Source organism: Pseudorhodobacter sp. (assembly GCF_034675685.1).
In the GTDB taxonomy this organism is placed as follows: Bacteria; Pseudomonadota; Alphaproteobacteria; order Rhodobacterales; family Rhodobacteraceae; genus Pseudorhodobacter.
In genome coordinates, this window is sequence record NZ_JAUCDA010000005.1 from 57,672 (window position 1) to 148,082 (window position 90,411).

Below are 90,411 nucleotides of genomic sequence, written 5' to 3' on the forward strand. Positions count from 1 at the left end.
TGGGCCGGCGCGGATGCGTGTTGGCTTGCAGCCTGAAGGGCGGGCACCGATGCGCGAAGGGGTAGAGCTGTTTGACCAGGCCGAGGGCGGCGCGGCCGTGGGCCGCATCACCTCGGGCGGGTTCGGGCCATCGGTCGAGATGCCGATTGCCATGGGGTATGTGCCGCGCGCGCTAGCCGCCGATGGCACCCAGTTATGGGGAGAGGTGCGGGGCAAACGCTTGCCCGTATCCGTCGTTCCCCTGCCGTTCCGTCCATCCAACTATAAACGCTGAGACCCTTTATATACTGAGGAACACCACCATGATGAAATATACCGAAGATCACGAATGGCTGCGGGTAGAGGGCGATCTTGTCGTCGTCGGCATTACCGAACATGCGGCGACCCAATTGGGCGATGTCGTGTTCGTGGAATTGCCCGAACCCGAAACCATGGTCGCCACCGGCGATGAAGTGGTGGTAATTGAATCCGTCAAGGCCGCGTCGGATATTGCCGCACCGCTTGACGGCGAGATTGTCGAAGTGAATGAAAAGCTGAATGACACCCCCGGTTTGGTGAATGATGATGCCACCGGCGACGCCTGGTTCTTCAAGATGAAGATCGACGATCTGTCGGTGTTGGATACGTTCATGTCCGAGGATGAGTATAACGATCTGATCGCCTGAAAATGTTGCGCCGCGTGAACATCAAGGGCGATCGTTGCCGCTGGTTTTCGTCGGTCCACGATGCGTGGAGACAAGGCGCAACATTTTATCATGATCCGATGAACGGGGCAAAGATCGGCGGCAAGGGTTATGTAGATGCCTTGCGTGCCGAGACTCCGGCCATCTTGCAAAAAGACAAACCCGGCAGCGTCAGGCGCGCCGGGTATAGTGGAACTTTCACCTTCAAGGATTTCGTGCCCGGTGAGGATGGCGCAATTTGATTGACGCTTGTTTCCCGCCACGCCAATCCGCAACCATGAGGTAGCGTGATGACCTATACGCCCGTCGACTATAACACCTATGATTTTGCCAACCGTCGCCATATCGGCCCCTCGCCCGAGGAAATGGCCGAAATGCTGCGCGTGGTCGGTGCGGCCAGTCTGGATGCGCTGATGGATGAAACCATTCCGGCCTCGATCCAGCAAAAGACGCCTTTGGGCTGGGCCGCCTTGGCCGAGCATGAGTTGCTGGCGAAAATGCGGGGCGTGGCGGCCAAGAACAAGGTGATGACCAGCCTGATCGGGCAGGGCTATTACGGCACCAATACGCCGCCCGCAATTCAGCGCAATATTCTGGAAAACCCGGCCTGGTACACCGCCTACACGCCCTATCAGCCCGAAATCGCGCAAGGCCGGCTTGAGGCGCTGTTGAATTATCAGACCATGGTGTCAGACCTGACCGGCCTGCCGGTTGCCAACGCCAGCCTGCTGGATGAGGCGACAGCGGCGGCAGAAGCGATGACCATGGCCGAACGCAGCGCCAAATCACGGGCGCGCGGCTTTTTTGTGGATCAAAACTGCCACCCCCAGACAATTGCCGTAATCAAGACGCGCGCCCAGCCTTTGGAAATTGACGTGATCGTGGGCGACCCGGCGTCGATGGACCCGAGCATGGTTTTCGGCGGAATTTTTCAATATCCGGGCACGCTTGGCCATGTTACCGACTATACAGATCAGATCGCGGCCTTGCACGGGGCCAAGGCGATTGCCATTGTGGCGACGGATTTGCTGGCGCTGACCATGATCAAGGAACCCGGTGCGATGGGGGCCGATATTGCGGTCGGTTCCAGCCAGCGCTTTGGGGTGCCGATGGGCTATGGTGGGCCACATGCGGCGTTCATGTCTTGTGCGGATGCGCTGAAACGGCAAATGCCGGGGCGGATTGTCGGCGTGTCGATTGATAGCCGGGGCAATACCGCCTACCGCCTTGCGCTGCAAACGCGGGAACAGCACATTCGCCGCGAAAAGGCGACCTCGAACGTCTGTACCGCGCAGGCTTTGCTGGCGGTGATGGCGTCGTTTTTTGCGGTGTTCCATGGGCCAAAGGGCCTGCGTTCAATCGCGGAACGTGTGCATTTTTCGGCCGTGCGCCTGGGGCGTGCGTTGAAAGCGGCGGGTGCCAAGGTGTCGCCCGATGCGTTTTTTGACACGATCACGGTAGAGGTTGGCGTGGGCCAGGCCGGGATTCTGGCGGCGGCGCGGCAAGAGGGGCTGAACTTTCGCAAGATCGACAATGACCGTGTCGGCATTTCACTGGACGAAACCACCGATGAGCGGGTGTTGATTTCGGTGCTGCGCGCCTTTGGGATTGAGGGGGTGCCACCGCACCGGGCCGAACTGGGGTTTCCTGAAACGATGCTGCGCGAAAGCGATTACCTGACCCATCCGGTGTTTCATATGAACCGGGCGGAATCGGAAATGATGCGCTATATGCGCCGCTTGTCCGACCGCGATCTGGCGCTGGACCGGGCGATGATTCCGCTGGGGTCCTGTACGATGAAACTGAACGCGGCCGCCGAGATGATGCCGCTTACCTGGCCGGAGTTCGGGTCTTTGCACCCGTTTGTGCCAGCGGATCAGGCGCTGGGCTATAAAGAGGCGATCGACGATCTGTCGGCCAAGCTGTGCGAGATTACCGGCTATGACGCGATGAGCATGCAACCCAATTCGGGCGCACAGGGCGAATATGCCGGGCTTTTGACGATTCAGGCCTATCACCGTGCGAATGGCGGCGAGGCGCGCGATATTTGCCTGATTCCGACAAGCGCGCATGGCACCAACCCGGCCTCGGCGCAGATGGCGGGGATGAAGGTTGTGGTGGTGAAATCGGCCCCTAATGGCGATGTGGACCTGGATGATTTCCGCGACAAGGCGGCGGCGGCGGGCGATAAACTTGCTGCCTGCATGATCACCTATCCATCGACCCATGGGGTGTTTGAAGAAACTGTGCGCGAAGTGTGCAAGATCACGCATGACCACGGCGGGCAGGTCTATATTGACGGCGCGAATATGAACGCGCTGGTGGGCTTGGTAAAGCCGGGGCGGATTGGCGGCGATGTCAGCCACCTGAACCTGCACAAGACCTTTGCGATTCCGCATGGCGGCGGCGGGCCGGGGATGGGGCCGATTGGCGTTGGTGCGCATCTGGCACCGTATTTGCCGGGCCACGGTGAATTGACCGGCCTGGATGAGGGGGCGGTATCGGCGGCCCCCTATGGCTCTGCCTCTATCTTGCTGATTTCATGGGCCTATTGCCTGATGATGGGCGGTGAGGGGCTGACGCAGGCGACACGGGTGGCAATTTTGAACGCCAACTATATCGCGGCGCGGCTGAACGGGGCGTATCCGATCTTGTTCATGGGTAACAAGGGCAGGGTGGCGCATGAATGTATCTTGGATACGCGGGTGTTTGCCGATTGTGGCGTGACCGTGGATGACATCGCCAAGCGGTTGATTGATAACGGTTTTCATGCGCCCACCATGTCTTGGCCGGTATCAGGCACGCTGATGGTCGAGCCGACGGAATCTGAGACAAAGGCCGAGATTGACCGCTTTATCACGGCGCTGTTGGCGATCAGGGCCGAGATACAATCTGTGCAGGATGGTGAGATTTCAGCCGAAGACAGTCCGCTGCGCCATGCGCCGCATACGGTGAATGATCTGGTGGCCGAATGGGATCGCAAATACAGCCGCGAGGCCGCATGCTTTCCGCCCGGTGCCTTCCGGGTGGATAAATATTGGCCGCCGGTGGGGCGTGTGGATAACGTGCATGGCGACCGCAACCTGATCTGCACCTGCCCACCGCTATCTGCCTATGAGGATGCGGCGGAATAAAGCAGATCGTCATCGCTTGAAACCGGCATTTTGGCCTCTTACATATTTATTGGATTGAATATGTGGAGGCCAAGATGGCGGATGGTGTGAAACTGGCGTGTATGACCTGCGGGCAAATGAACCGGGTGCCTGTCGCCAAGCTGGGGGATGGGGCGAAATGCGGGTCTTGTGGCGATGCATTGCTGACAGGCAAGGCCGCCGAACTGGACGTCGCCGCGCATGACAAGGCCACGCGGGGGGATGATTTGCCGTTGCTGGTGGATTATTGGGCGCCGTGGTGTGGCCCGTGCCGCCAGATGGCACCGGAGTTTTCCAAGGCCGCCAAGACATTGCAAGGCCGTGCGCGCCTTGCCAAAATCAATACCCAAGACCACCCGAAAGTGTCAGAACGCCTGCGTATTCAAGGCATTCCGCTGTTGATCTTATATCAGAACGGCCGAGAAGTGGCGCGATTGCCCGGTGCGCGGCCCGCGGCAGATATTGTCGCTTTTGTGGAAAGCAAAGCCGCGTTTCGCACCGCTTGATGCTGGGCGGGCGTTGTTAACGCATTGAAACATAGTACATTTTGTAGAAAACCCTAAGTCATGCGGCTTTGGGGCGCGAAAATGATTGCCAGCGGCTTTGCCGCTGCGCTAGGCTTCCATCACAAGTTCGATTTTTGCCAGCTTTGGCCGAACATTTTTTGATGATATATATTTGTGATGCCGGGCGCATAGCTTTCCGTAAGCAGGGCGGCAGGCACACGCAGCCAGGGGGATTGAGATGGCCAGGAAATCAACTGCAGAGTTGAAGGCTGAAGGCGCGGATTTAGGTATTCTGATTGCCAATGCCCGCAAGCGCCCGCTTAATTTTGCGCTGCTGATTGCCAAGGAAGGTGTGGTGCTGGAGGCGCATCTGACCAAGGGCGCGGATGTGATGCGACGCCAGGCCAAGGCCAATGGCGGCGGTCCGCGTGGCATTCAGGGCCTGATGAATGTGGTGGGCAAACGGATTGAATTCACCAGCGAAGATGATGATGTGCCCAGCACATTGGCAAAAGCCACCAAACGCCATCTGAAAGACTGCGGATTGTTTTATCAGGTTGTGATCTTGCTGCCCAGTGGCGAACAGATGACAGATGGTGAGTCGGATGACGACGATCTGCCTGCTGCCGATGATCCGGCACCAGAACCGCAGGCGGAAGACCAGCCGACAGCAGAGGGCACAAAGCCAGTGGAACTGCCGGAATCGATACCGGAAACGCCAGATCCAAAGGCAGAGCTGACCGCGCGGATCAAAAAGCTGATTCCGGAAGTCAAGGCGCTGGTTGCACAAAAGGCTGAAGGCGCGGACCAGCTTGCGCGTGGCTTGCAGGCGGCAGGGGCCGAGTTGGCCAAGGCCGGTTATGACCGGGCAAGCCAGCTTTTGACGGCGGTTGAAAAGGGTGTTGGCATCGCCAAACCTGCCAGCCCGGCAGTGGATACAGACGCGCTTCGCCTCCAGTTAAAGGCCGAGTTTTCCGAACTGACCGCAGGGTTGGAGGATTTGAAATCCCGCGCCGGCAAAGGGGTTGCGGGCAAGGCCGCGCAATTGGGCGTGATGTTTGACTCGGTGGTTGCGGGCGATGATCTGAAAAAGGCTGCGGCGGTGTTGTCGCTGATCCGCAGCTTTGTGGCCACGGAACTGGGCAAGCTGGCCGAGACAACGGGCGGCATCCTTGACCGTCTTGGCGACGCGGCCAGTGAATTGGCGCAAGAGGCCAAGGATATGCTGGACAAGGGGCTGGAGGCGGCGGATGATCTTGTTGACAGCCTGACCGAAGATGGCCGTAAAAAGCTGGATTTGCAGGCGCTTGGCTTTTCGGAAACCGATCAAGACCGGTTGGTGGCAGAGCTTGCGACCAACCCCAACGCGATCAAGGCGGCAAAGGACAAGCTGGTGGAAGGGGCCGGGTTGCCGCCCACTAAATCCAGAGCGCTGAAAAAGCTGGCGGAAACCGACCCGAAGGCTTTTGCGGCAGCGCTTGAAACCCTGCGGGCGATGGGCGCGGTTGAGGTCTCGGCCGAGGCGTTGCAAACTGCGCTTTTGGCCCAAGAGGCCGCGCGCAAGGCACAGGCCGCAGCGGTGGTAGCCCTGGCCAAAGCCAACAGCGAATTGGCGACAATCAAAGGTGGCACGCCGCTGCCCGGCTCGGATTGGGCTGCAGCGGTTGCCGCAGCGGACGCCGCGCAAAAGGCGTTCCTGGACTTTGGGAAAAACCTGCCAGAGCCTGCACAGATGAACGAGACCGAACGAAAAGAGGCCATGCTGAAAGGCATGCAACTTGACGGGCGGCGCAAGGCGGCGGCAGCGGCGGTAATCGAGGCCAAAGCGGCGGCAGAGGCGGCGGCAGAAACGGCGCTGACCACGGCCAGCAGTGGCGTGACCCGCGCCGAAAGTTTGGCAATGGCGGGGCAAAAAGACCTTGCTGCCAGAGAGGCCAAGCGCGGCTTGTTGGATGCAATTACCTTCGGGCGCTTGTCGCCCGGTGCCACGCCCGCGTTCAAGGATGCCGACAAGGCCAGCTTTATCGCCGGTTTTGCCAAGGATGGTGCCTTGGCTGCATCTGCCATGGAACTGGCGGCGCGGTCGGATGACCCGTCGGCGATTGCACAGAATTTGGGCATGATTGCCGACAAGATGAAAGACGGGTTTGCCGCTGCGGATGGTCGCAGGCTTGATATGCCTGAGGGTGATCTGCGCAAGATGGCGCAAAATGCGCTGCGTCTGGGGGCCTTGCAGGGGGATGCGTATTTCAAAGGCTTTGAGGCATATCTGAAATCGGGCAAGCAATTGGCGCCGGACCCCTATGGGGGGCTGTCCGCGCCGCTGGCAGAGCCAAGCGCCGAGACTCAGCGCCTTAACAAGATCGCGCTAAGCCGGACTGCCGGGCTGGCGGCGGCGGCGATCAAGGATGGCAAGCCCGAATTTGACACGCCAGAGGCCAAGGCGGCAATGGACCACATGATGTTCCACCCCGGCTCGCTTACAGCCTTTACCCCGCAGATGAACGCCAAGATGGCGGAAACCAAGGCGCTTTTCAGTGATCCGGCAACCGCTGCGGCGGCAAGCAAGGTAATCGCTGATACCAGGCTGCCGGCCTTGGGCAGTACAGGGCGGCAAACCTCGGCCAAGATTATTGGCGGCACGATGGGTAAAACTGCCGATGCGGTGACGGATGACGACGCCAAAGCCGCGGTCTTGTCGGCGATGATGACCCCGCTAAGTCAAGGTCCGGTAGGGTCGTGCTTTTCCACCGCGCCGGTGCGGGCAATCCGTGAAACCGAACCTTTGCGGGCGATGGCGGCGTTTTCGACAATTGCGAGCACCGGCAAATTCACATCGGCACAGGGCAAGGAATACCCCGCCAATGTGAACCCGCCCAAAGGAGAGAACCCGCTGATGCGGTCGTGGGAATATTCGGCAGCTACGGCGGCGGCAGAATTGCAAGACAGCGTTTTCCGGGGCATGTTGAACGCAGCGCTTTGGCCGTCGCCGCCCAGCGGCACGTCTCTGCGCGGGCTCAAGGATATTGTGGGGGATGGGGCCTGGGGCAGTACGACAGCCGACAACGGGCTGAAAATTGACGGGGTGCGCCGCAAGCTGAGCAAAGCGATCCGCCGTCAGTTGAGGTTTGAATATAATGCCGGGCCCAAGCTGGATGAGGCGACGCCTTCCAGCGGCGGCGATGGCAAGTCGACCGATGGTGGCTATCAGATCATCTTCGGCGGCAAGGCGATAACCGAGGAGGCAGGGTTTATCGCCGCGCTGGAGAAAATCGCGCTGGCGGCTACCGGCGAGAAGAAAGGCGAGACAAAGGGGGATGAGATCGTGGCGCTGGTGCGCTCAACCGCGTTCCGCGATACTATTCTGGCCGCGTTCGGCGGCAATGGTACAGCGCCGTGGAACTTGCCCGATGGCGGTGTGGCGCATGAAACCGCGCGGGTTTTGAATGGCGGAACACCGCGGACATTGCGTGTGGTGCAAGGCAACAAGCCGCCTGCCGTGGTCAAATCACGCGCTGATCGGACGGCAGAGGTGCTGGGCTATATCATGGGCAAGGCCGATCCGGGGGGCAGCAAGATGGAAATCATCTCGACCTTTGGCGAAAACTGCAATCACAGCTTCAGCGCCCTGCCCAAGCACCCGTCGCAAGACAAGATCCGCGATCCCGAACTCGGCTGCCAGATTTCGGGCCGAGTTGATAGAGCCGGGAGCAAAGGTTGCCCGCGAAGAAATCTCGGTCGAGGAGGCAGCCAGCATTTACCACGCGCATATGATGGGCTTGGCCGAGGGTGCGGCGCAGGATGAGCGGGATTTGCTGATTGCCGCGCTGAAAAAAGCGCCCAAAATACCGCTGACCCCGGCAGAGTTGAAAGCGGCGATGGCCGAAGGCATGAAAGATTTCAATGCTGCTTTGGCGCAAAAGCGGGCAGATACATGGGTCGCCGAGAAAGAGCCGGATGCGAACGGGCCGCGCAAAGCCCACATCCTTGGGTTCTTTGCCGATCGGGCGAAGGCGGCAGCGGATGCCAGGATTACCGATACGCTTGTCAATGCGATTGAGGTTCCCGAAGTTGTCTTGGCCGATTCCAACTGGGGTGGACCGGCAGGCCAAACCTATTTCGTGGCCCGACCAGACCCGATTTCGGGCGAGTTGATGATGTGGGAAAAAGATGTCTTTACCGGCCGGCTGAAACCGCTTGGCAAGAACTGGGAAGATGCAAGTTGGAACACTGTAGAATGACCCCGGCCGCGCTGGCGCAGTTGCGGGTTTGGGTATCCTGGACGACGAAGGAGAGACGTTATGGCTGATGGTTTGCCCCCGATGGAAATGGACTTCGGAGCCAATGGCGCGCCGATAGTGATTGTAGAACAGGCCGAAGTCGGCGATGTGGCAGGCCTGCTTACCGCCGCCCCCGCGTTGATGGAGCCGAAATGGGTATTTGCGCTGGCGCAGATGTCCAATCATTTGGCGCAGGGCGAAAGCTATGAGCTGATCGTGGATGTGGCGGCGTTCAAGGCGGATTACATGGCCGCCTATGAGGCCGAAGACCCCGATGAGGATGTGGCCCCCGGTGCCATACGGCTGCATAATTTTGGCATCCCGGATTTTGACGCGATGCAACCGCCAAGAATGGAGGGGAATACGCTGGTGTTTTTCGCGGAAAATATCTTTATGGGGATACCGTATCGCGCCGTGATGCAGCCCGGTGGCCAGCCGGTCTATGAGCCGGTGGCGATGGTGCAATAAGCCTTGGGGCTGGCGCAGGGTTGGAAAATGAATAGACTTGGCCCAAACAGAAAAGGGTTGGGCTGAATGTTGTTCGAATTTGATAAAATTGCGCCAGAGATCAGCTATAAGCTTCTTACCTCTACCATCACGCCGCGCCCGATTGCATGGGTCAGCACCCTGGGTGCGAACGGTGTGGTAAACGCCGCGCCCTATAGTTTTTTCAATGCGATGGGGCACACGCCACCAACTGTCGCGATCGGCTTGGTGCGTGATGCGGCCCGAGGATGGAAAGATACCGCGCGCAACATTCTGGAGACTGCCGAGTTTGTTGTAAATCTTGTCCCTGAAGAACTGGCGCAGGCGATGAATAAAACAAGTGCGGCGCTGGGGCCAGAGGTGAGCGAATTGGAACTGGCGGGGCTGGAGACGGCCCCCTCAGGCCATATCAAGCCACCACGGATTGCGGCGGCCCCGGTTTCGTTTGAATGTGTGATGCTGTCATCTGTGATTACGGGCCCGATGCAGACCATTGTGATTGGCCGTGTCGTCGCGGCACATATTGATGATGCCGTGGTTTTGGACGCGGCGCGTGGATATATTGATACGCCCGCGCTGGGCCTGATTGGCCGGATGCATGGCGCAGGTTGGTATGCGCGCAGCACAGATCTGTTTCAGTTGAAACGACCTGAAAACCCTGAGGCGTAACGCTTTCGGGCTTGGCCCCGGCGTGTGAAAAAGGTTTGGAATAGATGTGTTCCGCCGTGTTTTCCAAGTCAGGTCGCACTGGCCCACACTGGCGCAACACCCTCTGGCCCTTTCGCAAGGGTTCAGGGGCGTTTACGTTTCTGCCCTGCCATCAGGGCCGCGCCAATGATAAGGGCTGCGCCGAAATAAAGGCCGGTTGTGGGAATTTCAGCAAAAACGAAATAGCCGATCGAGACCGAGAGGAGCAGTGAAAAATAGCCCAAGGGGGCGATAACGCCCGCCTCGGCCCAGTAATGCGCCCGCATGAAACAAAACTGCGCGGTTTGGGAAAACAACCCGATCAAGATCAGGATCGGCCAATGCGCGCCGGGGGCTTGCCAAAAATAGAGCGCAGGAACCGCGCTGACAAGCGAGAGGCCGGCAGTTTGCCAGATCATTTGGGCCAGTGCATCCTCATTGCGCATGCGGCGCAGGATGATCACGGCAATGGTGCCCGCGATAACGGATGCAAAAAGGGCGGCAAGGCCCGAGGCATATCCGCTGCCAAGGCTTGACGGATCAACCGCGATCACCACGCCTATAAGGCCGATGCCGCCCGCCAGCCATTGCCTGGGGCGGATGCGTTCACTAAGCAGCCATGCGGCAAGGGTCATCATCAACAAGGGCCGGGTAAAGTTGACGGTGGTAAACAGCGCAAATGGCAGTTTCGCCACAGCAAAGAAATTGCCGGTCATGGCGATGGTGGAAAGGAGTGTGCGCAGTATTTGCAGGCCGGGATTGGCAAGCCGGACCATGCCACCATTATAGGCGACGAAGGGCAGCAGCAGCGCCAGCCCAACCAAGGCCCGCACCAGAACGATCTGAATCGGCGGCAGATCCACGCCCAGCGATTTGGCGATGGCAAGCGCCCAGATGTTAAAGCTCATATCCGTGATCAGCCAAATCGCACCGCGTAGGTTATTGCGGGCCGGGCCGTTGTCTTGTGTGGTTTGCGGTACGGTAAGGCGTGGGATGATGGCCATGTCAGCGGATGGGTTCGGTAAGGTTGGCCATCAGGCGGAAAGCGCCGGGCACCAGAGCCTCCATTTGCAGATGCAACACAAGGGCGCAGTGATGGTGCTGGCCCTTGCCAAAGTGGCCAGTCAGCAGCGCGCCTTTATGTGGGGCCTCGCCTTTATCGGCCATTTGCAACAGCGGTTTGTAAGCGGCATCCCAGCTTTTGGCGAAATACAGGCCACGCTCCTTGACCCAGCCGTGCCAATCATCGGCTGTGATTTTGTTGGGGCTGTTCAGCAGCGGATGATCGGGGATCAGAGGGGTAACTGGGGCTGCCTCATCCGTGACGCGGTAGCGCAGGCTGGGTTTGCCGATTTCCAGCGGTGCGGGGGCGGTATGGCGAATATCCCAATTGTCCCAGGGGCGGTGATACAGCGTCAGCAGCGTGCCGCCGTTTCGTACCCATTGGTGGATGGCAGGCATCAGCGCGGCAAGCGCAGGGCGGAAGCGCAGGGCAAAAATGCCGATTACAAGGCTGTCATATTCGGCAAGTGACGACGCGGTCAACGCCGTGTCGGGCAGGGCCGTCACATCGGCACCCATGGCGTGCAGCCAGTGATCTACGCGGTCATTGCCGCCGCCGATATAGGCGATGCGGCCCTTTGGCAGGGCAACCTCGGCCACACGCAAGCGCAGGGTGGCAGGGGCGGGCAGGATGAGGGGGCCGGTATGGCTGTGGTTGATTTGGGTGACGGTCTGGGCGGGCTGGCCGTCCAGGCTGACGGGCAGGCTGTACAGGGCAGGTTGGGGTGTGTCGGGGGTTAACCTGAGGCCCTCGGCTGTACGGGTTTGGGTGAAGCCTGCGGGGATTTCAAGGCGTGCATCCTGGGTCAGGCGCAGCGCGATCGGGCGCGGGGCGCTGCTGTTGAGGAAGACGGCGGCGGGCGCTATGGCGGCTTGCAGCCTTGGCAGCACCAGCAATTGCTGGTCTGGTGGCAGGTGCAAAGTGGTGCTGAGGCCCTGATATTCCAGCGTGACGGCAACGGCGACCGGGCCTTGGGGGGCGTGGGCGTGGTGAACCATCGGGTAGGGGGTAAAGGCTGGGGCATCCTTTGGCAGGGTAATGCTGGTATCGGTGCTGTGCCAGCCTTTGGGCAGGTGCCAGGCGGCGCTGGTTTTGCAGGTGTGGTCCGGGGTGATCAGGGCCAGCGTGGCCCCGATGGTTTGCCCCGGTTCGGCGTGATCGACGGCAAGCCGCGCGGTCAGGCGCGCGCCTGCCGCAAGATAGATCACGCGCGCCAGTTGCGCTGCGGTGCGGTCAAGCCGGTGCAGGGCGTAGCTTTGATTGCGGTCCTGGCACTGGCGGCGGGTGGTTTCAATATGGGGCAGCGCCATGAAGGCGTGATGCAGCACCGCCTTGCTATCGGGAAACGCGGCGACACAGGCCACCAACTGCGCATCCAACGGCGTAGCCCCTGCATTGCCGGGCAGCAGCTCGGTATAGGAATTGGGCAGATTGTTGGTGATTGCGCCGTGTTTGCCGGTTAGATCCGGGCCGACCATGCTGCGAACCAGATGCAGCGGCCAGCCTTTCGGCTCTTTCCCGCCGGTCCAATGGCCCATGCCTTGGGTGGCGTGAAAGGCGCGGGCCTGCTCGCCGATCTCGGCCCATGTCCAGCCCGAGGGTGGCTCATGCCCCGCGCCCGGAATTTCGACGGTTGTGCGGGGGGGCGGCAGATCATCATCATAGGCATCACCCGCGCCCGACCACGCGGGCAGGTAAAGTTTGGCCACCTGCCACGGCGCGCCTGCGGCCTTGAAATCGGGGTCGGCGGCGGCGTCCATCGCCTCATGCGCGGCCTGGGTCATGGCGCGGTGGTGGCCGTGCTGGCCGGGGACATCAAGAAAAGTGGGGCAAAGAATATCGGGGCGGTCGGCGCGGATCGCCTCGACCAGCCGGCGCAGGGTATGGGCGTGGCCCCATTTGCCAAGGGTTTCTGTGCCGGATTTGGAAAAGCCGAAATCGGTGATCGGATCGGAAGGTGTATCAGACAGCCAATACATCGACAGGCCCAGCACATCGGCAGCGGCGTGCATTTCGGCCGTGCGCAGGGTTCCAAGGGCGGCCCCCGCCTCGCGGCCGATATCGTTTTGCCCGCCTTCGCCGCGGGTAGAGCAGACATAGGATATCGACAGCCCGTCGCGATAGGTCAGGGCGGCAAGCATGCCGCTGATCTCATCATCCGGGTGCGCGCCCGAGTTCATGAATCGCACAAGGCCGCGCAAAGGTTGCAACGCGCGCCACAGCATCAGACCCGAGGGCTGGGTGGATTGGGCGCGAATACGGGCGGCATCGGTCAAGGGCATTGGGGCGTTTCCATTCGGAGGGTGTCAGGGGGGGCGGAGTTGTGTTTGTGCGCCTCCAGGCGGGGGGTCACGATATCATGGATCACAAGGGCGGCAGCGCCAAGCGCCGCCGTCAGCCGCCCCGAGGTGCCACGCGCCACGCGCGGCCTGCTGCGATCTGCACGGCGCGCGACCGAGCCGGGGGGAAGGCTGAGGCGGGCTATCAACTGGTCAATCAGCGCATCGGGCAGCGCGCCCCCCAGCAAGGTGCATTGTGGATCAAACAGGTTTTCCAACATGCCAATCGCGCGTGAAAGCGCCTCGGCGGCGATCCCCAGCCAGACGAGAAGATCAGGATCTTGCGCGGCCAGCAGGCGAATAAGCGTGGCATCGGTGCCGGTGGTATCGGGTGGCAGATGCCCCCGTGCGATCAGATGGCGTTGCACCGAAACCCGGCTGACATATTGCTCCAGGCAGCCGGAATTGCCGCAATCGCAGGGCAAGCCGCCGGGGTGAATGATGACATGGCCAACCTCGCCCGCGTTGCCAAAAGCGCCGCGCAGCGGGTGGTCTTGCACCACAACGCCCAGCCCAAGGCCAGAGCCGAAATAAAGAAACGCATAGGAAGACAGGCCCTGCGCCGCGCCGCCCATGCCCTCGGCCAGTGCCGCTGCCGTGGCGTCTTTATCAATATGGACCGGCAGGCCAAGGGCGGCTTGGGCCATTGCCGGGATTTTCGCCGGGTCCCAGCCGGGCAAGGCCGTGGCACCGGCCACACTAAGCCCCTCGACACCAAAAGGGCCGGGAATCACCAGCCCCGCCCCCAGAATCCTTGTGGTTTTGGTTTGCGCCGTCGCGTCTTGCGCCAGCGCGGCCATTTGCGCCAGAACAGTGGCGGGATCGGTTTGCGTCAGCCGGATCTGCCGCGAGGTCAGCGCCCTGCCGCCAATATCGGTCAGCACCATGGTCAGCGTGTCGGGCCGCACCTCAAACCCGAAAGCCGCAGCGCCCGAGGGGTTGAACGCATAAAGCACAGGCGGTTGGCCGCGCGCAGATGCGCGGCGACCGGCGGGCACAACAAGGCCCTCTGCCTCCAGCTCGGCCACCAGATTGGACACGGTCTGAGTCGAAAGCCCCGAAGCCCTGGCAATCTCGGCCCGCCCCGCGGACCGGCCCCAAAGATACCCCAAGACCACCCGACGGTTGTGCAGCTTGGTCTTTTCGGCGTTTTTTCCGGCGATTTGTTGGGGATGAAAGGACACTGGGCAACCTTAACTCAAAACATTTGAATAAAGTATTGATCTTTGGCAGGAAGCCGTCAACACTTGCTTGAAATAAACATGCCTGGCCGGTCACGGCACGGGGTTGCACAAGGGAGACGGCAAAGATGAAAGCACTTAAGACGTTTACATATGCTGCGGCGACCAGCCTTGCGGCGCTGATTGCGGCGGCCCCGGCCCAAGCGGTAGAGATCGAGTATTGGCAGTATATCTTTGACGCACGAATCACGGCGATGGATGTGCTGATCGACAATTTCCAAAAGGCGAACCCGGATATCACGGTCAAGCAAAGCACCTTCCCCTATGCCGATTACCGCACCAAGGTCGCCGCCGCCATTCCGGCCGGCGAGGGGCCGGATGTGGTGCAGCTATTTTACGGCTGGCTGAATGATTATGTTCAGGCAGATCTGATCCAACCATTGCCCGCCGACAAATTCCCGGCAGAGAAGATCGAGGCCGAATTCTTCCCCATGGTCCGCGCGATGAAGATGAACGGGCAGTATATGGCGCTGCCGACGGCGGTGCGCTCGCTTGCGCTGTTCTACAACAAGCGGATGTTCAAGGAAGCCGGGATCGAGGCACCGCCCGCCACGCTGGATGAATTGGTCGAAATGGCCGCCAAAATGACCACCAAGGACGGCGCGGGCAATATCACCGCCGAGGGGTTGACCAGCGGCATGACCGCGCAAGACCACCATTGGCTGCGTGAGGTGCTGGTGCGCCAGTTCGGCGGCGCGCCCTATTCCGACGACAACAAGACCGTGACCTATAACACCGATGCCGGGGTTGCCGCGCTACAGTTCTATACCGATTTGCAGCAAAAACATGGTGTTACCAGCGATACCTTCATGGATGAGCCGCAGGCCGCGTTCAAGGCGGGGCGTGCGGGGATGCATATTGACGGCTCTTTCCGGATTGGGGCGCTGAAGGATACGCGCGGGCTTGATTGGGGGGTCGCGGAATTGCCCGCGGGGCCGGATGGCAGCAAGTCGAACTATGCCAGCTATTGGGTGAACGCGATCACGACCAAGGCGCAGGGCGAAAAATATGACGCCTCGGTCAAGTTCATGGAATATATCACCAGCGATGAGGCAATGCAGATCTGGCTGGATACGGTTGGCGAATTGCCCGCGAAACCATCGGCGGCGATGACCGAGGCAAACCTTGCCGACCCGGTGTTCGGGCCGTTTGTGGCGGGGCTTGGCTATGCCCAGACCACCGTTTTCGTTGACGAATCCGGTCAGCGACAGGTTTTGGTGGATGCGGTCAGCCGCATGTTCCTTGAAGGCCAGTCGGCAGCCGATGCGCTGGCGCAGGCCGCCACCGCCGAGCAGGCTATTCTGGACGGCTATTACAACAAGTAAATCCTCCCTGACTTGCGGCCCGGTGCAGCCGGGCCGCTTTTTTTGGGGATGAAACACAGCGTTCGCAAGGGTTTGGGCACCATGTCATTTTATCGCAACCTTTCGATCCGCCAAAAGCAGGTGGTCTGGGCTTGGGGCTTTTTGGCCCTGCCTATCCTGTTTTACTGTGTCATTCGTTTTTACCCGACCTTCAATGCGATCATTCTCAGCTTTCAAAGTTGGAACCTGCTGGGCCCGCGCGAATGGGTAGGGGTCGAAAATTATGTCAAGCTGTGGCATGATCCGGTGTTTTGGAAAGCGTTTCGCAATACTTTCGTGTACCTGATCCTTGGCACGCCGATTTCCCTGGTGCTGAGCTTTGTCATTGCCTGGCAGCTTGATAAAACCCGGCTGCTGCATAGCACGTTGCGGGCGCTGTATTTTCTGCCCTTCCTGACCTCGACCGTGGCGATGGCCTGGGTGTGGCGCTGGTTTTATCAGCCGGTACCGATTGGCTTGTTCAACAACTTCCTTGCCTCCTTGGGCTTTGCGCAGGTCAATTTCCTGAACTCCACCAGCAACGCGCTGCCCGCAATCTTGCTGCCGGCGATCTGGGCGGGGCTTGGCTTTCAGATCATCATCTTCATGGCCGGGCTGCGCGCCATTCCGACAAGCTATTATGAGGCGGCGCGCATTGACGGGGTGTCTGGCTGGACCATCATGCGTGAGATCACGCTGCCGCTGTTGAAGCCGACGATTGTGTTTCTGGTGGTGTTTTCCTCGATCGGGTTCCTGCGGATTTTCGATCAGGTCTTCAACATGACCACCAACAACCCCGGCGGGCCGCTGGATAGTACCAAGCCCTTGGTGTTGATGATCTATCAGACGGCGTTTTCCAGTTTCGACATGGGCTATGCAGCCGCGCAAACCGTGGTTCTGTTCGGGATATTGCTGGTGGTCAGTCTGGTGCAACTGCGCGTGCTAAGGGAAAAACCATGAACGAGATCAGGGCCAGTTCTGAAAGCCTGATGCGGGCGCGCCCCGCCACGCGGACCGCGAAGGGCCCGCGTGACCCTTGGGCGGTGTTGCGCTGGACGCTGCTGGCGATGGGCGCGATCGTGATGGTAATGCCGATTGTCTACATGCTGTCGGCCAGCATCAAATATCCGTTTGAGATGTATGAGCTGAACATCATCCCCAAGGAACCGACCTTTGAGAATTATACCTATGTGCTGTCGGATGGGCGCTTTCTGCGCTGGTTCGGGAACAGCTTTCTGATTGCCACGCTGACCACGCTTTCAGCCGTGTTTTTTGATGCATTGGTCGGCTACGCGCTGTGCAAATTCACCTTTCGGGGGCGGACTTTCGTGTTTATCGCGATCCTGTCGACGCTGATGATTCCGACGGAAATGCTGGTGATCCCGTGGTATCTGATGTCGAAAAGCTTTGGCTGGCTTGATAGCTATTGGGGCATAATGTTCCCCGGCATCATGACCGCTTTCGGCACCTTTCTAATGAAACAGTTCTTTGAAACCGTACCCGATGATTTCCTTGAGGCAGCGCGTATCGACGGGTTGAATGAGTTTCAGATCTGGTGGTCGGTGGCTTTGCCGATGGTCACACCCGCGCTGAGTGCGCTGGCGATCTTCGTGTTCCTTGGCAACTGGACCGCGTTTTTATGGCCGCTGATCGTGACCAACAGCCAAGAGCTTTACACCCTGCCGGTGGGCCTGACGACTTTTAGCGTCGAGCAAGCGGTGGAATGGGAACTGATCATGACCGGGGCGGCCCTGGCCACTATCCCGACGCTGGTCGTGTTTCTGGTGTTTCAGCGGTATATCATTCGCGGCGTGGCAATGGCGGGGCTAAAAGGATGAACGATACCAGTAAATTTCCCGATCCGGCCTATCGCGACACGGTGCTGGAGCCTTTGTTCGATGCCGCCAAGGCGCATTATGCGGGGCCGGTGCGCGCAATCAACCGTGCGCATCTGGTGATGCTGGCCGAAGAAGGCATTTTGCCGCGCGATGTGGCGGGCAAGATCGCCCGTGCGCTGGCCGCGATTGATGCCGAGATCGACCTGAGCACGCTGCGCTATACCGGCGAATATGAGGATTACTTTTTTCTGGTCGAGGCCGAGTTGAAACGCCGACTGGGCCCGGATGTGGCCGGGGCGCTGCATACGGCGCGGTCACGCAATGATATGGACCATACGGTTTTCAAGCTGGTGCTGCGTGAAAAGACGGATGCACTGCTGGCGCAGATGATGGGCCTTGCGCTTGATCTGATGGCGACCGCGCGGCGTGAACGCGATACGCTGATCGTGGCCTATACCCACGGTCAACCCGCGCAACCCACAACCTATGGGCATTATCTGGCCGCAATGATCGAGGTGTTTATCCGCGATGGCCAGCGGCTTTGCGACGCCCGTGAGGTGTTGGATCATTGCCCGATGGGGGCGGCGGCGATCACCACCTCGGGGTTTCCGATCAACCGGCACCGGGTGGCAGAACTGCTTGGCTTTGCCGAACCGCTGCGCAATTCCTACGCCTGTATTGCCGGGGTTGATTATATCACCGGGCTTTATTCGGCAATGAAATTGACCTTCCTGCATCTGGGCCGCGTGGTGCAAGACATGCAGTTTTGGTCTGCGTTTGAGGTGGGGCAACTATATGTGCCCAATTCCTTGGTGCAGATTTCCTCGATCATGCCGCAAAAACGTAACCCGGTGCCGATAGAGCATCTGCGCCATCTGGCCAGCATGACCGTGGGGCGCTGTGATGCGGTGGTGAACACGATGCACAACACGCCCTTTACCGATATGAATGACAGCGAGGGCGAGGTGCAAGTGGCAGGCTACGCCGCGTTTGACAGTGCAACGCGGGTGCTGACGCTGCTGCGCGCGCTGATCCCGGCCTGTTCGATCAGGGCCGATCGGGTGGCGGCAAATATGGATGCAGCCTGCGTGACCGTGACGGAACTGGCGGATACTTTGGTGCGCGGCGATGGGCTGAGCTTTCGGCAAGCGCATGAAATCGCGGCTAAAACAGCGCATGACGTGATTGCGCGCAACGTGCCGCTGGCCAAGGGGTTCGATGCGTTTTCGCTGGCCTTCATTGCGGAAACCGGGCGCAAACCGTCACTGGATGCGGCCGGGTTTGCGGTGGCGGTCAGCGCAGAAAACTTTATCGCGCAGCGCAACCGCTTTGGCGGCCCGGCACCTGCGGCACTGGATGAAGCCTTTGGTCAATATGAATATGAGCTGGCCGAAAGCGTAGAGGTGAACCAGTTACGCCTTGGCCGGGCCGCAACCGCGGTAACCGCGCTGAACGCGGCCTTTGACGCTTTGCTGGTGGAGTAAGAGATGGCAACTGTAAGTTTACGAAACCTTGGCAAGAAATATGGCAAGACCGAGGTGCTGCATGGGGTGAACCTTGACGTGGCGGATGGCGAGTTTGTGGTTTTTGTCGGGCCGTCGGGTTGCGGTAAATCCACCACGCTGCGAATGATCGCCGGGCTGGAGGATGTGACGGCCGGCGAGGTGCTGATCAATGGCGCAGTCGTCAACCACCTGGAGCCCAAAGATCGCAATATCGCCATGGTTTTCCAGAATTACGCGATTTATCCGCATATGACTGTGCGCAAGAATATCGGCTTTGGTCTGCGCCGGTCCAAGATGCCCGCAGCGGATAAAGTGGCGCGGATTGAAGAGGTTGCGGCGCTATTGTCGATGACCGACTATCTGGACCGCAAGCCCGCACAGCTTTCAGGGGGGCAGCGCCAGCGGGTCGCGATTGGCCGCGCGATGGTGCGCGATCCGGCGGTGTTCTTGTTTGATGAGCCGCTGTCGAATCTGGACGCGCAGCTTCGCAGCCAGATGCGGCTTGAAATCAAGAAACTGCATCAGCGCGTTAATACCACGATCATTTTTGTGACCCATGATCAGGTGGAAGCCATGACGATGGCCGACCAAATCGTAATCATGAAGGATGGGCATATTCAACAAGTAGGCACCCCGGCTGAGGTGTTTCATCAGCCAGCGAATATCTTTGTGGCGCAGTTTATTGGTGCGCCGTCGATGAACCTTTTGGCCGGGCGGGTTGTGGCGCAGGGGCTGGAAGTGGCCGGGCGCCATATTGCGCGCAAGACCGGGCGGGAAATCGGTGCGGCGATCACGGTGGGTATCCGCCCGGATGATCTGCGCGTGGGTGACGGACCGGGCAGTTTTGAGGGCCGGGTTTCGGTGTTGGAGCCCTTGGGCGCAGAAACGCTGGCCTATGTCGATATCGGCGGGCAAGAGGTAATTGCCCGCGCCGATGGTCGCAGCCCGCCTGCCTTGGGGGCGGTTGTGCAACTTTTGGTCGCCCCTGAAAACCTGCATTTGTTTGATACCGATGGGGTAGCAATTCGATGACGCGAAGCGAGAAAAGGCAGGCACAGGGCATACAGCATGGGAAACGGGTGCTCTGCACGGGCCGGCTTTATTGTGATCTGGTGATGGGCGGTTTGTCCATGCCCCCCGTCGCCGGGCAAGAGGTTTATGCCGACTCGCTTGTGCTGGCGGCGGGGGGGGGGGGCTTATATTACCGCCGCCTATCTGGCCGCCTTGGGTCGCCATGTAAGTTTGGCCGCCATAATCCCGGCAGAACCGTTTGCGGGCCCGATCATGGCCGAACTTTCGGCGTCGGGAATTGATCTTGCGCCTTGTGTCTATGCCGCAGCAGGGGAGGACCCGCAGATAACAGTGGCCCTGGTGACGGGTGATGACCGGGCCTTTGTAACCCGCCGCAGCGGCCCGGCCTTGCCTGGGGGGCTGGCCGCCCTGATTGCGGAAGGCGGCTATGATCATCTACACATTGGCGAGTTGGCCAGCCTTGTTGAATCCCCCGAGATCGTGGCGGCAGCAAAAGCCATTGGAATGAGCATTTCGGTTGATTGTGCCTGGGATGCCAAGGTGTTGGCGCGGAACGATCTGGTTGCCCTGATGGCCGGGGTTGATATTTTCATGCCAAACCAGATGGAGGCTGAGGCCCTGATGCGGCAGGCCCCTTTGGCAGATTATGCGGCCATAGTCGTGGTGAAAAATGGCAAGGCGGGGGCCGAGGTGTTTGCCAAAGGCGGTCAGCTTGCCCGGCCCGCAGTGCCGGTTGCGGTTGTTGATACCATCGGCGCAGGGGATGCCTTCAATGCCGGCTTTCTGGACCGGTGGCTTGATGATGGCCCCCTGACTGAATGTTTGGACGCAGGGGCGCAAACCGCCTCGGTTGCCTTGGCACGGCAAGGTGGCGCGCGTGGCCTGGGCCGGATTGCGCATTTTCGCGCGACCGCCGAATAGGGCAAGGCCCGATAGCTGAACCATTGGTATCGTGACCAAAGGCTGCGATTGGCGTGCGCGATGGGGCATGACGGAATTTGTCATATCAAACAGGCTTCTCATGCCCGCCATTCAGTGCAAATATAATCAGGCAAGGCTGTAGAGGGTGCAGCCAATATAACCGAAGGAATCGCAACAATGACCTTTAAGTCTCTGACCACCATTCTTGCCTCCACCGCCCTTGTGGGCATGGCGTCACCGATTTTTGCGCAGGATAAATCCGGGGTGAATATGGATGAAACCGCGACTGGTGTACCGGGTGGTGTGGCGCAATACGACATGGCGCAGGGGCTTTATGCGCTGGGCATGACCAACAAGGACCCACTTTTGGCGCTCACAGCGGCCAAGCTTGCTGCCGGTGTGCAGATGACAGATGTCGTGCGAGAGGGCGAACAAAGGGCAGGTGAAGGCGTGACCGCAGAGGACGATGTGGCCGATGCCCCAGCCGATGCCGCAATGATGCTGGCTTCGGCCCGTGAATTTGCGGCAGGGGATGAAACGCTGCTGGGCTTGATCGAGGATGTGGAGGCCGAAGGCGCGCGTGGCCGTATTGGCGGCGCCTCGCGCGAGCTTAGCCGGTTGCCTGCGGGTGCGGTTGATGTCTGGAAAATCCCGTTCTACGGTAACTCCTATGCTGAGATTGGGGTTTCCGGCGATGGTGATGCGCCGCTGTCGGTGCTGGTCACCGATGAAAACGGCAATCGGGTTAGCTGCCCCGCGCGGGTTTATGACAAGTTCTATTGTGACTTCGTGCCTGCGTGGAACGGCTATTTCATCGTGTCGGTCGCGAATAATGGCCGCAAGCGCAACAGCTACTATTTACTGACGAATTGATTGAAATGACGTGAGGAAGGCCCGGTCAAAGGCGACCGGGCCTTTTTTTCACTTGCTGAATTTGCCGCGCAGCGCATCGGCAAAGGGGTTGGCCCCGGCGCTTGATTTCGGTGCGCTTTGCATTTGCGCCGGTTTGGGCGGTGCTTTTTGCGCCACTTTGCCGGCGCTGCGGCGCTCGGTCGCCTGTTCGCGGGCCTCACCGCTGTCTTTCTTCATCGTCAGGCCGATGCGTTTGCGCGGTACATCCACCTCAACCACCCGCACCTTGACCACATCACCGGCTTTTACCACCTCATGCGGGTCGCTGACAAATTTATCGGCAAGCTGGCTGACATGAACCAATCCGTCCTGATGCACGCCGATATCCACAAAGGCGCCAAAGGCGGCGACATTGGTCACGGTGCCTTCCAGCATCATGCCGGGTTTCAGGTCTTTGATGTCATCCACGCCCTCGGCAAAGCTGGCAGTTCTGAATTCCGGGCGCGGATCGCGGCCGGGCTTTTCCAGTTCCAGCAGGATGTCTTTGACCGTGGGCAGACCGAAACGATCATCGACAAATTGCATCGGATCAAGCTGCGCCAGCTTGGAAGAGCCCATCACCTCGCGCAGATCCCGCCCGCAGGCCGAGACGATTTTGCGCGCCACCTCATAGGCTTCGGGGTGGACGGAAGACGCATCAAGCGGCTCGGTTCCGCCAGAAATGCGCAAGAAGCCCGCGGCCTGTTCAAAGGCTTTTGGCCCCAGCCGTGCCACTTTCAGCAAATCGCGCCGTTTGGCAAAGGGGCCGTTGGCGTCACGATGGGCGACAATCGCCTCGGCCAAGCCGGGCCCAACACCCGATACGCGCGCAAGCAAAGGGGCAGAGGCGGTGTTCAAATCCACCCCCACGGCATTCACCGCGTCCTCGACAACCGCTTCCAGCGAACGCCCCAGACGGTGCTGATCGACATCATGTTGATATTGACCGACTCCGATCGCTTTAGGTTCGATTTTGACAAGTTCAGCCAGCGGATCCTGCAATCTTCGGGCGATTGAAACAGCGCCGCGGATTGATACGTCCAAGTCAGGGAATTCCTTCGCGGCCAATTCCGAGGCGGAATAAATCGAAGCACCGGCCTCGGACACGATAACTTTGGTGGGCTTGTTGGCTGTGGCGGGCAAGACGGCCAGCAGATCCGCGACCATTTTTTCGGTTTCTCGGGACGCAGTACCGTTCCCGATGGCGATAAACCCAACGCCGTGCTTGCCGATCAGTTGCGCGATGGTGATCTGCGCACCGCGCAGGTCGTTCTTGGGCTGGAACGGATAGACGGTATCGGTTGCCAGCAGTTTGCCCGTGGCATCAATCACACAGACCTTGACCCCGGTGCGGATCCCTGGGTCAAGCCCCATCGTGGCCTTGCCGCCCGCCGGAGCAGCCAATAGCAAGTCCTTGAGGTTGCGGGCAAAAACACGAATTGCCTCAGTCTCGGCCCGCTCGCGCAGATCGCCCATCAGGTCCAGGGTCAGGCTGGTTTTAAGCTTGATACGCCAGGCCCAGGCTGCAACCTCACGCAACCAGACATCCCCCTTGGCGGTGCTGCCTGCTTGCAGGGCCGCGCCGCAACTGACCTCGCAGGGCGATTGGCCGCGGGGCGCGTCTGGATCAATTTCCAGATCAAGCGTCAAAAAACCTTCATTCCGACCGCGTAGCATGGCCAGTACCCGGTGCGAGGGGGCGGAATGCCAGGGTTCGGAATGGGTGAAGTAGTCGGAAAATTTGGCGCCCTCTGCCTCTTTGCCCGCAACGCCGGTGGCGGCCAGCCGACCCACGGCTTTCATATGTGCGCGCAGCTTGCCCAAAAGGGCTGCGTTTTCGGCCAACCCCTCGGCGATGATATCGCGTGCGCCTTCAAGGGCCGCCTTGGTATCGGGAACCTCAGCAGTCAGATAAGCCCCGGCCAAAGCCTGCGGATCAGCGCTGCGGTCGGCCAGAATACCCTCGGCCAAGGGGCCAAGCCCGTGTTCGCGGGCAATCATGGCGCGGGTGCGGCGCTTGGGCTTGTAGGGCAGGTAAATATCTTCGAGTTCGGCCTTGGTCACGGCTTTTGTGATGTCGGCGCTCAGGCCCTCTGTCAGCTTGCCCTGTTCCTTGATCGAGGACAGAATCGCTGCCCGTCGCGTCTCAAGCTCTCGCAAATAGATCAGGCGTTCTGCGAGGGTGCGCAGTTGGGTGTCATCAAGGCCGCCGGTCACTTCCTTGCGGTATCGTGCCACGAAAGGTACGGTCGCCCCCCCGTCCAGAAGGTCAACAGCGGCGCTGACCTGATCAGGATTTGCCCCGATTTCCAAGGCGATAAGACGATTGAGACGGTTGGCGAGATCTGGGGTCATGGTATTCCGGTTCCAAAAGGGGACGCCGAACCATAGCCAGCCCTTACGCCGGGGCCAAGGGTCTAGATAAGGGGAATCAGCGGCACGCCGTTACCGCAGGCGCAAAGCAGGGTCAAAATTCCGAAGGCGAACAGGTATTTCATGGCAGGTCCCCAGTATGATCAGCCTTATGCTAAGCCTGTTTATGAGTGAGCGAAAGCGAAAAGACTTGGCGCAATCGCTAACCAGATTTGGGGGGATGGTACCACGTCCCCGGCTCGAACGGGGGACCTCTTGATCCACAATCAAGCGCTCTAACCAACTGAGCTAACGCGGCACTGGTGGCGATTTAGACCGGGTTTCAGATGAATGCAAGACCCTTTGCGATGCTTGTCAGGCGCACGGGTTCAGTTTATGCCGGAAAAACCGGGTTGGATAAGGAATTACGGCATGGGTATCGACAAACAAAGCGACGTGGCGGCCAATTTGCAAATCGGGCCGACGAGCCTTGGGATGGTCAGAATTTATGTCGAGGGCGAAGGTGTGGATTTGCCCTTGGACTTTGACCCTGATGAGGCGGAAGAGATCGCCGAGGAGCTGCGGGCAGCAGCGGCGCAGGCACGGGCCATGGGGACGGGAAAAGGCCCGAAAAAGCGGTGATTTGCGCCCGGGGGCCTTTGCACATTCTGCGACTGGCAAGGATCAAGGCAAACCGCTTTGGTTTGCCATTCGGCCCAGCACCGTGGCGGGGCCGGGATCACGCAGGGCCTGCAGCCGTTGGGCGGCCGTGCGGGCAAAGATTTGCGTGACAGATTTGCGTCTTGCCCCGGCAAGTTTGGATTCCGGGGCCATTCGAACCAAATGCGCATCATAATCATCGGCAAGGATCAGCCCGGTCTTGTCGGGTAATAATTCGGTAGGGAAGGCGGTGTCTACCGCCCAGAAAAACCTGTCACACCATGCCAGATACCCCTGCCATTTGTGGTCTGTCTGAAAGTCGCTGCGCGAGGATTTGCATTCCACCACCCAAATCTCTCCCCTTGGGCCAAGCGCCATGATATCGACGCGCAGGCCAGATGTTGGCAGCAGCTCTTCGACGCAGGCAAAGCCAAGCGAGATGAGATGGCGACAGGTACCACGTGCAAGCTTTTGGCCGGGAGTGAGCATGGGCGATCTTTGATCTATTGGGGGCCAATTGTGAACGAAAGTGGAACATTCTGCAAGGGGCCGGGCGCATCTTGCCACTAATCCTGCAATTGGGCCGCGCAGCCAGGGACGATTCGGTGCAACCATGCCAGCCCGCTCGCTCTGCCCGCCCGCTCTGCCCGCCCGCTCTGGACGAATGGCGGCTGCCTGCCTAGTTTACGCGACAAAGGAGACACCCATGACCAACCCGCTCTTGTCCGAATGGACTGCTGAATTCGCTCTTCCGCCTTTTGCCGACATCAAGGACACTGATTTTGCCCCCGCCTTTGAGGCTGGCCTGACCGAAGCCCGCGCCAATATTGCCGCAATCGCACAAAACCCTGCCGTGCCGGATTTCGCCAATGTGATCGAGGCAATGGAGCTGGCACAAACCACGTTGGACCGGGTGGCGGGGGTATTTTATAACCTCGCCGGGGCCGATAGCACGCCCGTGCGTGAGGCATTGCAGCGTGATCTGGCCCCAAAGCTGAGCGCGTTTTCATCGGAGGTGACCAATAACAAGGCGCTGTTTGCCAGGATTGAGGCGGTTTGGGCGGCGCGTGCGGGGCTGGGGGCCGAGCAGCTTCGTGTGTTGGACCTGTATCGGCGGATGTTCATTCGGTCGGGGGCGCAACTGGACGGTGCTGCTGCGAACCGCTTGACGGCAGTCAAGGGCCGGCTGGCGGTGTTGGGAACCGCATTTTCGCAAAATCTGCTTGCCGATGAGCGCGAGTGGTTTTTGCAAGTGGCCGAAGCTGATCTGGAGGACTTGCCAGAGTTCGTGATTGCGAGTGCGCGGGCCGCTGGTTTGGAAAAGGAAGTTTCCGGGCCTGTTATTACCTTGAGCCGCTCGCTTATTGTTCCATTTTTGCAATTTTCGCCACGACGAGAGTTGCGGCAGAAGGCCTATCTGGCCTGGGTGTCGCGGGGCCAGAATGGCAATGCCTATGATAATCGCGCGCTTGCCGCCGAGATTTTGGCACTGCGAGACGAGCGCGCCAAGCTGCTGGGCTATGCCAGCTTTGCCGATTTCAAGCTGGAGCCGGAAATGGCGAAAACGCCCGCCGCCGTCAGGGATTTGCTGATGCGGGTGTGGCAGCCTGCAAAGGCAAAGGCTGAGGCGGATGCAGATATATTGGAGGCGATGATGCTGGCCGAGGGCATCAATGGCCCGTTGGAGCCGTGGGATTGGCGCTATTATTCCGAAAAACGCCGCCGCGCGGAGCATGATCTGGACGAGGCAATCTTGAAGCCCTATCTTTCGCTGGAGGCGATGATCGGGGCCTGTTTTGACTGTGCCAACCGCCTGTTTGGGTTGGAGTTCAGGCGACTGGATGTGGCTTTGTATCACCCGGATGCGCGGGCCTGGGAGGTGACGCGCGGGGGGCAACATATTGCCGTATTCATCGGAGATTACTTTGCGCGGGGGGCAAAACGCTCGGGCGCATGGTGTTCGGCCATGCGCAGCCAGAAAAAGCTGGGCGGCGATGTGCGGCCTCTTGTGGTGAATGTGTGTAATTTTGCCAAGGGAGAGCCTGCGCTGCTGTCCTATGATGATGCGCGAACCCTGTTCCATGAATTTGGCCATGCGCTGCATCAAATGCTGTCGGATGTGACCTATGGGTTTATTTCGGGCACAAGCGTTGCGCGGGATTTCGTGGAACTGCCAAGCCAGCTTTATGAACATTGGCTGGAAGTGCCGGAGGTGCTTGAAAAACACGCCCGCCATGTGGTGACGGGGGAGGCAATGCCTGCCGATCTGTTGAAACGGTTTCTGGCGGCCGGGACCTATGATCAGGGATTTGCCACGGTCGAGTTTTTGGCAAGTGCTTTGGTGGACTTGGCGTTCCATGAGGGTGCAGCCCCCGCCGATCCGATGGCGAAACAGGCCGAGATCTTGGCCGAGATTGGCCTGCCGCCCGCCATTCGGATGCGCCATGCAACACCGCATTTTGCGCATGTGTTTTCTGGCGATGGATATTCCTCGGGTTACTATTCCTACATGTGGTCCGAAGTGATGGACGCTGACGCGTTTGCCGCGTTTGAGGAGACGGGCGATGTATTTGACCCTGTGCTTGCTGCAAGATTGGAAAAATACATCTTGTCTGCAGGCGGGTCGCAGGACGCCGAGGCGCTTTATTTGCAGTTCCGCGGACGCATGCCGGGGGTGGAACCGTTGCTGAAAGGGCGTGGCTTGCTGGATGTTGCGTGATTTCGATTTTTCGACGAAAAATCAGAATTTTCGTCGAAAATTCGCAAGGATTCAGTGGCGCTTGCGCAACTCTGATGGCGACTGGCCGAATTGGCGTTGAAACGCGCGGCTGAGGGTTGACTGGCTGGAAAAGCCGGTCCGCAGCGCGACTTCAGCCAGCGAATGATGCGTGTCTGTAATCAAGCGGCGGGCAGCGGCAAGGCGGAGGCCAAGCGCGTAGGCGGCCGGGCTTTGGTTCAGCGTTTCGCGAAACAGCATTTCCAGGCGGCGGGGCGACAGGCCGAGGTTTCGGGCCAGGGTTGCCATTGATTCAGGGGCGTCGAGCCGCTGTTCCATCCGTGCAATAGCCCCGGCGATGCGCGGGTCCAACCGGGGGCGGTTGGCCTGCATTTGCGGTTCGGAACCGTCGCGTTGGCTGGTCAGAAAGCTGGCAGCAACCTGACGGGCGAGGGCAGGCCCCTGGCGCTGGGCAATCAGGTGCAACATCAAATCGGCGGCGGGGGCGGCACCGCCGGCGGTAAAGCGGTTGCGGTCAATCACGAAACGGTCAGGGGCGACGGTGATTTCTGGGTGGGCGGCGGCGAGATCCTCAAAATCCTCCCAATGCACGGTGGCGCGGTAACCGTTCAGCAGGCCCGCGCGGGCCAGCACCCAAGGGCCCGCATCAATCGCCCCAATGGCAGAAAAACGCGGCGCGGCGCGGCGCAGGGCGGCGATCAGCGGGCGCGTTGCCACCTCGGCCTGTTTGAAGCCAGCGATCACCACCAATACATCAGCCCCCGCCGCCTGTTCCAGCGTGCCCGATGCCGGCAGTTCGATTCCGCAGGTCAACGGCACTGGCCCGCCATCCGGTGACAGCACCCGCCAACGATAGGCTTGTGTGCCGAGGTGTCGATTGGCCGAGCGCATCGGGTCAAGCGTGCTTGCCACCTCCAGGATTGAGGCCTGCGGCAGCACCAGCACCGCGAGAGTCAGCGGAAAAGGGGAAGGGGCGAAAATTGTTGCGGCTTTTGACATGCATCCTTCGTAAATTGCAAAACAGGCTTTGCCAAGCCCGTTAAGCTGCCCAAAATTCAGGAGGAATCACCCATGCCGCTGCAAATGAACCGCGATGTCTTTATCACCTGTGCCGTGACCGGATCGGGCGGCACGCAAGATCGCAGCCCGCATGTGCCACGCTCGCCCCAGCAAATTGCCGAAAGCGCGATTGCGGCGGCAAAGGCCGGGGCGGCGGTGGTGCATTGCCATGTGCGCGACCCGGAAACCGGCAAACCCAGCCGTGACCCCAAGCTGTACCGCGAAGTGACCGAGCGTATCCGCGACAGCGACACCGATGTTGTGTTGAACCTGACCGCCGGGATGGGCGGCGATTTGCTGTTTGATGGCACCGAGAAAATGAACCAGATGGCGGGTAATTCCGACATGGCCGGGGCCGAAGAACGTGTGGCGCATGTGGTCGAATGCCGCCCCGAGATTTGCACGCTCGATTGCGGCACGATGAACTTCAACGAGGCCGATTATGTGATGGTCAACACGCCGGGCATGCTGCGCGATATGGCCAAGCGGATGGTGGCCAGCGGCGTGCGGATAGAGATTGAGGCCTTTGATACCGGGCACCTGTGGCTTGCCAAGGAACTGGCGAAAGAGGGGATCATCCCTGATCCGGTGTTGGTGCAGCTGTGTATGGGCGTGCCATGGGGCGCACCGGATGATCTGAACACGTTTCTGGCGATGGTGAATAATGTGCCGGAAAGCTGGCATTGGTCGGCGTTTTCCATTGGCCGCAACCAGATGGCCTATGTCGCGGCATCGGTATTGGCGGGCGGCAACGTGCGGGTTGGGTTGGAAGATAACCTGTGGCTGGACAAGGGCGTTCTGGCGACCAATGCGCAACTGGTGGAGCGCGCCGTCGGGATTATTGAGGGCATGGGCGCACGGGTGATCACCCCTGCCGAAGTGCGCACGCGGCTGAAGCTGGAAAAACGGGCGCCTTTGCCGAAGTGACGGGCTTTCGCGCGGCAAACATATAGACAAGGGAAAGAGCAGATGGCACGCAAGGCAGCGATTATTGGTGGTGGGGTTATTGGCGGCGGTTGGGCGGCACGGTTCTTGCTGAACGGCTGGAACGTTTCCGTGTTTGACCCGGACCCGGAAGCGGCACGCAAAATCGGCGAGGTTCTGGCCAATGCGCGGGCGGCTTTGCCGGCGCTGTCAGATATTCCTCAGGGGGCAGAGGGTGTGTTGACCATGGCCGACAGCCTGACCGAGGCGGTCGAAGGGGCAGAGTATATTCAGGAATCCGTGTCGGAACGGTTGGAGTTGAAACACCGCGTTTTTGCACAAATCCAACAATCTTGCCCTGATACCCTGATCGGTTCGTCAACTTCCGGCTTTAAACCTTCAGAATTGCAACAAAACGCTGCAAATCCGGCGATGATTTTTGTCGCCCATCCGTTCAATCCGGTTTACCTGCTGCCCCTGGCCGAGGTTGTTCCGTCGCCTGCATCCGACCCGGCCGCGATTGAACGCGCCAAAGAGATTTTGCGCGAAATCGGCATGTTCCCCTTGCATGTGCGCAAGGAAATTGATGCGCATATCGCGGACCGTTTCCTTGAGGCGGTCTGGCGTGAGGCGCTGTGGCTGGTCAAGGATGGGATTGCCACCACCGAAGAAATTGACGAGGCCATTCGCATGGGTTTTGGCCTGCGCTGGGGCCAGATGGGGCTGTTTGAAACCTACCGCGTGGCGGGCGGCGAGGCCGGGATGAAGCATTTTATGGAGCAGTTTGGCCCCTGCCTGCAATGGCCCTGGACCAAGCTGACCGACGTGCCCGAGTTTACCGAGGAATTGGTCGACCTGATCGCCGGGCAATCCGACGCACAATCCGGCCACCACACGATCCGAGAGCTGGAACGCATCCGCGACAGCAACCTTGTCGGCTTTTTGCGCGCGCTGAAGGACCGTGACTGGGGCGCGGGCAAAGTGCTGCGCGAACATGACGCGCGCCGCCGGCTGGCCTATGTTGCAGCGCCGCCATCGGGCGCGCCCATGGTCATGGCGCGGATGCAGGTTTTGCCGTCCTGGATCGACTATAACGGCCATATGACCGAAAGCCGCTATCTGTTTGCCTCATCGGAAACCACGGATGCATTTCTGCGCTTCATCGGCGCGGATATGGAGTATGTGGCGACCGGGTTCAGCTATTACACCGCAGAGTCGCATATCATGCACAAGGGTGAGGCAAAGCTGGGCGACCAGTTGACCGGCGCGCTGCAAGTGCTGGCGGCGGATGAAAAGCGGCTGCATGTGTTCATTTCCATCCAAAAGGATGGGCAGGATGTGGCGACGATTGAGCAGATGCTGCTGCATGTGGATATGAAGGCGGGGCGCACCTGTACGGCGCCACAAGCAATCCTTGACCGCTTGCTGCCGATCGCTGCCGCCCATGCCGATTTGCCGCGCCCGGTTGCCGCAGGCCGCGCCGTCGGACAAAGGAAATAAACCCATGCATTTTGGAATGACCGATGAGCAGCGGATGATCGTGGACACCACCCGCGCCTTTGTGGAAGCAGAGCTTTACCCGCATGAGGCGCTGGTGGAACGCACCGGCCATTTGCCGATGGAGATCATCCGCGAGGTGCAGGCCAAGGCCATCGCGGCGGGGCTTTATGCCGCCAACATGCCCGAAGATGTGGGCGGCGCGGGCCTGGATACGCTGTCATGGTTGCTGTATGAGCGCGAACTGGGGCGGGCCAATTACGCGCTGCACTGGACCTGTGTGGCGCGGCCATCGAATATCTTGCTGGCGGGTACGCAAGAGCAGCGCGAAAAATACCTGCACCCTTGTATTCGCGGCGAAAAATGGGATTGTCTGGCGATGACAGAGCCCGGCGCGGGGTCAGACCTGCGGGGGATGAAAGCCTCGGCGCGGCAAGATGGCGATGATTGGGTGCTGAACGGCACCAAACATTTCATCAGCCACGCCGACATCGCCGATTTCGCCATCGTCTTCATGGCCAGCGGCGAAGAAGACACACCACGCGGCCCCAAGCGCCTGATCACTGCGTTTTTTGTTGATAAGGGCACACCGGGATTCACCGTGCGCGATGGCTATCGCAACGTCTCACACCGTGGTTACACCAACGCAATTCTTGACTTTGACAATTGCCGCCTGCCGGCCTCGCAAGTTCTGGGCGAGGTGCATAAAGGGTTTGAGGTCGCGAATACCTGGCTGGGCGCTACCCGTCTACAAGTCGCGGCCACATCGCTTGGCCGTGCCGACCGGGCCTTGGGCCATTCGGTGCAATATGCCGCCGAGCGCGAGCAGTTTGGGCAGAAGATCGGTAAATTCCAAGGGGTCAGCTTTAAACTGGCCGATATGGCGATGGAACTGAAAGCTGCGGAATTGCTGACCTGGGAGGCCGCCTGGCGGTTTGACGAAGGAAGCGTGACCGAAGCGGATATGTCGATGGCGAAACTGAAAGCCACCGAGGTGCTTGCGATGATCGCGGATGAGGCGATCCAGATTCACGGCGGGATGGGGTTGATGGATGACCTGCCGTTGGAGCGCATCTGGCGCGATGCACGGGTTGAGCGGATTTGGGAAGGCACCTCCGAGATTCAGCGCCACATCATCAGCCGCCAACTTTTGCGGGCGCATGGCGGGTAGGGTTGGGCAGGGGGCCATTCTGGCCCCCGCCTGGCCGGAAGGCCAATGCAGCAAAGGTGCCATTTTCAGAAAAAAATGCACCGATCTGAGGATATTTTCAAACAGAAAAAGTAACGGAGTGTTAACTGTGTTGCGGCAAATCAAATGCACGGTACAGGCAGAAATGCCGATGGCCGTAACAGGAAAAGGCGCCTTGTCCTGCACTGTGGGGAAGGGTGCTGGCCCTTACCTGTTCGGTTCGGAAATATCTCGGGTTTGCTTTTGGTTCAGGGTAGCGGCGGCATGTTGGCAGCGCCCCGGCGCGCGGGTCAGGAATGGGGCTGGCGCATGTTAGACCTGTCACGCCTTTTGCGGCCGAAATCCATCGCTGTTCTGGGGTCTGTCTGGGCCGAAAACGTTGTGGCGCAATGCCATAAGATGGGGTTTTCAGGCGATGTCTGGCCCGTGCATCCAAAGAAACCCAGGATCGGGGGCTTGGCCACCTACGCAACCCTTGCGGATTTGCCAAGCGCCCCGGATGCGGTGTTCATCGGCGTCAATCGCCATGCTACTGTGGAGGTTGTTGCAGAACTGGCAGCAATGGGGGCCGGTGGCGCGGTGTGTTTTGCCTCGGGCTGGACCGAAGCCGGTGAGGCTGGCCTGCAAGCTGATCTGGTTGTGGCGGCGGGGCGGATGCCGATCCTTGGGCCGAATTGTTACGGCGTGATCAATTATCTTGATGGTGCCCTGCTCTGGCCTGATCAGCATGGCGGGCGGCGGGTGCAGCGCGGCGTTGCCTTGCTGTCGCAATCTTCCAACATTGTGATCAACCTGACCATGCAAGCGCGTGGATTGCCGATCGCCTATGTCGCCTGTCTGGGCAATGCGGCGCAGGTGGGGTTGGCGCAACTGGCCGGGGCTTTACTTGCGGATGAGCGGGTTACAGCCCTGGGCCTGTATGTCGAAGGTATTGATGATGCCGTGGAATTTGCCGCTTTGGCAGAGGCAGCACGGGCGGCGGGCAAAGGCATTGTCTGCATAAAATCGGGTAAAACCGAGGCATCGCGTGCCGCCGCTGCGTCGCATACGGCCGCCTTGGCAGGGGGCGGCGCCGCATCTGCGGCCTTTTTGCAGCAGGTCGGGGTGGCCGAGGTCAGAACCTTGCCAGAACTGGTCGAGACGTTGAAGATATTTCACACTCACGGGCCACAGATTGGGCAACGCCTGTGTTCGCTGTCTTGTTCCGGCGGTGAGGCGGGGTTGGTGGCCGATCTGGCTGCGCCATTTGGGATTGACTTCGCGGCGCCATCGCAGGACCAGCATGCGCGGCTGGGGGAAATTCTGGGGCCGATTGTCACGATCTCGAATCCGCTGGATTATCACACGTTCATCTGGGGTGACGGTCCGCGCACCACGGATGTTTTTGCCACGATGCTGGCGGGCTATGACGCCGGGATATTCATCATTGACCCGCCGCGCCCTGATTTATGCGATCCGTCTTCGTTCGCGCCCGCCCTGCAAGCCATAGAGGCGGCGGCGGCGATCACTGGCAAACCCGCTTTTGCCGTCGCCTCTCTACCTGAAAATTTCGATGAGGATTTGGCGATTGCGATGATGGCGCGCGCGGCGGTGCCGCTGATGGGGTTGGAAACCGCGCTTGGGGCCTTGACCGCGGCGCAGACGCCGCCGGGGCTGGCGGGGTGGCGGCCCTTGCCGCCGCGCAAGCCAACCCGCCCTGCCTTGATGGATGAGTTCGCGGCCAAGGCGCTGTTGGCGCAGGCCGGGCTTGCGGTGCCGCGCGGTGTGTCGGCCGGCGATCTGGGGGCATTGGCGGGTTTGGCGCAATCGCTGACACCGCCCTTGGCGTTGAAGGGGTTGGGCTTTGCCCATAAGTCTGAAAATGCCGCTGTGCGTCTGGGGCTGGCTGATCTGGATGGGCAGGCCCCGATGCCGGGGGCCACAGGCTATCTGGCTGAGGAAATGGTCACCGGCGTCGTAGCCGAGCTGTTGATCGGTATTCGCCGCGATCCGATTTATGGAGTCACCCTGACGCTTGGCTTTGGCGGCGTGACGGCAGAGCTGTTGGCCGATACGGTGACCCTGATTTGCCCGGTTACGGCCCCCGAGGTCGCGGCCGGTTTGCGCCGCTTGCGGTTGTGGCCCCTGCTTGATGGGTATCGTGGCCGCCCGCGTGCGGATGTGGATGCGGTGCTGGATGTGGCGATGCGCTTGCAAGGGCTGATGCAAGATGCCAGCCTTGAGGAAATAGAGATCAATCCGTTGATGGCCCGCCAATCCGGGGCCATTGCGGCGGATGCGGTGATTTGGAAGGATGAGACATGATGCAGATGCGAAACGAAGGCCCGATCCTGACGCGGGTAGAGGGCGCGGTGCTGGAGGTGACCTTGGCGCGCGGCAAGGCCAATGCGATTGATCTGGTGACCAGCCGATTGATGGGCGAAGTATTCCGCGAGTTTCGCGATGATGACGCGTTGCGGGTGTGTATTCTGCGGGCGGCGGGCGAGAAGTTCTTTTGCCCCGGTTGGGATCTGAAGGCCGCAGCGGGCGGCGATGCGGTGGATGGGGATTACGGCGTTGGCGGTTTTGGCGGGTTGCAAGAGCTGCCAAACCTCAACAAACCCGTGATTGCTGCGGTGAATGGCATTTGCTGCGGCGGCGGGCTGGAACTGGCCTTGTCTTGTGATCTGATCTTGTGTTCGGATACCGCGACGTTTGCGCTGCCGGAAATCCGGTCTGGCACCGTTGCGGATGCAGCCTCTATCAAGCTGCCCAAGCGCATTCCTTATCATGTCGCGATGGACTTGCTGTTGACCGGGCGGTGGTTTGATGCCGAAGAAGCGCAGCGCTGGGGATTGATCAAAGAGATTTGTACGCCCGAGACATTGTTGGAAAAAGCATGGGACTTGGCGCGACTGCTCGAATCCGGGCCGCCGCTGGTCTATGCCGCGATCAAGGAAGTCGTGCGCGAGGCCGAGGATATGCGCTTTCAGGATGCGTTGAACCGGATCACCAAGCGGCAGTTTGTAACGGTAGACCGGCTTTATTCCTCGGACGATCAATTGGAAGGCGCGCGGGCCTTTACCGAGAAGCGTGATCCGGTCTGGAAGGGCCGCTAACACCCTGACCGGGTGCCTTGCGGCCAGCGGCAATTAGGCATTTTGACCAAGACAAAGGGGGCCGCCCGTGCATGAATACACCAGCCGCGTGGTTTGGACCGGCAACACCGGCGCGGGGACAGCGCATTACACGGCCTATGCCCGGACCTGGGATATTGCGGTTCCGGGCAAGCCTGTGGTCCATTGTTCCAATGATCCGCTGTTGGGCGGTGATCCGGGCAAGATGAACCCCGAAGATTTGCTGCTCTCGGCGCTCTCGGCCTGTCATATGCTGTGGTATCTGCATTACGCGTCCGAGGCGGGCCTTATCGTGACCCGGTACAACGATACGCCCGTGGCTGTGGCCGAGGTTGGCAAGGGCGGCGCAGGTCGGTTTGTCTCGGCACAATTGCGCCCGGTGATCGGACTCGCGTTGGGCGCCGATCTGGCAGAGGCCGAGGCCATTCATCACCGCATCCATCAGGTTTGCTTCATTGCGCGTTCGGTGAATTTCCCTGTGACCTATGCAGCGGCCTATGAAATCGGGGGTTAGGCGAAACTCGACATGTTTCGTCGGCATGGGGTAAGGGGCCGCGCGCCGATGCTGCTAGGCTGGCCGCAGCAAATGGGGTGAGGCATGGCAGAGATTGACTATTTGATCGTTGGCGCGGGCTCTGCCGGGTCAGTTTTGGCCGAGCGGTTAAGTGCCAATGGCAAGCACAGGGTTCTGGTGCTGGAGGCCGGGGGCACAGATCGCCGGTTCTTTGTTCAAATGCCGCTTGGTTATGGCAAGCTGTTTTACAACAAGGCCCTGAACTGGGCCTATGAAACCGATGCAGACCCCGGCCTTGGCGGCAATTGTGATTACTGGCCGCGTGGCAAGCTTTTGGGGGGATCATCCGCCATCAATGCGATGGTGTGGGTCAGGGGCCAGCGCGCCGATTATGAGGAGTGGGGCGCGATCGGTGGCCCCGATTGGGGCTGGGACAGCGCGTTGGCCGCCTACCGCGCGCTTGAGGATAACGAGGCAGGGGCCGATGCGTGGCGCGGGCAGGGCGGGCCATTGTTCATTTCTGCCAATACCGATGGTTTGCATCCTTTGGTGCGCAATTATTTGGCAGCCTGTGCAGCGGCTGGCCTGCCCGAGACCGCCGATTTCAATGGCGCGTGCCAAGAGGGGGCCGGGGTTTACCAAATGACCATCAAAGGTGGGCGGCGCAACTCTGCCGCGCGGGCGTTCTTGCGGCCCGCGATGCAGCGCCCGAATCTAAGGGTTCGCACGCATACGCAGGTGACGCGCGTGCTGTTCGAAGGTAAGCGGGCCGTGGGGGTTGAAGTGGCGCAGGGCGGGGCGCGGGTGGTTATCCGCGCGCATGAGGTGATCTTGGCCGGTGGTGCGATCAATTCGCCGCAGCTGTTGCAGCTTTCGGGCATCGGGCCGGGGGCGCATTTGGCGGGGCTTGGCGTACCTGTGCTGGTGGATAACCCCCATGTCGGCGGCAACCTGAACGACCATCAGGGGTTGAATTATACTTACCGGATGCGGGTGCCGACCTATAACGACATTTTGCGCCCGTGGTGGGGCAAGCTGCGGGTGGGATTGCAATATCTTTTGACCGGGCGCGGGGTGCTGTCCAAAAGCATCAACCACGCGGGCGGTTTTTTTCGCACATCGCCCGAGATGACCCGCCCGAATATGCAGCTGTATATGCAGGCGTTTTCTACTCTTGTGCCCCGTCTGGGCGAGAGGCCCTTGCTGACGCCGGACCCGTTTTCGGGCCTGTCGATTGGCCTGTCGAATTGCCGTCCAACGTCACGCGGCTGGCTGAAAGTCCGATCCAGTGACCCGTTTGCGCCGCCGCAGATCGTGGGGAATGCCTATTCGACCGATCAAGACGTTGCAGAGATGCTGGCGGCCGTAAAGTTCATTCGCAAAATCGCGGCGCAGGGACCGATGGCACAGGTGATCGCCGAGGAATTGCGGCCGGGACCCGAGGTGACCTCGGATGCCGATTTGATCGCTGATTTCAGGGCGCGCTCGGGCACGGTCTATCACCCTTCTTGCACCTGCCGGATGGGGGATGTGGTGAATACCAGACTGGCGGTGAAAGGGGTCTTGGGTCTGCGGGTTTGCGATGCCTCGGCCTTTCCGAACCTGATCGCGGGCAATACCAACGCGCCGGCCATCTTGATGGGATGGAAGGGCGCGGAGGTGATTTTGGCGGATGGGCAGGGGTAGGGCAGGCCGCGGGGCTGTGATTGGCTTGGTGTTTATTCCCCGCGCGGAAACCGTTTGCTTTCCTCAAGCGTGTTCAGGTCCATGTGGTTGCGCATATAGCGTTCCGAGGCTTTTTGCAGCGGTTGAAAATCCCACGGGTAATACCCGCCCTGTCGTAGCGCCTCATAGACCACCCAACGGCGCGCCTGGCTTTCCCTGACCTGCGCGTCAAAGGCATGCAGATCCCAGCGTGCCTGGGATTTGGCGCGAAGCGATGACAGGGTAGCGGCATGGGCCGGATCGGTGGCAAGGTTTTGGCGTTCCTGTGGGTCCGACTCCAGGTCGAACAACTGATCGGGGTCGGCAAGGCAGCGGGTGTATTTCCACTTGCCATAGCGCAGCATGACCAAAGGGCTGATCGACCCCTCGGCGGCATATTCGAGGGCGACGGGGGCGGTGCGCCCCTCGCCCCTGGCAAGGGGAAGAAGCGAGAGACCATCAGTCCACGGCATCACCTCGGACATATCAATCCCGGCCAGATCGCACAGCGTTGGCGTGACGTCGATGGTAGAAACAGGGGCAGATTCCAGATATGGTGCCAGCCCCTTTGCTGCGATCATCAGGGGCACGCGCGCCGAGCCTTCAAAGAAGTTCATTTTGAACCAGAGGCCGCGGTCACCCAGCATATCGCCATGGTCCGAAACAAAGACGATGATAGCTTCTTGCCGCGTGTCCTCCAGCGTTTGAAGAATCTCGCCGATTTTGTCGTCAATGTAAGAGATGTTGGCGAAGTACCCCTGACGGGCGCGGCGGATATGGTCAGCGGTAATATCAAACTTGTCGCTGTCGCATGCGTCGATCAGGCGCTTTGAATGGGGGTCCTGGTCGGCATAGGGGATGGCGTCGGGCGCATCCAGATGGGCGCAATCATTATAGAGATCCCAGTATTTGCGGCGGGCGACGTAGGGGTCATGCGGATGGGTGAAGCTGACTGTCAGGCACCACGGGCGATCTGACCCGCGCGAAAGATCATAAAGCTTTTGTATGGCCTGATGGGCGACATCATCGTCATATTCCAATTGGTTGGTAATTTCGGCCACGCCCGCACCCGTGACCGAGCCGAGGTTGTGATACCACCAATCAATCCGTTCCCCCGGTTTGCGGTAATCGGGGGTCCAGCCGAAATCGGCGGGGTAGATGTCGGTGGTCAGGCGCTGTTCAAAACCGTGCATCTGATCGGGGCCGACAAAATGCATTTTGCCCGACAGCGTGCATTCATAGCCCGCACGGCGCAGATGGTGCGTAAAGCAAGGGATATCAGACTGAAATTCGGCTGCATTGTCATAGACGCGGGTGCGCGAGGGCAGTTGGCCCGACATGAAAGACGCACGACCGGGCGCGCAAAGCGGGCTGGCGGTATAACCGTTGGCAAACCGTACCGAGCGGGCCGCGAGTTTCGCCAGATTTGGGGCGTGCAGCCACTTGGCAGGGCCATCGGGGAACAGCGTGCCGTTCAACTGGTCAACCATCAGGATCAGAATGTTCGGTTTGGTCATGGCATCCCCCGTTTTTGATGCGCCGTCGCGCGGCTTTCTGTGCCTTTGATGTCTGGGAAGACAGGGACGGTCTGTTCTTTTTGCGACCTTGTTGCCGCTGCACAAGACGCCCGTACATTGTGCAACGAGGAAATCGGCATGCGCAAAGTGAAAGATGTCGCGTGCCATTTTGCGCGCACACGACGGAGAAGCTCTTGTTTTTGATTAAAAGATTCACTGGGCTTTGATGGCTGATTCTGCGTGAAACCCCGTGATGGTCGGGCCTTTGGTTGCGATTTTGCAGGCTTTGGTCTAAACGCGACATATACTGGTCTGACTGCGGCGTTTTTTGTGGTTGGAACGGGTGCAAATTTTGGGCTGTAGCTGAAAGTAAATGTTGCCTGAAAAGCATTAAGCGGCTTTATTGACGCCACAGACAACAAAAACAGCTAATGCTGATCCTAGGGGAGAAACGAATGAAAGACGATCTTGCAAAACTGATCGACCGTATCGACGCAGGCCGCATGGGGCGGCGCGGATTTATGGGCGGCGCTGCGGCCTTGGGGGCTGCGGCAGCGATGCCACGCATGGCCTTTGCACAGGATGCAACACCGAAAAAAGGCGGGCATCTGAAGCTGGGTCTTGGCGGGGGGGAAAGCTCGAACAGTCTCGATCCGGCGCTGACCCTAAGCCAGGCCCCCTATAACGTCATGGCGCATATCGGCGAACCCTTGGTGCGCGTGCATCCTGACAACAGTCTTGATATGCGGATTGCCGAAGAGCTGAGCGCGAGCCCGGATGCGAAAGTATGGTCCTTCAAGATTTGTCAGGGAATCACTTTCCATGATGGCAGCAAGCTGACTGCAGATGACGTGCTGAAAACCATGCAGCGCCATTCGGATGAAAAGGCGACCTCGGGTGCGCTGGGCATCATGAAGGGCATTGCGTCGATGCGTGCCGAAGGGGATTTGTTCGAAATCACCCTGACAGATGCCAACGCCGACCTTCCCTATCTGATGGCCGATCGTCACCTGATGATTCAGCCGGGCGGCGGCATCGACAATCCGGCGGGCGGCATCATGTCGGGCCCCTACAAGATCATCGTCAATGAACCCGGTGTGCGCCATACCTTTGAACGCTATGCGGATTATTGGGATGATGGCCTTGGCCATTTCGACACAACCGAGATCTTGATCATCAACGATGTGACGGCGCGAACCTCGGCGCTGCAATCGGGGCAGGTCGATATGGCCAACCTGATTGATCCCAAAATCGCGGCCCTGTTGGGCAAGGCACCCGGCATAACGCTGCGCCAGACCCAAGGGCGCGGGCAGAATGTGTTTGTCATGCATGTTGATACAGCACCGTTTGATAATAACGATCTGCGGCTGGCGCTGAAATATGCGATGGACCGTCAGGAAATGGTGGACAAGGTGCTGCGCGGGTTTGGCTCGGTCGGCAATGACATTCCGGTCAACGCAGCCTATCCGCTGTTTGATGACAGTATCCCGCAGCGCGAATTTGATCTGGAGAAAGCGGCAGAACATTACAAGGCGTCCGGCCATGACGGCAGCCCGATCATTCTGCGCGTTGCCGATACCGCGTTCCCCGGTGCTGTGGATGCGGCGTCCCTGTTCCAGCAAACGGCGCAAAAAGCCGGTATCCCGCTGGAGCTGAAGCGAGAGCCGAATGATGGCTACTGGTCCGAAGTGTGGAACAAGCAGCCGTTCTGCGCCTCATATTGGGGCGGGCGCCCGACACAAGACCAGATGTATGCCACGGCCTATATCTCTTCTGCGGAATGGAACGATACCAAATTCAACAACGCACGCTTTGATGAATTGTTGATGCAGGCGCGGGCCGAGTTGGACCAGGACAAGCGCAAGGCCCAATACCGCGAAATGGCGGATATCGTGCGCGACGAAGGTGGCTTGCTGCTGCCGATGTTCAACGACTTCCTTGACGCACATAACGCCAAGGTGGCCGGTTGGGTAGCCAACCCCAATGGCGACATGATGAACGATCAAGCCGCCATCAAGTGCTGGATGGCCTAAAGGTGCATCCGGTCGCAAAACTTGTTGCCCAGCGTTTAGCGCTGGGCATGCTGCTGCTATTGGCGGCATCTGCGCTGATCTTTGTCGGCACACAAATATTGCCGGGTGATGTGGCGCAATCTATCCTTGGCCAGTCTGCCACCCCGCAATCGCTTGCCAATTTACGGGCCGAGCTGGGCTTGGACGAACCTGCCGTATCGCGCTACTTTTCATGGCTTTTCAATGCGATGCAGGGTGATCTTGGTCTGGCATTAAGCAATGGTCAAGATATCGCAAGCTCTATGGGCAAGCGGCTTGGCAACACGCTGTTTCTGGCAATTTGTGCCGCCGTTATCGCCGTGCCTTTGGCGATTTTGCTGGGGCTGATTGCGGTGCGTTATCAGGGCCGCTGGCCGGACCGGGTGATTTCCACGGTCACACTGGCCACGGTTTCTGTACCGGAATTTCTGCTGGGCTACATTGCGATGTTTTTTCTGTCGGTGCAGTTCCGGGTGTTTCCGTCACTGGCGGCCATCAATGATGGCATGAGCTTTGGTGAAAAACTGAATTCGATCGCCTTGCCGGTTCTGGTTTTGGTGCTGGTGGTTCTGGGCCATATGATGCGGATGACGCGCGCAGCGATCTTGAACGTGATGCAGTCGGCCTATGTCGAAACCGCCGAATTGAAGGGGTTGCGCAAGTTCACCATCATCGCGCGCCATGCCTTGCCCAATGCCATTGCGCCAGTGGTCAATGTGGTCATGCTGAACCTTGCCTATCTGGTGGTGGGCGTGGTCGTGGTCGAGGTGGTCTTTGTCTATCCCGGCATGGGGCAATATCTGGTGGATCATGTGGCCAAGCGCGACGTGCCGGTGGTGCAGGCCTGCGGCCTGGTGTTCGCCGCCGTCTATATCGGGCTGAACCTTGTTGCCGATGTCGTTTCCATCCTTGCCAATCCGCGCTTGCGGCATCCGAAATGAAGGGGGCACGTTAATGCGCATTCCTGTTGCGGCCCTGATCGGGCTGTTCTTTACCGGGCTTTACTTTTTCATCGCGATCTTTGCCGATTTCATCGCGCCTTACGGGGTGGCAGAAGTTGTGGGTGACAGTTGGGAGCCTGCCTCGGCCGCACATTGGCTGGGCACTGACACGATTGGGCGCGACCTGCTGTCGCGTATGATTTTTGGCGGGCAGACCACGATTTTTGTGGCCACGATGGCTACGTTGATTTCGTTTGGTCTTGGGTCTGTGCTTGGCTTTTTTGCGGCCGTCAAAGGTGGCTGGGTTGATCAGACGCTCAGCCGCATGGTTGATTTGATGATGTCGATTCCGTCCTTGATTTCCGCCTTGGTGGTCTTGTCGGTGATGCCTGTCACGCTGCCGGTCCTGATCCTGATCATGGGAATTTTGGACAGTACACGGGTGTTCCGCCTGTCCCGCGCCGTGGCCGTAGACATTACGGTGATGGATTATGTCGAGGCCGCGCGCCTGCGGGGGGAAAAGCAGCTCTGGATCATCTTCCGCGAAATCCTGCCCAATGCGCTGTCGCCTTTGGTCGCCGAAATGGGGCTGCGGTTTATTTTTGCGGTGCTGTTCATCTCAACCCTGTCGTTTCTTGGTCTTGGTGTACAGCCGCCCATGGCCGATTGGGGCGGCATCGTGAAAGAGAACAAAGAGGGCATCGTCTACGGCATTTCCGCAGCGCTGATCCCGGCCTTTGCAATTGCAACCCTTGCGATCTCGGTCAATCTGGTGGCTGATTGGGTTTTGAACCGCACCACCAGTCTGAAAGGGGGCCGGGGATGAGCAACGTGTTGCTGGAGATCAAAGGCCTGAAGATCGAGGCCACGGCCTATCCACCGGGCGAGGCACCGCGCGATATTACCATCGTCGAAGGCGTTTCCTTTACGGTGGACAAGGGCAAGGTGCTGGGGCTGATCGGCGAATCCGGGGCGGGCAAATCCACCATCGGGCTATCATCCATGGCCTATGGCCGTGGCGGCGTGCGAATTACCGGAGGTGAGGTGTTCGTCAACGGGCGCGATATTCTGCAAGCCGGTCCTGCGGGGTTGCGGGCCTTGCGGGGGCGTGAGGTGACCTATGTTGCCCAATCTGCCGCAGCGGCCTTTAACCCTGCGAAAAAGCTGATGGAACAGGTGATAGAAGCGACCCTGCACCACAAGCTGATGAGCAAGGAAGAGGCCGAGGCCCGTGCCATATCCCTGTTTGCCCAACTTGGGCTGCCAAAACCGGAAACCATCGGCAACCGCTATCCGCATCAGGTTTCGGGCGGGCAGTTGCAGCGGGTGATGACGGCGATGGCGCTGTGCCCCAAGCCCGATCTGGTGATCTTTGACGAACCCACGACCGCGCTGGATGTCACCACCCAGATCGAGGTTCTGGCGGCGATTAAAAAGGCGATTGTCGATACGGGCGTTTCCGCGTTGTATATCACCCATGATCTGGCCGTGGTGGCGCAGGTCGCCGATCACATCATGGTGTTGCAGGGTGGCCATATGGTGGAATATGGCACCACCGACCATATCATCAACACCCCGATCGAGGCCTATACCCAAGCGCTGGTTTCCGTGCGTTCGGTCACGCACAAGGAAAAAGCCGACGGTGCGCCCGTGTTGTCGGTACAAGGCATCACCGCGCGCTATCGCGGCACGACGTTTGACGTGCTCAAGGACGTAACTGTCGCGCTGCCCGAGGCACAAACCCTTGCGATCGTGGGCGAATCCGGGTCCGGCAAATCGACGCTGGCGCGGGTGATTACCGGCCTTTTGCCGCCGTCAAAGGGCGAGATCCGCTTCAACGGCCGCACCTTGGCCGCTGACTTTGAGAAACGCAGCCGCGAAGATCTGCGCGAGGTGCAAATGATTTATCAGATGGCCGATGTCGCGATGAACCCGCGGCAAACGGTAGGCACCATCATCGGGCGGCCTTTGGAGTTTTATTTCGGCTTGAAAGGGCAAGAGAAAAAGAAACGTGTCCAAGAGCTTCTGGATGATATCGAGATGGGGACAGGCTTTATTGACCGCTATCCGGCCGAACTTTCGGGCGGACAAAAGCAGCGCGTCTGTATCGCCCGCGCCCTTGCCGCCAAACCCAGGATGATCATTTGCGATGAGGTCACAAGCGCCCTGGACCCGTTGGTCGCTGATGGCATTCTGAAACTGCTGCTTGCCCTGCAAAAGCGTGAAAAGGTCGCCTATCTGTTCATCACGCATGATTTGGCCACGGTGCGCGCCATCGCCGATAAAATCGCCGTCATGTATCAGGGCCGCGTGGTGCGTTATGGCTCCAAGACCGAAGTGCTGTCACCCCCTTATGATGATTACACGGATCTGCTGTTGTCTTCGGTGCCTGAAATGGAACTGGGCTGGCTCGAACGAACGATCGCCAACCGCAAGATGGAGGCGGCAGGTAATTGACGGATCACCCACCGCGTCCAGTATTTGGTTCAACGGTGTAATAAGGCGGCTCTGTCTGTGACCCCCGCCTGTGGCGGCACTTGGCGCTATGTGCCAGGTGCCGCGGGGGGGGCGGGGGGGGGGGCGATTGCTGCCCTTATCTGCATTCCAGGGGGCAGACCTCCAAAAGATCACAGATCCCCTTCCTGACAGCCACAGTTCGGCGCGTGCCCTAGCCCTGCCGCCACCGCATGCACCGCGCGCCCGCCCCGAACCCTGCGCAACGCCACCACACAGCCGCCGCAGCGCCGGGGCGCAAAGGGCAGGTATTGTCACCGATACCCAACCTTGCATAGACCGGCCACCGCGCCACAAGTCCCCCTTTCTTTTCGGTAAAAATATCCACGGGGGGAATTTGCCGTCAGGCAAAGGGGGGCTGTAAGCCCCCGCTACCGCGGCAAGAAAATGTCGGTTTGCGGGTATTCCTATGTTGTAAAACTCAGAGGTGCTGCGGGGTCACAACAATTTTTCCGGTGGATTTGCGGTCGCGCAGCAGGTCCAGCGCCTCTTGGGCGCGGTCGAGCGGGAAGATATGGCTGACATGTGGGTGCAATCCGCCGCCCGTGTACCAGTCAAACAGAATTGCCATGCTGCGGGCCAGGGTTTCAGGCGCAAACTTCAAATAGCCGCCCCAATACAGCCCGATCACGCTCAGATTCTTTACCAGCAGGTGATTGGCCGGAATTTGCGGCACATCCCCGCCGGCAAAACCGATCGGGATAAGTCTGCCCTCGGGGTTGGTGGCGCGCATCGCCTCAAAAAACGCCGGGCCACCGACGGCGTCATAGACCACATCAACACCGCCCAGTGATCTGAGCGTTTCTCGCAGTGCGGGGGCATCGCTGTCTATCGTGTGATCTGCGCCTGCTGCCTGTGCAATACGCAGCTTTTCGCTGCCGCGTGCGGTCGCAATAACACGGGCGCCCATGCGTTTGCCAATTTCCACCGCTGTCAACCCCACGCCACCTGCCGCGCCCATGACCAAAAGCGTTTCTTGCGGTTGCAGTCGCGCCCGATGGTCCAGCGCAAGATGGCTGGTGCCATAGGCAACCTGAAAGGCTGCCGCTTCTTCAAAGCGCATCGTGTCGGGGATACGGGTACACGCGCTGGCATCAAAGCAACCCCATTCTGCCAGGCCACCTTGGCCCGCAAACACCGCAACGCGGTCGCCGCAAGCGATCCTGTCAACCCCTGGGCCTACCGCCTCGACCACACCCGCCAATTCCATTCCAAGCGTACAGGGCAGGGCGGGGCGCTCTTGGTATTGGCCGCGGATCATCAGCAGGTCGGCAAAGTTCAACCCGCAGGCCATGATCCGCAACAACACCTGATCATTTCCCGGAACCGGCCGGTCGATGGTGCACAAGCGAGGCGCATCGCCAATTGTTTCAAGTCGGAAGGCGTGCATCGGATACTGTCCTTTTATTGAACTTTTCGCGAAAATAGGATGTTTTGGCGCTCATTGCCATAGGCTCAGATTTTTGCATTTTGCAAGTAACTCTGAAAAATCGTTGCAAAATGCATTGCAAAATGGGAAACCCGCTAATGGCGAGTGGCAGCCAATTCGGGCATCCGTTAGGAGAGCCGGTCGGGCAGGAGAGAGGCCTGTTTTTTAGGATATGACGACCTGTCTAAAAGGTCAGGTTTGTCCGCGTTAAAATCTATATTTTCACGAGGCAGCAGAGAAGGTGCAGTTTGGCACGGTTTTTGCTTGTATAAGGGTAAGCGTCTGTAAAAAAATTGATGGAGTACCTGATGAAGCACCCAGTAGATAGCCATGTTGGCAAGCGTATTCGCCACCGTCGTTGGATGGTTGGCATGACGCAGCAACAGCTTGCCGATCAGGTCGGGATAAAGTTTCAGCAAATTCAGAAATATGAAACCGGAATGAACCGGGTGTCTGCTTCGCGGCTCTGGAATATCGCCGAGGCCCTTGGCGTTGCGATCAGCTTTTTCTTTGAAGGGCTTGATGACCTGCGTGAGGTGCCCCGTGGTGTTGAAGGGGATATGTTGGCCGATAAAGAGGCACTGGAGCTTGTGCGCTCTTACTATGCGATACCCGAGGCCCAACGCCGCCGCCTGTTTGATCTTGCGCGTGTTCTCAGTGAGGCGGCCTGACGCCCTTTCGTTCGGTTTATGTTGACCGGGGGCCAGCAAAAAGGTAGCGCGGGTGGGTTCTTTCTTGGGGGAAACCACGATGCTGTCCGAAACTGAAATTGCCGACATCCGCGCAACCGCAGCAGAGTTGGCGGATGCCGCGCGTGTGGCCACATTGGCGCATTTTCGCAAACCCGGCCTGATGGCGGATACCAAAGAGACAACGCATTTCGACCCGGTTACGGAGGCCGACCGCGCCTCTGAACGGGCGATGCGCGATATTTTGGCCCGCCGCCGGCCGCAAGATGGCATTTTGGGAGAAGAATTCGGCCCGACGCAAGGCAGTTCGGGCCTGAATTGGGTGCTTGATCCAATTGACGGCACGCGTGGCTATCTGTCGGGAACGCCGACCTGGGGGGTGCTGATTTCCATCGCGGATGAAACTGGCCCGCTCTTTGGCATCATTGATCAGCCGTATATTCAAGAACGCTTTGAGGGCGGCTTTGGCAGGGCCACGGTCACTGGCCCGATGGGGGTAACGGCGTTGGCGTGTCGTGCGCCGCGTGAATTGTCGCAAGCGATTATGCTTTCCACCTTTCCCGAAGTGGGCAATCCCGAGGAAAGCGCCGCCTTTCAGCGGGTGGTGCCAAAGCTGCGCTTGGTACGCTATGGGATGGATTGTTATGGCTATGCGCTGCTTGCTGCCGGTCAGGTTGATCTTGTGATTGAGGCAGGGCTGCAAACCTATGACGTGCAAGCCCCGATTGCTGTCATTGAAGCTGCAGGCGGCATTGTGACCAATTGGCAAGGCGGTTCTGCGCATCAGGGGGGGCGCGTGCTTGCGGCCGCGAACCCAGCCGTGCACGCGGCTGCAATGGCGCTGCTGAACGGTTGAGCGTTTCTGACATGAAGGGCCAATATCTTCGCGCCTCGTGTTTTTGAGGGGGCGAAGATATTGGCTAGGCGATTGGCTTTCAGCGGTTGCCTGCAAACACGGTCACGTCAGATCACACGGTCAAGGGGCATTGGCGCCCCGACAGCTTGAAATCACTGTGCATCCGGGGCCGTGCAATCCGTTTTGGGGTGACCAAATTTTCTTGCGGTTTCATTGCGAAACCAAAGATGAATTGCAGGCCAAGACCAGTTTACCAATGGCCGATGTTGGGTGCGCTTAGCCATGGTTCTGCCGGGGGCAGGGCATCGCCGGCCTGTAACAACTCTATCGACACATTGTCCGGGCTGCGTATGAACGCCATTTTTCCATCACGCGGCGGGCGGTTTATAACCACGCCATTGGCCGCCAGATGGGCGCAGGTTTCATGAATATTATCCACCGCATAGGCTAAATGGCCAAAATGGCGGCTGTCGCTGGGCAGGCCTTCATCGCCATCCCAGTTATAGGTCAGCTCTACCGGGCAGTCGGGCTGATCCGGGGGCGCCATGAATATAAGCGAAAACCGGCCCTTCTCGCTGTCATGGCGCTTGGTTTCAACCAATCCCAGCAGCTTGTAAAAGGCGATGGATTTTTCCAGATCCAAGACGCGGACCATGGTGTGCAGATATTTTATTGTCATGCTTTTGCTCCTGTAAGGTGCCGGAGTATAGGCCATATTTCAGCAAAGGCGAGGTTTGTCGTAGGTATGGGGGGCCGGTGCGCGGCGGTCTGCCCTAGAATTTGGATGCAAGGCCAATGACGACAGAGGATTCCTGCGCTTCAAACCGGCTTACGTTTGACTGGGTGCGCTGATGCCGCAGGCGCAAGACCGGGGCGAATCCGGCATAGCTGGTGTCATTGAATTGAAGCTGCATTTCTGCAAAGCCAGATGTATCGTTTCTGCCGCCGGGCACGGCAATGCCGATCAGGGAATAGCCGTTGTACTGGCTTTTTTGCACCCCAAGTGTCGCGCTTAAACTTACCGGCCCGATGGATTCGGCCAGCGTATAGTCAAGCTGTACACCGACCATCGTGCTGGAGCGGCCCATGTTTGCCGTATCAAACCGGCCCGTCAGCGCGCTTGCCGCGACCAGATCCTGATTTCCAAGCTGATAAAGCAGGGTGCTGCGTAGCGAAACGCTGCGATCCCCCCGTTTGCCGCCTTGCCCGGACCGTTGCTCGATATTCAGCCCGCTATTTACAAGCATATCCGAGGCAAGCGGCATCCTGTGCCCAAAATGCAAGCCCAAAAAGCTGTAATCACCGCCGCCCTGATAGGTTTGCCGACCGGCGTTTCCCCCCAGGCTGAACTGATGTTTGCTGTTTTCGGGTCGCCAATCTTGCTGCAAGGAAACCGCGACCCGGCCAGAGCCAAACCCCGGATCGCCGCCCAGCCGGGTCTTTTCAGCCGTGCCAAGATGCACCCGACGCGTAAAAACCTCAAGCCCCAGGGTCGTTTCATGGCTTTTGCCTTGGGAAATGCGGTAGCCAAGTGCGACGGCGGTATCGACAACCACGCCTTTGACCGCCTGCGCATCCTGACTTAGGATGCCAACAAGGGGCAGGCCGTCAATTATGTTATACTGACCAGAACTGCCGTTGTTCACGTTATCCGAAGGCCGCGCAGAAAAGGCGAGGGCCACGCGCCACGGGTTGTGGGCCTTTACCGCGCGAAATTGCGCAACAGAGGTGTTTTTGCGCGCCTCATCCGGGGCCGCCTCGGCTGATTTGCGCAGCCACCATTGTGATGTGGTCAAAGCGCCGCGCCGAAAGGCAAGATCGGCGGCCAGATGGGCTGACTGATAGGTTTGCTCGGGTGTTTCGGCATAGCGGTAAGATTGCTTTGCCGCAGCCTCTGCCTCTTTTATGCGGTTCAATTTCATCAACCCGTTGGCCATCAGAAAATGCGCATAACTATCCGTCGGGTCTTGTTCCAGCAAAGCGGTTGCCATTCTGGCGGCAATATCGGGGCGACCAAGCTGCATGGCTTGCAACCCCATCTGGCGCACCTGATCGGGGCTGAAGGCTATAACCCGTTCAGCGGGGGCAGGCTGTGCCAAGGCGACAGGCCCGGCCAAGAGCGCTGGCACAGCGCCAAGCGCCAGCACCCCTGCGACAAGGCGGGCACGCCTGGTTTTATGGCGCTGTGCCAAGGCAATCCCCGCCGGCCGTTGCCGTCAGTCCGCATTGGTCAAGCACAAAGACCCCGCGTTCCAGCGCGTCGGTAATTGGAGTACCGGTCTTGTCGTAGATTGTATCAAGCTGCAAGGCACCTGCGATGCTTGACCCATTTGCACCACCAACGATGCCCCCATACGTGCCAACCTTGGTTTTTACCACTTCGCGCTCTGCTGTGCCGGTGAATGTACCGTTGGCGATGATGTCACTTTTAACCAACACGACGTTTTGAAGCTCAACTCCGGACCCACTGTCGTAGACTGCGCTGCTGGGGTCGTTGGTGATGGCAAGGTCAACCACTTTGCGGTTCTTGACGATGCCATTGACCACGTTATCGGCAAAGTTTGCGTTCATGAAGACGTCACCCTGTACCCGCGCCGCTTGTTTGGGGGCTTCTGTTGCGGCGGTGGGGCGACCGGGCGGAATTGGCAAAAGCGCAGTGCCGACACTGCCACCATTCAACAGGCCCGCGTATTTGCCCTTGTAGGAAACCTGCCCGGTTCCGGGGCCGCTGGCGGTTGCTGGCGGTGGGGTGTAGCCATCTTTGCGAGCATAAATGGCACCGCTGAAAACCCGGTTGAATTGGCCACCGTCGCCGGCAACGACGGCCCTGACCGATTTATCCGCACTGCTGGCGGCAAGGCCAATGAACAACCGGTCAAGCGGATCTTCCTGCCTTTTGAATGCACGGTATCCGGGGATATCAAGGCTGGGTTCAAGCTGCCAGCTTGCGTTGACGGGGGTTGTGTCCAGCGCCGAGATTGCAACCAGTAGCGTGTCAGCCGCACCGTTCTCTCCGGGCACGATAACGGCAGTTTTCAGATTGTACTTCAGCGCATCCGGAATGACAATTCCGGTATCGGTGGGGGGGGCAGTCGTGCTGCCACCTGCAACGACGTCAGGACGTAATGAATCCCCGCCACATGCAGAAACGGCCATTACAAGCGCCAGAGGCGCCAAGGAATTCAGTTTCATTTTGACCACTCGATTGCCTGTTTTTCATGAACAATGCGTGTGAAGACGCATTTTTGTCAATCTGTACATAGGGTTCCGTGCCAAAGTTGATGCAAAAAGGTCGCGCCGATTTTCCCGCATTCACGTCCACTACTTGCCCATGCCGCCGTATCTGGCCATACCTAGTTGTGCTGCTGCACAACACCCCATAGATATGGGGCAAACCCCAGCTTATGAGGCCGCCATGCCCCTATCCCCTGACCAGCTTGCTGAAATCTCTGCCCAACGCGCGACGCCGAAACCGACGCTGCGGGCCGTGTCCGAAGGGATGGAGGCGCATCTTTATCTTGCGCATGAGGTGCTTGATCACGGCTTCATCCGGGTCATCGACTACATGGGGGATGATGCCGCCATCGTACAGGCCGCCCGTGTCAGCTATGGTGCCGGAACCAAACATGTTTCCAACGATGAGGGCCTTATCCGCTATCTGATGCGGCATTGGCATTCCACCCCGTTCGAGATGTGCGAAATCAAGCTGCACGTCAAATTGCCGGTCTTTGTCGCCCGCCAATGGATCCGCCACCGGACCGCGAATGTGAACGAATACTCTGCCCGCTACTCGATCCTTGATCGCGAATTTTATATTCCCGCGCCCGATCAGTTGGCGGCGCAATCGGTGGTGAACAACCAGGGCCGCGGCGCTGTGTTGGAGGGCGAAGAAGCTGCCCGCGTGCTGGAAATGCTTAAACGCGATTCGAATGCGGCCTATGACCATTATGAGGCGATGCTGAGCCAGACCCAGCCTGATGGAACCCCTCAGCAAGGCCTCGCCCGTGAGTTGGCCCGCATGAACCTGCCCGCCAATATCTATACTCAATGGTATTGGAAGACCGACCTGCACAATCTCTTCCACTTTTTGCGCCTGCGCGCCGACGCCCATGCCCAGTATGAAATCCGCGTCTATGCCGATGCGATCTGCAAAGTTGTCGCTGACTGGGTGCCTATCGCCTTTGCGGCGTTTGAGGATTACCGGATGGGCGGCGCGACCCTAAGCGGCAAAGCGATTGACTGCGTGCGGCGAATGTTGAAGGGCGAAGATGTGACCCAGGAAAATTCCGGGATGAGCAAGGGCGAATGGCGAGAATTCATGGGTGTGCTTGGCTGAGTAGTCCCGCCAGGGATTGCCAGTCAGTGCAGCCGTGAAAACACAAAAAGGCACTGCTGCCCGGTAGCGCATGCGGTAAGGGCATGAAAAACCGCACAGGCTTGGCCGTGTTGCAAATGCGCCGTGCAACATTCTGCGGGGCTATGTGCTAGACGCACCGGCCGATTTTGCTGTTGTTCTGGCTATGGATGCCGCCGGGGTGTGCTGAAGCAAGACACCAGGGCACTGGCTGGGCCGGCAAAGCCACCCATTGCCCGATTGGGGGGGGTGTTGGCTCTGCTTAAAGCGTTTTGCGCGTTTGCGCCGGGGTTGAACGGGGAATAGCTCAAGGCGGCTGCCATAGCGGGCGCTTCTTCATCACCTCCGAAAAACGGTCAGAGGCCAGGAAATGCGCCAGCCATGCTTGCACTTTCGGCAGGGCTTGCGCATCAAACCACGGCTTGTCAATAAACGCAAACTGCCGCACAAAGGGCAGTAACGCAAAATCGGCAAGGCTTGGTTGATCAAAAATCCAAAGGTCCAGCACCGCTTCCAGTTCCTCAAGAAATGCCATGGCCTCGGCGCGCGCCACCGCTACCTTGGCGGCGTCAAACCGGCTGGCGTATTTGACCTGGTCGAGCGCGGCCTTGAAGGGCCCATCCGCCCGCGAAATCCAGCCCCACCCCGCCTTTGGCATCTTCAGCCAACCGTCTGGATCATGCTGGTTCAGGGCCCAAATCATCACGTCAAGGCTTTCATCAATCACGCCATCGCGCGTCACCAGACAAGGTACAGTTCCGCTGGGCGAGACCGCCAGAAATGCCGCCGGTTTCTCGCGCAGCAAAATATCGCGCAACTCCACCTGCACACCAGAAACAGCAACCGCCAGCCGTGCCCGTATTGCATAGGGGCAGCGACGAAAAGAATAGAGGATCGGGGGCATTGCTGCCATGTCTTGCCTGAAACTGTCGATCTCCAATTTCCCCCTCACAAAAGCAGTTTATCGCGTCTGTCCCGGTTAGAGAACGCGCTTGCTGAACGCGTTTGCCGGTATGAGGGCCGCTTTTTCGGGCCGCTACGGCTAGCGTATGTGCCTGGACCTTGCCCTGCAAGCCCCGCACAGATCCAATATCTATACAGGGCAAATTTCAGGCAAATTTTAACTGGCAGTCAGTCCTTGGCAATGCCTGATCACACCGTATCCAGATACAGCTCCAACTGTTCCTCGGCGCTCAATTCCGCCAGATAATGCATTTCCTGACGCTTTGTCAGGGCATAATTGCGGATCAGATCCCGGCTGAAAATCCGCGGCATGATCTTGGATTTCTCAAAGGCTTCAATCGCGGCGCCCCAGTCGGTCGGAATCTGATCCAGCCCTTCCTGAGAATAGGCGTTGCCAGTGATCGGGGCGGGCGGCTCGATTGCATCCTCTATCCCGTTCAGGGCCGCGCCCAGAATGACTGCCAGCATCAGATAGGGGTTCACATCCCCCCCCCGCGACCCGGTGTTCAATCCGCCGCGCAGACGGTGAGCCTGCCGGTATGCGGATCGCAGCTGTGCGGTTTTCATACCCCCAACAGGTAACGGTCGGGGCGTGGGCATCGGGCACCAGGCGCTCATAGCTGTTGCCATGCGGGGCAAACAGCAGCGTTGAATCATTCATCGCGTCCAGGCACCCCGCCACCGCATGGCGCAGCGCGGCTGTCCCTTTGGGCCCGCCGGAATCAAAGATGTTTTCGCCCTTTTCATCCAGAATCGAGAAGTGGGTATGCAAGCCCGAGCCCGAATATTCCGGGTAAGGTTTGGCCATGAACGAGGCCGCAAACCCATGCCGCCGCGCCAGCCCTTTGACCAGCATCTTGAACAGCCAGGCATCATCCGCCGCCCGTAACGCATCATCACAATGCATCAGATTGACCTCAAACTGCCCGAGGCCGGTTTCGGATGTCGAGGTGTCGGCGGGGATATCCATTGCCTCGCAGGCGTCATAAAGATCGGTAAAGAACGTATCAAACGCATCCAACGCCCGGATAGACAGGGTTTCGGCCGCCTTCCTGCGCTTGCCTGATCGGGGCGACGCGGGCACTTGCATCTTTTTGCCACTATCGTCGATCAGAAAAAATTCAAGCTCCATCGCGCAAACCGGGGTCAATCCGCGTGCCTTGTACCGTGCGACAACCGCCGCCAAAGCCTGCCTTGGGTCGCCGTCATAGGGCTGACCATTTTCGCGAAACATCCAGATTGGCAGCAATGCTGTCGGCGCCTCTAGCCAGGGCATCGGCATGAAGCCGCGCTCGGTCGGTTTCAAGACCCCGTCTGCGTCACCCTGTTCAAAGACCAGGGGGCTGTCATCAATGTCTTCGCCCCAGATATCAAGGTTCAGCACGGAAAACGGAAACCTGATCCCGTCTTTCACGGCCTTGTCAGCAAACCGCGAGGGAATACGCTTGCCCCGTGCCTGCCCATTCAGATCGGCCGCCGCCACACGAATCGTGCGGACTTCGGGATGTTTGCGCAGCCAGTCTTTCATATTTCACCTGATGATTTGCGGGCGCACTTTCAGTTTGCTCCGCTCGTTTGATGGCAAGTGCCGGTTTAGCCGCCGATTCACCGCGCCAAAGACCCAGATCAGCGTCAGGGTCAGCAAGATGAAGTAAAAGGCGACGATAGGGTAGGGAATGAAGGGGTTAAAGGTCTTATCCACGAAATAGCTGGCGTAATAAAGCGCGTCAGCCTCTTGTCGAAATGCCGGAAAGCCAGAGAAGAAGACCAGCGTTGTCGCATGAAACAGAAAAATCGCCTCATTGGTATAGGAAGGCCAGGCCAACCGCAGCATGGTTGGCCATTGAATGCGGGCAAATCGGGACCAGCCGGAAATGCCATAGGCATCGGCCGCCTCCAGATCACCCTTGGGGATAGAGCGCAGCGCCCCATAGAAAATCTCGGCCGAATAGGCGGCTGTATTCAGAAACAATACAATCAGCGCCCCGGCCCAGGCCTTTGACAGCCAACTGATCTGCGCCGTCAGGCCAAAGATTTCAATCCCATTGCGCGGCAGCAAAACCAGTGCCTCATAGGCCAGAAAAAACTGGATGAACAAGGGCGAGCCGCGAAACACAAAGATGAACCATTCGGCGGGTTTGCGGGCAATGGCATAGCGCGATGATTTGGCCAGCGCCAACGCATTGGCGAATAAAAACCCGAAGAACAGCGCGAGGATGCCAAAATAGACATTCCAGATCAGGCCCGAGCCTATCAGGGTGAACTGCTGGCACAGCGTAATATCGGCCTTGGGCAGCAAACGCTCACCCACGCCCACCGACCGCAGGCCATAATCGGCAATGGTTTGCAGGCAGCTCATACGGCGGCCTTTCGTTGCGCTTCACCGGCGGCGGTGGCCTGTCCGTGGCTCAATCGGGCCTGGACCCGGGTTAACACCACCTCGGACAGTTTGGTCATCACCAGATAAAATACCAGCAGCCCCAAGAAGTAATACAAGCGCCAATCAGGGTGCGGATAGGCATAGGCGCTGGTTTTCGCGCCGCCCAATTCGCGCGCCCAATAGACGATATCTTGCACCCCCAGCAAAAACAGCAAAGGTGTCGCCTTGATCAGAATCATCCAAAGATTTGACAGGCCGGGCAGGGCGTAGACCCACATCTGCGGCACCAGTACCCGGCGAAAAACCTGGGCGTGGGTCATGCCATAAGCCTCGGCTGTCTCTAACTGCGCCCGAGGTACAGCCTGCATCGCGCCATATAGCACGTTCGAGGCAAAGGCCCCGAACACCAATGCAAAGGTCACAACCGCCAGCGCAAAGCCATAGACCGAATGCCAAAGCTGCGGGGCCGAGTTTTGCGGCACTTTCGCCTGTGGGCAAACCCGAAACTCCAGCCCGTTGCGAATTGGTTCAATCCAGTCCGGGCAGCGCACCTGATGTACCATCCATTCGATGCCCTGATCCAAGGCAATGACAAAGAACAGGAAAAACACGATGTCCGGCACACCGCGCACCATGGCGGTATAGCCCTTGCCAATGATCCGCAGCGGTAAATGATGCGAGCGTGCCAGCATTGCCCCGCCAAAGCCAAAGCCCAAGGATACGGGCGCCGTTACCGCCAAGAGGGTTAGCACGGTTACAAATGACCAATAGAAATCAAGGTGCTTACCCGTGGTCAGGTAACACCGCAGCCAGGACAGGCCGGAAAGGGTTGAAGGATCGGCGCAGCTTGAAAACATGAAAATCCAGTTGCGGCAGCGCTGGCCTTTTGGTGAAAAAAGGCGGCGCTGCCGCGGTCAGCGTTTTCAGAAGGTGATGGCGTCTTCGCCAAACCACTTCTTGATCAAAACGTTCAGCGAACCATCGGCCTTCATGGCTGTGATTCCCTCGTTGAGCTTGGCTTGCAACTCGGTATCTGACTGGCGCAGGCCAATCCCGATACCGTCGCCCAAGGCAACGTCATCACCGATAAAGGCAAATTGCCCGCCTGATTCTGCCTGAATGGGGGCCAGATAATCCTTATCGGCGAATACGGCGTCGGCCTCGCCGTTGCGAACGGCGGCAACGGTTTCATCCGGGGTGGCAAATTCTACCAGGGTTGCACCGCTTGCGGCGACATGCGCGGCCTGAATTGTTCCGGTTTGTGCGGCAACAATGGCTGTTGTCAGATCAACATCCGCCGACAACCCGATATAGGCGCTGGCCGCTGGCGGAAAGTAGTTCTGGGTAAAGGCCAGCACTTGCTTGCGCTCATCCGTGATGCTCATGCCTGCGATGATGGTGTCATAGTTGCCGGACTGAAGGTTGGGGATGATGCTGTCCCAATCGGTGGTCACCCACTCACAGGTCAGCTTGGCGCGGGCGCAAAGCTCATCCCCGACTTCACGCTCAAACCCGTCAACCACACCGGCATCATTGATGAAGTTGTAGGGGGGGTATGCGCCCTCGGTTCCCATGCGCACGGTATCGGCAAATGTTGCGCCAGCGGTCAGCGCAAGCAGTGCAGTCGTCAAGATCAGCTTTTTCATTGGATTCTCCCTGTCGTAAAGCTTTTGATGGTTCTTTGTGCCTCAGCCGCCCGCAGAAAGGAAGCCACGCAAACGCTGTGTCTGCGGGTTTCCAAACACGGCCTCGGGCGGGCCTTCTTCTTCGGTGCGACCCTGGTGCAAGAACACCACATGATCCGACACATCGGCCGCAAGCCGCATGTCATGCGTGACCAGCAGCATGGTGCGGCCCTCCTCGGCCAAGGCCTTGATAACCTTGATAACCTCTTGCTCCAATTCGGGGTCGAGTGCCGAAGTCGGTTCGTCAAACAGCAAGGCGCGGGGTTCCATGCACAGCGCGCGGGCAATCGCCGCACGTTGTTGCTGCCCACCAGACAGCATCGCAGGCCAAGCATCGGCCTTGTCGCCAATTCCGACCTTGTCCAGATAATGCCGCGCCTTTTCCTCTACCTCGGCCGGGTCGCGCCGCAATACGGTCACCGGGGCCTCCATCACGTTTTGCAGAATCGTCATGTGGGACCACAGGTTGAATTGCTGAAACACCATGGACAGGTTGGTTCGGATGCGCGTCACCTGCGCCCGGTCAGCGGGGTGACGGTTCAGCCCCACGCCGCGCCACTGGACCGCCTCGCCCTCAAACTTGATGACACCTTGCTGGCTGTCTTCCAACAGATTGCAGCACCGCAACAGCGTCGATTTACCCGAGCCGGATGAACCGATCAGCGAAATCACATGCCCTTTGGGGGCCACCATGTCGATGCCCTTCAGCACCTCAAGCTGACCATAGCTTTTATGTAGATCCCTGATCTCAATGACGGGGGCCTCCGGGTCAAGTACCGCATCAGCGGCTTGTGGGGCGGCGGGGGTGGCTGCTAGCGTCACGAATTCTCACTTTGGCGATTGGTTCGCGCAAATTAGGGCGCATAATTTGGGCCTTTGCAACGGGGTTTGTGGCAAAGCGTGGCGTCAAAGGGCCGATTTGTTCACGCTGCGCTGCCGTTTTGGCAAGGCGAGGGCGGATTTTCTACCGCCAGATAGGCGCTTGCAGGAATGGCAACCAAACCTTGCAGCCCCAGAATCACCCGCACTGTCCGGGGAAGCTGCGCGATGACCTGCGTGACCACATCAAACAGCACTTTGGCAGGGCCGTTGGCGGCGGTTATCAGCGGCAGGCCGGGGGTGGGTGGGGTTTGGGCGATCACGCGCAGCCCTTGCATTTGAGGATCGAGTCGCTGCAATTGCCGCCAGGTTATAGCATCAACGGCGCCCAAATCAGCGCGGCCTTCGATGATTGCCTGTGCTGTGGCCCGGTGCGCCCCGGTTTTCAGCCCCGTTGGAAACCTCAGGCCAAGATGGGCCGCATGGGTTTGTGGTGCCGCCCAACCCGATTGTGACATTGCCTCATTGTAAGCCAGGCAAACCCCGTCAAACGCAGCCAGTGCCCCACCATCACCGCGCGGGTCATTGTGCCGGATGATGAAATAGCTGCAATACTCACCCGGCGCGCAGCCTTCGACCCCAAAATCAGGCGTGCCAACCAACGTGACATTCGGGTGCAGGCGCGCCCGAAACGGGTATCCGCAGGTTTGGGCCAGCAACAGGTCAGGCGATTGCCAGATATCCCAAGGGTCGATGCCGCGTGTCAGTGCCGGGGGGGGCGGCGATTTGATGCGCCCGCAGCCCGTCACGAACCCGGGCCCACAAGGTATCATTCGCAGCGATCAGATCGTCAAAATCATACATCGGCAGCGCGGCAATCATGCCTTTGCGGCCCTTTGCCGCGCAAGCGCCGATTGCTGATCGGTCAGGCCCAAAAGGCTGATGACAAGCCGCATGAGCTGATCTTCTTCAGGGCTGCGGCTGTTGTCTGCCAGGGCTACAGACCATAGCGCCTGCGCCAGATCGGTGCGGTCGTCCAAAGCCGTGGCCTCTTTGATGGCACGGGTAAAGCGCACGGTATCGGGCGCCTCTTGTTCCAGCAGCTCGGCCTCGGCGCGCATCGCGCTGGCGCCGTCGGGGGCCAACCCATGCCGCCTGGCCAGAATTTTATCTATGCGGGCCATTTCAACGGCGGCATAATCGCCATCGGCGCGCGCAAGCCGTACCAGCAAGGCGGCCAAGGCCAAATCAGCATCTGTGTCTGGCAAACGATCGGGGGACGGGGCCATCAAGCGGCGAAGCAATGTATCAAACATCGGGTGAATATAGGCGCTTCGCCCCCGACTGCCAATCACGAGATGCACAGGCCCGGAAAAATTATCGCAGACAAGAGATTCCCGGATTTGTTCACGGCCCGTTAACTTCGATTGGTGAAAGCTGGCCTCTGATCAACGGAAAGCGCCCAATGGATTCGGACCTTTTTAATCACGCCCGCGCCGCCACCGCAGACCTGTCAGCGGACCAGCGCCTGGATTGGTTACGACTGATACGGTCACGCCGGGTGGGGGCGGTTACCTTTCATCGGCTTTTGGCGGAACATGGCAGCGCCGGGGCCGCCTTGGCGGCATTGCCCGAAATTGCCGCTGCGGCCGGGGTCAAGGATTACGCGCTTTGTCCCGTGGATGTGGCCCATCATGAAATGTCCCTGGCGCGGATTGCCGGTGCCAAAATGATCTGCTGGGGTGAGGCGCGCTATCCCGAAGCGCTTTATGACCTGGGCGATGCGCCGCCCGTGCTTTGGGCCATCGGCGATGCGGCCCTGCTGAACCGGCCAAGCGTGGCGATGGTCGGGGCGCGAAATGCATCCAGCCTCGGGGTGCGCATGGCAAGCCGGCTGGCGGAAACCTTGGGTGAAAAGGGCTTTGTCGTGGTGTCGGGCCTGGCAAGGGGAATTGATGCGGCGGCGCATAAGGCGGCGCTGGCATTGGGAACTGTGGCGGTGCAGGCGGGCGGTGTCGATGTGATCTACCCCGAAGAAAATGCGTTGCTTGCCAGAGAGATCGGCGAAAAAGGCTGCCGGATATCCGAGCAACCAATGGGCCTTGCGCCACAAGCCCGCCATTTCCCCATGCGCAACCGTCTGGTGTCGGGGCTGTCGCGGGCCGTGGTGGTGGTCGAGGCGGCGGCGCGGTCTGGCAGCTTGATCACGGCGCGCAATGCGCTGGATCAAGGCCGCGATGTGTTGGCGGTGCCTGGACATCCCTTTGATGCCCGCGCCGCAGGGTGCAACCTGCTGATCCGCGATGGTGCCATTTTGGTGCGCAACTCCTCTGACGTGATCGAGGCAATTGGCACAGGCATGCCGGATTTGCGCCGACCCATTGTCCACCACCCGGAAAGGCAACCCGACCCGATACCAACAGCCTTGCCGGGGCCAACGCCCGCCCGCCGCGCCCTGGCCGATATCTCGCAGCTGCACAGCCAAATCCTTGCCCGACTTGGCCCCAGCCCCTTGGCCGAAGATCAGTTGATCCGAGATCTGGCAATGCCCTCTGCGCATATCGCATCCGAACTGTTGACGCTGGAGTTGGAGGGCAAGGTGCGGCGGCAAGCCGGCGGCCTGCTGTCACGCGTGGATTGAGCGGCATTGCCTTGTACCCAAAGGGGTTTGCCCGCAACTCAGGGCCTGCAAGCCATCTGGGATGGGTGCCTTTTGCGTTGGGTCGCGCCTATCTGCCGCAAGCGCGAACAGTTTGCTTGAAGTGACCGGCCAATCCGCCAGAAGAAACGGCGTTTCCGAAGGTTGATGCGCCGGGCCCCCTTGAACTGTCCGATAAAAAAGGCAATCACGTCAAGGGCTTTGGGAAAGAGTCAAGGCTCCATTGACATTGGCGTCCATTCACCCACATCTTGCCCCGCCACCAATCGGTCTGATTTGAGAAGAGGTTTTTATGGCTGTTGTCGTTGTCGAGTCCCCGGCCAAGGCCAAAACAATCAATAAATATCTTGGATCCAACTACACGGTTCTGGCGTCATTCGGGCATGTTCGTGATTTGCCACCCAAGGATGGTTCGGTTGATCCCGAAGACGAATTCGCGATGAAATGGGAAGTCGCCGCTGACAGTAAAAAGCATATCAAAGCGATTGCCGAGGCGCTGAAATCTGACAATGAACTGATTCTCGCGACCGACCCTGATCGTGAGGGCGAGGCGATTTCATGGCATCTGCAAGAGGCGCTGGCCAAAAGCATCAAGAAAGATACCAAGGTCAGCCGCGTCACCTTCAATGCGATCACCAAATCGGCTGTGACCGAGGCGATGAAGAACCCGCGCCAGATTGATGTGCCGCTGGTTGATGCCTATCTGGCGCGTCGGGCCTTGGACTATCTGGTTGGGTTTACACTGTCGCCGGTGCTGTGGCGCAAGCTGCCCGGCGCGAAATCGGCGGGGCGGGTGCAATCGGTTTGCCTGCGCTTGATCGTAGAGCGCGAGATGGAGATCGAGGCATTCCGCCCGCGTGAGTTTTGGGGCGTGAATGCAAGGTTTCAAACGCCAAGGGGCCAGGACTATGATGCCCGGCTGACGGTTCTTGGTGGCAAGAAGCTGGATAAATTCGACATTTCAAATGTCGAGGCCGCAGATTTGGCGGTTCAGGCTGTCACCTCCCGTGCCATGACGGTGCAATCGGTCGAGGCAAAACCAGCAGCCCGCAACCCCTCGGCGCCGTTCATGACCTCAACCTTGCAGCAAGAGGCAAGCCGCAAGTTTGGCATGGGGGCCAAGCAATGTATGGGGGCAGCCCAACGCCTGTATGAGGCGGGCCATATCACCTATATGCGGACCGATGGCATTGACATGGCCCCCGAGGCGATCACGGCTGCACGCGCGGCCATCGCAGCGCGATACGGTGACAAATACGTTCCCGACAGCCCGCGCGTCTATAAAAACAAGGCCAAGAACGCGCAAGAGGCGCATGAATGTATCCGCCCGACCGACATGGACAAAGCGGCAGATGATCTGCGCCTCGAAGGCGAGCAGAAAAAGCTGTATGATCTGATTTGGAAACGCACCATTGCCAGCCAGATGGCGGCGGCGCGGCTGGAGCGAACGACGGTCGACGTGGGCAGCGCTGACGGCCAGGTGGTGCTGCGGGCCACTGGCCAGGTCGTGCTGTTTGACGGCTTCCTGAAGCTGTATGAGGAAGGTCGCGACGATGAGGACAGCGACGAAGGCCGCCTGCCGCAAATCATGCAGGGCGAGGCCGCGGCTTTCGTGGCGGGTGCCTTTTCTGACGCGTTTGCCAAGGCTGCGGCTGCGGCTGACGATGTGATCGAAAGCTCGGCCAGGCGGGTGGCTTCGGCCGTGACCAACACAGGCCAGTCAGTTTTGGGCGCACAACATTTCACCCAACCGCCGCCGCGCTATACCGAAGCGACTTTGGTAAAGCGGATGGAGGAATTGGGCATCGGGCGCCCGTCAACCTATGCGTCGATTCTGACAACGATTGTGGACCGTGAATATGTTCGCAAAGATAAGAACCGGCTGTTTCCAGAGGATAAAGGGCGCTTGGTGACGGCGTTCCTGTCAAATTATTTCCGCAAATATGTGGAATATGATTTTACCGCGGATTTGGAGGGGCAGCTTGATGATGTCTCGGCAGGCGAGCGGGATTACAAAGAGGTTCTGGCCCGGTTCTGGCGCGATTTTTCGGCGGCAATCGCGGAAACGGCTGATCTGCGGATCGGAGAAGTGCTGACCAAGATCGACGAATTTCTGTCTCCGCATCTCTACCCACCGCGGGCTGACGGGTCAGACCCCAAGGTGTGCCCGGTGTGCGGCGAGGGGCGTTTGCATCTGAAAACCGCGCGCTCGGGGGGGGCGTTTATTGGCTGCGGCAACTACCCCGAATGTCGCTATACCCGCCCGATTTCGGTGGCGGGCGGCGAGGAAGGGGCAGCGATTTCACCCGATGGGCAGGTTTTGGGCGTCGATGACATGGGCGAGCAGATCAGCCTGCGAACCGGCCGCTTTGGCCCCTATGTTCAGCGCGGCGAGGCAACCGAGGAGGTTCCGAAACCCCCGCGGGCGAGCCTGCCAAAGGGCTGGGGGCCGGAGGCGATGACGCTGGAAAAGGCGCTGACCTTGCTATCCTTGCCGCGTCAGATTGGCCCGCACCCCGAGGATGGTGAAATGGTCGAGGCTGCGATTGGCCGCTATGGGCCCTATGTGAAGCATAACAAAACCTACGCGAATCTGCCCGATGTGGAAGAGGTTTTCACCATCGGGATGAACCGGGCGGTAGAGGTTTTGGCGAATAAATATTCCAAGGCGCGGGTTGTGGCAGAGCCGATCAAGGATTTGGGCGACCATCCCGACGGTGGCGCAATGGCTGTGATGCCGGGGCGGTATGGGCCGTATATAAAATGGGGCAAGATCAACGCCACCGTGCCAAAAGATGTTGAGCCCGCCGAGGTTTCGGTAGAGCAGGCCCTGGAATTGCTGGCCGAGCGGGCCGCAAAAACGGGAACGAAAAAGAAAGCACCTGCCAAGAAGGCTGCGGCGAAAAAGCCTGCTGCGGCGGCCCCCGCCAAGAAACCGGCGGCAAAAAAAGCCCCGGCCAAGAAGCCTGCGGAAAAAAAAGCCCCGGCGAAAAAGCCTGCGGAAAAAAAGGCCCCCGCCAAGAAACCGGCGGCGAAAAAACCGGCGGCCAAGAAAACCGCAGAGTAGGGCTGTGCCTCTCTGCCTTTGGTTTGATACCACCCGAATGTGACGGGCCCCCATTGCCTGGGGCCGGGTTGGAATTCAGCATCCCGGCAGCCTTCAACCGCTATTCGGCGGTTGTCGTTGCGGCTTGACCAGCCCCGCGCGGTCGTCGCGGTACTGGGGCCAAACATGCTGCCAAGGCCGGTGATGCCCTGACTTTCATCACCGGCGCGCCACAATCGCTTCTTGCCGCTGCCAGATGTCGTTTTTATCTGCCAATGGTCGGGGCATATTGCCCCTTTACCCAGAAATAAGGCATGAATACGCAAAATCGCGTCAGGGAGTCGCCGAATGAAAACTCATGTCAAAGCTTTGGTCGTCGGCGGTGGTGCCGTGGGTAACGGCATCGCCTATCACCTTGCCAAGGCTGGGTGGGATACGATGCTGGTTGAACGCGATGAGCTTACCTCTGGCTCTACCTGGCACGCGGCGGGCCTGTTGCCGCTGTTCAATATGGGCTATGCCACCACCCATATCCACAAATACTCGGTCGATTTCTATAAATCGCTTGAGGCGGAAACCGGTTTGAACGCAGGTTTCGCGGTCGTCGGCAATCTGCGCATGGCGCAGCATCAGGCGCGGATGGATGAGTATATGCTCTACTCTGCCGTGGCCGAATCTGCCGATGTCCACCATGAATTCATGACCCCCGCGCAGATCAAGGAGCGCTGGCCACTGGTTCGCACCGATGACCTGATTGGCGCGCTGTTTCACCCGCAAGACGGCTATATCAACCCTGCCGATGTCACCCAGGCCATGGCCAAAGGTGCGCGCCAGCATGGTGCGGTGATCGAGCGGAAAATTCAGGTTGATGGCTACCGCTGGACCGGCTCTGAGTGGATCGTGACTTGTACGCGGATGGTCGATAAGGGCGGCAATCTGATTGCCTCGGACGAAACCTTTGAAATCCACGCCGAACATGTTGTCACAGCCACCGGCAACCACGCCCAACGCACGGCAAACCTGCTTGGCATCAAAATCCCTGCGATTCCCGTTGAACATCAGTTCATCGTCACCGAACCCGACCCGATGCTGGTGGAGTACCGCAAGAACAACCCCGAGCATCCGGTGTTGCGCGATGCCGATGCCAAATGGTACGTTCGCGAAGAGCGCGGCGGCTGGATCCTTGGGCCCTATGAGAAAGGCGCGCCGGCCCGTTTTGAATACGGTGTTCCCGACAGTTTCCGCGCCGATCTGTTCCCGCTGAATCTGGAACGGATCGAGCAGGAATACATGGATTTCATCCACCGGCTGCCCAGTTCCGAAACCGTCGGCCTGAAAGACGATTTCAACGGCCCGATCTGCTACACACCCGATGGCAACCCGCTGGTCGGCCCCGTTCCCGGCCTGCGCAATATGTGGATTGCCGAGGGCTTTAGTTTTGGTATCACGGCGGCAGGTGGCACCGGCTATTACCTCGCCCAGTTGATGACGCAAGGCGAAGCCGAGATTGACATGGCGAGCCTTGACCCTCGCCGTTATGCGTCGTGGATGACCACCGAATATGCTGCCCGCAAGAATGAGGAATGTTACGACCATGTCTTCATCCTGCATCACCCTGATGAGGAACGCCCCGCCTGTCGCCCCCTGCGCACCACGCCGGTTTATGACAAGCAAATCGCCCTTGGCGCACAGATGGGCCAGGTTAACGGCTGGGAACGCCCGAACTATTACGGCCCGCTGAACGCCCCCGAAAACTTTGACCACGACGGCCGCTCTTTCCGCCGTGGCATCTGGTGGCAATATGCAAAGGCCGAGGCCGAGGCGCTGCGTGAAACCGCGGGCCTGATCGACGCGTCAGCCTTTACCAAACACAGCGTACGGGGGCCGGGGGCCACGGCGTTCCTTGATTGGTTCACCTGTAATAAACTGCCCAGCATCGGCCGCATCAACCTGACCTATGCGCTAACGCCCACCGGCACCACCCGCACCGAATATACCATCGTGCGCAACGGGGCCGACGATTACTATCTCGTTTCGGCTGGCGCATGGACCGCCTATGACGCCGACTATATGCGCAAATCGGCGCAGGATTTCACCGCCAATGGTGGCGGCCATGTCGAAATCAACGATGTTACCACGCAATGGGGTGTTTTTGCACTGGCAGGCCCCAACGCCCGCAAAATCCTGCGCGAAGTCGTCAAGGATGCCGACCCGGACACGGTTTTGTCGAACAAACGCTTCCCGTGGTTGACCGCCCGCAAACTGGAACTGGGCATGTGCCCGGTCAACGCCATCCGCGTGGCCTATACCGGCGAACTCGGCTGGGAATTGCACCACCCGATTGAAATGAACCGCTACCTGTGGGACTTGCTGCTCAAGGCTGGTGAGGCGCACGGCATGAAGCTGGTCGGTGCCCGTGCCCAAAACTGGCTGCGTCAGGAAAAATCCTACCGTGCCTTTGGCACCGAACTGGGCCGCGATGCCACGCCGATGGAGGCGGGCCTGGACCGATTCATCGACCTGTCCAAGGATTTTCAGGGCAAGCAGGCAATGTTGGATACCGGTATCCGCGCCAAATGCGTAACCGTGCTGATCGACGGGCCAGAGGACGCCGACCCATGGGGCAAAGAAGCGATCTTTGTGGACGGCAAAAAAGTTGGCCGTCTTACCTCGGGCGGCTGGTCGGTTGCCTTCAACAAACAAATCGGCATGGGCTATGTCTCTCCCGATCTGGCGGCTGTAGGCACCCGGTTGAAGGTAAAGATGCTGTTGCAGGAATGGGACGCTGTGGTGGTTGAAGACAGCCCGTTCGATCCTGCCAATGAGCGAATCCGGATCAACGGGTAAAGCCTGAAAACCCAAACAACGGCCCCGCGTGCGCGTGGGGCCGTTGTTTATGCTGGCCGCGGGTTTTTACCCTTGAAGGGCGGTTTCGAGCCCTTCGCACTTGCCCCGGACCGGTTGGTTCAGCCTGAAATATTCCCAAACGGAACGGATAGCGCGAAGCCAATTCCAAAGCGTTTCGCCTTTGACTTGAAACAAGGCCTGTCACATAACGCGTTGGAATCCTTGATTTCAGGCAGTAATATGTGAGGAAGGCTTTAAGGCGAAACGCTTTGGCTATTCCTTTGTACGCGCCCTACCGCGCCCTGCGCGCCACCCAGTTTTGCCATTCCCCCCGCGAACCCGCAAAAGCATTCACATCCACTTTTCCACGGATGCCCGGCACCAATCCGGTTCCGCTATATTGCCAAAAAACCCAGCTTTGCCCCGGATAGGCCTGCGAAGGATGCCCCGCCACAGACCGCAGCCAGAATTCATATCCTTTCAACTGCCCCAGCTGATTATCGGTATAAAAATCAACCGAGGTGTAGATGATTGGGCGCTGGCCATAATGCTGCTCCAGCGCGTTCATGAAAACCTTTGCCTCAGCCCGCACATGGGCCGCATTGGGCCGGCGTGTACAGGTGGGCGAATGGGCGTTCCATTCCATATCCAGAATCGGGGGAAGTGCCCCCTGCACGCGTGGCACATTTTTGATAAACCACCGGGCCTGCTCGATCGCAGGGCGGCAGAAATAGTAGAAATGATAGGCGCCGCGCGGAATACCTGCCTGACCTGCGGTTTCCCAATAATGTTCAAAGGCGGGGTCAAGAATATCGCCACCCTCGGTCGCCTTGAAAAACGCGAATGAAACCCCGTTGGCGCGGGCTGTTTGCCAGTCAATCTCACCCTGCCAGCGCGAGGCATCAATGCCGTGCACGGGATAGGAAGCCGGGTTTCGCCCTGCCCATTCATGCGGATTGGCGTCGCTGAAATGCGGCGCGTTTACCGTCACCGCGACCTGATCGCGCGATCGGTCGCGCGGCTTTTCGTGCTGGCTGGCGCAGCCCATCAAAACCAACGCAGCAACCCCCAGACCACCCAATACCCGCACAACACCACCCGCAAAAAGAGAAAACGCCAAAAAAGGGCCCGGTTGACAATCTGTCAGCCGGGCCGCGTTTTGTCATCAGTCAATCTGGCCTTGATCCCGGCCCATAAATCCGGGGCGCGGGGTTACATCTTGCCGAAATCAGCCACGCTCAGCACCCCATCACCGTTGCGGTCAACTTGGCCGAACACGGTTTTGGTGGCTGCAACAAACTCTTCCAGCGTCACCTCACCATTGCCGTCGGCATCGTTGAAGCCGGGCGTCAGCGAAGCGTGGATGGCCTGACCGGGCCCCTGGCCCATGCCTGCCGCCGGGCCAGGGTGGGGGTGATGTTTTGGGCCAGTGGGTGTGAGTGGTGGGTGAATTTTTATGAAGACGGGTATGGGATATAGAAAGAATTTCTGAGAGGGATGGATCGGAAATGGGTATATGAGGGAGGAATGTGTGGGTATGGGGGGGTTGATGGCTGATGGGGGGAAAGGGCAAAAGAAGGGGAGAGAAAAGGAGGGGGAAAGGGGGGGGAAGGGGGAAGGGGGATGGGTTGGAATGGATTCGCGGGCCCCCACCGGGTTGAGAAAATAATAATCTCGGCCTCCAGATGCTCCGCTATGGTGGCCCATTCGGTCGCATCCAGAATGCCATCTTCGCTCTGATCAAACATGACGAAAACCTCGGCGCGTTTTTCTTCGGCTTCGGCAAGGGTGACCTGGCCATCGCCATTCATATCCCATTGCTCAATGAAATAGCCGCCGGGGCTACCCTGCTGGGCAAAGGCAAGCCCGGCACTCAAAGCAAGCGCGGTGGTAACTAAAAACAAGGCTTTCATGCGTGACCCCTATCGTTGAATACGTCTATGGTCGAACGATACCTCACGGTTTTTCCGTCGTGCTGCGGGTCAGCTTTCGCCAAAAAGATCATCCCAGGCGGCCAGCGCCTTGGCGGCATACATCAGCGATGGGCCCCCCCCCATCTGCACGGCCATGCCCAACACATCCCCCAATTCTTCGCGGGTGCCACCGGCCTTGCCCAAGGCCTCAACGTGAAAGCCGATGCAAGCCTCGCAGCGATCCGCGATGGCGATGCCGAGGGCAACAAATTCAAGCGTTTTGATATCAAGAACCTGCGCCTCTTTGGCGGCTTTTGACAGGACCCCAAAGCCTTTGGCAATTTCGGGGATGGTGCGGTTCATCACACGCAGCTTGTCGCGCATATCTGCGTTCTTGGTCTTCCAGTCCATGTCGTGCTCCTGTCATGCGATTGCGCGGTGAGGGTGGCGTGCAAGGCCTGTGCCACCGCAGTTCAGGCTAGGGGTCGCATGCCGCGCCGCCTGATGCCTTGATGCATATCAAGTTATCAGGGCGATCAGCATCGGGGCCTTGGCAGGCATCCCCGCAAGCCGAAGGCCAAAGCCAACGCCCTTCATTTCTGATTGGATCAAGGCTGACTAAGCGTGATTGGAAAACCGCGCGCGCCCGTGATCCGGGGCATGCCGCGCGCAAGTCAGGCCAAGCGGTGCAAGGATGCGGCGGCCGCCCCCTAGCCTGTCATGCGAAACGTGAGGGCGCGAGTGCTGCGATCACATCGGCCTCGATCACGCTGGCGGTGTCGGTCAGCAAATCGGCAGCAAGCTGCGACGCGGCCGGGGCGGATTGAAAGCCATAGCCCCCTTGCCCCGCCAACCAAAAGAACCCCGGCGCCTGCGCGTCAAAGCCGATCACCGGCACCCGGTCAGGCGAAAACGTGCGCAGACCGGCCCAGTTTGCCAGCATCCGGGTCACAGGTTCGGTCACCATTTCCTCATAGCGCGCCAGCCCTTCTGCCAACACCATATCATCGGCAAAGGCATCATGCGGTGTGGTCAGATCCTCTTCGGCGGGCGAGACGATCAGTGCCCCGGCATCAGGTTTGGAATACCAGGTTTCGCCAGCCCCGAAAATCATCGGCCAACGGCTGATATCAAGCCCTCCCGGTGCCGGAATACGCGCCATGGACCGGCGCAGCGGCGTAAAGCCCAAAGGCGTCACCCCGGCCATCCCAGCCACCACATCGGCCCAGGCCCCCGAGGCGTTGATCACGACCCTGGCCGTAAACGCGCCCTGCTGCGTGGTCACGCGCCAGCCCGCGCCGTCGCGGTCAATCGCCAAGACCTCGGCCTTGGTCACAATCTCGGCCCCATGGCTGCGGGCCTGGCGCGCAAAGCCCTGAAGCAAAAGGTCAGTATCAATATCCCAGGCGTGATCGGCCAGGGCCACATGAGCAACCGTTTCAGGATTCAGGATCGGCACGATCTGACGGGCCTGTTCCAGACTTATCTGCTCAAGCGCCATTCCCGCGGAATCCGCGTCAAACGCAGCGCGCTCGTTGGCCTTGGCAACAATCATCATGCCACGCGGGCTCAAAACATCGGGCGCCGAATGAAAATATTCAGACGAGGCAAGCGAGAGGGCAACCACCGGGCCAAGCCCATAGCGCGGCTCATACAGGGCTGCCGATCGGCCTGAGGCGTGATGCGCTAAATTGGCCTCGGCCTCTACCAGTAAAACCTTGCCTGCACTGGCCAATCTTGCGGCACAAGAAACGCCGGCTATTCCGCCGCCGATTATCAGAAAATCATAGTCCATTTTGGCACCTATACAGGGTATTTCGGCCCTTCAGTAAAGAGCCAGAGAGCATGGGCATCGCCTCCCAAGTCATTTTTCGCTTTCTTTTCGGCAAAAATATCCTCGGGGGGTCCGGGGGGCAGACAGCCCCCCGGCGTTGGAACGGTAAACCTCCGCGAGATTGCTAAGGCCGATTACTGCGGAATTTCGGCAGTGATGCCCTCGACATAGAAGTTCATGCCAAGCAAATCACCATCCGGTGCTGTCTGGCCTTCGGTCAACCAGACAGACCCGTCTTGCTTGTTGATCGGCCCAGTGAATGGGTGCAGCGTTCCTGCCGAAATCGCATCGCGGACAGCTTCAGCAGCGGCTTTCACCTCGGCCGAAACCCCGTCGGTGATCTCACCGATCTCCACTTCGCCATCCTTGATCCCTGCCCAGGTGTCAGACTGCGCATAGGTGCCATCCAACATCGCGCCAACCCGCTCGATGTAATAGGGGGCCCAGTTGTCAATGATGGAAGACACGCGCGGGCTTGGTTTATAGGCGGTCATATCCGACGCCTGGCCAAAACCAATCACGCCCGGGGTTTTGGCCGCTTCGGCCAGGGGGGCGGTCGAATCGGTATGGGCAGCGACCACATCCACACCTTGCTCAATCATCGCCTTGGCCGCATCGGCCTCTTTTGCCGGGTCAAACCATGTCAGCGCCCAAACCACCGAAAGCTCGACATCCGGGTTCACCTTTTTGGCGGCAAGGTAATAGGCGTTGACGCCCATGATGACCTCTGGGATGGGGAACGAACCGATATAGCCGATTTTATTCGACTTGGTTGACAGGCCCGCGATTGTGCCCTGAACCGTGCGGCCTTCATAGAACCGCGCGTTATAGGTCGATACGTTCGCATGGTCGCGCTTGAAGCCGGTTGCATGTTCGAACATCACGTTCGGAAACTTGGCTGCAACCTCATTGGTTGCATCCATATAGCCAAACGATGTGGTGAAGATGATGTTGCAACCACCCAGGGCCATCTGGGTCAGCACCCGCGCTGAATCGGCACCTTCCGGCACGTTTTCCTGATAGGTGCTGGCATCGACCTTATCGCCATATTCCGCCTGCAAGGCCAGGCGCCCCTGATCGTGCTGATAGGTCCAGCCGCCATCGCCCACGGGGCCAACATAGACGAAACAGGCCTTTACCTTATCCATCCCGGCCGCATTGGCGCTGCCGCCAAAGGCCAGACCAAGACCAAGCGCTGCGGTCGTCATCATCATTCTGCGGTTCATTATCTTCTCCTCGTTGGATGGGCCATTTGGCCCGGTTTGGTATTGGCCGCGCGCATCAGCGCGAAGCGTGGAAATTCTGGCCCAAAGCTGCGGGCGCGTTCATCGCGCTGCGGCCCCGGCCCGATGACATGATCACCAGCACGATGATGGTTATCAGATACGGCGACATCGACAAGTACTCTGGCGGAATTGGTACCCGTGCGACCTGCAAATTCAACTGCAAAACCGAAATCCCGCCAAACAGATAGGCCCCGATCAGCACGCGCCATGGCCGCCAGCTGGCAAAGACCACGATTGCCAGCGCAATCCAGCCCGCACCCGCCGTGATGCCATCGGTCCATTGCGGTACGCGGATCAGGCTAAGGTAGGCACCGCCAAGCCCTGCCATTGCCCCGCCGAACAAGATCGCCAGAATGCGGATGCGCGTGACCTTGTAGCCAAGCGCATGGGCGGCATCATGGCTTTCGCCGACCGCCCGAATGACCAGTCCGGTGCGGGTGAATTTCAGCACCACCCAAACCGCCACCACAATAAGGACAGAGATATAAACCATCGGATCATGCCGGAATAAAACGCGGCCAATGACAGGAATATCGGCCAGCGGGCCAAACGGCACCACGCCTGTCGCTGGTGGCTTGATGCCGACATAGCCTTGGCCAATCAGGCTTGACAGCCCCAGACCAAACAACGTCAGCGCCAGGCCGGTTGCCACTTGGTTCGCCTGAAAAACCTGCGTCAGCAAGGCGAAAATCAGGCTTAGCGCTGCGGCCCCCAAAGCCCCGCCCAGAAAGCCAAGAAACGGGCTTCCGGTTTCAACGGCGGTGATAAAGCCGCAGATTGCGCCAATGATCATCATCCCCTCAACCCCGAGGTTCAGAACACCCGCTTTTTCCACCACCAGTTCGCCAATCGCCGCCAGCATGATCGGCACCGATGCCACCATGAGAGAGGCCACCAGAACCGCCGGATTGATCCCTGAAAGATCCATTATGTCGCCCTCCCTTTCAACAAGCGTATGCGGTAGTTTGACAGCAAATCAACGGCAAGCAGGAAAAACAGCAGCATCCCCTGAAAGGCCTGAATGGCGGCCGAGGGCAAGCCAAGGTTGGTCGAGGCCATTTCGCCGCCCACATAGGTCAGCGCCATGACCAGCCCCGCCAGCAAAATTCCCAGCGGGTTCAACCGGCCCAGAAACGCCACGATGATCGCGGTAAAGCCGTAGCCCGAAGCAAAATCAATGCTGATCTGCCCGGCAGGCCCAGACACTTCAAACATGCCCGCCAGCCCCGCCAGACCGCCAGAAATCCCCATGCACATCACGACAAGCCGCGTTGGTTGCACCCCTGCAAAGCGTGCTGCGCGCGGTGCCTGACCCGCCAGTTTGATCTGAAACCCCAGAATGTGGCGTTGCAACAACACATAGGCGGCGATCACGGCGATAAACGCGGCGATCACCCCCCAATGCATGCCAGACCCGGAAATCAGTTCCACATTGCGGGCTGCCGGGTAACTGGAAAAGTTGCGGCTGCCGGGAAAGCCCATACCCTGCGGGTTGCGCAAGAAACCGGTGGCAGCCTTGGACAGAACTGTCTGGGCGACATAGACCAGCATCAAGGACACCAGAATTTCATTGGTGTTGAAGCGGGTTTTCAAAATTGCAGGGATCATTGCCCAAAGCCAGCCGCCAAAGGCCCCGGCCACAATCATTGCCGGGAAAATCCAGCGCGACTCGGTTGGAAACACCGCCAGCCCCACGCCGGCGCCGAAAATGGCGCCCATGATATACTGGCCCTCGGCCCCGATGTTCCAGATGCCGGCCCGAAACCCAAGGCTTAATCCCACGGCGATCAAGATCAGCGGTGCCGCCTTTACCAACAGTTGTCCGCGCAGATAAAAGGCAAACTCGCCAAAGATCGGGTCCCAGAAAATAGTGCGGATGGCCTCAATCGGGTTTTTACCCAAAAGTGCAAACAGCATCCCGCCTGCGATCATCGTCAGGGCAACGGCCAAAACCGGCGTTGCCCAAGTCCAGAACTGCGACGGCGACGGGCGTTTTTCAAGAATGAACATCTGCATACCCCGCGCAATCACCTGATTTCATCCTGGCCCTAATACCTGATCTTGCGGTGCCGCCATCCGAAAGCCTTGACCTTTGAAAAAGCCTATCCATGATGTGCCACCTCCATCCCATGCGCGCCGCCCATCATCAGGCCGATTTCATCCACTGTCAGCCCTTCGGTCGGGCGCGTCGCTGTCAATCGCCCCTCATTCAGGGCGGCGAATCTGTCGGAAACTTCCAGCAGATCATCCAGATCCTGGCTGATCACCACCACCGCAGCGCCGTCCTGCGCCCGGTTCAGAATTTCTTGCCGGATAAAGGCGGCGGCGGCGGCATCGACGCCCCATGTCGGCTGGTTGATGATCACCACCTCCGGTGCCTGGCTCAACTCGCGCCCGATCAGGAATTTTTGCAGGTTTCCGCCTGAAAGCGCGCGGGCAGCGACCCAGGTGCCGGGCGTGCGCACATCATATTGCGCGACGATCTCCTCGGCCCAAGTTCTGGTTCCGGCCCAATCAATAAAGCCCTTATGGGTCAATCCCTTGCGCACGACGCCTGACAGCAGCGCATTTTCTACAAGGCTCATATCAGGGGCTGCGGCATGACCCAAACGGTCCTCGGGCGCGACAACAAAACCCAGCGCGCGGCGCTCATTCGGGGATTTGCCGCCGATGGGGGTGCCGAAACATTTCACCATACCGGGCGCGCTGCGCAATTCGCCCGACAACGCCAGCAGCAGTTCATCCTGCCCATTCCCTGCAACCCCGGCAATCCCCAGCACCTCACCGCGCTGCACTGTAAAGCTGACATCCTTCAGCGATGTGCCGAACGGAATGGGCGAGGCGACATTCAGGCCCGCCACCTCCAACGCTGCATTGGTATCGCCCCAATCCTTGCGGGCGCTGCGGGCGGGTGGGGTCAGCACCGCGCCGACCATCAACTCGGCCATATCGCGGGCGGAGACGTCGCGCGGGGTGCAGGTGCCAACCACTTTGCCCCGGCGTAAAATCGTCGCCTCATCACACAGGGTGCGAATCTCTTCCAGCTTATGACTGATATACAAAATCGCAGTGCCTTCGGCTGACAGTTGCCGCAGGGTTTGAAACAGAATTCCGACCTCTTGCGGGGTCAGCACGCTTGTCGGCTCATCCATGATCAACAGCTTGGGGTCTTGCAGCAAGCAGCGCACGATTTCCACGCGCTGGCGTTCGCCCGCAGACAGGTCGCCGACCATGCGCGACGGGTCCAGCGGCAACCCGTATTCTTCGGATACGGCGCGGATCTTTTGCGCCAAAGTGCGCATCGGCGGCGGGCTTTCCATGCCGAGAGCCACGTTTTCCGCCACATTCAATGCCTCAAACAGGCTGAAATGCTGGAACACCATCGCCACGCCGGAACTGCGGGCCGCACTGGGCCGGGCGGGGGCATAGGGCTGGCCGCGCAGGTACATCGCGCCGCTATCGGGCTTCACCAATCCATAAATCATCTTGACGAGAGTTGATTTTCCGGCCCCGTTTTCGCCCAGCAGCGCGTGAATCTCGCCCTTGGAAATGGCGAAAGAGACATTGCTGTTGGCCACAACGCCGGGATAGGCTTTGGTAACGCCGTCAATGCGCAAAAGCTCTGGTGGCTCTGTGGTCCCGGTTGGTCTGCTTTTCATACCGCGTGCTCCTGTCGTGACGCGTGTGTTTGATCTTGTAATACTTGGGTGGCGACCCCGATTGCAATCGCTTGCGGGTGCTTGCCAAGGCGCGGGTCACCGATAGGGCAGGCAATGCGCGCAATTGCAGGGGCGGTGTGGCCCAAAGCGGCCAGTCGTTTGCGAAACCGGCTCCATTTGGTTCGCGACCCGATCAAGCCGCAGGCCCGAAAGCCGTGCGTCAGGGCAGCATGACACAAGGCAAGGTCAAGCATGTGCGAATAGGTCAAAATCAGATGCTCTGCCGCCTGTGGTGCGTGCTGCATCAAAAGCGCCGGCTCGGCGGCGGGCAGCATGGTCACGCCGTCAGGGATGGCCGCCGGAAACCGATCGGCGTGAACATCAACCCAGGTAAGCGCAACCCCGGGCAGGGGGGCCAGCACCGCCACCACTGCGCGGCCTACATGCCCCGCGCCCCAGATCCAGATGTGCCGGGTTGGCTGTGCAATTGGCTCCACCATCCAGCCCTGCATCAACCCCGGCTGCGGCAGTCGCCCCTGGCCCCGCGCCTGCGCCAAAAGGCGCGATACCGCCAGCGGCATGGCTGCGCGATCCAGCGGGCTGTCAACAGGCCGGGCAAAAACAGTTTCCTCCATATTGGCAAGGCTGTTAGCATCAAATATTTCGGTCAGCACTGTCACGGTGCCGCCGCAGCATTGGCCCAGCTTTGGCCCAAGCGGCTCTCGGTCAAGCCGCGCTGTGGTGCCAGCCGCCAGCATCGCCCGCGCCCGTGCCGCCGCCTGAAATTCCAGCGCGCCGCCGCCGATGGTTCCAGATTGCCCCGTGGGCCAGACCAGCATTGCCGCCCCGACCTCACGCGGGGAGGACCCGGCAAAGGCGGCAATCACCACCCTTGCCACTGGGCCCTGCGCAGTCACCGCTGCGCGTAGCCCCCCCAGATCAAACATCGCGCTGCCGGTCTATGGCGGCCAAAAGGCGTTCCGGCGTGGCGGGCGCGTCAAGGGCCACATAGCGTGACCCATCGCCACAAGCGGCCACCGCATCCGACAGCGCCAGAAACGCCGAAATGCCCAGCATGAACGGTGGCTCTCCTACTGCTTTGGAGCGGCCAATCGTGCTTTCCGGGTTCTGACGGCCCCACAGGGCCACGTTGAACACAGGCGGGCGGTCCGAACAGGCGGGAATTTTATAGGTGCTGGGCGCGTGGGTGCGCAACGCGCCCTTGTCGTCCCAAACCAACTCTTCCATCGTCAGCCAACCCGCGCCCTGCACATAGGCGCCTTCTATCTGGCCGATATCCAGCGCCGGGTTCAGACTTGTTCCGGTATCATGCAGCAAATCCGCCCGCAGAATTCGGTTTTCGCCGGTCAGCGTGTCAATCACCACTTCGGTCACCGCCGCGCCGTAAGCGAAATACAAAAATGGCCGCCCCTTGCCTGCCGCCCGGTCCCAGGTGATCTTGGGCGTCGCATAAAACCCGGTCGAGGACAGCGAGACCCGCCCGGCATAGGCCAGCGCTGCCGCCTCGGCAAAGCTGTAGCGCGTCACTTCGCCAATGGCCACACGCCCCCCCGCAAAGCGGATATCCTCTGGCCGGGCCTGATGCCTTTCGGCCAGAAATGCCGCCATCCGGTCGCGAATGGTCATACAGGCCACCCGCGCCGCCATCCCATTCAGATCAGAGCCGGATGAGGCCGCCGTGGCGCTGGTATTCGGTACTTTGGCCGTATCGGTTGCGGTAATCTTTACCAGATCAACGCCAATGCCAAAAACCCCGGCGGCCACCTGTGCCACTTTCTGAAACAGGCCTTGCCCCATTTCGGTGCCGCCATGGTTCAAATGAACAGAGCCGTCCTGATACACATGCACCAAAGCGCCGGCCTGATTAAGATGGGTCAGTGTAAAGGAAATCCCGAACTTCACCGGGGTCAGGGCAATGCCGCGCTTCAACACAGGGCTGCCGGCATTCCAATCAGCAATCGCAGCCCGCCGCGCCGCATAGTCTGAACCTTCTTCCAAAGCCGCAACCAACGCATGCCCGATAAAATCCTCCACGGCCATGTGAAAGGGTGTGGTCTGCACGCCCGCAGGCACAGCCACATCCCGCCCATCGGTAGCCGCGCCGACAGCCCCGCGAGAGGCAAGATCTTCCTCCCCCCGCGTTCTTTTCGGCAAAAATATCCTCGGGGGGGAAGGGTTTGCCTTGCAAACCCTGTTGGGGGGCAGACAGCCCCCCAGCCGTTTCCGCCATCTCGGCATAAAAGTTCACGCGCCGCACCGCCAACGGGTCCATCCCCAGTTCAAAGGCGATGTGATCCATCACCCGCTCTATCCCGATCATCCCTTGTGGGCCGCCAAAGCCGCGAAAGGCCGTGGCGCTTTGGGTGTTGGTGCGCAGGCGGTGGCTTTCAATCCGCACATCGGTCAGATGATAGCAATTGTCGGCATGAAGCATCGCGCGGTCCGCCACCGGGATGGACAAATCCAGCGCCCAGCCGCAGCGGAACAGATGGGTGAATTCAACCGCTGTCACGCGGCCCGTATCCTCAAACCCGACACGGTAGCGGATACGCAGATCATGGCGCTTGCCGGTGATCATCATGTCATCATCGCGGTCATAGCGCATCTTGCAGGCGTGGCCGGTGTCACGCGCGGCAATGGCGCAGGCGATGGCCAGCGCGTTGCCCTGGCTTTCCTTGCCGCCAAACCCGCCGCCCATCCGCCGTGTTTCAACCCGCACGCCATGCATCGGCACATGCAGGGCATGGGCAACCTTGTGCTGAATCTCGGTTGGGTGCTGGGTTGAGGAATGGATCAGCATATCGCCGCCCTCTTGCGGGATGGCGACTGCGATCTGACCTTCCAGATAAAAATGCTCTTGGCCGCCAACGTCCATTTCACCCTGCACCACATGCACGGCTTGGCCAAGCGCGGCGCTGGCATTGCCTTTGCTCCAGATAACCGGGCCGCTTTCAAAGCGCGAGTCGGCGGCCAGCGCCTCATCAACGGTCAGGATGGCGGGCAGGGGGGCATAGTCGATCCGGCCCAGGCGTGCAGCTTTGCGGGCCGCCAGATGGCTGGTGGCCACGACCAGAAAGACCGGCTGGCCAAGGTAATGCACGCGGCCTGTCGCCAAAAGCGGTTCGTCATGGGCCGAGGGGGAACAATCGGGCATCTCGGCAAAATCTGCCGCTGAATAGACGGCAACAACCCCCGGCGCGGCACGCACCTGTGCCAGATCAATCCCCGCAATATCGCCATGCGCGATGGTGGACAGGCCAAAGGCCAGATGCAGGGCATTGCTGGGCAAGGGGATATCATCGACATAGCGCGCGGTTCCCGTGACATGCAAAGGCGCGGCGTCATGCGCAAGGGCGTTCCCGATACTCATGCTGTCACCTCGAACAAATTGACCGGGGTTCCGGCCAGATCATGAAAGTAGCGCAGCAGCATATTGCCCGCCGCGGTGCTGCGGTAAGCGGCAGATGCGCGCATATCGCTGAGCGGCGCGAAATCGGCGCGCAGCGCTGCGCGGGCCGTCCTCATGGTTTCAAGCGTCCAGGCCTTGCCCAGCAAGGCCGCCTCGGCCGCAGCCGCGCGTTTCGGGGTGCCCGCCATACCGCCATAAGCAAGCCGGGCGTCTTGTACAGTCCCATCCGCTACGGTCACATTGAAGCAGCCGCACACCGCCGATATATCTTGGTCAAACCGCTTGGACAGCTTGTAGCAACGCAAGGCCGGCGCGGTCTTGGGAAAGGTGATCGCTGCTACAAATTCACCCGGCAGGCGATCTTGTTTGCGGTAGTCGAGAAAGAAATCCTCCAGCGCCAAATCGCGCAGGGCGTCACCTTGGCGCAGGTGCAGCCTGGCCCCCAGCGCGATCAAGGCGGGCGGTCCATCGCCGATGGGGGAGCCGTTGGCGATATTGCCGCCGATGGTGGCTGCATTGCGGATCTGATCGCTGGCGTAGCGGCGCAGCATCTCGGCAAAAGACGGCAGGGTAGGGGCTACGGCAGCCATGAGCTGATTGATTGTCACGCCCGCGCCCACGCGCAGGGTGTCATGGCTGTCCTCGATGGCTTTCAGATCGTCAATGCCGCCAAGGAAGGCCACGGGCGACAGGTCGCGCAATTGTTTGGTGACCCATAGCCCCACATCGGTCGCCCCCGCGATCAAGGTGGCGGTTGGATTGGCCGCGTACCAGCGCGCGAGATCGTCGCTGGTCTTGGGCTGATAGGCAAGCGCGGGGGGGCTGTCTGCCCCCCCACAGGGTTTGCCGGGCAAACCCTTCCCCCCCGAGGATATTTTTGCCGAAAAGAAAGCCGGATTTGAGTCTTGGTCAAGCCACTGTGGAACGGGGGCTGCCTCGGCTGCCTTGGCGGCACGAATGATCGGGGCGTAGCCGGTACAGCGGCACAGATTGCCTGCCAGAACGGTGTCATGGTCGGTGCGCCCTGTGGTATGGGCGGTGACCATAGAGACGACGAACCCCGGTGTACAAAAGCCGCATTGGGACCCATGGTGGGTGACCATTGCCGCTTGAACCGGGTGTGGGGTGCCATCGGGGGCAATCAGCCCTTCGATGGTGCGCACCGACTTGCCTTGCAGTTGCGGCATGAACAAGATGCAGGCATTCAGCGATTTTGGGCCAGCGCTGTCTGTCACCATGACAGTGCAGGCGCCACAATCGCCCTCATTGCAGCCTTCCTTGGTGCCGGTCAGCCCGCGCATCTCACGCAGCCAATCCAGCAGGGTTTGCGTCGGAGACACATCCGAAAGGCAAACTGGCGTTCCGTTCAGGTGAAACGCAATATCCGTCATGTGAAAAATCCGCCGCGGTCTCTGCGTCACTGGCCAATGCGTGCCCGCCCGATGCGGCGTAAAACAGGCCACGCGCCCTTGTTGGTTCTGGTATCAAGACTGGCCTGCGACAAAATAGCAAATCTATTTTCACTTGCCATGCCAGAAAGTCCTTTCGGATTTGATTGATAATCGGCGGCGAAGATTGAAAACCTGAGGCGGATTGTTCGCGCACCCTTTCCCTTTGGCCTGCCGCTGGGCTAGGGTCGGCGCATGTCAGCACCCCGATTTATTCATCTGCGCACCCATAGCGAATATTCCTTGCTGGAAGGCGCGGTCCCGCTTCGCACCTTGATCGAGCTGTGTGTGGCGCAGGCGATGCCTGCCGTGGCGGTGACCGATACCAACAACATGTTCGCCGCGTTGGAGTTTTCGACGCTGGCGGCGGCTGCCGGTTTGCAACCGATTGTCGGCTGCCAGGTCGCGGTGAATTACGACCCGCCGCAGCCCGGTGAAAAGCCGCGTCAGCCCGCGCCCCTTGTGCTGTTGGCACAAGATCAGGCGGGCTATATGAACCTGATGAAGCTGAACACCTGTCTATATGTGGGCACGGGCGGGCAGTTGCCGCAGGTGACGCTGGCGCAGTTGGAGGCACATTCGGCGGGGCTGATTTGCCTGACGGGGGGGGCGGAAGGGCCAGTGGGCAAGCTGTTGCAATCGGCGCAGATGCCCAAGGCGCGGGCGTTGATGGGGCGGTTGGCGGCGGCATTTGCGGACCGGCTTTATGTTGAATTGCAGCGCCATCCGGGCGCGGGTGGGCAGCTGACCGAAGGCGAGCGGGCATCGGAACGCGGTTTTGTTGAAATGGCCTATGAACTGGGCCTGCCCCTGGTTGCGACCAATGATGTCTATTTTCCGAAAGCGTCGATGTATGAGGCGCATGACGCGCTGATCTGCATCGCCGAGGGGGCCTATGTTGACCAGCAACAGCCGCGCCGCCGTCTGACACCGCAGCATTATTTCAAGACCGAAGCCGAGATGGCGACGCTCTTCGCCGATCTGCCGGAGGCACTGGAAAACACGGTTGAAATTGCCCGGCGCTGCGCGTTCAAAGTGGCAAAACATGCGCCGATCCTGCCGAAATTTGCCGATGATGAGGTGAATGAGCTGCGCCGTCAGGCCAATGCCGGTTTGCAGGCGCGGCTGGCGGTCATTCCGCATGCGGCCAGCGTGGAAGACTACCAAGCGCGGCTGGATTTTGAGTTGGACATCATCATCGGGATGCAGTTCCCCGGCTATTTCCTGATCGTTGCCGATTTCATCAAATGGGCCAAGGATGCGGGGATACCGGTAGGGCCGGGGCGGGGGTCGGGTGCGGGGTCGCTGGTGGCCTATGCGCTGACAATTACCGACCTTGACCCATTGCGCTATTCCCTTTTGTTTGAACGCTTTCTTAACCCCGAGCGGGTATCCATGCCTGACTTTGATATCGACTTTTGCATGGATCGCCGCGAGGAGGTGATCCAATATGTTCAAGGCAAATACGGGCGTGACCGGGTCGGGCAGATCATCACCTTTGGCGCGCTGTTGTCCAAGGCTGCGATCCGCGATGTGGGGCGGGTTTTGCAAATTTCCTACGGGCAGGTAGACCGGCTGTCCAAGATGATTCCGGTTGAGGGGGTCAAACCCGTGTCGATCACCAAGGCACTGGCGGATGAGCCGCGTCTGCGTGAGGCGGCCAAGGAAGAAGTTGTCGCCCGGCTGTTGAATTATGGTCAGCAGGTCGAAGGTTTGCTGCGCAACGCGTCCACCCATGCGGCGGGTGTGGTGATCGGTGACCGGCCTTTGGATGAGTTGGTGCCACTGTACCAAGACCCGAAATCGGATATGCCCGCGACCCAGTTCAACATGAAATGGGTGGAGGCGGCGGGGCTGGTCAAGTTTGACTTTCTGGGTCTGAAAACCCTGACGGTGATCGAATCCGCGCTGAACCTGCTGCGCCTGCGCGGGGTTGATCTTGATATTTCCATGATCCCGCTGGATGATGAAAAAACCTATCAGCTTTATGCCGCTGCCAAAACCGTTGCCGTGTTTCAGGTGGAAAGCTCTGGCATGATGGATGCGCTGCGGCGCATGAAACCGACCTGCATTGAGGATATCGTGGCGCTGGTGGCGCTGTACCGCCCCGGCCCGATGGAAAACATTCCAACCTATTGCGAGGTGAAAAACGGGTTGAAAGAGATCGAGTTGGTGCATCCGACCATCGACCATCTTTTGGCGGAAACGCAAGGAATTATCGTTTACCAAGAACAGGTTATGCAGATTGCGCAGGTCATGGGCGGCTATTCGCTGGGCGGCGCGGATTTGCTGCGCCGGGCGATGGGCAAAAAGATCGCGGCCGAAATGGCCAAGGAACGGCCCAAGTTCATCGAAGGTGCGAAGAAAACCCATAATGTCGACGCCAAAAAGGCGGGTGAGGTTTTTGACCTGCTGGAAAAATTCGCCAATTACGGTTTCAACAAATCCCACGCGGCGGCCTATGCCGTTGTCAGCTATCAAACCGGCTATCTGAAGGCGAATTACCCGGTTGAATTCATGGCCGGCGTGATGAACTGCGATATGCACCTGACCGACAAGCTTGCGGTGTATAAGCGCGAGGTGGACAAGCTGGGGATAAAGACCATCGCGCCTTGCGTGAACGCCTCGCTTGCCACTTTTACGGTGCGTGACGGGGCACTGGTCTATGCGCTGGGCGCGCTGAAAAACGTCGGCGTCGAGGCGATGAAGATGATCGTGGCAGCCCGTGTGACCGACCGGGGCGAGAAACCCTTTGCCAGCCTGTTTGACTTTGCCCGCCGTGTGGATCTGAAACGTGTTGGCAAGCGCCCCCTGGAAATGCTCGCCCGTGCCGGGGCGTTTGATACGCTTGACCCCAACCGCGCCCGGGTGTTTGAGGCGCTGGACGGGCTTTCCGCCTATTCTGCCGCGATCCATGCGGCAAAAACCTCTAATCAGACCAGCCTGTTCGGAGAGGCGGGCGAGGATGTACCAGAACCCCGGCTTGGGTCGCGCGATGATTGGCTGCCGGTGGAACGGCTGACCGAGGAGCATAAGGCGATTGGCTTTTACCTTTCGGGCCACCCGCTGGATGACTATATGAGCCCGCTCAAACGAAAGGGTGTGGCCACCCTGGCCGAGATTACGGCCCGCGCTGAAAACGGTGCGATGGTGGCGAAAATCGCGGGCTCGGTCAGTTCCAAACAAGAACGCAAATCGGCGCGGGGCAACCGTTTTGCCTTTGTGCAGTTGTCAGACCCCACCGGGCTTTATGAGGTGACGGTGTTTTCTGACACGCTGGAGGCCGCGCGCGATTTGCTGGAACCGGGAATGAATGTGGTTCTGACCGTCGAGGCGACACTGGAAGGCGAAACCCTGAAACTGCTGGCGCGCGCCGCCCAGCCGATTGATTCTGTGGCGGCAGAGGCCGGGGGCAATGCGCTGCGCATCCATATTGACCGGGTTGAGGCCGCAGCCGCGGTTGCTGCGTTGTTGGAACGGGTGCTGAAAGATGGCGGTCGCAACCGCGGCGCGGTTACGATCTGCGTGCCCGATACGATCTCGGGGCAGGAAATTGATCTGGAATTACCGCGCGAATACCCGGTTAGCCCGCAGATCAAAGGCGCGTTAAAGGCCATGACCGGCGTTGTGATGGTCGAAGATCTTTGACCTGTTGTTTATGCAAAACATTGGCTTGCGTGACAAAGCCCACAGCCTGCGGGCAAAAAGGCCGCGCCATTCGGCTTACCAATGCGGCGGGCGCTGATCGGTAAAGACCGCCCCTTCCTCATCCGGGCCGGCAATGCGGTTCAGCACAAGCGCCATGCGGCGGGTCAGGCGGTCAATCTCATCGGCTTGGCGGGCCACGATATCCGACAAATCATCAACCGTGCGGGTCAGATGCGCCACGCGTTCCTCTATTGCGTCAATCCTGTCGGTCATGAATGTCATCCCTTGCTTGCCGCGCCGTGCCCCATCCGCTACACCGCCGCAGCATAAGCTGCAAAGGGTTTCCCGATGGCCAAAGATAAACAACCCCGTAAACCACGCGCTGAAACGCCCAAAGGCTTTCGCGATTATTTCGGTGCTGATGTCATAGAACGCCGCGACATGCTGGCGAAAATTTCCGCGGTGTATGAGCGGTATGGCTTTGACCCGCTGGAAACCAGCGCTGTGGAAACGGTAGAGGCGCTGGGCAAATTCCTGCCCGATGTTGACCGCCCCAATGAAGGCGTGTTCGGCTGGCAAGATGAAGACGGCGACTGGCTGGCCCTGCGCTATGACCTGACAGCACCCCTGGCCCGCGTGGCGGCCCAGTTCCGCAATGAGTTGCCAACGCCCTACCGCCGCTATGCTTTCGGCCCGGTCTGGCGCAATGAAAAGCCCGGTCCGGGGCGGTTCCGGCAGTTTTATCAATGCGATGCCGATACCGTGGGCGCGCCGAGCGTTGCCGCAGATGCCGAGATTTGCGCCATGCTGGCCGATGCGCTGGAAGAAGTGGGGATTGAGCGCGGCGATTACATTATTCGCGTCAATAACCGCAAGGTGTTGAATGGGGTTCTCGAAGCGGCAGGCGTATTCGAGTCCCAACGATCCAGAAAAATTTGTTGAAGAGCGTGGCATCGATGCTACCCGCGAAGCTGTTTGTACGAATAAAAGGCACATATCTTTGACCGCCTGATGACGTGATGAGGACGCTGGATAAGTTTGATAAGGATTGGCTCCGCCGGAATAACCCAATTGTTAGGCGATGGTATACAAAGCGTGCGGGGCTTACATTTCAGCATTACGGGTGCCGACTTATCATTGAAGGTTTCATGAAATTTCTAAATGCTCGGGCATGAAACCAATCAAGCGGCTTTGAAAAATCTTCGTGAGGTGGTTGGATTTCGAACTATTGGGAGACTGGAGGGCGTTAGAAGAATTAGAAGATATCTTATGATCTCCTCGCCGCCCAAGGCTACGGCCCCGACCGCATCGTCATTGACCCCTCGGTCGTGCGCGGCCTCGGCTACTATACCGGCCCGGTTTATGAGGCGGAACTGACCTTTGAAATCCTCGACGAAAAGGGCCGCAAGCGGCAGTTTGGCTCGGTTGCCGGGGGCGGGCGCTATGATGATCTGGTCAAGCGCTTTACCGGGCAAGCGGTGCCGGCCACGGGGGTTTCCATTGGGGTTGACCGTTTGCTGGCGGCGCTGCGGGCCAAGGGCCGCGCGGGGGTGCAAGCGCCCGGCCCGGTGGTTGTAACGGTGATGGACCGCGACCGGATGGCCGATTACATGGCGATGGTGGGCGATTTGCGCCGTGCCGGTATTCGCGCGGAAATGTATCTGGGCAACCCGAAAAACTTTGGCAACCAGTTGAAATACGCCGATAAACGCGGCAGCCCCATCGCCATTATCCAGGGCGGGGATGAGGCGGCCAAGGGGGTGGTTATCCTCAAAGACCTGATCCTTGGTGCAAAAATCGCCGAAAACGCCACGCTGGAGGAATGGAAAGACCGCCCCGCACAGGTCGAAGTGCCGCTGACTGAACTGGTCGCAGCGGTACAGAAAATGTTGGCACTTTACAAAGATTTGGCCCCATGACCAGCCGTGCCGCGATTCGGGCCGAGGCCGAGGCGCTGTTTGCCGCCTTCAAAGCTGCGGGGGCAGAGGCGGTAGAGGCAGATACCCTGCTGCCCGCCGAAACCCTGCTTGACCTTTATGGCGAGGATATTCGCGCGCGCGCCTATGTCACCAGCGACCCGCTGCGCGGTGAAATGATGCTGCGCCCGGATTTCACGGTGCCGGTGGTGCAGGCCCATATGAAGGGCGGGGCCGAACCTGCGCGCTATTGCTACATCGGTGAGGTGTACCGCAAGCAAGATCAGCTTGGCCCCCGCGCCAGCGAGTACCTGCAAGTCGGGTTTGAGCTGTTTGACCGGGTGGCCCCCGAGGCGGCGGATGCCGAGTTGTTCGCGCTGTTTCATGGGCTGCTGGCCCCCTTGGGGCTGCGGCCTGCAACTGGCGACATCGGAATTTTGATGGCGGCGGTGAACGGGCTTTCAACCACGGATCGGCGCAAGGCGGCGCTGCTGCGCCATATCTGGCGACCGGCGCGGTTTCGCAAATTGCTGGACCGGTTTTCGGGGCGGGCACCAATGCCGCAGGCCCGCGCTGACCTGTTGGCGCGGCTGGGCTGCGATGCGGCAGATGCGCTGATTGCGGCGGCAGGGCCGTTGATTGGCCTGCGGTCGGAAGCCGAGATTGCGGCGCGCGCCGAGGCCCTGATCGAAGATGCCGAAACGCCTGCCCTGAAAGCGCCCGAGGCGGCGTTGCTTTATGATTTGTTGACGTTGCAAGCCCCGGCGCGGGCGGCGCTGTCGCATCTGCGCGGGATCACCTTCATGTTGCCCGCGATTGCGCCCGCGGTGGACCGATTTGCCACCCGACTGGACGCGCTGGAACGCCACGGTATCAACCCGTCCGACATCCCGTTCGAGGCCAGCCATGGGCGGTCTTCGATGGAATATTACGATGGGTTTGTATTCAGCTTTCACGCTGCCGACGCAGGGCCACCCGTGGCAACCGGTGGGCGCTATGATGCGCTGACGGCGGTGCTGGGGCAGGGCCGCTCAATTCCGGCGGTGGGCGGAATTATTCGGCCCGGACGGGTTGCAAGCCTGCGGGAGGCACTGGAATGAGCCTGAAAATCGGGGTGCCGTCAAAAGGGCGGCTGATGGAAAAGACCTTTGACTGGTTCGGTGCGCGCGGCGTGACCATGGCGCGAACCGGGTCAGACCGGGAATATGCGGGCGCGGTTGACGGCGTGCAAGGGGTAGAGCTGGTTCTGCTGTCCGCCGGGGAAATTCCGCGGGAACTGGCGGCGGGGCGGATTCACCTTGGGGTGACCGGGTCCGACCTTGTGCGCGACAAACTGGCGGATTGGCGGGCGCAGGTGCAAGAACTGGCGCAGCTTGGGTTCGGCCATGCCGATCTGATTATCGCGGTGCCGGTGGCCTGGATTGATGTGGATACGGTTGATGACCTTGACGCGGCGGCGGCGGCATTTCGCAAGGCGCATGGGTTTCGCATGCGGATTGCCACAAAATATCACCGGCTGGTGCGTGAGTTTTTGACGGCGCAAGGGGTTGCAGATTATCAATTGGTGGATAGTCAGGGGGCAACCGAAGGCACGGTGAAAAACCTGACGGCAGAAGCGATTGCCGATATAACCTCATCAGGGGAAACCCTGCGGGCGAACCATTTGAAAATCTTGTCTGACGGGTTGGTGCATGCCAGCCAGGCCACGCTTTTTGCGGCGCGTGCGGCAGAGTGGCCGCCAGAGACGCAGGCCACGTTCAGGCAATTGGCCCAGCAGCTTGGCGTTGCGGATGATCTGCAAGCGGGGGCTGTGGTCACGCGCTGACGGGCGTGCGATCTTGCTTTGTGCGGCAGCCAATCCCTGCGCTGATTCAGGGTAAACCGAGTCAGCGCAGCCCGATATCAGCCAGCGCGCGGGCCAGCTCGGCTGGCAAAGGGTCGTCGGTGGTGCGGGCTTTGGGCAGGTCGCGCGGTGCATCCTCGGGCGTCAGGTAGCGCCAGCCCTGAAAGGGGCGGCGGGGGGCGGCCTCGGTGCGGTGAATCTCGGGGTTCAGCACCAGACCGCAGCGCAGAATACCATCTTCGCCGTTGATTTCTTCAAGCGCGGTGATGCGTTGGCGGGCCAGTATGGTGCCCTTGAACACCCAATAGAGCGAGCCGCCATTCAGCAACGCGTCGCTGCGCTTTGGCCACATACGCGTGATGTGGCGCGGCAACCCATCGGGCCAATGCATGCGCCGCTGGGCTTGCCATGCCGCAAGCTCTTCGACGGTTTCGGTGCCAACGCAAAGCTTCAGCAGATTGATGGTATCAGTTTTCATGTCGCTCTTTTCGATGCGTGCCACGGTTTTTCCTTGGTCTGTCCAAATTAACCTCTTTGGCGGCCGCGACAAGGGCAAGCCTGCGTTGACCTTGCCACATTCCCGGCCTATTTTGCGGATTCGCGCGCAAGCACCCCTATATGTTCACCGCCCTACCCAAAAGGACCGCCCCATGTCCCGTTTTTCCGCCCCTATCGCCGAGGCCATCTGGGATATGAAGTATCGGCTGAAACAGCAAGATGGCACACCGATTGACGGCACGGTCGAGGATACCTGGCGGCGGATTGCGCGGGCGATGGCCGCAGGCGAAAAAGACCCGGCACATTGGGAAGGCGTGTTCTACAACGCTTTGGACGGATTCAAATATCTTCCTGCCGGGCGCATTACCGCCGGGGCCGGGACAGACCGTTCGGTGACGCTGTTCAACTGCTTTGTCATGGGCACGGTGCCTGATGATATGGGCGGAATTTTCGACATGCTGAAAGAGGCCGCGCTGACCATGCAGCAGGGCGGCGGAATCGGCTATGATTTCAGTACGATACGCCCGCGCGGGGCCGAGGTGAAGGGCGTGGCTGCTGATGCCTCTGGCCCGTTGTCCTTCATGGATGTCTGGGATGCGATGTGCCGCACGATCATGTCGGCGGGGTCACGCCGGGGCGCGATGATGGCTACGATGCGCTGCGACCACCCCGATATCGAGGCGTTTATCGAGGCGAAAAAAGACCCGGCCCGTTTGCGGATGTTCAACCTGTCTGTGCTGGTAACCGATGCGTTCATGGCGGCGGTCAAGGCCGACGGGCCGTGGGAGCTGATGTTTGGTGACAAGGTCTATCACACTGTCAACGCCCGCGATCTGTGGCACAAGATCATGCGCAACACCTATGATTTCGCCGAGCCGGGGGTGATTTTCATCGACCGGATCAATGCGGCAAACAACCTGTCTTATTGCGAGACAATCGCAGCGACCAACCCCTGCGGCGAGCAGCCCTTGCCACCCTATGGGGCCTGTTTGCTGGGCTCGATCAATCTGGCAACCTTGGTGACGGACCCTTTCGGACCCAAGGCAGAGCTGGACCCCGAGGCACTCAAGACGCTGGTGGCGACCGCCATTCGAATGATGGACAACGTGATTGATGCCAGCCGCTTTCCCTTGCCGCAGCAGCAGGCCGAGGCCAAGGCCAAGCGCCGGATCGGGCTGGGCGTAACTGGGCTTGCCGATGCGTTGCTGATGCTGGGCCTGCGCTACGGCGATGAACAGGCGGCGGCGCAGACCGAACGCTGGATGAAGGCGATTGCGCGGGCGGCCTATTTGGCAAGCGTGGAACTGGCCAAGGAAAAAGGCGCGTTCCCGTTGTTTGATGCCAAGAAATATCTGGCCTCCGGGACGATGATGGCCATGGACGAAGATGTGCGCGAGGCGATCCGCAGCCATGGAATCCGCAACGCGCTTTTGACCTCGATCGCGCCGACGGGCACGATCAGCTTGTATGCCGGCAATGTCTCCAGCGGAATTGAGCCGGTGTTCGCCTATGCCTATACCCGCAAGGTCTTGCAAAAAGATGGTAGCCGATCCGAGGAAGAAGTGGTCGATTACGCCGTGCGGCTGTGGCGCGATTTGCACGGTGATACGCCCTTGCCTGATTATTTCGTCAACGCCCAGACCCTGCCACCTTTGGACCATGTGCGCATGCAGGCGGCGGCGCAGAAATGGGTGGACAGCAGTATCTCCAAAACCATCAACTGCCCGGAAGACATCAGCTTTGACGCCTTCGAAGAGGTTTATATGGCCGCTTGGGATAGCGGCTGCAAAGGCTGTACCACCTACCGCCCCAATGATGTCACCGGATCGGTTCTGACGGTGAATGAGGCCACAGAACAGGTGCCAGAGGCAGATCAGGGTGCCGAAGTGGTCTACCTGACCGAGCCGCTGGACCGACCGGCCTCGCTGGAGGGGGCCACTTACAAGGTGAAATGGCCGGGGTCGGAACATGCGCTGTATATCACGATCAATGACATCATCATCTCGGGGCATCGCCGCCCGTTTGAAGTGTTCATCAATTCCAAGAACATGGAACACTTCGCCTGGACCGTGGCGCTGACCCGGATGATTTCGGCGGTGTTTCGGCGTGGCGGTGATGTCTCCTTCGTGGTCGAGGAATTGAAAGCCGTGTTCGATCCGCGCGGCGGCGCCTGGGTGGAGGGACGGTATATCCCGTCAATCCTGGCCGCGATCGGTGGCGTGATAGAGCGCCATTTGATCGTGATCGGCTTTATCGAGGGCGAGGGAATGGGCCTGAAATCGGACCCGAAGGCCGAGGTTCTGTCAATGGCGACGCCGAAACGAAAGTCATGCTCCTCTTGCGGCAGTTATGAAATGCGGATGGTCGAAGGCTGCATGACCTGCGCGAACTGTGGCTATTCGAAATGCGGCTAGGGCAAGCGGTGGACGAACCGAGAAAAACCATAACCGTGCGCAGGCGAAACCAT

At 59.6% G+C, this 90,411-nt stretch carries 70 protein-coding genes, 1 tRNA gene and 3 pseudogenes (1 of these 74 cut by a window edge); 40 read left to right on the forward strand and 34 right to left on the reverse strand.

The features are described 5' to 3' along the window. The 9 genes from gcvT to VDP61_RS06310 all read left to right on the forward strand — a co-directional run. A protein-coding gene (gcvT, locus tag VDP61_RS06270; protein WP_323006094.1) for a glycine cleavage system aminomethyltransferase GcvT crosses the window boundary here: on the forward strand, window positions 1-274 show its final stretch. Its footprint begins 851 nt before the window's first position; 274 of the gene's 1,125 nt are visible here — the last part of the coding sequence; the start codon falls outside the window, past its left edge; its stop codon occupies window positions 272-274. A gap of 31 nt (window positions 275-305) precedes the next feature. Then, window positions 306-665 carry a glycine cleavage system protein GcvH gene (gene gcvH / locus VDP61_RS06275; RefSeq protein WP_323006163.1) on the forward strand — a complete coding sequence of 120 codons (360 nt, stop codon included), beginning with the start codon at window positions 306-308 and terminating at the stop codon, window positions 663-665. A 14-nt stretch (window positions 666-679) separates the two neighbouring features. Further along, window positions 680-925, forward strand: a complete 246-nt coding sequence (locus tag VDP61_RS06280; protein WP_323006095.1) for a hypothetical protein — start codon at window positions 680-682, stop codon at window positions 923-925. A 48-nt stretch (window positions 926-973) separates the two neighbouring features. After that, complete coding sequence (gcvP, locus tag VDP61_RS06285) at window positions 974-3,817, forward strand: aminomethyl-transferring glycine dehydrogenase (RefSeq protein ID WP_323006096.1); 2,844 nt, start codon at window positions 974-976, stop codon at window positions 3,815-3,817. A gap of 74 nt (window positions 3,818-3,891) precedes the next feature. Next, on the forward strand, window positions 3,892-4,341 hold the full coding sequence (trxC, locus tag VDP61_RS06290) for a thioredoxin TrxC (protein WP_323006097.1): 450 nt from the start codon (window positions 3,892-3,894) through the stop codon (window positions 4,339-4,341). Window positions 4,342-4,579: 238 nt separating this feature from the next. Beyond that, window positions 4,580-8,146 carry a hypothetical protein gene (locus VDP61_RS06295; protein ID WP_323006098.1) on the forward strand — a complete coding sequence of 1,189 codons (3,567 nt, stop codon included), beginning with the start codon at window positions 4,580-4,582 and terminating at the stop codon, window positions 8,144-8,146. Then, complete coding sequence (locus tag VDP61_RS06300) at window positions 8,115-8,582, forward strand: hypothetical protein (protein ID WP_323006099.1); 468 nt, start codon at window positions 8,115-8,117, stop codon at window positions 8,580-8,582. The genes VDP61_RS06295 and VDP61_RS06300 overlap by 32 nt, the downstream gene beginning before the upstream one ends. 60 nt (window positions 8,583-8,642) lie before the next feature. Further along, entirely contained in the window at window positions 8,643-9,089 is a 447-nt protein-coding gene (locus tag VDP61_RS06305) for a hypothetical protein (RefSeq protein WP_323006100.1), read from the forward strand. A 66-nt stretch (window positions 9,090-9,155) separates the two neighbouring features. Beyond that, window positions 9,156-9,776 (forward strand): flavin reductase family protein, encoded by a 621-nt coding sequence (locus VDP61_RS06310; RefSeq protein ID WP_323006101.1) that lies wholly within the window; start codon window positions 9,156-9,158, stop codon window positions 9,774-9,776. Between the two features lie 122 nt (window positions 9,777-9,898). Here VDP61_RS06310 and VDP61_RS06315 read toward each other — a convergent pair whose 3' ends face one another. From VDP61_RS06315 to VDP61_RS06325, 3 genes are read right to left on the reverse strand one after another with little or no spacing between them, the layout of a single operon-like run. Then, window positions 9,899-10,798, reverse strand: coding sequence for a DMT family transporter (locus VDP61_RS06315; RefSeq protein ID WP_323006102.1), 900 nt, complete (start codon window positions 10,796-10,798; stop codon window positions 9,899-9,901). A 1-nt stretch (window position 10,799) separates the two neighbouring features. Further along, a complete protein-coding gene (locus tag VDP61_RS06320; RefSeq protein WP_323006103.1) occupies window positions 10,800-13,139 on the reverse strand; it encodes a PIG-L family deacetylase in 2,340 nt (779 codons plus the stop codon). After that, window positions 13,130-14,380: an ROK family transcriptional regulator gene (locus VDP61_RS06325; RefSeq protein ID WP_323006104.1), complete on the reverse strand. Its 1,251-nt coding sequence runs from the start codon at window positions 14,378-14,380 to the stop codon at window positions 13,130-13,132. The genes VDP61_RS06320 and VDP61_RS06325 overlap by 10 nt, the downstream gene beginning before the upstream one ends. Window positions 14,381-14,505: 125 nt before the next feature. Between VDP61_RS06325 and VDP61_RS06330 the strand changes: the two genes are divergently transcribed. The 7 genes from VDP61_RS06330 (at window position 14,506) to VDP61_RS06360 (ending at window position 21,949) form a co-directional block, all read left to right on the forward strand. Further along, window positions 14,506-15,762: an extracellular solute-binding protein gene (locus tag VDP61_RS06330; protein ID WP_323006105.1), complete on the forward strand. Its 1,257-nt coding sequence runs from the start codon at window positions 14,506-14,508 to the stop codon at window positions 15,760-15,762. A gap of 81 nt (window positions 15,763-15,843) precedes the next feature. Further along, window positions 15,844-16,740, forward strand: coding sequence for a sugar ABC transporter permease (locus VDP61_RS06335; protein ID WP_323006106.1), 897 nt, complete (start codon window positions 15,844-15,846; stop codon window positions 16,738-16,740). Next, complete coding sequence (locus VDP61_RS06340; protein ID WP_323006107.1) at window positions 16,737-17,618, forward strand: carbohydrate ABC transporter permease; 882 nt, start codon at window positions 16,737-16,739, stop codon at window positions 17,616-17,618. Before VDP61_RS06335 ends, VDP61_RS06340 begins: the two co-directional genes overlap by 4 nt. Continuing rightward, window positions 17,615-19,102 carry an argininosuccinate lyase gene (gene argH / locus VDP61_RS06345; protein WP_323006108.1) on the forward strand — a complete coding sequence of 496 codons (1,488 nt, stop codon included), beginning with the start codon at window positions 17,615-17,617 and terminating at the stop codon, window positions 19,100-19,102. The genes VDP61_RS06340 and argH overlap by 4 nt, the downstream gene beginning before the upstream one ends. A 3-nt stretch (window positions 19,103-19,105) precedes the next feature. Continuing rightward, the gene (locus VDP61_RS06350; RefSeq protein ID WP_323006109.1) at window positions 19,106-20,155 is read left to right on the forward strand and encodes a sn-glycerol-3-phosphate ABC transporter ATP-binding protein UgpC; all 1,050 of its coding nucleotides are present in this window, start codon (window positions 19,106-19,108) and stop codon (window positions 20,153-20,155) included. Between the two features lie 126 nt (window positions 20,156-20,281). Beyond that, window positions 20,282-21,076 (forward strand): carbohydrate kinase family protein, encoded by a 795-nt coding sequence (locus VDP61_RS06355; RefSeq protein WP_323006110.1) that lies wholly within the window; start codon window positions 20,282-20,284, stop codon window positions 21,074-21,076. A 177-nt stretch (window positions 21,077-21,253) separates the two neighbouring features. Continuing rightward, window positions 21,254-21,949, forward strand: coding sequence for a hypothetical protein (locus VDP61_RS06360; protein ID WP_323006111.1), 696 nt, complete (start codon window positions 21,254-21,256; stop codon window positions 21,947-21,949). A gap of 48 nt (window positions 21,950-21,997) precedes the next feature. Here VDP61_RS06360 and VDP61_RS06365 read toward each other — a convergent pair whose 3' ends face one another. Together VDP61_RS06365 and VDP61_RS06370 are read right to left on the reverse strand one after the other, a co-directional pair. Continuing rightward, window positions 21,998-24,322 (reverse strand): Tex family protein, encoded by a 2,325-nt coding sequence (locus VDP61_RS06365; RefSeq protein WP_323006112.1) that lies wholly within the window; start codon window positions 24,320-24,322, stop codon window positions 21,998-22,000. A 239-nt stretch (window positions 24,323-24,561) separates the two neighbouring features. Further along, window positions 24,562-24,638 (reverse strand) — tRNA-His (locus VDP61_RS06370). Window positions 24,639-24,751: 113 nt separating this feature from the next. On the opposite strand from VDP61_RS06370, the gene VDP61_RS06375 reads away from it, so the two are divergent. Then, complete coding sequence (locus VDP61_RS06375) at window positions 24,752-24,961, forward strand: DUF6324 family protein (RefSeq protein WP_323006113.1); 210 nt, start codon at window positions 24,752-24,754, stop codon at window positions 24,959-24,961. 42 nt (window positions 24,962-25,003) lie between these two features. Here the strand turns inward: VDP61_RS06375 and VDP61_RS06380 are convergent, their stop codons facing one another. Beyond that, window positions 25,004-25,468, reverse strand: a complete 465-nt coding sequence (locus VDP61_RS06380; RefSeq protein ID WP_323006114.1) for an MmcB family DNA repair protein — start codon at window positions 25,466-25,468, stop codon at window positions 25,004-25,006. 217 nt (window positions 25,469-25,685) lie between these two features. Between VDP61_RS06380 and VDP61_RS06385 the strand changes: the two genes are divergently transcribed. Further along, on the forward strand, window positions 25,686-27,698 hold the full coding sequence (locus tag VDP61_RS06385) for a M3 family metallopeptidase (protein ID WP_323006115.1): 2,013 nt from the start codon (window positions 25,686-25,688) through the stop codon (window positions 27,696-27,698). A 51-nt stretch (window positions 27,699-27,749) separates the two neighbouring features. Here VDP61_RS06385 and VDP61_RS06390 read toward each other — a convergent pair whose 3' ends face one another. Beyond that, window positions 27,750-28,715 carry a GlxA family transcriptional regulator gene (locus VDP61_RS06390; RefSeq protein ID WP_323006116.1) on the reverse strand — a complete coding sequence of 322 codons (966 nt, stop codon included), beginning with the start codon at window positions 28,713-28,715 and terminating at the stop codon, window positions 27,750-27,752. A 72-nt stretch (window positions 28,716-28,787) separates the two neighbouring features. Between VDP61_RS06390 and VDP61_RS06395 the strand changes: the two genes are divergently transcribed. The 7 genes from VDP61_RS06395 (at window position 28,788) to VDP61_RS06425 (ending at window position 37,701) form a co-directional block, all read left to right on the forward strand. Then, window positions 28,788-29,702 carry a 3-keto-5-aminohexanoate cleavage protein gene (locus VDP61_RS06395; protein ID WP_323006117.1) on the forward strand — a complete coding sequence of 305 codons (915 nt, stop codon included), beginning with the start codon at window positions 28,788-28,790 and terminating at the stop codon, window positions 29,700-29,702. Between the two features lie 42 nt (window positions 29,703-29,744). After that, window positions 29,745-31,199: a carnitine 3-dehydrogenase gene (locus VDP61_RS06400; RefSeq protein ID WP_323006118.1), complete on the forward strand. Its 1,455-nt coding sequence runs from the start codon at window positions 29,745-29,747 to the stop codon at window positions 31,197-31,199. A 4-nt stretch (window positions 31,200-31,203) separates the two neighbouring features. Continuing rightward, the gene (locus tag VDP61_RS06405; protein WP_323006119.1) at window positions 31,204-32,367 is read left to right on the forward strand and encodes an acyl-CoA dehydrogenase family protein; all 1,164 of its coding nucleotides are present in this window, start codon (window positions 31,204-31,206) and stop codon (window positions 32,365-32,367) included. A 327-nt stretch (window positions 32,368-32,694) separates the two neighbouring features. Then, window positions 32,695-34,689 carry an acetate--CoA ligase family protein gene (locus VDP61_RS06410; protein ID WP_323006120.1) on the forward strand — a complete coding sequence of 665 codons (1,995 nt, stop codon included), beginning with the start codon at window positions 32,695-32,697 and terminating at the stop codon, window positions 34,687-34,689. Next, entirely contained in the window at window positions 34,686-35,483 is a 798-nt protein-coding gene (locus VDP61_RS06415; RefSeq protein ID WP_323006121.1) for a carnitinyl-CoA dehydratase, read from the forward strand. The genes VDP61_RS06410 and VDP61_RS06415 overlap by 4 nt, the downstream gene beginning before the upstream one ends. A 67-nt stretch (window positions 35,484-35,550) precedes the next feature. Beyond that, entirely contained in the window at window positions 35,551-36,015 is a 465-nt protein-coding gene (locus VDP61_RS06420) for an OsmC family protein (protein WP_323006122.1), read from the forward strand. An 84-nt stretch (window positions 36,016-36,099) separates the two neighbouring features. Continuing rightward, window positions 36,100-37,701, forward strand: a complete 1,602-nt coding sequence (locus VDP61_RS06425) for a GMC family oxidoreductase (protein ID WP_323006123.1) — start codon at window positions 36,100-36,102, stop codon at window positions 37,699-37,701. Window positions 37,702-37,733: 32 nt separating this feature from the next. Here the strand turns inward: VDP61_RS06425 and betC are convergent, their stop codons facing one another. Further along, entirely contained in the window at window positions 37,734-39,236 is a 1,503-nt protein-coding gene (gene betC, locus VDP61_RS06430) for a choline-sulfatase (RefSeq protein ID WP_323006124.1), read from the reverse strand. Between the two features lie 455 nt (window positions 39,237-39,691). On the opposite strand from betC, the gene VDP61_RS06435 reads away from it, so the two are divergent. From VDP61_RS06435 to VDP61_RS06450, 4 genes are read left to right on the forward strand one after another with little or no spacing between them, the layout of a single operon-like run. Next, window positions 39,692-41,269, forward strand: coding sequence for an ABC transporter substrate-binding protein (locus VDP61_RS06435; protein WP_323006125.1), 1,578 nt, complete (start codon window positions 39,692-39,694; stop codon window positions 41,267-41,269). Window positions 41,270-41,271: 2 nt separating this feature from the next. After that, window positions 41,272-42,228 carry an ABC transporter permease gene (locus VDP61_RS06440; protein ID WP_323006164.1) on the forward strand — a complete coding sequence of 319 codons (957 nt, stop codon included), beginning with the start codon at window positions 41,272-41,274 and terminating at the stop codon, window positions 42,226-42,228. Window positions 42,229-42,241: 13 nt separating this feature from the next. Beyond that, the gene (locus VDP61_RS06445) at window positions 42,242-43,054 is read left to right on the forward strand and encodes an ABC transporter permease (protein WP_323006126.1); all 813 of its coding nucleotides are present in this window, start codon (window positions 42,242-42,244) and stop codon (window positions 43,052-43,054) included. Continuing rightward, window positions 43,051-44,685 (forward strand): ABC transporter ATP-binding protein, encoded by a 1,635-nt coding sequence (locus VDP61_RS06450; protein ID WP_323006127.1) that lies wholly within the window; start codon window positions 43,051-43,053, stop codon window positions 44,683-44,685. The genes VDP61_RS06445 and VDP61_RS06450 overlap by 4 nt, the downstream gene beginning before the upstream one ends. 478 nt (window positions 44,686-45,163) lie before the next feature. On the opposite strand, the gene VDP61_RS06455 is transcribed toward VDP61_RS06450, so the two are convergent. Then, window positions 45,164-46,132: an NADPH:quinone oxidoreductase family protein gene (locus VDP61_RS06455; protein WP_323006128.1), complete on the reverse strand. Its 969-nt coding sequence runs from the start codon at window positions 46,130-46,132 to the stop codon at window positions 45,164-45,166. 347 nt (window positions 46,133-46,479) lie between these two features. Here VDP61_RS06455 and VDP61_RS06460 point away from each other — a divergent pair, with 347 nt between their 5' ends. Then, entirely contained in the window at window positions 46,480-46,842 is a 363-nt protein-coding gene (locus VDP61_RS06460) for a helix-turn-helix transcriptional regulator (RefSeq protein ID WP_323006129.1), read from the forward strand. Window positions 46,843-46,921: 79 nt separating this feature from the next. After that, the gene (locus VDP61_RS06465; protein WP_323006130.1) at window positions 46,922-47,716 is read left to right on the forward strand and encodes an inositol monophosphatase family protein; all 795 of its coding nucleotides are present in this window, start codon (window positions 46,922-46,924) and stop codon (window positions 47,714-47,716) included. 250 nt (window positions 47,717-47,966) lie between these two features. On the opposite strand, the gene VDP61_RS06470 is transcribed toward VDP61_RS06465, so the two are convergent. The 3 genes from VDP61_RS06470 to VDP61_RS06480 all read right to left on the reverse strand — a co-directional run bounded on the left by VDP61_RS06470 (window position 47,967) and on the right by VDP61_RS06480 (window position 50,872). Next, the gene (locus tag VDP61_RS06470) at window positions 47,967-48,395 is read right to left on the reverse strand and encodes a VOC family protein (protein WP_323006131.1); all 429 of its coding nucleotides are present in this window, start codon (window positions 48,393-48,395) and stop codon (window positions 47,967-47,969) included. Window positions 48,396-48,489: 94 nt separating this feature from the next. After that, window positions 48,490-49,908: a surface lipoprotein assembly modifier gene (locus VDP61_RS06475; RefSeq protein WP_323006132.1), complete on the reverse strand. Its 1,419-nt coding sequence runs from the start codon at window positions 49,906-49,908 to the stop codon at window positions 48,490-48,492. After that, entirely contained in the window at window positions 49,892-50,872 is a 981-nt protein-coding gene (locus VDP61_RS06480; RefSeq protein ID WP_323006133.1) for a hypothetical protein, read from the reverse strand. Before VDP61_RS06480 ends, VDP61_RS06475 begins: the two co-directional genes overlap by 17 nt. Before the next feature lie 259 nt (window positions 50,873-51,131). Here VDP61_RS06480 and thyX point away from each other — a divergent pair, with 259 nt between their 5' ends. After that, entirely contained in the window at window positions 51,132-52,052 is a 921-nt protein-coding gene (gene thyX / locus VDP61_RS06485; protein ID WP_323006134.1) for an FAD-dependent thymidylate synthase, read from the forward strand. 325 nt (window positions 52,053-52,377) lie between these two features. On the opposite strand, the gene VDP61_RS06490 is transcribed toward thyX, so the two are convergent. From VDP61_RS06490 to VDP61_RS06525, 8 genes and pseudogenes are all read right to left on the reverse strand, one after another. Beyond that, window positions 52,378-52,974 carry a glutathione S-transferase gene (locus VDP61_RS06490; protein ID WP_323006165.1) on the reverse strand — a complete coding sequence of 199 codons (597 nt, stop codon included), beginning with the start codon at window positions 52,972-52,974 and terminating at the stop codon, window positions 52,378-52,380. Window positions 52,975-53,222: 248 nt separating this feature from the next. Continuing rightward, window positions 53,223-54,561, reverse strand: a pseudogene (locus VDP61_RS06495) (glutamine synthetase family protein). Window positions 54,562-54,564: 3 nt separating this feature from the next. After that, entirely contained in the window at window positions 54,565-55,392 is an 828-nt protein-coding gene (locus tag VDP61_RS06500) for an ABC transporter permease (protein ID WP_323006135.1), read from the reverse strand. Continuing rightward, complete coding sequence (locus tag VDP61_RS06505) at window positions 55,389-56,270, reverse strand: ABC transporter permease (RefSeq protein WP_323006136.1); 882 nt, start codon at window positions 56,268-56,270, stop codon at window positions 55,389-55,391. The genes VDP61_RS06500 and VDP61_RS06505 overlap by 4 nt, the downstream gene beginning before the upstream one ends. A 66-nt stretch (window positions 56,271-56,336) precedes the next feature. Next, complete coding sequence (locus VDP61_RS06510) at window positions 56,337-57,059, reverse strand: transporter substrate-binding domain-containing protein (protein WP_323006137.1); 723 nt, start codon at window positions 57,057-57,059, stop codon at window positions 56,337-56,339. Window positions 57,060-57,101: 42 nt separating this feature from the next. After that, window positions 57,102-57,851, reverse strand: a complete 750-nt coding sequence (locus tag VDP61_RS06515; RefSeq protein WP_323006166.1) for an amino acid ABC transporter ATP-binding protein — start codon at window positions 57,849-57,851, stop codon at window positions 57,102-57,104. A 170-nt stretch (window positions 57,852-58,021) separates the two neighbouring features. Then, the gene (locus VDP61_RS06520) at window positions 58,022-58,726 is read right to left on the reverse strand and encodes a phosphate/phosphite/phosphonate ABC transporter substrate-binding protein (protein WP_323006138.1); all 705 of its coding nucleotides are present in this window, start codon (window positions 58,724-58,726) and stop codon (window positions 58,022-58,024) included. A 69-nt stretch (window positions 58,727-58,795) separates the two neighbouring features. Beyond that, window positions 58,796-59,233 (reverse strand): TerB family tellurite resistance protein, encoded by a 438-nt coding sequence (locus VDP61_RS06525; RefSeq protein WP_323006139.1) that lies wholly within the window; start codon window positions 59,231-59,233, stop codon window positions 58,796-58,798. Between the two features lie 149 nt (window positions 59,234-59,382). On the opposite strand from VDP61_RS06525, the gene dprA reads away from it, so the two are divergent. From dprA to VDP61_RS06540, 3 genes are all read left to right on the forward strand, one after another. Further along, complete coding sequence (gene dprA / locus VDP61_RS06530) at window positions 59,383-60,558, forward strand: DNA-processing protein DprA (RefSeq protein WP_323006140.1); 1,176 nt, start codon at window positions 59,383-59,385, stop codon at window positions 60,556-60,558. 310 nt (window positions 60,559-60,868) lie between these two features. Then, window positions 60,869-63,643, forward strand: coding sequence for a type I DNA topoisomerase (topA, locus tag VDP61_RS06535; protein WP_323006141.1), 2,775 nt, complete (start codon window positions 60,869-60,871; stop codon window positions 63,641-63,643). Window positions 63,644-63,970: 327 nt separating this feature from the next. After that, a complete protein-coding gene (locus VDP61_RS06540; RefSeq protein ID WP_323006142.1) occupies window positions 63,971-66,469 on the forward strand; it encodes an FAD-dependent oxidoreductase in 2,499 nt (832 codons plus the stop codon). Window positions 66,470-66,761: 292 nt separating this feature from the next. On the opposite strand, the gene VDP61_RS06545 is transcribed toward VDP61_RS06540, so the two are convergent. The 12 genes and pseudogenes from VDP61_RS06545 to xdhA form a co-directional block, all read right to left on the reverse strand. Further along, window positions 66,762-67,517 carry a GH25 family lysozyme gene (locus tag VDP61_RS06545; RefSeq protein ID WP_416236496.1) on the reverse strand — a complete coding sequence of 252 codons (756 nt, stop codon included), beginning with the start codon at window positions 67,515-67,517 and terminating at the stop codon, window positions 66,762-66,764. Window positions 67,518-67,681: 164 nt separating this feature from the next. Next, window positions 67,682-67,858, reverse strand: a complete 177-nt coding sequence (locus tag VDP61_RS06550) for a hypothetical protein (protein WP_323006144.1) — start codon at window positions 67,856-67,858, stop codon at window positions 67,682-67,684. A gap of 65 nt (window positions 67,859-67,923) precedes the next feature. Next, the gene (locus VDP61_RS06555; protein ID WP_323006145.1) at window positions 67,924-68,382 is read right to left on the reverse strand and encodes a hypothetical protein; all 459 of its coding nucleotides are present in this window, start codon (window positions 68,380-68,382) and stop codon (window positions 67,924-67,926) included. Between the two features lie 69 nt (window positions 68,383-68,451). Then, entirely contained in the window at window positions 68,452-68,793 is a 342-nt protein-coding gene (locus VDP61_RS06560) for a carboxymuconolactone decarboxylase family protein (protein WP_323006146.1), read from the reverse strand. Window positions 68,794-69,100: 307 nt separating this feature from the next. Then, window positions 69,101-70,177, reverse strand: a complete 1,077-nt coding sequence (locus tag VDP61_RS06565) for an FAD-binding oxidoreductase (RefSeq protein WP_323006147.1) — start codon at window positions 70,175-70,177, stop codon at window positions 69,101-69,103. A gap of 173 nt (window positions 70,178-70,350) precedes the next feature. Further along, window positions 70,351-71,442, reverse strand: coding sequence for a BMP family ABC transporter substrate-binding protein (locus tag VDP61_RS06570; protein ID WP_323006148.1), 1,092 nt, complete (start codon window positions 71,440-71,442; stop codon window positions 70,351-70,353). A 55-nt stretch (window positions 71,443-71,497) separates the two neighbouring features. After that, window positions 71,498-72,430 (reverse strand): ABC transporter permease, encoded by a 933-nt coding sequence (locus VDP61_RS06575; RefSeq protein WP_323006149.1) that lies wholly within the window; start codon window positions 72,428-72,430, stop codon window positions 71,498-71,500. Further along, window positions 72,430-73,512 carry an ABC transporter permease gene (locus VDP61_RS06580; RefSeq protein WP_323006150.1) on the reverse strand — a complete coding sequence of 361 codons (1,083 nt, stop codon included), beginning with the start codon at window positions 73,510-73,512 and terminating at the stop codon, window positions 72,430-72,432. The genes VDP61_RS06575 and VDP61_RS06580 overlap by 1 nt, the downstream gene beginning before the upstream one ends. A gap of 92 nt (window positions 73,513-73,604) precedes the next feature. Further along, window positions 73,605-75,161, reverse strand: a complete 1,557-nt coding sequence (locus VDP61_RS06585) for an ABC transporter ATP-binding protein (RefSeq protein ID WP_323006151.1) — start codon at window positions 75,159-75,161, stop codon at window positions 73,605-73,607. Further along, complete coding sequence (xdhC, locus tag VDP61_RS06590; RefSeq protein WP_323006152.1) at window positions 75,158-76,108, reverse strand: xanthine dehydrogenase accessory protein XdhC; 951 nt, start codon at window positions 76,106-76,108, stop codon at window positions 75,158-75,160. The genes VDP61_RS06585 and xdhC overlap by 4 nt, the downstream gene beginning before the upstream one ends. Then, a pseudogene (xdhB, locus tag VDP61_RS06595) lies at window positions 76,101-78,552 on the reverse strand (xanthine dehydrogenase molybdopterin binding subunit). Before xdhB ends, xdhC begins: the two are co-directional and overlap by 8 nt. After that, window positions 78,549-79,982 (reverse strand): xanthine dehydrogenase small subunit, encoded by a 1,434-nt coding sequence (gene xdhA, locus VDP61_RS06600; RefSeq protein WP_323006153.1) that lies wholly within the window; start codon window positions 79,980-79,982, stop codon window positions 78,549-78,551. Before xdhA ends, xdhB begins: the two are co-directional and overlap by 4 nt. 252 nt (window positions 79,983-80,234) lie before the next feature. On the opposite strand from xdhA, the gene dnaE reads away from it, so the two are divergent. After that, the gene (gene dnaE, locus VDP61_RS06605; protein WP_323006154.1) at window positions 80,235-83,687 is read left to right on the forward strand and encodes a DNA polymerase III subunit alpha; all 3,453 of its coding nucleotides are present in this window, start codon (window positions 80,235-80,237) and stop codon (window positions 83,685-83,687) included. A 75-nt stretch (window positions 83,688-83,762) separates the two neighbouring features. On the opposite strand, the gene VDP61_RS06610 is transcribed toward dnaE, so the two are convergent. Further along, the gene (locus tag VDP61_RS06610; protein WP_323006155.1) at window positions 83,763-83,960 is read right to left on the reverse strand and encodes a SlyX family protein; all 198 of its coding nucleotides are present in this window, start codon (window positions 83,958-83,960) and stop codon (window positions 83,763-83,765) included. A gap of 75 nt (window positions 83,961-84,035) precedes the next feature. Here VDP61_RS06610 and hisS point away from each other — a divergent pair. From hisS to hisG, 3 genes and pseudogenes are all read left to right on the forward strand, one after another. Beyond that, a pseudogene (gene hisS / locus VDP61_RS06615) lies at window positions 84,036-85,606 on the forward strand (histidine--tRNA ligase). Beyond that, window positions 85,603-86,703, forward strand: coding sequence for an ATP phosphoribosyltransferase regulatory subunit (locus VDP61_RS06620; RefSeq protein WP_323006156.1), 1,101 nt, complete (start codon window positions 85,603-85,605; stop codon window positions 86,701-86,703). Before hisS ends, VDP61_RS06620 begins: the two are co-directional and overlap by 4 nt. After that, on the forward strand, window positions 86,700-87,428 hold the full coding sequence (gene hisG / locus VDP61_RS06625) for an ATP phosphoribosyltransferase (RefSeq protein WP_323006157.1): 729 nt from the start codon (window positions 86,700-86,702) through the stop codon (window positions 87,426-87,428). The genes VDP61_RS06620 and hisG overlap by 4 nt, the downstream gene beginning before the upstream one ends. A gap of 61 nt (window positions 87,429-87,489) precedes the next feature. Here hisG and VDP61_RS06630 read toward each other — a convergent pair whose 3' ends face one another. Next, window positions 87,490-87,924, reverse strand: a complete 435-nt coding sequence (locus tag VDP61_RS06630) for a DUF1489 domain-containing protein (RefSeq protein ID WP_323006158.1) — start codon at window positions 87,922-87,924, stop codon at window positions 87,490-87,492. Window positions 87,925-88,096: 172 nt separating this feature from the next. Between VDP61_RS06630 and VDP61_RS06635 the strand changes: the two genes are divergently transcribed. Beyond that, a complete protein-coding gene (locus tag VDP61_RS06635; protein WP_323006159.1) occupies window positions 88,097-90,358 on the forward strand; it encodes an adenosylcobalamin-dependent ribonucleoside-diphosphate reductase in 2,262 nt (753 codons plus the stop codon). Window positions 90,359-90,411: the final 53 nt, after the last annotated feature.

Bases quoted from the DNA above. Each gene is read 5' to 3' on its own strand.
- gcvH (WP_323006163.1), top strand. From the start codon at position 306: ATGAAATATACCGAAGATCACGAATGGCTGCGGGTAGAGGGCGATCTT.
- gcvP (WP_323006096.1), top strand. From the start codon at position 974: ATGACCTATACGCCCGTCGACTATAACACCTATGATTTTGCCAACCGT.
- trxC (WP_323006097.1), top strand. From the start codon at position 3,892: ATGGCGGATGGTGTGAAACTGGCGTGTATGACCTGCGGGCAAATGAAC.
- VDP61_RS06295 (WP_323006098.1), top strand. From the start codon at position 4,580: ATGGCCAGGAAATCAACTGCAGAGTTGAAGGCTGAAGGCGCGGATTTA.
- VDP61_RS06300 (WP_323006099.1), top strand. From the start codon at position 8,115: ATGGGCTTGGCCGAGGGTGCGGCGCAGGATGAGCGGGATTTGCTGATT.
- VDP61_RS06305 (WP_323006100.1), top strand. From the start codon at position 8,643: ATGGCTGATGGTTTGCCCCCGATGGAAATGGACTTCGGAGCCAATGGC.
- VDP61_RS06310 (WP_323006101.1), top strand. From the start codon at position 9,156: ATGTTGTTCGAATTTGATAAAATTGCGCCAGAGATCAGCTATAAGCTT.
- VDP61_RS06315 (WP_323006102.1), bottom strand. From the start codon at position 10,798: ATGGCCATCATCCCACGCCTTACCGTACCGCAAACCACACAAGACAAC.
- VDP61_RS06320 (WP_323006103.1), bottom strand. From the start codon at position 13,139: ATGCCCTTGACCGATGCCGCCCGTATTCGCGCCCAATCCACCCAGCCC.
- VDP61_RS06330 (WP_323006105.1), top strand. From the start codon at position 14,506: ATGAAAGCACTTAAGACGTTTACATATGCTGCGGCGACCAGCCTTGCG.
- VDP61_RS06335 (WP_323006106.1), top strand. From the start codon at position 15,844: ATGTCATTTTATCGCAACCTTTCGATCCGCCAAAAGCAGGTGGTCTGG.
- VDP61_RS06340 (WP_323006107.1), top strand. From the start codon at position 16,737: ATGAACGAGATCAGGGCCAGTTCTGAAAGCCTGATGCGGGCGCGCCCC.
- argH (WP_323006108.1), top strand. From the start codon at position 17,615: ATGAACGATACCAGTAAATTTCCCGATCCGGCCTATCGCGACACGGTG.
- VDP61_RS06350 (WP_323006109.1), top strand. From the start codon at position 19,106: ATGGCAACTGTAAGTTTACGAAACCTTGGCAAGAAATATGGCAAGACC.
- VDP61_RS06355 (WP_323006110.1), top strand. From the start codon at position 20,282: ATGCCGACTCGCTTGTGCTGGCGGCGGGGGGGGGGGGCTTATATTACC.
- VDP61_RS06360 (WP_323006111.1), top strand. From the start codon at position 21,254: ATGACCTTTAAGTCTCTGACCACCATTCTTGCCTCCACCGCCCTTGTG.
- VDP61_RS06365 (WP_323006112.1), bottom strand. From the start codon at position 24,322: ATGACCCCAGATCTCGCCAACCGTCTCAATCGTCTTATCGCCTTGGAA.
- VDP61_RS06375 (WP_323006113.1), top strand. From the start codon at position 24,752: ATGGGTATCGACAAACAAAGCGACGTGGCGGCCAATTTGCAAATCGGG.
- VDP61_RS06380 (WP_323006114.1), bottom strand. From the start codon at position 25,468: ATGCTCACTCCCGGCCAAAAGCTTGCACGTGGTACCTGTCGCCATCTC.
- VDP61_RS06385 (WP_323006115.1), top strand. From the start codon at position 25,686: ATGACCAACCCGCTCTTGTCCGAATGGACTGCTGAATTCGCTCTTCCG.
- VDP61_RS06390 (WP_323006116.1), bottom strand. From the start codon at position 28,715: ATGTCAAAAGCCGCAACAATTTTCGCCCCTTCCCCTTTTCCGCTGACT.
- VDP61_RS06395 (WP_323006117.1), top strand. From the start codon at position 28,788: ATGCCGCTGCAAATGAACCGCGATGTCTTTATCACCTGTGCCGTGACC.
- VDP61_RS06400 (WP_323006118.1), top strand. From the start codon at position 29,745: ATGGCACGCAAGGCAGCGATTATTGGTGGTGGGGTTATTGGCGGCGGT.
- VDP61_RS06405 (WP_323006119.1), top strand. From the start codon at position 31,204: ATGCATTTTGGAATGACCGATGAGCAGCGGATGATCGTGGACACCACC.
- VDP61_RS06410 (WP_323006120.1), top strand. From the start codon at position 32,695: ATGTTAGACCTGTCACGCCTTTTGCGGCCGAAATCCATCGCTGTTCTG.
- VDP61_RS06415 (WP_323006121.1), top strand. From the start codon at position 34,686: ATGATGCAGATGCGAAACGAAGGCCCGATCCTGACGCGGGTAGAGGGC.
- VDP61_RS06425 (WP_323006123.1), top strand. From the start codon at position 36,100: ATGGCAGAGATTGACTATTTGATCGTTGGCGCGGGCTCTGCCGGGTCA.
- betC (WP_323006124.1), bottom strand. From the start codon at position 39,236: ATGACCAAACCGAACATTCTGATCCTGATGGTTGACCAGTTGAACGGC.
- VDP61_RS06435 (WP_323006125.1), top strand. From the start codon at position 39,692: ATGAAAGACGATCTTGCAAAACTGATCGACCGTATCGACGCAGGCCGC.
- VDP61_RS06445 (WP_323006126.1), top strand. From the start codon at position 42,242: ATGCGCATTCCTGTTGCGGCCCTGATCGGGCTGTTCTTTACCGGGCTT.
- VDP61_RS06450 (WP_323006127.1), top strand. From the start codon at position 43,051: ATGAGCAACGTGTTGCTGGAGATCAAAGGCCTGAAGATCGAGGCCACG.
- VDP61_RS06455 (WP_323006128.1), bottom strand. From the start codon at position 46,132: ATGCACGCCTTCCGACTTGAAACAATTGGCGATGCGCCTCGCTTGTGC.
- VDP61_RS06460 (WP_323006129.1), top strand. From the start codon at position 46,480: ATGAAGCACCCAGTAGATAGCCATGTTGGCAAGCGTATTCGCCACCGT.
- VDP61_RS06465 (WP_323006130.1), top strand. From the start codon at position 46,922: ATGCTGTCCGAAACTGAAATTGCCGACATCCGCGCAACCGCAGCAGAG.
- VDP61_RS06470 (WP_323006131.1), bottom strand. From the start codon at position 48,395: ATGACAATAAAATATCTGCACACCATGGTCCGCGTCTTGGATCTGGAA.
- VDP61_RS06480 (WP_323006133.1), bottom strand. From the start codon at position 50,872: ATGGCCGTTTCTGCATGTGGCGGGGATTCATTACGTCCTGACGTCGTT.
- thyX (WP_323006134.1), top strand. From the start codon at position 51,132: ATGCCCCTATCCCCTGACCAGCTTGCTGAAATCTCTGCCCAACGCGCG.
- VDP61_RS06490 (WP_323006165.1), bottom strand. From the start codon at position 52,974: ATGCCCCCGATCCTCTATTCTTTTCGTCGCTGCCCCTATGCAATACGG.
- VDP61_RS06500 (WP_323006135.1), bottom strand. From the start codon at position 55,392: ATGAGCTGCCTGCAAACCATTGCCGATTATGGCCTGCGGTCGGTGGGC.
- VDP61_RS06505 (WP_323006136.1), bottom strand. From the start codon at position 56,270: ATGTTTTCAAGCTGCGCCGATCCTTCAACCCTTTCCGGCCTGTCCTGG.
- VDP61_RS06510 (WP_323006137.1), bottom strand. From the start codon at position 57,059: ATGAAAAAGCTGATCTTGACGACTGCACTGCTTGCGCTGACCGCTGGC.
- VDP61_RS06525 (WP_323006139.1), bottom strand. From the start codon at position 59,233: ATGTTTGATACATTGCTTCGCCGCTTGATGGCCCCGTCCCCCGATCGT.
- dprA (WP_323006140.1), top strand. From the start codon at position 59,383: ATGGATTCGGACCTTTTTAATCACGCCCGCGCCGCCACCGCAGACCTG.
- topA (WP_323006141.1), top strand. From the start codon at position 60,869: ATGGCTGTTGTCGTTGTCGAGTCCCCGGCCAAGGCCAAAACAATCAAT.
- VDP61_RS06540 (WP_323006142.1), top strand. From the start codon at position 63,971: ATGAAAACTCATGTCAAAGCTTTGGTCGTCGGCGGTGGTGCCGTGGGT.
- VDP61_RS06545 (WP_416236496.1), bottom strand. From the start codon at position 67,517: ATGGGCTGCGCCAGCCAGCACGAAAAGCCGCGCGACCGATCGCGCGAT.
- VDP61_RS06550 (WP_323006144.1), bottom strand. From the start codon at position 67,858: ATGGGCCAGGGGCCCGGTCAGGCCATCCACGCTTCGCTGACGCCCGGC.
- VDP61_RS06555 (WP_323006145.1), bottom strand. From the start codon at position 68,382: ATGAAAGCCTTGTTTTTAGTTACCACCGCGCTTGCTTTGAGTGCCGGG.
- VDP61_RS06560 (WP_323006146.1), bottom strand. From the start codon at position 68,793: ATGGACTGGAAGACCAAGAACGCAGATATGCGCGACAAGCTGCGTGTG.
- VDP61_RS06565 (WP_323006147.1), bottom strand. From the start codon at position 70,177: ATGGACTATGATTTTCTGATAATCGGCGGCGGAATAGCCGGCGTTTCT.
- VDP61_RS06570 (WP_323006148.1), bottom strand. From the start codon at position 71,442: ATGAACCGCAGAATGATGATGACGACCGCAGCGCTTGGTCTTGGTCTG.
- VDP61_RS06575 (WP_323006149.1), bottom strand. From the start codon at position 72,430: ATGGATCTTTCAGGGATCAATCCGGCGGTTCTGGTGGCCTCTCTCATG.
- VDP61_RS06580 (WP_323006150.1), bottom strand. From the start codon at position 73,512: ATGTTCATTCTTGAAAAACGCCCGTCGCCGTCGCAGTTCTGGACTTGG.
- VDP61_RS06585 (WP_323006151.1), bottom strand. From the start codon at position 75,161: ATGAAAAGCAGACCAACCGGGACCACAGAGCCACCAGAGCTTTTGCGC.
- xdhC (WP_323006152.1), bottom strand. From the start codon at position 76,108: ATGTTTGATCTGGGGGGGCTACGCGCAGCGGTGACTGCGCAGGGCCCA.
- xdhA (WP_323006153.1), bottom strand. From the start codon at position 79,982: ATGACGGATATTGCGTTTCACCTGAACGGAACGCCAGTTTGCCTTTCG.
- dnaE (WP_323006154.1), top strand. From the start codon at position 80,235: ATGTCAGCACCCCGATTTATTCATCTGCGCACCCATAGCGAATATTCC.
- VDP61_RS06610 (WP_323006155.1), bottom strand. From the start codon at position 83,960: ATGACCGACAGGATTGACGCAATAGAGGAACGCGTGGCGCATCTGACC.
- VDP61_RS06620 (WP_323006156.1), top strand. From the start codon at position 85,603: ATGACCAGCCGTGCCGCGATTCGGGCCGAGGCCGAGGCGCTGTTTGCC.
- hisG (WP_323006157.1), top strand. From the start codon at position 86,700: ATGAGCCTGAAAATCGGGGTGCCGTCAAAAGGGCGGCTGATGGAAAAG.
- VDP61_RS06630 (WP_323006158.1), bottom strand. From the start codon at position 87,924: ATGAAAACTGATACCATCAATCTGCTGAAGCTTTGCGTTGGCACCGAA.
- VDP61_RS06635 (WP_323006159.1), top strand. From the start codon at position 88,097: ATGTCCCGTTTTTCCGCCCCTATCGCCGAGGCCATCTGGGATATGAAG.